Below are 115,343 nucleotides of genomic sequence, written 5' to 3'. Positions count from 1 at the left end.
GATCATCTCTCGTTGGACGGCGTCTATCTCGGGAAGGGGAAGCGTTGTCTGGTTCCCGGTGGTCGCTTGAACCCAACCTACCAAATAACCTTGCCGGCGGATCTTGATGAGCACCTGGGATAAGCGCTACACCGACCGAGTGCAGTTGTTGGTGGAAATTTTGCCGACCTTGGCGAAAGAAACACGATTTGCCCTCAAAGGAGGGACGGCGATCAACCTGTTCGAGCATGACTTGCCCAGGTTGTCTGTGGATATCGATCTGACTTGGTTGCCGATGCAGGACTATGCGCAGGATGCTGGTCAGATCTCCGATGCATTAGAACGTCTGGGAAGGGCACTTGGCTCTGCGCCATTAAGGCTACAGGTACAAACATCGGCGCCAGAGAGAGGTGGCTTCATAAACAGACTGATAGTGAGTCGTGGACGAGCCCGAGTCCAAATAGAAACGACTCCGGTGATGCGCGGTTCCGTGCATCCGGTACGGACAATGGTTGTCCAGCCGCAGGTCCAGGAGGCCTTTGGCTTTGCCTCGATCCAGGTGCTCGACTTTGCGGATCTATATGCGGGGAAAATGGCAGCAGCATTGTCGAGGCAGCATCCGCGCGACCTGTTTGATATCGGTTTGCTTCTGGCCGATCCGCGTACAGATGAGCGACTTTGGCGAACCTTCCTGATCTACATGACCTGTAGCCCGAAACCTGCCTGGGAGATGCTGGTTCCCAATGAACCCAAGGATTTCGAGGCGATATACCAGACTCACTTTCGTGGTATGACTGCAGCACCTGTCAGCTCAGAGATACTGCTGGAGCACCGCGCCAGGCTTCTTCGACAAATTTCAGAGTGGCTTACCCCGCAGTCGAGAGCATTTCTGGAGTCTGTCGAGATGGAGAATCCAGATTTTGACTTGATCAACTTGCCACAGGCAGCAGAGCTACCTGCGGTAAAACGGAAACTGCAGAATCTTGCTTCACGATCAGCTGCGAAGCGGGCTTCCGACCATTCTCAGTTGCAAGCGGCCTTCGAGATGTTCAAACGTTGATAGTGTCTGCAGGCTACCCAGGCTTGGCAGTCGGCGCCGGCACTTTAAATTCCGTAAATCTGGATAAGCGGCATTAAAGTGCCTTTATTTCTCCATAAATACACAGAATCGGCAACTTAGTGCCGATTTTGCTTCGTAATATCGAGAGCCACAGTTTCCACATGGTGCATGTCAAGAATTCCTTTAGCTTGGCTCTGTTCCCTGGATATTCTTGATTGAGACAGGAAAATCTTAAGTTTTGGCGGTTCAGCTGATTTTTTCTTAATTCATTCAGGTCAATTTCGTCCGAATGCCTTTGGGGCGAAGGCCCGTGATCTCATTTGTTACCAGCCTCTTCGGAGGCAAGGGCTTAACGGGCAGCCAGCCAAGGTAAATCGATTCGGTTGTCAGCACGTTTTACCAAGTCTCCTGAATACCGATCCCTCACCATGAACGCCTCCAGCATGTACGGAACGAGCGTCAGGGCGTCGACCTCTTCACCTTAGGTCTTTGAGTGCAGTGCCGCGTAGCGCTTGAGGTCAGCCTTCAGGCTGGCCGGACAGGTGAAGGTCAGCTTCATGTTCTAGGTTTTCGTCAGTGGGCCGAGACGTAGTTTGGTCGTGCTCATTGTAGGCTCTCTGTTCAACGTCTGCGAAATTGCACTCATCTGACCAGGCAATTGCATTGATGTTGACCACCCGCTTGCATCCGACTTGACCAGCGGGCGGCAGAGACGCGGAGGCAGAGACCGCCCCATTGCTGCCGGTAGCAATAGGCAGCAACCGGCCAGAAACGGCCATTCGATCAACGCGCTTTCAGGTCTATCAAGCACGTGGCGCGTCACCGTTGAGCACCTTAACTAGAACGCGTTCCTACCGATTGATACACGACCATCAACTTACAGTGTCTGGCAGGTGACAAATGAGCTGAGCAGTACTGCGGAGCCAACCCATACTGGCTCTGAGTCGCCTGCAGGCTGCCAAACGCTATATGAAGAACCCACAAGGCTGTGGAGCAGGCATTGGCGTGATAGTGGCAAGAGGCTATTCTCGCGTCGAGACGACCATCATAAGCTTCTGCTTGATGCCTCTCTTTCATTTCCAGCGCCTAGGCCTACATTTAGAAGATTTTTTAAAAGGAATTTATTATGAATATGCCTGAAGAAAAAATAATCTCTAAAGATTCTGCTCAGTCATCTCTGCACCAGATGATCGTATTGAATGCGATTACGGCAGATCTATTTAAAGCTCAGAACGGAGGATTGACATATTACGATGCGAAGATAGGAAAAAACTGGGATCTCAAAAAAAATACCGCATTGGATTTTGTTAAAGTAATCGAGAGAAAGTTTGCGAAAAATAACAAGTTTCATGGCTATTTCTCTCCCAAGAACCAGCACATGGCTCCAGTAGTTCTGCAGGAGTTCGTAGATGGAAAGATCCGCTTCGAGCAACTGGTTAAGGCGTTTGTTGATAATGCCTGTGATGAGGCTAACTTACCAACTCGTGGGACTTTGACTTTGGGGCACTTGGTAATGGTTCATTACAAAACTCAGAATGACGCTGATGATGTCGGTAGATTTCTAGCTGTGCTTGTGGGCAAGCAAGATGGATTCGATTTCGACTCTGATCTCCAACCAGTTGATCTAACAAGTATTAATACTAGCGAGCTTCGCCACGCTGCAATGTTTGACTTGACCCTATTCAAAGAGACCTTTCCCAAGAATGACGGAGATGCATATCTAAAGTTTATTACTGGAAAATCGAAAAGTGCATTTCTGAAAGACGCCTTCGGGTGTTCCGATCACATACCTAATCGAGATAGTGTGGAGCAAGTGCGTGCCGCCGTATTGGATTTCTTAAATGATCCATCTATCCCAGAGTCGCGGCGTCTAAAGATCGTAGATGGTGTGACTATGCATCTTGTGGTTGCCGCTAAAAGAAATATCTCTGTCTCCATTCAGGATGTTCAGAAAGTAATAAATGACTCTCTACCTTTGGGGTCAAATAAGATTGATGGTTTTAGTGCTTTTGTAAATGATGGTGGCTATACGATTAGTGAAAGATTTCAGCCGACCCGTATAAGTGCACAGCTTTTACAGAACGTGGAGATTACTGATCCTCAAGTTGGCTTTAAATGCAGTATTAATCTTCAGTCTATTAGTTATGCTGACGCTGAAGATAGAAAAATCATAACGGTAGATGAAGACCTTACAAGTATCAACATACCTCTCACTCCGCAGGCGCGAGAGGTCATTAAGAAGATACTCGGTGGAAAGGGAGAATTAGATCAGCAGCGAACAGATACGGTCGACACTGCCTCTGGTCAATAAAGGGAAGTAAATAGACGAGATAGGCCAGCAATATGAGATTGGTTCATATTTATATAGGTGAACATAAGGGTGTTCGGGATCTAAATGTTTCCCTAGGTGGGGAAACGGTGTTTCATGTTGACGGTCAGGCTCTTAGTGTTGAGCATAGGGTTGACACATCCAGATATTACAATGGGTATCACTGTTCTGCGATTATTGGGGCTAATGGGGTTGGGAAAAGCACGATTCTGGACTTTCTAGAGTCTGTGTACTTTCCAATAGACTCCAGCGGAGTTCTTATTTTCTTGGACGAAAATTCAAGAATTCACGTTTGTCAAGTCAACTACCATATACTCCATTGCTCTGTACAGTTCGAAAGGCATGATGATTATGAGGTTTTTGCGAAACTCTTTAAGACTGTCTTGGTTAAAATAAATAATGTATCTGCCGCTCAGTCTAGATTAGGATACGGAAGGAAACATAACCACTCTCTGATTCAAGAGAGATCCTTAGAGCACTACACCACGGGTGCTAGTCGAAAGAAAATGTACTTTGACAACTTGCTTGATTACCTAAGGTGGAATCAATCGAGCAGAAATGTTGTTCAGGATGTTGGTTTTGAATTCAGATTTCAAAACTCATTTAAGCGCATGGCATCTTTGGTTAGATCTGACGTGTACTATCCTGGTCGCCGGGTGGAGCTGGAGAATGCCTACAACACTATTCAGAAGAGTAGAAAGCTACTGAGTCCAAGTAGTCAAAAGGATATATTTGAGCTTCTGGTGGCAGCGCTATCTACATCAATTATCGTTGAGCTTGCAGCAAGCTCAGGCGCTGCGCGCCCAGAAGTTCTGGCTGTGCTGCAGTTGCACTTCATCAGTGCGCTTGCTGTCGGGGATTTAAATTTTCGTCGCAGTATTTCACAGTCACTAGAAGCTCTAAGATACGACGAAAACTGGGACGTATTTGTTAAAGACAAGCAAGGCAATAGCTTTAAGTCTGTTAATTCAATAGACGTTGACATTAATAGAATGCAAGCACTTTACTCTGAATATTTAGAGGTCCTTCGCGACATCTCAGAAACCTTAGCTTCAGGTCGTCGTATATCCATCGATGAAAGCGGCTCTTTGATTGTTTTGGTAGATCAATTTTCTTTTGCTAGTAAAGTGGTTTATTTGTCGACAAGGCTTCCGAGAAATATCCTTTCAAATATAAATTGGGGGTGGAGGGGGATTAGTACAGGGGAAATGGCTTACACCCATCTTTTCTCCGAGACATATAATTGCGCAAAGAAATCAAGAAAAGCAAACTATATAATAGTAATTGATGAGGCCGATCTTTATCTGCACCCTGAGTGGCAACGGGGCTTTCTTGACTCCTATCTTGGGTTGCTAGATAGGTTGGATTGGAAAGGCGCGCTGCCACAGATAATCATCACTACCCACTCTCCTATTATTGTAAGCGATTTTTTACCTCAAGATATTGTGTCATTAGTAAAAGACGCTGGCGGCAAGGTTGAGATTAAAGAGTCGCTTGGCTTTGGAACCAATATTACAAACTTGTTTATTGATGGAATGCACCTTACTGCCACGGTCGGCGAGCACTCGAGGAAAGCCATCGTCTCGCTTGTAGAAAAATCCGAATCCCAAACATTAAGCTCCTTGGATAAGGCGCTAATTAAAGGGATGGGCAACAAGTTTGTCAGGGAGTACCTTTTGCAGAATGATTAAGTTCGAATTCCTGCCTAGCGCCGACCTTAAGGCCAAGTACGATCTTCGAGTTGTTTCGAAGGCTCAGCAGAAAATGAATGCATATATTCATGCACTTCCAATAGAGCATCAAGCTAGATTTAGCTATTTTGATGACGCCAAAATAAATGAGATTCTAAATTGCCTGCCAGGCGATATCCTTGGTCATATATATGATATTTATGGAAGGTTTCCAGAGCTAGCGGATAGATATTGGCCGGCATACTTCATAAAAGATACGCCCATCCCGGCGGATGTCGATAAATATGGCGCTCAAACACGTGAAGAGAAGGCTGTTTTAGATGAGCTATCGGAGCAGGCTATCGCTTATTTAGAGCCCATTGCTGCGCCGGAGTTGACTTACATAAGCCATTTGTTGATGTCGCTTAAAGGGGCTGTAACTTATTCCGCTAAAAGAGAAATTCTGGCGAATATAGTTAAGGCTGCGCGGGGAGAAAATATAGCGACAGAAAAATTTAAGAAGATCTTTGATGATTGGATTAACAGTTTTGAGGATGTCTTTAGCTACTCAGCGCTATCCTTAGACATTGGTCATGACATAACTGATGAATGGAAAATACATGTTTGCTTGTATTGCAATGATGAACCTATACAGACAAAAGGGAGTCGCGTGAGATTTAGAACAGATCTCGATCATTTCTATCCAAGAACTAAATTTCCATTCTTGGCTGTGACACTATCTAACTTGGTTCCGGCTGGCAAGACTTGCAATCAATCCTATAAAGGAAATAAGGATATGATTGAGTATGAGCATCCTTTTGTCAGGGGCGTCGGTCAGTCCCGTGTATTTCATCTAAACACTCCATTTGGCAAGATAATCACAGAGGAAAATTTCTCCGTTAGTGTTGTGGAGCAGGGTGGAAAATTAGATTTGAATTTGTCCGAATTCGAGATTGCCCATAACTACGAAAATAGTGATGAAATTAAGACTTGGGTAGCTGATGCGGCGGGTACGGTCGAGCTAATTGTTGGGTGCAATAGTCCGCAGGTGAAAGCTGCGTTGTTGAGAGGCTTAATAAAAGCTGACAAACCATCTCATCGTGAGCGGCACAAGAAATTCAAGGCTGATTCAATTAATCAGTTTGCTGGCAAAGAGATTGTCTCGTTCTTCTAAGAGAGAATCGCCAAGACGGATCTTAGCTCAGCAGGGTAAAAATTTCATATAGAACGATATCTACTCTAGCATGATGCTTTTACTTGTCTCGCTTGAGTATATCGGCAAGTGCTTTTCGCAAATAACAGCATCGTAATGGCAGTTGGCAACTCCTGCACCCACTCAATCCAATGGATCACTTGGCTTTGTTTTTGCATTCGATTCTTGAAGGCTTGGCAAAGAAGATGCATGCCTGGTTTCTTTGTAAGAATTGCGGCGAAGATTGTCTTGTAGTCCTCGAAGTTCCAACTCTCAAAGTTGTTCAAAGACTCTGTATAGAGTTTCTGCCTGGAAAATCTATTGCTACAGTGCGGCTGCGTTGACTTCTTTGCGGACGGCCGCTTCTGGCCGGTTGCTGCCTGTCGCGACCGGCAGCTTGGGGGCGACTTCGGCCGCTCGTCACTACAGCGTATATTGGTCAAGCCGCATGCAATCGGGTGGTCAATACGAATGCAATTGCCTGGTAAGCTGGAATGCATTCGGTGGTCAAGTCAGTGCTATTTCGCAACGTCCGTGACGCCGACCGGTGTGGCTGCGAGCAATACCTACAAGTATTGATGGATTTCACCGGCGCCCCCGGGTGCGTCCTGTTTTTTTGATTTCTTCAAGCGAGACAGGTCGTTCATGCTTGAACAGCTCAGCGATTTGGCGTGTGGCACCAAGTGCTGTCGCGATGAGGACCAGAGCATCAAGGGTGATTTGACCATTGGACTCGAACCGCTTAATGGTCGATTCGGAAATACCCGCCATCTTCGCCAAGGACTTGCGGGAGAGGTTCTGTGCGAGTCGCGCTTCTCGAGCGTTGGCACCGACCTTCTGGGCCAGTTCGCCTGGAGCGAGCAGAGAATGGGTAAGGGCCAAGGTAAGACCTTATTTAATGGTTCACTTATGGGCCATTATGCGCCATAAAGTACTTTAATGGTTCAAGTATGACCTTTTGTATTTTGCTGGCCTGGATTGCTCTAGGCGGAGATCGCATGCCCTGATCTTCATGCGTGAGCGGATTGCGTTGTCATAAGTCTGAGCTAGGCATCAATCTGATGAATGCATCGATTCTTGGATTTATTAGCTCGCTGTATTTGATTTCTGCTGGTTCGGTATACGCTACATTCAGCCCAGTTTGTCTCGTATACGGAACATGGGCTACTCCCTAATCACACTTCGACTTGGAGAGCAGCTTCGGCAGCGCCGTCTGAATCGTGGGTTGACGCAGGCAGCGCTCGCTTCCCTTGCGGTATCGCCATCGAGAAGGGCGACCTCTCGGTGGGGATGATTGCCTATGCGCGAGTACTGGCCGCCCTCGACTCTGAACTCAATGTGGTGCCGGCAGCCATGCCCACTCTGGACGAAATCCATGGAGTATTCGACTGATGACTGCCGTGCTGCAGGTTGCAACGCCTGAAGGTGCCTGTGGGAGGATTCTTACCAGTGGCACTGACTACCTGTTCCGCTACCACGAGGACGCCAAGGCTCAGGCTACGGAACTAAGCAATCGCAGCAAAGCGCTCGATGTGCGGCTGTTCGCGATGCCTGGCTTGCCAAAGGTCGTAGTCGGCTTGCACTCCGAGCCAGGTGCGAGCTTTGCCGATGCCGGCCAACTCTAGGCGAACAGCCAAATCCGGACTGACAGGCGCATGGCCGTGCAAGATGCGAGACAGGGATTCCCGCGCAAAACCAAGGCGGCGGGCAAGTTCGGCAATGCTGATGCCCAGTTCGGGGAGCACGTCCTCAAGCAGGGTTTCACCAGGATGCGGTGGGTTGAACATGGTCATGGATAACCCCCTCCTGTTTAGTGATAGTCAAGGTAGTCGACGAGCTCGATGTCGCTACCCACGAATCGAAAGATCACTCGCCAATTTCCATTGACGGTGAGTGACCAGAACTCTTCCAGTTCCCCTTTGAGGGGATGTAGCCGCCAACCGGGGATGTCGAGGTCGGCGGGTTCATTGGCTCTATCCATAAAACTCAGCATTCGGCTCAGGCGCTTTGCGTGGTCGGCCCGGATGCCTTTGGTTGAGCCAGATTCAAAGAAAATGCGTAGACCTTTGTGCCGGAAGCTTACGATCATGGTAATAAGTGTGATGTATTAGGTCACGGTTTTCAACCGTGTGTGGGTTTTCTGCCGTTGTCATCACGGTAGCTGGAAGGGGATGCAGGCTTATCAATTGCCGCTGCAAGATTGTGTATTTGTTCTCCGGAACACCCGATCCCTCGCCATGAAGGCCTCCAGCATGTGCGGGATGAGTGTCAGGGCGTCGACTTCTTCACCGTAGGTCTGCGAGTGCAGCGCCGCGTAGCGCTCAAGATCGGCCTTCAGGCTGGCCGGGCAAGTGAAGGTCAGCTTCAGGTTCTCGGTTTTCGGCAGCGGGCCGAGGCGCAGTTTGGTCGTGCTCATTGCGAACTCCTTTGTTGATCTGTGATGGGCTGGTAGGGGCGCAGCACCAGGTCGCGGTTGACGATCACACGCACTGGCAGACCCGGACGCTGGGTCAGGGTGGGCTGGATATCGAGATTGCGGCGGGTGACCTCCTGGCCGATCTGATTCACCGTGTCCTGCAGGCTGTCGCGTCCGGCGATGATGACGCGGTCGCCGTCGGTGCGGTTGGCCGGTGCCGCCAGCTCGGCACCGATGCCCAGTAGGCTGGTCATGGCCGCGCCGGCGACGATCCGATCCCAGTGCCAGTCGACGCCATCCTCGAGACCGGCATAGCCGGCCGCATCGGTTCCGACCAGGTTGTCGAGTTGGAAGGACGAGGTGTCCGGCAGGATCACCCGCTGCCACACCACCTGCACGCGGCTCTGTCCGTAGTTCACCTGGCTGTTGTAGTGGCCCAGCAGGCGCGTGCCTTGGGGGATCAGCACGTGTTCACCGGTGGCGCTGTCATAGACCGGCTCGGTCACCGTGGCGATCACGTCGCCGGGTAGATCCGACTTGATGCCAGTTACCAGCGCCGCCGCGATGATGGTGCCGGCCATCACCTGGTAAGGCGACTCAGGCATCTGCAGCAATCCGGAATTACGGATTTGTGCGTTTACGGATTTACTGAGAAACGCCACGTTCCGTTCCTGCTGGGTCGGCGTTCCTGCAGTTGCGGCTACCGTGCCTGACGATGCCATACCTAGGGGCATGGCATCGGGTTGGGCACTCCCAGCGGATACAGCGTTCGATTTCCGCGCGCTGCTGGTCTGGAAAAACACCGAGGACTGCGCGGCTTCCTCGGCTTCCTTGAGCAGGGCCAGACGCTCCGCTTCGGCGGCATCTGGCCCATATCCGTAACCCTGCGCCTGCTGCTCTGCCCTGAGGATTGGCCCGCCCAGATCGCCGGGCAGCGGTGGGCCCAGTTGCGGTACCTCGGGTGCAGGGGGAGGCGGCAGCTGCGAGTAGTCTGCCGGTAACTGCTCCAGCCCCTCGGAGCGTGCCACGCGGTCGACGTTGTATAGCTCGTTCGGCTCAGCGCCCTGGCGGCGCTGCTGTGGTTGCAGTGACCACAGCATGGCCCCCAGTACCGCAGCCGATAGGCCGCCGACCACTACCGCCAGCATGCGTGGGTTGAGGCGGGTGACCGGACGCGGCTTGGCGCGCAGCTCCAGCGACTCCGGCGCCTCCTTGGGCGGTAGCGAGGTTGCCGCATTTTGGTCGTTGTCCTTACTCCTCATGCTCAGGGCCTCCGTGCCACACCATCGGTGCGTTCGATCCGCACCACGTCGCCCTTGTCGGCGCCCAGGCGCAGCTCGGCCGCGCCGAACAGACGGTCGACGATGTAGTAGGGCGGGCGGAAGCGGTAGTTGACCAACTGTCCGTCGCCTTCAGGGCCGATCACGAAGAGCGGGGGCAGCTCACCCTGGGCGATGCCGGCGGGGAACTGGATATACACCTTACGGCCGTCGTCGAAGGCGCGCAGCGGTTTCCAGGGCGGATTGCTGCCGCTGATTGCATAACGAAAGCGCAGCTGCTCCAGCGTTAGGCCGGCATCCACTGGCGCCGCGGCCTGAGCGGCACTGGCACGGCGTTGCAGGGCGAGCATGCGATCCTTCGGATAGTCCCAGGACACCGACGCCATCCAGGCCTGCTCGGTGGAACTCAGCTCGATCAGGTAGGTACGGCGCGTGGTGGTGATCACCAGGTTGGTCTTGAGGTCGACCCGCGTCGGCTTGATCAGCACGCTGGTGCGTAGCTCGTCTCCGCTTCCGCTGGTGGTGTCGCCGACGATCCAGCGCAAGGTGTCGCCAGCGGCTACGGTGACAAGTTCCTCGCCGGGCTGCAGGTTGATCGCGGTTACCCGCCCCGGGCTGGCGTACACCTGATACAGCGCACCATCAGAGTAGGGCCACACCTGGATGGCGTTGATATAGCCCTCGCGACTCGGTGCCACGCGAGCGTCGCGATTGGCGCGCGAGACTCGCACGCGCTCGTCGGCCGGTTCCTTGGCCGGCTTACTGCGCTGAGTTTCCGGCAATGGCTTGAGCTGGGCGGGTAGGGCCAGTGGCTTGGGTACTTCCACTACCTCGATGGGCTTGGGCGGCTCCGGCAGACGCTGCGCCTCGACCGGTTCGTCCAGGACGATCACTGGTGGTTCTTGGCTGGCGCAGCCGGCCAGCATGCTCAGTAGCAAAGGGCAGATGTAGATGCTCTGGGTAGTTCTCATGGTTTCTTGGCTCCTTCCATAGTGTCCAGTTCACGGCTCCAGGACAGGCCGTTGACGTAGATGCCGAGCGGGTTGCGGCGCAGCTTTTCCTCGGTGCGTGGAGGCTGCAGCACCAGCGAGATCACCGCGGTCCAGCGCTCCAGGCCGGCGGCCGAACCATTCACGAAACGGCGTTCGATCCAGCGCACCTGGAACGAGCTGTCGCTGGCACGCACCACGCTGGTGACCTCGACCGATACCGACTCCTTACCGACCCGGGTGAAGGGATCGTTGGCGCGGGCATAGTCGTTGAGGGTGGCTGCGCCTCGGTCGGTGGTGGAGTGATAGGCCTCCAGCCAGTTCTGCCGCACCACCACCGGATCGATCGACAGAGAACGCACCTGCTCGATAAAGCGCGCCAGGTGATGGGCGATCTGCGCATCCTGGGGCTGGTAAGGACTGGCGGCTTCGCCAACGGCGCGCACCTGGCCGAGGTTGTCGACCTCCACCACGTAGGGCGTCACCGTCGACTGCGCCGAACGCCAGACCAGCCCACCGGCCATCAGCAGCGCCAGGCCCAGGCAACCGAAGGCCATCAGCCGCCAGTTGCGTGCCTGTGCCAGGCTGCTGCCCATGCGCAGATCCCAGGCCTGTGCCGCGGCTTGGTAGGGCGTGATGGGTTGTGGGGTGTCGCTGTAGCGCACCCGTGGACGTCTGAATCGCATCTTCGTCCTCCTTTACGAATTCGATGGGTCGCGGATCTGCGGCCCAGGTGATGAACCACCGCCATCGCCACCACGAAGGGTGTGGGCGACCGTGCTGGTGGCCTGTGAGAGTTGTTGCCTGCGCTGCAGGCGCCTGGCCCAGTCGGGCTGTTTGGTAGGGGCAGTTACAGGATCGGAAGCTGCTGGGGCGCCACTTGCCGCAGCGCCGGAGGGGGCTCCTGCCAGAGCGCGAGCGCCACCGATTGCCAAGCGAGCTGCACCGGGTGCCATACGCGCGCCGGCCAATACCGCGCCGCCGGCACCTGTGGCGACTGCAGCAGCACCAGCAGCCATGCCCGCCGCGCCCAGTGCGGTACCGGCTGCTGCACCAGCACCCAGTTGCGGTGCGCCAGAGACCAACCCGGTGGCAATGCCCGGCCCGAAGATTCCCAGGCCGAGCAAGGCCAGCGAGGCGAGCATGACCACCAACGCATGGTCGATGGAGGGCTCGTCCGGTACGGCCTGGAACTCGGCGAACAGCCCGCTGCCAATGCCGACGATCACCGCCAGCACCAGCACCTTGATGCCGGCCGCGACCACGTTGCCGAGCACCTTCTCGGCGAGAAAGGCGGTCTTGTTCCACAGCGCAAAGGGCACCAGCACGAAGCCGGCGAGGGTGGTCAGCTTGAATTCGACCAAGGTCACGAACAGCTGAATGGCCAGGAAGAAAAAACTGACGATCACCACCAGCCAGGCCAGAAACAGCACCAGGATGCTGTGCAGGTTGCTGAAGACTTCGGGAAAACCGCTGAGGCTGTTGATCTGCTCAAGCAGCGGCCCTCCGGCATCAACCCCAATCGCGGCCAATCGCCCTGGCTGCAGAAACTCCGCATGACTCAACGTAGAACCTGAAGCCAGCAGACCCAACCCGGCGAAGGAGTTGAAGACGATCTTCGCCAGGGCATTGAAGTTGCCGATGATGAAGGCGAAGGCACCGACATAGAGGGTCTTGCGGATCAGTTTGGCGCTGACGTCCTCACCGCCCATGGCCCAGAACAGCCCGGCCAGGGTCATGTCGATCACCACCAGGGTCATGGTGAGAAAGGCCACCTCGCCGCCGAGCAGGCCGAAGCCGGTATCGATATACAGCCCGAACACCTCGAGGAAACGGTCAATCACGCTGACGTCGTTCATTGCACGTCCTCGTCGAAGCTTGGCGGAATCCCGGGCAAGTCGGTAAGCCTTAGAAACTCGCCAGGCCGGGCGCAGCCGGAGTAGAAGCGCTCAGTCGCATCGTCTTGCCGTACGACGACGCCATCGTCGCCCTGCCTGCAGGCGGCCAGCATCAACAGCGGCAGCAGTGCCAGGAATCTCATGAGAGCGCCTCCCTACCGATAGAACTGCACGGGGTAGGGGGTGTAGGGCGTGCCGTTGCCCATAAAGCGCCGCCGCCGTTCGCGTGCCTCCTCGGCCGCTGCAGACTGACGGGCAAGCTCCAGGGCGACGGCGCGGTTCTGGGTGATCTGCAGTTGCTGCGCCTGGATCGACTGCTTGGCCTGCAGGGCCAGCAACTGATTGGTAGCCTGGGCAGCCTGCAAGGCGCCACCCGCGGACTGGCTCTGCTGCACCAGAGCGGACAAGACGCTCTCATCCTCGGCCAGGTTCTGCGTCACCTGAGCCTGTACACGCAGCGCCGTATGCAGCCCGTCGAGGCCCTGTTGCCAGCGTTCGCGTGCTTCTTCTGCCAGGCGTTGGCTGCTGACGTCGCCGGTGTACTCGTTCGGGTAGAGTCGGCTGAACTCCTGATCCAGGCGCTGCACTTCGTAGGCCAGCCCTCGCGCCTCGGCGAGCAGTCGCTCGGTATTGGCCAAGCTCGCGCGTAATTGGCTGACCACGTTGTAGTCCAGGCGCTGCAGGTGACGGGCCTGGTTCAGCAGCATCTGGGTCTCGTTCTGTAATTGGCGAACCTGGTTGTTCGCCATCTCCAGGGTGCGCACCGCAGTCAGGGTGTTCTGCACCAGGTTGGTCGGATCGATTACGGTGAAAGCGTTTACCGGCTTCACGGCCAGCAGACCCAATACCAGCAGCGTTGCGCAGGGAAAACGGTGGACAGGGGATCTCATGGCAAGCACTCCTTGCGTGACGGGGGATAAGCGGTGAGCAGGTCGGCGGCCCAGTCCAGGCCGCGGTGACGCAACCAGGCAGGGGCGAAACCGGCTGCGCCGGACGACTGTTGGATTCGGTCGATCTCGCGCTGCTCGGCCGGGCTGGCCGAGGCGGCGAAGGCCAGCGCTACCGGCCCCAGGTCGAGGTCGAACAGGCGGTTGCCTAGGCGCGACTGGTAGTAGTAATCACGCTTGGGCGTGGCCTGGGCGATGATCTCGATCTGCCGGTCGTTGAGGCCGAAGCTCTGATAGATGCCGCGGATCTGCGGCTCGCCCGCCTGCGGGTTGGGCAGGAAGATGCGGCTGGCGCAGCTCTCGATGATTGCCGAGGCGATGCTGGAATCCTTGATGTCGGCCAGCGACTGGGTAGCGAAGATGACGCTGACGTTCTTCTTGCGCAGGGTCTTGAGCCACTGGCGGATGCGCGCGGCGAACAGCGGATCGTCGAGGAACAGCCAGGCCTCGTCGAGGATCAGCAGTGTCGGCGCGCCGTCAAAGCGCTCCTCGAAACGGGCGAACAGGTAGCTCAGCACGGCAGCCACCGCCGCCTTGCTGTACATCAGTTCTTCCATCTCGAAACACTGCACGTCGGCGCTGCCCAGACGATCCCGGTCGGCATCCAGCAACGCGCCATGTGCGCCGCCCAGCACGTAGGGCTGCAGCGCCTGGCGCAGGGCGTTGTCCTGCAGCAGCACAGACAAACCGGTCAGCGTGCGCTGCGCCTCGGGCGCACCGGCCAGGCTGTCGAGTGCGGTCCACAGCGCAGCCTTCTGCTCGGGGCCGACGGCCACGCCTTCCTGCAGCAAGCGCGCCTCCAGCCACTCGGCGGCCCAGGCGCGGTATCCCGGCTGATCGATGCGCGCCAGAGGCTGGAAGGCCAGGTCGCCATCGCCTCCAAGGTCGTAGTGCTCGCCACCCAGACCCAGCACCGTTGCGCGCAGCGAGCGCCCCATGTCGAACAGAAACAGGCGCGAGCCCTGGTAACGGCGAAACTGCAGGGCCAAGGTTGCCAGCAGCACCGATTTGCCCATGCCCGTGGGGCCAGCCACCAGGGTGTGGCCGACATCGCCAACGTGGGTAACCAGGCGAAACGGTGTTGCGCCATCGGTGCGGGTGATCACCAATGGCGGGCCACCCAGATGTTCGTTGCGTGCCGGGCCAGCCCAGACTGCCGAGACAGGCATCAGGTGCGCCAGGTTGAGCGTGGAGATCAGCGGCTGGCGGACATTGGCGTAGGCGTTGCCGGGGATCGACGACAGCCACGCCTCCACCGCGTTGAGACTCTCGGTGATGGTGACGAAGCCGCGGCCCTGGATTACCCGCTCGACCCGTCGTAGCTTCTCGTCTGCGATCTGGGCATCGGTATCGCTCACCGTCACGGTGGCGGTCACGTAGCCGAAGGCGACCTGGTCGGCGCCGAGTTCCTGCAGCGCCGCATCAGCGTCGCTGGCCTTGTTAGCCGCGTCGCTGTCGAGCAATGGGCTCTCCTGCTGGAAGATCGCTTCGCGCAGCAGCGCCAGGACGCCCTTGCGCTTGGCAAACCACTGCCGGCGTAGGCGCACCAGTTCCTTCTCGGCCTCATCCTTGTCCAGGCAGATGAAACGGGTCGACCAACGATAGGCGAAGCCCAGACGGTTGAGATCGTCCAGCACGCCTGGCCACGTCGAGGTGGGGAAACCACGTACCGACAGTACGCGCAGGTGCTGCTCGCCCAGGCGTGGCGCGAGGCCAGTGGCCAAAGGACTGTCGGCCAACAGGGCGTCGAGGTGGAAGGGCACCTCGGGTACGGCCAGCCGCTGGCGATGGGTCGAAATCGTGGCATGCAGGTAAGTCAGCGTCTGGCTGTCATCTAGCCAGGCAAGCTCTGGCATAACCCCATCCAGCAGATCGAAGAAACGATCCGTCTCGGCGATGAAGGCGGTCAGTCGTTCGCGCCAGTCGACTCCGCGTTGCGGCCGGTGCTCGTAGAGCAGGCCGGCGGCGCGCGAGCGCGATTCTTCCGGTGGCAGGTAGAGCAGCGTCAGGTGATAACTGCTCTCGAAGTGGCTTCCATGCGCCTCGAAGGCAGCACGGCGCTCCTCGTCCACCAGCCAGGACAGTGGCTCGGGAAAGTCACTGTCAGGGTAGTCCGCCGCCGCTAGACGCTCGGCTTCAACAAACAGCGCCCAGCCCGATCCAAGGCGACGCAGGGCATTGTTCAGGTGCGCCGAGGTGGCCACCAGTTCGCCTTGGGTAGCACTATCCAGGTCCGGCCCGCGAAAGCGCAGGCTGCGCTGAAACGAGCCGTCCTTGTTCAGCACGACGCCGGGTGCGACCAGGCCGGCCCAGGGTAGCCAGTCTGCGAGTTGGGCGGGGCGGCGCTGGTATTCGGTGAGGTTCAGCATGGCGGCCTCCTCACACATCCAGCAGTGACGGCTGCTTGATGTGTCGGGCAAACACCTGGAGGAACTGCGGATCCAGACGGGCACCCCACACCGCCAGCGAGTGGCCTACCAACCAGAGCGCTAAGCCAGGCAACCACAGCTGCAGGCCCAGGCCTACCACTGCCGCCAGCGTGCCGTTGAGGATCGCCACGTTGCGTGGTGCGCCACCGAGCAAAATCGGCTCGGTCAGCGAGCGGTGCAATGGCACCTCGAAACCGGGGATGAGTCCGCGTTCGCCGTTCATGCGATCACCGCCCCGCCGGCAAAGCTGAAAAAGCTGAGGAAGAATGACGACGCGGCGAAGGCAATCGACAGGCCGAAGACGATCTGGATCAGCTTGCGAAAGCCGCCGCTGGTGTCGCCGAAGGCCAGCGTCAGGCCGGTGGTAATGATGATGATCACCGCGATGATGCGCGCCACCGGACCCTGTACCGAGTCAAGGATCGATTGCAGCGGTCCCTCCCATGGCATGCCGGAGCCAGCGGCGAGCACCGGCAGGGAGGCGCCCAGGCAGAGGGCTCCGAGCAACAAGGCGCCGATGAGGCGACGACGATTAGCAACGCGGGGATGGCAGGCAGTCATGGCTGTTTTCCTGAGGTAGCGAAGGAATGAATGCGGGGGCGATGGACGTGAGTTGATAGCCGCGCTCGTCATAGCCGGTGACGCGAGCGATCTGCTGGACATAGCGCGTGCGGCCACGCCCGGCGAGAAACACCACCAGGTTGACCGCCTCGGCGATCAACGCCCGCGGCGCGGTCAGGGCGACTTCCAGAATCAGTTGCTCCAGGCGCAGCAGTGCGCCCTGTGCAGAGCCGGCATGAATGGTGGCGATACCGCCGGGATGGCCGGTGCCCCAAGCCTTGACCAGATCCAGCGCCTCGCCGCCGCGCACTTCGCCGACCACCACGCGGTCGGGGCGCAGACGCAGCGTGCTGCGCACTAGATCTGCCATGGAAACCACGCCGGGCTTGGTGCGCAGGGCGACGTGATCATGGGCCGGACACTGCAACTCGACCGTATCCTCCAGCACCAGCACGCGATCACCACTACCGGCTACTTCGGCCAGCAATGCATTGGCCAGGGTGGTCTTGCCGCTGCTGGTGCCGCCGGCCACCAGGATGTTCCGCCGGTCACGCACTGCCACGCGCAGGTGCTCTGCCTGCTCGGCGCTGAGGATGCCGTCAGCCACGTACTGCTGCAGAGGGATGACGCCAGCGGCGCGTTTGCGCAGAGCGAAGGTCGGCCCGGCCACTACGGGCGGCAGTACACCTTCGAAGCGCTCACCAGTCTCTGGAAGTTCGGCGCTCAGCAGAGGCTTGTTACGGTGTACCTCCTGGCCGACATGCGCTGCCACCAGGCGGATGATCCGTTCACCGTCGGCAGCTGCCAGCGTGCCCAGATGGGCGCGGCCGGCGGACAGGCGATCCAGCCAAAGTACGCCATCGGGGTTGAGCATCACCTCGACCACGTCCGAGTCGTCCAGGGCAGCAGCTATCAGCGGGCCCATCGCCGTGCGCAACATGCGCGTGCGCCGATCCAGAGAAGCTGCCGCTGCACTCAGCACAGGGGAGGAGGCGACAGTCATGGACGCTCTCCCGAGACCCGGACCTCTGCCTGAACCTCTTCGTGCACGTCTCTGACCAGGCTGCGTCCGCGATGCAGGTGGCGCCCCAGTTGTTCGACGAACTGGCTGAATCGCAGCTTGCCCTGCGCACGGGCCGCCTCCTGATGCGCCTCTGGCACCGGCGTGCTGACCGTGAGGTAGTAGCGCACGTAAAGCGCCACGGTCTCGATCAGGATGTGCTGGTCGCGCTCCAGTCGTTCGAACTGACGTGACAGCCGGTCCAGGCGTTTGGCCATGGCCACCTCGCGCTGCTCGCCGGACTCGGGCGACAGCCAGGAGGCCAGCGCCGCGGCGATGATCGAGGACTTCGACACGCCCTTGGTGATCGCCAATTCGTTCAGGCGCTTGGCATGCTCGGGTTGGATAAACAGGTTGAGGCGGGCTCGGCTCATAGGGCTATTCCATCGTCAGGGTCGAGGGCGGCCAGCCGCGCCACGCGCTGCAGGCGCGGATCCGGCTGGGTGGGGAAGGGGGCGGGAATGTCGTCCTCGTCGAGCAGCAGCAGGTCGCTGGCCAAGTCGTCGTGATCCGGCAACTGGGCGAGTTCCGCCAACTCCGGCTGACGGCGCAGGCCGCCATCCTCGACGGTCTCGTCATCGCTCAGGTCGATCGGCGACGCGGCAACAGCTGCCGGCACGACCATGCCGCTCCAGTCGTCTGCGCGTGGCGCCGGTGCGTCCGCGTAGCGGCCCGGCTGCAAGCGTGGTGCCGGCAGCACACGGCTCTGGAAGTTGGCGTCGGTGAAGTAGCGCAGCTTCTTCGCGCGGATCGGCGCGAGTCCCGAAAGCATCACCACGGCCTCGTCGCTGGGCAGTTGCATGACCTCGCCCGGGGTCAGCAGCGGGCGTGCGGTTTCCTGGCGAGACACCATCAGATGGCCCAGCCAGGGCGCCAGACGGTGGCCGGCGTAGTTGCGCTGCGCGCGCAGTTCGGTGGCAGTACCCAGGGTCTCTGAGATGCGTTTGGCGGTGCGTTCGTCGTTGGTGGCGAAGGTCACCCGCACATGGCAGTTATCGAGGATCGAGTGGTTCAGGCCGTAGGCCTTGTCGATCTGGTTCAGCGATTGCGAAATGAGGAAGGCGCGCAGCCCATAGCCGGCCATAAACGCCAGGGCCGTCTCGAAGAAATCCAGCCGCCCCAGCGCCGGAAACTCATCGAGCATCAGCAGCAGTTTGTGCCTTCGCTCGATGCCGTCGGAGCCGTCGAGCGACTCGGTCAGGCGGCGGCCGACCTGGTTGAGGATCAGGCGGATCAGTGGCTTGGTGCGGCTGATATCCGAGGGCGGCACCACCAGATACAGCGACACCGGATGCTCGGCAGAGATCAGGTCGGCGATGCGCCAGTCGCAGCGCGAGGTGACCTCGGCCACCGTCGGGTCGCGATACAGGCCGAGGAAGGACATCGCCGTGGACAGCACGCCCGAGCGCTCGTTGTCGCTCTTGTTCAGCACTTCCCGCGCGGCCGAGGCCACCACCGGATGCGGTGCATCGCCCAGGTGCGGCGTGGTCATCATCCGGTGCAGCGTCAGCTCGAAGGTGCAGGCCGGATCGGAGAGGAAGTTGGCGACGCCGCGCAGGGTCTTGTCCTGGCCGGCGTAGAGGACGTGCAGGATGGCGCCGACGAGCAGCGCATGGCTGGTTTTCTCCCAGTGGTTGCGCCGCTCCAGCGCACCTTCCGGGTCGACCAGGATATCGGCGATGTTCTGCACGTCGCGCACCTCGTGGGTGCCGCGACGTACTTCCAGCAGCGGGTTGTAGGCAGCCGAGGCCAGGTCGGTGGGGTTGAACAGCAGGCAGTGGGAGAAACGCGAGCGCCATCCCGCGGTCAGGCTCCAGTTCTCGCCCTTGATGTCGTGGATGACCGCTGAGGCAGGCCAGGAGAGCAGGGTCGGCACAACCAGGCCGACGCCCTTGCCCGAGCGCGTTGGTGCGAAGGTGAGCACATGCTCGGGGCCTTCATGACGCAGGTACTGTTCTTCGAACTGGCCGAGAAAAACACCTGCTGGCTGGGTTAGACCAGCTTTGCGAACCTCATCGGCATCGGCCCAGCGCGCTGAGCCGTAAGTGGTTACTCGCCTCGCCTGGCGCGCCCGCCAGATCGCCATGCCGATGGCCACTACCAGTGCCAGAAGGCTGCTGCAAGCGGCGATGCTGCCGCCAACGTTGAAGACGTCCGGCGCATAGGCATCGAAGACGAACCACCACTCGAACAGACGCCAGGGGTGATACACCGGCGTGCCCAGCAACTCGAACCAGGGTGCCCCCAGGCGCGCCTGGTAGCCGAGCGCGGCCGCCGTCCACTGGGTAGCCCCCCACACCCCGGACAGGGTAATGGCCAACACCACCAGAACCTGGCCGTACAGCACCGTCGTCGCTTGCATACCTGAACCCAACCTCCCTGCCAAAACGCACGGCACGCAGATGTGCCGCGGGCGAAAGGTTCAGTACTGGAGCAGTGGGGGTCAAAGACCGTTTCGGCGAGGACTAAGAAGGTAGGGGCAACACAGCAGGCTATGGCGGTCGGTGGAAAAATCAGAAGTGTGTGTACACGAGGTAGATGTCTATCGTCAGTTGTATCTGACGACTGGCAGAAACCGGCCACAGGTTGACATTAACTTTCGGTAAACTCACCGGGAAGACAAGGCACCAAGTTCTACAATTGCCCTTCTTCCCGGCAGGGTGCAGACAGTACATCCCATCGCGTAAGCCAGCGCAAAAGGTGTTGTCCTTCACTCCTGTTGCGAGATGATTCAACGTCAGAGATGGAGAATTATTGCCCTAAGGCCTTGGCTGCTATAAGTTTCATTGGAGGCTTATTAAAGAGGACGATGGGGGTATTATGGAAGTAGAAGAGCTGACAGCGCACGATAGCTATTTCGACCAAGAGGGCAACCCTCTGCGACTTTGCTTTGAGAGGTGCGCATTTCTATGTTCTGGAGTGAAAGTAATACTAAATGAACTCCCTTATTTGATTTGTGACGCAACGGGTGAAATATTTTTTCCTTGGGCCTCGGTAGAGATAATCAAAACTGAGGTGATGCACGCAATAGACAGGCAGAAGGGTAGTGTCACTATCAATCAGGTTGGCAGATTCAATCGCGGCAAATTGCCGGTCGCAGGTAGCACAAAATTCAAGTATTCACCTATTGAACATTTTTTTATCCCTGGTTTGGTGTCGCGTATTCCGTCAGATGGATATCTGACGCCGGTCTATTTTAATAAGGATGTCCTGATAAAGTTTAGGCATAGTGAGAACTGTGAATTGCGCGAGTATACGCCAACGGCCGGGCTTATAAAGACAAAGTACGGTATGTCTGTTCCATATGGCGTTAATTCATCTGGAAATATTGTGATGTGGCTAGGGGATGTTGTGCGCCTTTCTGAACAGGAACGGCAGTATCTTTACTCGGAAAACATCGACCCCCAGTACGATCTACATTCAGACTTCTACAGAAGCCAGATTATGAACGAATGGCTTGCCTAGGATAAAGGCGGCTGCGATGGTGGTAATGAAACCATATATTAATATTGGAGCAAAAGCTCAGTCTGTTGAGAGGGGAATAAATACCAATGCCTTGCATCTCCTGTTTTAGTCTCGCTTATGCGTTTGGTTTTAAAAATTCTCACCAGGGCGCTGGCGCATGAACGTCATTAAGGTTGGTCGTTACAAAATTAACTTCAATTCCAGTAGTTTCAGTATTGAGTGTCCCTTGGGTACCGCAAGGTTTTCTGGGCTTGCAACATCCAGTCTCCCGAAGCTCTATACTATCTGTGTTGACGACCATCCATCTCCAATTTATGTCGGCATGACAAAGCAACCAATACGCAACCGCCTTCGTTTAGGTTGGAGCGCGAACGGTAACAATGGATACCATGGCTACGCATGGCGGGGTCACTTTGCTAGTGCCACGCTTGATCTTTGGTGTCATACCGATCCCTCACCTAATAGAGATTGCGTCGATATGGAGACTATTGAAGCCGAGCTAGTCTATCTAATTCGTCGAGCTGGGCAGTGGCCCCTTTTTCAGACTGAAATCCACTTCCACCCCTCATCAGAGTTGCACCGTAGTGTTGCCGCTAGTATTGGGGCTCACTACGGACTTATGGCAGAGCCACTACAATAGAGTTAATCCCGGATGTTCGTTTCTGACCGATTTCTGCCGGTCGTGATCGGCAGTCCGTGACCGGAGACCGCTCCCTACCTCATGGTAGGATTTACCTTCAGCACTGGGGGCTATTCGGCTAGCAACGTTGTAATCCGTGATTACTTCTCGCTCCAGATCATCTCGAAATGGGTAGCCTGGGTGATCGAAGCGACAGGGCGCAGAGCCGTCAGTGTCCTGCAGACGCTGCCGGAAGCCGAACGAGTTGTGGTGAAGCCCTGTGCATGCCGCCCGCTTCACTTCGCTTCCCAATTTATTTGGGTACCCGGCGAGTGGTTCTGCCGACTCGCTGCTGTTACAGGGAGCAACAGCGCTCTGGTGATCTACGCCAGTTCGCGTATGAGCTCTGGGTGCTTGCTCAGGATACGGATCAAGACGGTGGCCTGGTCGTTGGGCTTTGAGCGGTTCTGTTCCCAGTTCTTGAGAGTCGCAGGCTTGGCGTGAATGGCCTGCGCAAATACACCCTGGGACATCTGCAGCTTTTCGCGCAGAGCGACGATTTCCGCGCCCGTCGCGGGTTCGATTGGCTTGTATTCGACCTTGTGGGTACGAAGCGTACGCTTGCCTTCACGTGCGGCGACCAGGTCGTCGAAGCCTTCGATCAGCTCGGAAAAAATATCGCGTTTGGTCATGGTGCTTGCCTCGCCTTCACTTCGCGCTCAAGGAGCGCTTTCAATTGCCTACGCTGGTCACTGCTCAGGTCATCGAGTTCGTCTTTGTCATACAGGGTGAAAAGCCAGAACTGCAGACCGCTGTGCCAGTAGTAATAAATCACCCGAACGCCACTTCGCTTTCCCTTGCTGCGCCTGACTGATCCGAAGCGGACCTTCCTCAGACCACCACTGTTGGCGATGACTGCGCCTGCCTCTGGGTTGGCCAAGAGCATCTGCTGGAATAGAGAGTACTCGTCGTCATCGAGGTAGGCTTTTCGGTTGCGCTCAAAGGGTGACAGTTCAACGAACAATGCTTTCATATGTGTGCGCTATTTGCGTATATTTAATGGCGAGTGTCTTCTTGTCAAGAAAGGGGCTTGTTGGCCAGATACAAGAAATGCGGCAGCCTGGCTGGGCTGCCGCTTAGACGCTCTTCTGAAGGGGCTCGCTGCGAGGGGAGGCTTGTGCCTGGGGCGATCAGGCGATTTCCTTCTGTGATGTGTGATCCGGCAGCAACGCCTGGCTTTCCGTCGGGCTAACCCGCCCGATAAACCGGGACAATTGCTCGGCCGGCTCGCCTTCGCGTCGTATCAAGTAGGTGGTTAGCATCGATGCACAGCCGTCTAGCGGTCTGGCCACAACGTCCGGATTGTTCAGTTCGTTGATGCGCGCCAGGCTGGAGAAACCCAGGCCGTAACCCGCAGCGACCAGCGCCATCATCAGGTCCAGTGTCGGTACGCGGTCGGCGATGGTCAGTCGCGTATCCACGGCGCCCAATACCCGCTGTAACTGTTGCCAGAATCCTTGGCAGACCTGCGGATCGCAGAGCACCAGCGGGTAGCGCACCACTTCATCGAGCGGCACGCGCCGATAAGTCAGCAGCGGGTGGCGGGTCGGCACCGCCACTACCAGTGGATCGAACCAGACCGGCTCGGCCACCAGCCCATCGCCGACCTCGTCGGACTGTGCAAGCCCGATATCGAACAGGTCGTCGTTCAGGCCTTTGATCTGTTCGCTGAAGGTGACTTCCGATAGGCAGATCTCGACCTCCGGTTCCTCCTCGCGGCACTGGGCGAGCAGGGCGGCCAAGCGTGACTGCGGGATGCCATCGGACAGCGCGACGCGGATGCGCCCGCGGTAGCCGGCCGCCGCGCTCTTGACGCTGGCCTTGGCCTGGTCGACCACGGCCAGCACCCGGCGCGCTTCTTCCAAGAGCACCTTGCCGGCCCAGGTCAGGCGCGTGCGCCGCGTGGTGCGCTCGAACAACTGCACGCCCAGGCGGTACTCCAGTTCCTTGATGATCCGCGACAGGGGCGACTGTTCGATATGCAGGCGCGCGGCGGCACGGGCAAAGTGCAGTTCTTCTGCGACGGCGATGAAACAGCGAAGGTGGCGCAGTTCCACGGCCTTTCCTCCGTCAGTTGTAGGGTTCGGCTTGCACGTCGCCGTTCCAGGTTGGCTGGCGACGCAGGTTGACGATCTGCAGCAGGGCGCCCAGCGCGGCGACACCACCGGCGCTGGCGGCCAGGGTCCAGGTGGGCATCTGCAACAGCAGCACGAAGCCACCGGCTGCGGCGCCAATGGCGCTGCCCAGGTAGAGCGCCGACTCGTTCAGCGCGATGGCCAGATTGCCGTCGCCCTGGGCCTGGCGGGCCAGGATCAGCTCGTTGTTCTGCGGCACCTGCAGCGCCCAGCCGACCGCGCCCCACAGGGCGATGGGCAGCATCACCAGCCAGGTGCTGAGCGCAGCCGTCAGTGGCAGCACGAGCAGCGATACAGCGAGGATCAGCATGATGGCGAAGGTCAGCACCGGCCCCTTGATGCGATCCACCAGCGGGCCGATCAGGAAGCTGCCCAGCACGCCGCCGATGCCCCAGACCCACAGATAGGGGGTAACCGAACGCACCGCGCCGTAGGTCGGATCAGCCAGCAGCGGAGCGATGAAGGTGTACATGCCTAGGCTGGCAATGGCGGCCAGCAGCGACACCAGCAGGATGACCAGCACATGGCCGTCGCCGAGGATCGCCAGCTTCTGGGCCAGCGTGGTGGCGGTGGCTGCCGGCAGGGCTGGCAGCTTCAGCAGCAGGCCGAAGAAAGCCACCAGGCCGAGCAGGGTCACCAGCCACAGGGCGGTCTGCCAGCCGAGTTGTTCGGCGATCAACAGGCTGAGCGGAACGCCCAGCACCACGCCGCTGGCCATGCCACCCATGATGATGGCGATGGCCTTCCCGCGGCGTTCCGGGGTAGACACGGCGGCCGAGGCGCCGATGCCCATGGCCAGGTAGACGCCCGCACCGATACCGGCGATGGCACGCCAGACCATCAGCGCGGTGAAGCTCTCGGCCAGCGCGCTGGCGGCGTTGGCGATGACGAACAGGCCCAGGGCCAGCAGCAGGCCGGCACGCTGACGATGCGCCGGCGTCAGGGCGACGAAGATTGGCGAACCCAGTCCGTAGGCCAGGGTGAAGGCGGTAACCAACTGCGCGGCCACCGCGACGGAGACCGCGAACGAGGCCTCGATCATCGGGATCAGGCCGGCGGTGACATAGGAGGCCATGCCGAGGGCAAAGGCCCCCAGCGCTATGAGGTAGATGGGTGATTGGTTAGGTGTGTGCATACTCGGACTCGCTTGCGTTGCAAGAACGCGTGGGTGGTACAGCGGAAGGATGTGGCCCGCACCGGGGCCACATCCGGTTGGGGACTAGAGTTCGAGGCTGACGTCGTATTCGTTCAGCCAGGTGTTGAGGCCTACCGCCAGCTCCATGCCCATGCGCTCATACATGGGCGAGACGCTGCCGAGCGGCTTGGCCAGGGTTTGCTGGATACGGCCGCTGTCGAGCAGGGGCGTTACCGGTGCGTTGCGATCGGCCTGGATGGCGGCCAGGGCATCACGTAGCGCCTGCTCGTAGGCCGGGTCCTGGGTCGAGGGGTAGGGGCTCTTGACCCGCTCGCTGATCGACTCCGGCAGCAGGTCGCGGGTCGCCGCGCGCAGGATGCTTTTCTCCCGCCCGTCGAAGGCCTTCATCGCCCAGGGGATGTTGAAGGCGTACTCGACCAGGCGGTGGTCGCAGAAGGGCACCCGCACCTCGAGGCCGACGGCCATGCTCATGCGGTCCTTGCGGTCGAGCAGGGTCTGCACGAAGCGGGTCAGGTTGACGTAGCTCATCTGCCGCATGCGCTGGTCGACGGCGCTCTCGCCGGGTAGTACCGGTGCTTCAGCGATGGCCTGGGTGTAGCTGTCGCGCAGGAAGCTGTGCATGTCGAGCTGGGCCAGCAGGCCCGGGTCGAACAGGGTCTTGCCGTCGAAGTACTTGCCGGTGACCGAGGTCAGCCAGGGGAAGGTGTCGGCCTGGATTGCCTCCGGATCGTGGAACCAGCGGTAGCCACCGAACACCTCGTCCGCGCTCTCGCCGGACAGCGCCACCGTCGAGTGCTTGCGCACCTCCTGAAACAGCCGGTAGAGCGATGGCCACATGTCGCCCCAGAAGGCCGGTGGCAGGTCGAGGGCGCGGACGATCTGCGCGCGCAACGTCGGATCGGCCAGCTCGCGGCTGTCGAGGACGATCTCCTGGTGGCTGGAGCGAATCTTCTCCACCAGATCGCGCACGAAGGGGGCGTCCGGCGTGCCGCGCACGGCGTCGCCGGTGAAACCGCTGCCATGGTCGACGAAGTCGACGGAGAAGGAGCGGATGTTCTCCTTGCCGGCGGCCAGCAGCTTCTTCGACGCCAGCGCGGTGATGATCGAGGAATCCAGCCCACCGGAGAGCAGGCTGCACAGCGGCACGTCGGCAACAATCTGGCGGTCTACGATATCTTCCAGCAGGTCACGGGTGTGGCGGATGGTCTCGTCCAGCGTGTGTTCGTGCTCGCGTGTCTCCAGCTTCCAGTAGTGGCGACGGCCCAGGCCCTGGCGGTTGATGCGCACGATCTCGCCCGGCATCACCTCGCGCATGCCATCGAACACGGCATGGCCTGGCGTCTTCACCATCTCCAGGATTTCGCGCAGGCCGTCTGCACGCACTTTGCGCGGCACCAGCGGGTTGGCCAGCAGCGCCTTGGGCTCGGAGCCGAACACCACGCCGTCGGAGGTGGGGAAGTAGTACAGCGGCTTGACGCCCATGCGGTCGCGGATCAGCAGCAGCTCCTGCGAGCGCAGGTCCCAGATGGCGAAGGCATACATGCCGTTGAGCCGCTCGACGAAGGTCTCGCCCCATTCGACATACGCGCGCAGCACCACCTCGGTGTCGCTGCGGGTCTCGAAGCGGTGGCCGAGTCGCTGCAGTTCGGTGCGCAGCTCGCGGAAGTTGTAGACCTCGCCGCTGTAAGTGATCGCGGCGACTTCGCGCGGGCCACCGTGCAGGGCCGTCATCGGTTGGCGCCCACCTTCCAGGTCGATGATCGACAGGCGGCGATGGCCCAGGCCCACCGGGCCCTCGATCCACAGACCGCCAGCATCCGGGCCGCGCCGGGCCATGGTGTCGGTCATGCGCTGCAGGGTGTCGCGTTGCATTTCCAGGTCCTGGCTGTAGGACAGCCATCCAGCGATTCCACACATAGTCATTCTCCTTGTGATTGAGTTACCCGAGGCTTTCCAGGTCGCTGTCCTCGGCCAGCAGCACGCGCGTCTCGCCATGGACGTAGCGCGCCGCTGGTGGGGTTTGGGCATGGGTTTCCAGGTCGTTGAGCAGGCGCTGCAGCGCCACGGCGGTGTCGAGGCCAGCGAAGGGCTGGCGGGGTGGCTCCCTGAGCGCCACGGCGCGCACCACCTGCCGGCATAGCCGCGTGAGCTTGTGCAGGGTGTCCAGGCCAGGCTCGTCAGGGGCGGTGGCGAACGCGTGCAACAGCTCCTCGGCGCCGTTGGCGCCGAGCGTCCAGATGCGCAACTGGTCGTGATCCCAGCGCGGGGTGTCAAACACCAGGCGTGCATGGATCAGCCGGGCGTCGCGGTCGACGAAGCTGAAATCCACGGTGCGTTGCCGCACGATGTTGACGAAGCTGGCGTAGCCGGTGACCCGCGCCTCGCCCAGGCTGGCGGTGAGCTGCACGGTGTCGAGTACCTCTGCGCCGGAGATGGAGAAGTCCGAGCGCACACCGAGCACACCATCGAGCTTGAGCTGGCCAGCACGCGGGCAGATCCAGCCGACCAGATCCAGCGCATGGATCACCTCGCTGGTCACGCCGCAGGTAGGGCGGTAGTCGTTGATACGGTCCTTGCCCCAGTGGAAGCTGGCACGTACCAGTTGCCAGTCATGGCGCTCGACCCAGTCGCGCAACTGCTGGGTCGCATCCGAGTACCGCTCCACCAGGTCCAGGGCAAAACCGCTGACCTGCTCCAGTACGCCGAGCAGCTCGTCCAGGTCGTCGCCCGGCGTGACCAGCGGCTTCTCGCAGAGCACGAAGCCCCGGTAGCCGGCCAGCAGCTTGAGCACGGGCGCATGGCTGTGGTCGTTGACGCTGACCACCACGATGTCCGGCTCAAACACCAGCAGCGCGCGGCCAACGTTGTCGAAGTAGGGCAGTTCGGTCGTCTTCTGCCGACGCCCGACATAGGCTAGCGACAGCGGCAGGCCGGTACTCGTGGCGATATGTTCGAAGGCGCGGCGGTAGCGGTTGCCGGCGTAGCCCAGGCCGATGATCAGGATCTTCATGCCGAGGCCTCCTGACGGATCAGCAGGCGCTCGTCGCTGACGGCGAAGCCGAGGGTCTGGTACAGCGTGCCGGCATCCGCGGTGCTCTGCAGCACCACGTAGCCGACGTCGCGGTTGGCGAACCAGCGCAGCAGGTGCTGCATCAGTTGCTTGGCGATGCCACGGCCCCGCCACTGCGGTTCCACCACCACCGACTGCACCCAGCCGGACAGGCCGTTAAGGCAGCCCGGTGCCGGCGCGCGTTGGTCGATGATGGCGGTTGCGCAGCCCAGCACCTGGCCGGATTCCCTGTGCTCGGCGGCGAGGATCTGCACGCAGTCGCTGTCGTTCAGGCGGCTATTCAGCCAGGTGCGGTAGGCCGCTCGCCAGCGCGCCGCGTCCTCCGGCGTCTTGCTCGAATAGCTGGCGTTGGTGCCGTCCAGCAGATATGCGCGCAGCTCCACCAAACGGGCCAGGTCGGCCTGGTTCGCCGGACGTACTGTGAAGAAGGACTGTTCCATCTCAGGCCACCTCCGCAGCAAACACCTCGGACGCAAGCGGGATGCTGAAGTGATCGAAGGTCTCGCGCAGCGACAGCACCAGGTGCTCGATCTGCGCATCGCTGTGGTTCGGTGTGGCATTGACGCGGAAGCGCTCGGTCCCTACCGGCACGGATGGATAGTTGATCGGCTGCAGGTACACGCCGTGAGTATGCAGTAGGCGCTCGGCCGCCACCTTGCAGCGCTTGGCCTCGCCCACCAGCACCGGCAACACATGCGTCTGCGAGCAGGGCATCACCGGTACGTCATGGTGCTTGAGGCGCTCGCGCAGCTTGGCGGTCTGGGCATGCAGGCGATCGCGCTCGAAGCGGCTGGCCTTGAGATGTTCGACGCTGGCCAGACAGCCTGCGGTAATTGCCGGCGGCAGCGAGGTGGTGAAGATGAAGCCGGTGGCGAAGGAGCGCACTGCATCGACGATCACCTGGGTCGATGCAATGTAGCCGCCGATCACACCGATGGCCTTGGCCATGGTGCCCTGAATGATGTCCACCTGATCGGCCACGCCCAGCTCGGCGGCGATACCGGCGCCACGTGGGCCGTACATGCCCACCGCATGCACCTCGTCGAGGTAGGTGAGGGCGTTGTAGCGTTTGGCGACCGCGACGATCTCGGCGATGGGGGCGATGTCGCCGTCCATCGAGTAGACCGACTCGAACACCACGATCTTCGGCTGGCCCTGCGGGTAGCTGGCGAGAATCTGCTCCAGATGCTCGACGTCGTTATGGCGGAAGATCTTGCGCTCGTTGGGCGTGGAACGAATGCCGTTGACGATGGAGGCGTGGTTCAGCTCGTCGCTGATCACCACGCAGTCGGGGATACGCCGCAGCAGGCACTGGAGGGTGGCGTCGTTGGAGCCGAAGCCGGTGGGGAAGACCAGCGCCGCTTCCTTGCCGTGCCAGTCGGCCAGGCTCGCCTCCAGGCTGGCATACACCTCGTGCGAGCCGCCGATATTGCGCGAACCGCCGGAGCCGGCGCCGTAGGTCTCCAGCGCGTCGTGCATCTGCTCGCGCACGGCCGGGTGCTGCGACATGCCGAGGTAGTCGTTGCTGCACCAGACCACCACCGGTTCCTGCTCGCGACCGTCCAGCTTGGCCAGGGGATACTGGCCGCAGATGCGGCTAAGGGTGGTGAAGGTGCGGTACTGGTTGGAAGACTTCAATGTCTCCAGTTGTTCCCGAAGAAGTGCTTGGTACATCCGTTTATCTCCTTAGCGAGTTGATGACACGTCTCTGTGTGGTTCCTCATCAAGCGAGAGCCCTGGCTCGGGTAATTGCGGCCAGGTCGGGCTATTCTTCTCGGGATTTATAGGGGTTACAATTTGACTGTTTATCCTAGTACTGGAGGTAACCGGATGAGCGCGCCTCGCACAGCTGAACGCACTCGGGTAGAGCTGGCCGAATTCCTGCGTAGTCGCCGCGAACGCATTTCGCCTGCGGAGGTGGGGCTGCCTTCAGGTGGCCGAAGACGCACGCCTGGGCTTCGCCGCGAGGAGGTCGCGGCCTTGGCCGGAGTGGGCCTGTCTTGGTACACATGGCTGGAGCAGGGGCGGGACATCAGCGTGTCTGCAACCTTCCTCGACAACCTTTCGCGCACGCTCAAGCTGGATGCCACCGAGCGTCGCCACCTCTTCCTGCTGGCTCACCAGCGTCTGCCGCCAGAGCCGGGAAAGACCTGGTGCACGGTGCCTGCGCTGATTCATCGCCTGATGGGGGATCTGCCGTCTCGTCCGGCTTACGTGCTCAACCTGCGCTGGGATGTGCTGGCCTGGAACGCTGCGGCAGATCGGGTGTTCGGTTTCTCTGCGCTGCCGGCGGACCGCCGCAATCTGTTGTGGATGCTGTTCACCAGCCCGGCCATGCGCGAATTGTTCAACCCTTGGGATGAGCAGGCGCTGCAGATTCTCTCCAGCTTCCGCCGCGACTTCGTGCGGGCGACCCAGGATCCGGATATCGCCGCGTTGGTGAAGGACCTGGAGAAGGCCTCGCCAGACTTCAGAGACTGGTGGCGGCAGCAGGACATCCATGGCGCCTGCCAGGGCATTCGGCATCTGCGGATCGACACCGTCGGCCAGGTGGTGTTTGAGCACACCACGCTGACCATCGACGAGGATCGCCATCTGCGCCTGGTTTACTACGCGGCCAAGGAAGGCATGCCGCAGAGCCGAGACTTCGAGCAGTGGCTACAGCAGGAGCCGGCGCTGGTATAAGCCCCAGCGCCGATTGCTCAACCAATCGATGGCCCGCGCTGGCGACCCAGTTGCCAGGAGACGCTGTTGCCCTGGATCACCGCCGACACGCTCTGCCCGAGCCTCTGCTCGATCACCGGCTTCCACGGCACCAGGCTGAAGCCGATGCCATCGTCGAGCAGGGCATAACGGCCGCTGGCCAGCTGCACGCTGCGCCGGTAGATCCCGCTGACGCGCTTGCCCTCGACCGCCGGGCGATATTGCAGGCCCGTCTGCGCCGAGATCTCGCGCGCCGCCGCCGTCAGCTCCCGCCCGCGTAGGGTGGCCAGCAGGTTGCGTGCGAGCACCACGCGTTGGCCCTGGCGTTCGGCCAGGCCCTGTTCCACCAGGAAGTCAGCACGCTGTCGCAACGCTTCGCGCACCTCCTTGCCGAAGCCCGTGTCTACCAGCTCGCGGTTGCCGCCGATCAGCTGTTGGTCCAGCCAGGTCGCGCCGACCGCGCGCACCTGCTGCTCGAGGGGCAGTGGCGTACGCAGTTCGACGGCGACATCGCCCAGGCGGCGGGCATCATGCTGCCGGCCTTGCTCGGGCAGGTCGGTCGGCACCCGCCAGACGCCCTCGGCCAGACGCTCGACGATACCGGCCCGGCGCAGGGCTTCCAGGCGCCGTACATGGCGCTCGACCAATGCCTCGGGATCCTGTCCTTCGACTGCCTGTGATCGTGCCAGGGCCGTGTGATGATCGGTGCGATAAAGGCCGTCCACAGCCAGCGCCGCAATCGAGCGATCCACCGCGCGCGGCTCGCTCAGGCTGCGCGTTTCCACCACGCCGCCGATGGGGTAGTCGGCCAGCTCCGCGCGAGCAGGCAGGGCCAGGTAATACGCCTTGCCGTCGAGGCCGTCGACCACCAGGTAGCCGCGGTCGTGTAGCTCGTCGGCCAGCCCCTTGGATACGATCCTACCGACCACTTCGGGACCATCCTTGCCCGGCTCGAAGACCGCCAGCTCTCGCTGCAGGCCCCCCATGGCCCGCTGCATCGTGCGCACGATATCGCCACGCTCGCCCATGGCGCGCAGGGTCACCTCGACGTCGTCACGTAGGATCCATTGTCCGGGCCGAACCTCACGAGCCAGCTCAAGCCTCTGCAGCTGCTGCAGGCGGCCGATCAGCAGCTGCCGGCGCGGCTGGTTGGCGAGCGATTTCAGGCTGAGCACGCCGGCTTGGCATTCGCGCAGCAGGGTGCGATCCAGGCTGGTGAAACGCTCCTGCTGCACCTCGCGCTGCAGGCTCTGTTGGATCTCCAGTTCAGTACGCGGGCCGAGCCATTCGGTGGCCAGCTCCGCGGCACGGTTGCGCATGCCCTCGGCGATGTAGTCACGAGCGATCACCAGGTCCTTGCCGGTGTCGTCCTTGCCGCGCAACACGATATGGGTGTGTGGGTTGTCAGTGTTCCAGTGGTCGACCGCCACCCAGTCGAGGCGGGTGCCGAGGTCGGCCTCCATCCGGCTCATCAGGTGGCGGGTATAGGTGCGCAGGTCGTCGAGCTGCTCGGCATCCTCAGGCGAGACGATGAAGCGAAACTGGTGGCGGTCGTCCCGGCCGCGCTCCTCGAACGCATTTAGGTCGGCCTGGTCGGTCAAGGGCCCGTAGGCCTGACCCGGATCGCCCTCGCGACTGACGCCGTCGCGCTCGATGTAGCGCAGGTGGCTTAGCGTCGAGCGCTTGCCGGCCTGGCGTAGGTTTACCAAGCGCGTCTTGATGGTGACGCGACGGGCGTTGGACGGCAGTTGCTTCGTGCTGAAACGCGCGGCGACATGCCCGCGGCCGAGGCGGGCGCCGGGCTGGTGGCTCGCCTTGCGCGGCTTTCCGGTACCGGCCTTGTTGGCCTGGCGCAGCACCTGGTTGACGAAGGGTTGGCCGCGTTGCTGCGGTTTGCCCGGCTGCGGGCGAAAGCGCAATTCGTCATCCGGACGGCTTCCCTTGCTCATGTTTGGACTCCTAGTTGATCGCAGTACGGCGTGTCAGGCACGCTCCCAGGCCGTTGCCGCTGTGGGGCGAACACGATTTCGGCACCTGGCGACGTAGGCTCTGTGTCGCCGCCAACCCCCGTGCAGACTGCTTTCCGGGCCAGCGAAGTGCCGCCCCCTTTTATCTTGCCCTCCGCTTTTTTCGTGCTTGTGCGCTGCTGGGCTGGGTAATCAGGAAAGGCGGGGTCGCGACTTCCAAAGCCCCTGGTCGGCAGGCGAGGGCCGAAGTATCTGCAGCCTGGCGGCCCGCGACTGTGCGCACCGAGCGCGTGCGTTCCGCAGGCGGATCGACACGGAGAAGGCCTGTTCATCGACGCGACTCCAGCCACAAGGGCCGCGCCCGCCCGATCACCGCGTCGACAGAGATTGGGCCGAAGTAGCGGCTGTCGAACGACGCCGGGTTGCTGCTGCTGAGCAGGAACAGCTCATTGCCAACCAGACGCCGACACGCCTGCCAGCTTGGCAGCGCGCGACCCTGTCGATCCCATCTCGAGCGCTTGGCCACAAGGACGCCATCGATGCGCACCTGGCGGCCTTGCACGCATACCTGCTGCGGCGCCATCGCCGCCACGGTCTTCAGTAACGGCACGTTCGCCGGCAGGTAGCCGCGCCGCGCCGCCAGCGACCTCACCTCCGGCGGCAGGCGAACCAGCACCAGGTCGCCAGGCGCCAACGAGTTGGCCGGCGAAATGCGGTACCAACCGACGGGCACGCTGTCGGACGCGTTGTAGACCAGCCGCGGTGGCGACGTCGCAATCGTTGCCCAACCCAGGGCAAATAAGCCGACGGCGAGTAGCGCCAGTGGCCACCGCGCGCCGCGAGTACCGGGCGTCATGCAGTGGCCCCCGGAAACTGCCGCTCCAGCACTTCGCGCAGCATCTCCGCCATCGTCACGCCGCGGTCGAAGGCCGCCAGCTTGATCCGCGTGCGCAGTGCTGGCGTAACGTCCAGCGTTAGTCGGGCGCTATAGCGCGAGACCTTGCCGTTGTCGATTCCAGCGCCCTGGCGTATCCAGGTTTCGGCCTGCGGATCAGCCAGTGGGCGTGCACCGATTCCGATGCGCTTGCTGCTCATGGCGACCACCTCAGCAACTCGTCAACCAGGCTGCTGACTTCGCGTGCGGCGGCGCTGTCCGGCGCCAGTTCACGCGCCAGGCGACCGGCTGCGACGCTCTCGGCGAAGACGATGCGCTGGCGTACTTCGGCCTGCAGCGCTGGCAGCGGTTGGTCGGCCAAGGCGCCGCGGGCTTCGCGGCCGATCACTGTGGTGCTGACGCGACGATTGATGGCGAACGCTGCGCGCAGCGTGGGCCTAAATACCTGCGCCTCGCGGATCAGATTGACCATCTCCGCGCTGGCCCACAGGTCGTAGGGGCTGGGTTGCACCGGGATCAACACGCGATCCGCCGCCAGCAACGCCGAGCGGGCGAGGGCGGCGATGCGTGGTGGCCCGTCGATGATCACGTGATCAGCGCGGCGAGCCAGCTCCGGCGCCTCCTGGTGCAGTGTCTCGCGCGCCAGGCCGACGGCGCTGAACAGCCTGGGCAAGCCCTGCTGGCTGCGCCGCTGTGTCCAGTCCAGCGCAGAGCCCTGTGGGTCGGCATCGAGCAGGATGACGTTCTGCCCGCGCAGTGCCAATTCGCCAGCGATATGGGTGGCGAGGGTGGTCTTGCCCACGCCGCCTTTCTGGTTGAGCAGGGCGACGATCATGGCCGGATCTCCCCGGCCAAACTGCCCCGATCAGCACCTGTCCACAATCCGGCGCTGCCCCAATAACAAGTTAGAGCTTTTAAGTTAGTTAAGTTAAGGGAGGCTGTCGGCCCCGCCAGCCTTGGCCTGCAGAGGCGTTCGTGCGCCTGAAAGCACGTGCGCCGTGCTCCTGATAGCACGGGCCGGCATGCGCCTGAAAGCACGTCTGGATTCACAGCTTTTCCAGAAGATATCCCCGTGCCGTCTACGGCACGTGCCGGAAGGCCAGCAGCTCGGTCGAACGCGACAGACGCACCACTTCCAGGCGATACCCAGGCAGCGATTGGCGAGCCGCCAGCGCACGCAGATCGAGGGCGAAGTCCGAATAGCGCGCCGAGCTGCCCGACTTGCGATACAGATGGCGAAAGTCGAACTGCCAGCCGTCCTTCTGCTTGCCGCCGTGCTTGCGCACCAGGCGATACAGCCAGCGCTCGATGCCGCCGGTGAGACGAAAGTAGGCCGGGTCGATGGTCAGCACTAGAGCCTGATCCAGCACCCCGCTGTAAAACCAGTCCGGCAGGATCAGCTCGATACCCAGTGGCCGGCCATCCGCCGCGGCTAACTCCTTCCACTCGTTGATCCAGGAGAAACGATGTAGACGCCGGCCGGTGGTCTCGCGGATCGACGTGGCCACGCTGGTCGATTGCAGCCGATCCAGGGCGGCCTTCAGGCGCTGGTAGTCGCGCAGCGAGGTGCCCCGGCCGATGAAGCGCAGGATCTGGTAGGGCGTTGCACGCATCAGCCGCGAAGTGGGGATATCCGCATCGCGCGCCTCTACAAGTTGGCTGGCCGCCCAGATCAGGATGTCGGCATCCCAGATCGTGGCGATGCCGTGTTCCAGCGTGCCCTCCACGCGCACCGTCACCTCGCCCGAGCGAAAGTCGATCGGCACGGTGCGCCGCGACTTGGCCAGCGAGAAGAACGGATGCGCCATCAGATCCTGGGCGTCGCGTGGCGCCAAATCCCCCGGCAGGGCACGAAACAGATCCAGTTGCTCGTTCTGCGAAGTCAAATCGAGATGCTGACGATTCATGAGCGAAGGTTTCACTGATCATCACGCTGCACTCCCGGGTGGCGGTCGATGTACTCGGGATCGAAGGTGGTCTCGAAGCTGCGCTCACCGGCCCAGGCTTCGAGGTCGGTAACCGCGTACATCACCCGCCGGCCAAACTTGTGGAAGCGCGGTCCGCCGCCGATTACCCGCTGCTTCTCCAGCGTGCGCGGCGACAGCCGCAGGAAGGCCGCGGCTTCGCTGTTGGTGAGGTAACGAGGGGTAGGGCAGGCCTGTGATGTTTGCGCCTCGCCAGCGCTTTCCACGGGCTGCATGGCATGCGTCATCGGCCCGGCCTTGCGGTGCAGCGGGGCATCGAGATCGATGCGACGCGAGTGATGGGAAAGATTGGTTGAGTGCGACATGGTGTGTTCTCCGTTGACGTGGGAGGTGCACCGTGCGGCAGCCGTCGCGCTCGATCATGCCGGGTTGGGTCTGGGCGAATGCGCAGGCAGGAGTGGCGAGGATTGATACCGAGAAGGTCTGGACGCTGACCGGGTACGCCTATCTACGCGTGTCACCGGCCATGGTTCCCAAGCACGCCAAGCTCCGTGCGTGCAGCCTAAGGATTTACGGGTCTACGGCTTTCCACAAAACCGGAAAACCGCATCGGCGGATTTCTGTAAATCCGTAAAAACGTAAATCTGCTTCCCCACAAATCCGTAAATCCGTGGTTACGGATCGACGGATTTGGGCAAGACCGTAAGACCGCAACGGTCTCAATCAACTGGGAGGCACAAAGTGGTTGCTCCAGGCTGATCGCCGGGTGCGCGTCCCGTGCATCAGCCGTCCGGGTGGGGCGCGCGGGTGGCCGGCAGGACAGGGGCGCAAAAAACAAGGCACCGGGTCTTCCCGGTGCCTTCCGCTGGGTTAGCGATTCCAGAACACATGCACCTGCTCGAAGCCGGTCTCCAAAGTAAACACGTCGCCGCTGTATTCCATGTCGCGGGCCATGGCACCGTAGTCAATGTACATAGCCAGGTGCGGCGGAATGCTGGTGGTTTCCTCGGTCAGCTCCTGGGCGTAGTCGGCCAGCGAGCTGTAGCAGCCGCAATAATCTTCCTCAGCCGCCTTGCGCGCCTGCTCCAGGTCGTTGAAGTGAGCGAGCAGGGCGCCGCCGAACGCGGGGTACTCCTCGATGAAGCACGCAATCTCATGGGCGTTTTCGAGGCCCTCGTACTCACCGAGGCGGTAGCCGTCGAAGCCCTCGAAGTCGTGGATGGCATACTCCTCCGCACCCTCGACAGGGGAGGCCGCCAGCATGGCACTGACCTGCGCCTGGAGGTCGTCCAGCTCCAGGGTGGCGTCGATCCAGACGCCATGCAGGTGACCGGCGTTGTACGCGGCCAGGTCGGCAACGTAGATCCTGATTTCTTCGCTCATGGCTTTCGCTCCTTCGTCTTCAGGGTTCTGCGCTTGCGCTGCGCATGAACCCCTGCCGACTAGGGCGACTAAGGCGGTCGTGAAAAAATCAGGAAAAATCGCGGAGGCTCCACCCAGCGCAGCGTCCGGGTGGAAACCGTCTATTTTTCTTGATTTTGAGGGGGCAAGAACCCCTGCTTTGGAAAGAGGGAGAGCGTCACCATGGGTGGTGACGGCATGCCTGATTCGCCAGTGGGTAACTGACCGGAGTCGGCTCCGGGCTGTGCCGAAAGACTGCATGAGATAACCTTGCGCCACGAATCAACCATGAAGCTGCGAACTGAACGATGGGTTTTGAACAACTAGCTGAGCTACGCGACCGCCTGCGAGCCGAAAAAGTGCAGGTAAAGACGGATAGTCCGAAGCAGCGTGTGCGGAAGCCTTCTCCGCAGACGAAGCCTCGCGAGCAAGATCCTGCGGTGGAAGCGATCTGGCGACTGCAGAAGCATTTTCCATTGGCCTTTCCGGTTAACCCGGCCCCCAAGGTTCCCCTAAAGGAGGGCATTCTCAAGGATGCCGAGCAACATCTGGAGTTGCTCGGAATATCCAGCGAACAGCTCAAGCAGGGTATCGCTACCTGGTGTCGAGGAAGTCGATACTGGGCAAGCATGACGGAGAATGCGCCGCGCCTGGACTTGAGCGGTCGGGCAGTTGGCATGGTGACGGCGGCTCAGGCTCTGCATGCGAAGCAGCAGGCCAAGCGGCAGCGCGGACAAGCACGACGTAATCAGTCGAAGCCGAAAGAGCGTATACAGGGCTCCGCCGCAGAGACAGCTGTCGAGTAGTTTGTGGATTCACACTACTCGCGCTCGGCACCGAGTTGCCCAATCATTGGCAAGGTGCGCGAGGCTGTTCGAAGAGCTGCAAATGGCCGGCACCGCTTACCAGAAGTGCTCGCTATCGGCCATGAGCGGTGCATCCGCACATCTAGCTAGCGGGCATTCACATCAGGCAGAAACCGGCCAGAAGCAGCCGTTCCTGCTCATGGGTGCTTGAACGCTAGAATGGTGCGACGGGCAACATCAATGATCTCGGCCTTCGAGAATGGCTCCCCTATTAGAACCCCACGAAAGAACAAGGGGGATGAAGCCAGCTTGAGGAATTGGCGTGGATTCGTTGAGAGAGGCAGCTCGCCGCGCTCTATTGCACATTCAGCAGCAGAAATTGCTAAAGGCGGCGACTTCTCAAGCCAGACTGGATGATTGTCAGTGCTGACTGCACAAGAGCCTCGCGACTGACTGACTCCGACCGCAAGGCGTCATCCCGCAACGCCAACGTCAGCACGCCATTCATCATCGACCAGACTGCGTTTGCTGTGCTGTCAGGATCAATTTCTGGATCGATCCATTCCTCTGCAATCCCATCGCGAATGATCGCCGCCATGTGCGCGATCTGCTCCCGCGCCATCGCGCCAATGCGAGAAATAGCCTCAGGATCTTCTGGGGGGTTGGCCAGGATGCGGAACTGATGGGGCCGTTCCATTGCGAAGCTGACGTACGCATTGAAGATTCGCAGACCCCGCTCTTCAGGTGTCCCCTTACCGTCATACGCCTTATCGACGTAGGCACGGTTTTCCTCCATCGAGCGCTCGGCAATAGCGATGAGCAGCGCGGGCTTCCCACCCACCCGGTTGTAGACCGTTTGCAGGGACACGTCGGCCCGACGTGCAACCTCATCGGCTGATACAGCCGCCATCCCCCCCTCAATCAGCAAGGTCTCGGCAATCTCTACCAGGTTCTGGCGCATGTCAGCTGCGCGGCGTTGGGTGCGGGTCAAATTCACGGTCGTCATGGCGGTTGACGGTATCACACTCAATGGATAGAGTCATATCCAACGTTGTAATAGACTCCAACGTTTGAGTTAAAACAATTTCAATACACGACTCCAGGATCATGACCATGAACCGTCTCGATGTTGAGTTCCTGGCTGAGGGCAGCCGCTGTAAGGCTTGGCTCTATCTGCCGAAAACCAAGAAACCTGCTCCAGTCATCGTCATGGCTCATGGCCTGGGGAGCACGCGTGTGATGCGACTCGGTGCCTATGCCGAGCGCTTTAGAGACCTCGGCTATGCCTGTCTGGTTTTTGATTACCGGCATTTTGGTGATAGCGAGGGTGAACCGCGTCAGCTGCTGGATGTGAACAAGCAGTTGCAGGATTGGAAGGCTGCCATCGCCTTCGCACGGACGCGCACTGATGTGGATACAGACAAAGTCGTCCTCTGGGGCACATCCTTCAGTGGAGGTCATGTCATCGCGACTGCCGCCGATGATCAGAGAGTCGCTGCGGTGATCTCCCAGTGCCCCTTCACCGACGGCATGGCCTCCAGCATGGCTGTCCCGCCCCTGACCTCGATCAAGGTCACCATCCGCGCCCTGACAGACAAACTGGGTTCCTGGTTTGGTGCTGCGCCAGTAACGATTGCCCTGGCGGGCAAGCCTGGCTCAACCGCAATGATGTCGGCGGCAGACTGCGAACAGGGCTATCTCCAGCTGGTTCCTGATGCCGCAGCCAAGCAGTTCCCCAACTACGTCGCTGCCCGCATCGCACTGCAAATCCTTACCTACTTTCCTGGTCGGAAAACACCGCAGCTGAATTGCCCGACGCTTTTCTGCGTCTGTGAAACCGACACGGTAGCTCCGGCAAAAGCCACCCTTCGCCATGCCCGTCGTGCTCCCCGTGGCCAGATCAAGATCTACAAGGAGGGGCATTTCGATATCTATCTCGGCGACTCCTTCGAGAGAACCATCGGCGACCAAATCGACTTTCTCCAACGCACCGTTCCCCTGAACTGAGGATCCAATAATGGCTTTTTACAATCTTGATGGGCGCGTTATTGCGATCACCGGTTCGACAGGTGGGCTGGGCTCAGCCGTTTGCCAGGCACTGCTCGACAAAGGTGCCAAGCTCGCATTATTCGACATGGATGGTGCGGCGGTTGAGGCTCAAGCAACAGCCCTCGGCGCCAACACCCGCGCCTGGCAGGTGAATGTCTGCTCGATGGAAAGCATCGACACTGCAATGGAAGAAGCAGCAGCGCACTTTGGCGGCATCGATGTGGTGATTGCGAATGCCGGCATTACTGCATTCGAGCCCCTGGTGACGGGTGATCCCAAGGTCTTCGAGCGGGTGATCGACGTGAACCTACTCGGGGTATGGCGCACCTTCCGTGCCGCCGTAGGTCATGTGCAGAAGCGTCAGGGCTACCTGATGGCGATCTCGTCATTGGCTGCTTTCAGCCATTCACCGTTGCAGGCCTCGTATACCTCAAGCAAGGCCGGCGTATGGGCCATGTGCAACAGCATTCGCCTGGAGCTTCGCCACACGGGTGTCGGCGTCGGTAGCGTGCATCCCACGTTCTTCCATACACCGCTAATGGATCAGACCTTCAAGAGCGCTGCGGGCAGCAAGATCTGGAAAGGAAACAATTCAGGACTCTTCAAAATGGTGGCCCTGGAAGATGTGGTGAAGAGCATCGTGAAGGGCATCGAGAACCGCTTCGACATGATGTTCGTGCCCAAGGAAAACTCCTTCGTCGCACACCTGCCACGTCTGTTCCGCAAGATCCTTGAAGCGGTTGAGTTCAAGGACAGTGAAGTCGCAGCAATGGTCGAGGCCGCCAAGCCCGCTCCAGCCAAATAGAGCATTTCCTTAGCGGAGGCCCACTCCCAGTTCTACTACAACACGCAAGTGCCCTGGTACACCCTGGAAACCATTGCTGACCTGCAAGCTGGCCGGTATCTGGCGATGGGGATGAAGAACGAAGAGAAGCAGGCCTACGACTTCAGTTACACCGCCTCGGAAAGCGATTACACCCCAGCGGCATTACGCCTAGCGGGCGTGCGTTGAGTCGAACCAAGCCACAGCGGTGATTCTGTACAAGTAATGGAGTAAGAGAAGTGATCAACCCAGCCAACATGAGCGAGTCTCCAGCAAACATCCTGATCGAGGCCGAGGATTTTGATAGCTATGGGGGCTGGGTTCTCGACTCCCAATTCGAGACCGTCATGGGGTCGCCCTATCTGCTTGCCCACGGCCTGGGGCGCCCTGTTAGCGATGCCTCTACAACGATTAATCTTGAGCGCCAAGGTGCGTACCACGTCTGGGTGCGAGCGAAGGACTGGGTGCCATCGCATCATCCTGGGCGCTTCACCGTATCGATTAATGGAGTGGTTCTCGACACGGTATTTGGTGCGAATAGCGAGGATTGGTCGTGGCAGCCAGCGGGCAAGATTTCGCTGGAACCAGGCGCCACTACCGTGGTGCTTCATGATCTGACCGGCTTCGATGGCCGCTGCGATGCAATCTACCTGTCAACCGATGACGTAGCCCCACCCAATGAGGTGAATGCCACCAGCCAAGCCTGGCGTAAAGCACTACGCGGCCTGCCAGATAAGCCGCTCGATGCCGGCCATTACGATGTGGTTGTGGTCGGCGGAGGTATCTCGGGATGCGCTGCTGCGTTGACCGCTGCTCGTTTGGGGCAGAGCGTCGCTTTGATCCATGACCGTCCGGTGCTTGGTGGCAATGCCAGCAATGAAATCGGTCTGATGCCGAGAGGCTCACAGGGCGCTCTGCTCAACGAGCTGGCCCAGCGTTCAGCGAACGGTGATCTGGCTGCACTATCACTGCTGGAGGCTGAACCAACCGCCAAGGTTTTTCTCGGACACCGCATCATCAGCGTCGAAAAGCAGGACTCTAAAATCACTGCGGTTCAGGCGATTCAGGCACGTGGCGGCCACGAGCGCCGCATTACCGGCTCGGTGTTCATCGACGCCAGTGGCACGGCCATTATTGGCGTGCTTGCCGGTGCCGAAACGTTGTTCGGGCGGGAGGCTCGCGCTGAGTTCAACGAGCCTTATGCGCCGGAAGTGGGCGATGACATGCACCACGGCAATACGCTGTTCTTCCGCACTCGCATGGCAGAACACCCGGTTTCATTTCCCGAGGTGCCATGGGCAACCGAAGTATCCAAGGACTACGCCAACCTGAGCGGTCAATTACTGGAGGCCGGCGTCGAAAATGCTCCTGGGCCACAGGCAGGGGCCAATCCGAGCACACCTGAGTTCAGATTCGGCAGCAAAGCCGACGTGTTTCCTGCCACTCACTTCTGGGAATACGGCCAATGGCTCGACCCATACACCAATGGTGAGTTGATTCGCGACTACCTGATGCGTGCGCTCTACGGCACGTTCTCGAACGTCAAAAAACTCGAACCGGAAAACTATGCCAACCTGGAGTTCGAATGGATGGCCTTTGTCGCGGCGCAGGGCGAGTTCCGGCGCTATCGCGGCGACTATGTGCTGTCGGAAAATGACATCCGCAACCACACCAGTTTCCCCGATGCGTTGGTGCCCAACGATGGGGCCTTCTGCATCCACTGTGCGTGGGAGCCAGGCGAAGGTAAGTACGACTTCCGCCTAAAGGATTGGATCTGGGACATGCGCGACAAACAGGCCTATGGGATCCCATACCGCTGCCTGTACTCCGCCAACATCGACAACCTGCTGATGGCTGGTAAGCACATCAGCGTCACCCACGTCGCTGGCTCATCAACCAAAACCATGGGCAACGGATCGCAGCACGGCATTGCTACCGGTGCTGCTGCGTTCCTGTGCAACCAGCACAAATCATCGCCGCGCGGCCTCTATGAGAACCACCTCGGCGAACTGAAAGCGCTGGTCGACCAGTTGACCGCTTGCGATCACGAGCACCCACCCAAGTGATGCTACAAAGCACTCTAGGGTGTTTCAGGAGGTAGGCGTATCTGAACGTCTCCTTCTGGCCGGTTGTTGCCCGTCGCGACTGGCAGCTTCAGGTCGATTCTGTTGAAAAAGTCGGCCTTTGAGAGTGCTGCTTATGGCCATTCTGGTCTGCTCGACATGATCAGAACCTACGACCTGCTGCACCTGATCCAAGAGAACGGTGGGCATTGGACGGTGGGGCTGGCAGCGAAGGAAGAGGAATCGGCTGAACACGCTGCGCATGCCTGAAAGGGCGCAGCAAAAAGGGGGCTCAGCCCCCTTGGTTCATAGCAACCCAAGCTCAGCGAAAGATACGGTGCGTTGGCCTGCCACGATGATGTGATCCAGCGAGCGGACATCTACTAGCGCCAAGGCTTCTTTCAAACGTTGTGTGAGCACCTTGTCAGCTTGGCTTGGCTCTGGAATTCCGCTTGGATGGTTGTGCGCGAATATCACAGCAGCTGCATTCAGGCGCAGCGCTTCCTTGACTATCTCGCGCGGGTACACAGACGCACTGTCGATGGTGCCGCGGAACATCTCGACGTACTGGATCAGGCGATGCTTGGCATCCAGAAACAGCGCTGCGAAAACCTCGTGCTCAAAGCCACCCAGCTTCGCGATCAGGTAGTCCTTGACCAGCTCCGAAGACGTGAAGGCTGCACCTCGCTGAACCTTCTGATCGATCACCCTGCGAGCAGCGTTCAGGATCTGCTCCGCAGTAGCAGGCAAATAACGACCTTGCTCGTCGCGAATCATCAGGGAAGCGTCAAAGGCGAGAGAAAGCTGCGACATGATCATGCTCCAGTTGCTCGGGCGGAATTGCCCGGAACCGGCTCAGCACGGCGCAGCGCAGCAGTCAGGGGGCGATAGCCGGCCCCGCCGCAAGCGCGCGAAGCGCGTGCAGCCCTTGACGGCGAGAACGCCGTGATAGGGTGAGAGGAAACAGCAAGACCGCCATTCCACCGATCTCACAGGCGCCGTCAGCAAGCGCAGCGCGCAGGCTCTATCGGTACGGACTAAAACGCCCTGAGGCGTTGTTGGCGAGCAGTAGAACTGCAGATGTGGCCTGCACCAACAACGAGAAAGGAACGACGCTGGTCGCCACTTGTAGCCTGTGCCCTATCAAAACGATTGGCAGACGGCCGCTACCGAAATATTCGCGCTATAGAGTCCTAGAAGGCCGAGCACCTATAAGCTCTTGCTTTCGATTCGCCTATGCAGTGCGTTCAAGCGGGAGGCGCGCAGCAGGCGGGGCTGCCGATTGGAACAATGTTGCTTTTGCCATTCCAATGGTGTGATTTGAAACCAGCGACTGAACGCCCGACAGAACCCGCTCTGATTGGAGTAACCCAGCAGCCCCGATATTTGCATCATGCTAATGAACGGGTCTGCGAGGTAACGGCTGGCCAGGTCCTGGCGCGTTTCATCGAGCAGCCGTTGGAAGGATGTGCCTTCCTGACTCAGGCGACGCTGCAGGGTACGGCTGTTGAGTGCCATGCTGTCGGCGACCTTCTCAACGGTGGCGCGGCCGCTGGGTAGAAGGTGGCGGAGCAGTTGCCGGACGTAGCCAGGCAGGTCGTCGGCAGATAGGCGCTCCATCTTCTGCATGTGTTCAACGATCAACTGGTGCAGTCCTTTATCGGCGGTACTCAGCGGCTTTGAAAGCGCGGAGGTCGCCAGTTCGATGCCGCAGCAATGGGCCGAGAAGCGGGGTTGGGAGCCGAGTACCCTCCGATAGCTTGCCTCATCACCAAGCGCACGGTGCCGCAGTAGGACGGCCGAAGGGCGCCAGGTATCGCCTAGAAGGGCACGCAGTAATTGCACCCCCACGGAGCAGACCAATTCCTCGACTTGCGCCAGGCCCGGCAGGTCTAGTTCTCCGACCCGGTAGCTGAGGATTGTAGTGTCTCCGTCGCTGTCGAGACCTATATCTGCCGCGCCATCGTACAGCGCGTAGTTGCCGCGCAACTCGCCGAGGGCGTCACCTACCGTACGCGCGTTGCGAATCAGATAGAGCAGCTCGCCAAATACATCGAGCCCCTGAAAGCCCCCGAACTGCAGGCCGAATAAAGGGTTGCCTGAATGGCGTTGACAGATATCCAGGAGCGCGCAGTAGCGACGGAAGGCAAAGATGCCTTCGGGGTGCTGCAGGCTGTCTTGGGGCAGTTCTGCAAGTCGCAGCATCTGCACTGGATTGAGCCCCTGCATTATGGCGAACTCGGCAAAGCCAATAAGTCCTAGCGCGCGGACGAAGGGATTAACGGACATGGTTATACGCCCCTTAGGTGGACGAGTCGGCGGCTGGCACGGATAGCAATGAGCGCTGCCACTGTTGTGGGCTGATGCCGTTCCAGCGCCTGAAGGCGCGTGAGAAGGTGCTGAGATCTGCATAGCCCAGAAGCGCGGCCAACTGAGTCAGGTTCAGCGATGAGTCACGCAGGTAGCGCGTCGCCAGGGCCTGTCGCGTGTCGTCCAGCAAGGCCTGAAAGCTCGTGTCCTCTGTCTGCAGATAGCGCTGCAGGGTGCGTGGGCTGACCTGCAGATGCTCGGCGACCCGCTCGATGGTGACCTGGCCAGCGGGCAGCCAAGTGCGAAGAAGCTTCTGCACGTAATCGGGCAATTCCCGCAGGGTAATTCGTGCCAGTACATCGAGATGCTCCCTGGCCAGCTGGCAGAGCCGCTCGTCTGCAGTGCTAAGCGAAATATCCAGCAGCGCCTCGTCGAACACCCAGGCATTGTCCGGGCTGTCGAAGCGGGGCGTAATGCCCAGCAGGTGGCGGTATGCGCTTAGCTCGGCGCCGGGGGCGTGTCTAAGCAGCAGGCCTCGCGGCTTCCAGGCGTGCTGTAGCAGGCTGCGCAGCAAATGGGCACTTATCCCTATGGCCAGCTCTACGGTCTGGCGGACTGAATAGGCACCGCCATCCGTCACTTCATACACCAGCCGAGCGTACCTGCCGTGGCGCTCGAGGCGCAGCTCGGCGCCGTTGCTGTGAACGTGAAAGTAGCGCTGTAGCGCCTGCAGTGCTTCGCCCACCGAACCGGCATTCTGAATCGGGTACAGCAGATTGCCCAGTGCCTGAGCCCCCTGCCGTAAACCAAATTGCAGGCCGAACAGTGGGGCGGCTGATCGCTGTGCGCAAAGCTCGAGCAAGGAGTTGAATTGGGCGCCCCCTATCACACTAAGTCTGGCGTCGACGGGTAGTCCGATCTCGGTCAGTACAGCGGATGGATTCAGGCCTTGGTCGAGCGCGAAGTCTTCGAAGCCTAACAGAGCGATGCCATTTACAAAGGTATTCATCGCGAATGCTCGAACGTTCGATTGAATAAGACCGCTGGCCGGTGAGTGTCCATTGTCGTGCTCCCGTGGACGTTCGACGAATTTTCCAGAACAGCTTAGGCGGCTGGTAGGTGACATTATTTGGATATTTTATGGCGTGATATGCAAAGCGACAGACCTGAGGGCCGCGCAGAATTCTATCTTCCAAGAATAAAAGACACTGCATTTGGCTGCGGCCGAATGATGGAGGTTTGCCGTGCGTCGATTTTCTGCGCCTGTATGAGCTCGGCCCTGTAGGTATCTACCTCCATCTTGTTCTCGCTCAGGATCGTTACCGTCAAACAGCCGCAGCCGGCGTATCCGTTCGGCAGCTTCGGAGACTTCTTCCGACCTTGTTGGCGGGCCAAATGCTGCCTCCGTCTGTAGCACGCGAATCGAGCAAGTCTCGGTTTTGAAAGCTGGGACAAGCCAGAGGCTTTCGCAGCGCGTGCGCTGAAAAATTTGCTCCCTATGCGTGGCATCCGGCCTCTCTTGGTCATGCCAGTTGGAGCCCCATTACGCCAATCGGCCTACCCATCCCGAGCCAGTAGATACGCTGAGCTTCAAGGGCGAGGTGTTTCACTGCTGTCCGAGGTTTTCCATGAGTCCTGATTACGTCCAGAACCTCTGCCTTGTCTGTCACGTGGTGCTACTGAGCAACTCGCTGGCGCGAGTCAGTATCCGGGTCAACGCCACGGGCCCGGGCGACTTCAAATCCGGTATGAACCAGGCCTTCTTCAACCGAGATCAGGACTACAGCTATGTCCGCGCTGTGGCGCCGATGCGCTGGTCGGGGCCGTCCCTTCTGACCAGCGATGTCGGTGCCTTCATGAGCAATAACTTGCTGGCGACCGAGGGTGGTCATCGGGCGTGCAGCAGCTAAGCCGGGACTAGTCTTCTTACATTGAATCGTCGAAGGGGACGAACATGAAGCTGAACAATCGAATCATCCGGTCGGCCACGTTGTGCCTGGCCATAGTCTTGGCACTTACTGCCTGCAACGACCCGCAGCAGGAAGCGGCCCAACCGGTGTCGCGACCGGTAAAACTGTTCACGCTAGGGCAAGCTGAGGCTGTTCGAACGCTGCGGTTTCCCGGCAGTGTCTCGGCGGTCAAGCAATCGGACATGGCGTTCGAAGTCCCTGGGCGGATCATTGATATTCCGGTCACCGAGGGACAGCTAGTTAATGCCGGTACTGTGCTGGCACGGCTCGACCCTCGTGACTATGAGGCCGAAAGGGACAGGGCGACGGCTGAACGCAACGCCGCTCAGCTGGAGTTCAATCGATACGAGGCGGCGTTCAAGGCCAGGGCTGTCGCCGCGCAGGAGGTCGATCGTACCCGCCGCAACTTGGCGGTTGCCAATGCCAGCCTGCGTCAGGCCAACAAGGCTATTGAGGACACGGTGCTGCGTGCGCCCTTCGCCGGACGTGTAGCGCGCAAACTGGTGGAGGACTACGCCAATGTGCAGGCCAAGCAGCCGGTGCTGATACTGCAAAGCGAGGGTGGCATGGAAATGCGCGTTCAAGTTCCCGAGGTGCTCTGGGCTCGCTCGCCGCAGGTCGACTCGGCGGCACACATCGAGGACCTCAATTCGCAGATCCGCGTGGTGTTGAGCTCGCTGCCCGAACAACCGATTGCGGCAAAAATCACTGCCTTCGCCAGCATGGCCGACCCGGTGACGCGCACCTTCCGCGTTACCGTCGGCTTCGAGCCGCCGCCTGGCTTTAGCGTTAGCCCCGGGATGACTGGACACGTCGCCTACGATCTGCCAGCAGGGGATGCCGCAGTTGGCTTGTACATTCCCGCCGATGCGGTATTCGCCGCTCCCGACAATAGTCCTCAGGTCTGGCGTTTCGATGCGCAGAGCGGCACGGTGCAGCGTAGCCCCGTGACCCTGGGAGAACTGAGCGGCGACAGCGTGCTCGTGACCTCCGGCTTGCAGGTGGGTGATCGCATTGCGGTATCGGGCGTGCATACGCTCAGCGACGGCTTCCCCGTGCACGCCTTGGAGAATTGAGTCGATGGATATCGCCGCCATTGCCATCAAGAAACGCCTGGTCACCCTGGTGCTCACTGCAGCGATGCTCGTTGCAGGGTTGTGGACCTATCAGGACATGAGCCGTCTGGAGGATCCGGAATTCACTATCAAGGAGGCACTTGTCGTCACGCCTTATGCGGGCGCCTCAGCCCTGGAGGTGGAGCAGGAGGTCAGCGACCGCCTGGAGAAGGCCGTGCAACAGCTCGGCCAACTGGAGCGCGTGAGCTCGAAGTCCGAGCGGGGCCTGTCGACCCTGACCGTTACCGTCAAGGACAACTACGACCGCGAAAGTCTGCCCCAGGTCTGGGACGAATTGCGGCGCAAGGTCGACGACGTGCAGCGCGAGCTGCCGCCGGGTGCTGGGCCGTCGATCGTGCTTGACGACTATGGAGACGTCTATAGCGCGTTCCTGGTGGTCACCGGCGACGGCTATAGCTACGCCGAACTCAAGAACTATGTCGATCAGCTACGTCGTGAGCTGCTGCTGGTACGAGATGTTGGCAAGATCACCACTTTCGGCGAGCGCCAGGAAGCCATATTTGTCGAATTCAATAGTGACCGCCTGTCGCAATTGGGTATCGCGCCCGCGTCCATCATCGAGGAGCTACGCCAGAAAGGCTTGGCGACGGATGCCGGGCGAGCGCGGGTAGGGAAAGCTTTCGTCACTCTGGCGCCTTCGGGTGGCCTCAGTTCGATCGGCGACTTTCAGGCCTTGCTGATTCATGGTGGCGACGGACGGCAGTTCCAGCTTGGTGATCTCGCACGGATCCGGCGCGGTTATGTAGAACCTACCGCCGCCGAGATCCGCTTTGACGGCCGGGCCGGTATCGGCCTGGGCATTTCTACCGTTTCCGGTGGCAACGTGGTGACCATGGGCGAGGCGCTGCAGGCACGCATGGCCGAGCTGGAGGGGCAGCGTCCGGTCGGCATGGAGTTCGGCATCGTCTCCCAGCAGTCGGAGTCCGTCACCACAGCAATCTCGGGTTTCGTCGAGAGTCTGCTACAGGCCGTGGCCATCGTCGTGGCGGTGCTGCTGCTGTTCATGGGCCTGCGCAGCGGGCTGCTGATTGGCTTCGTTCTGCTGTTGACCATAGCGGGATCCTTCCTTTTTCTAGATCCCATGGGCGTGGCACTCGAGCGCATCTCTCTGGGGGCCTTGATCATCGCCCTGGGTATGCTGGTGGACAACGCTATCGTCGTGGTCGACGGCGTGCTCGTCCGTCTACAGCGCGGCGAGCGTGCCGAGCAGGCCGCCTCAATCGTCGTCAAACAGTCGGCTTGGCCGCTGCTCGGCGCCACCCTGATCGCCATTCTGGCCTTTGCGGCGATCGGCACTTCGAACGACGAGACCGGCGAGTACTGCCGCTCGCTGTTTCAGGTGGTAATGGTTTCGCTGTTGCTGAGCTGGGTGACCGCGGTGACGGTGACGCCGCTGCTGTGCGTGATGTTTCTTAAGGCTCCGGCGCCCGACCAGGCGACTGCAGACCCTTACGGCGGTGGTTTCTATCGGCGTTACAAGGAGTTGCTGCGTATCTGCATCCGTCGCCGCTACTTGAGTACTGCCAGCGTGGCCGGCCTGTTCGCCGTCGCCCTGTGGGGCTTCAGCATGGTCGAGCAGAGCTTCTTCCCCAGCTCGACCCGACCCCAGTTTATGGTGGATTACTGGTTACCCCAGGGCGCTCACATAGATGCTACGCGCGCCGATGCCGAAGAGATCGAGCGCTTTCTGCTGGAGCAGGGGGGCGTGACGCACGTCACCACCACCCTCGGCGAAGGCTCGCTGCGTTTCCTGCTTACCTACCAGCCACAACAGCCCAACCCGGCCTATGCACAGTTTCTGGTTGGTGTGGACGACTACCGTCTGATCCCCCAACTGATGGCGAAGGTCGAAGACGAACTCGCCAGCCGTTTCCCGGATGCACTGAGTTATGCCTCGCCGTTCGAGCTGGGCACCGGGGTGAGCGGCAAGATCCAGGCCCGCCTGAGCGGTCCTGACCCGGATGAATTGCGCCGGCTTGGCGATCAGGTGCAGCAGATCTACCAGAGTGATCCCGATGCCAAGGCGGTGCGTACCGACTGGCGGCAACGTGTAAAGCTGGTACGAGCGACCCTGGCCGACGAACAGGCCAACGTCAATGGCATCACCCGTGCCATGGTGGCAGCGGCGATTCGCGAGGGCTTCCAGGGCGTGACCGCGGGCGTTCATCGCGAGGCTGATCTACTGCTGCCGATTATAGTGCGCGTCGATGACGCAGCACGTAACGCCATCGACGACCTGGCCAATCTGCAGATATGGAGCCCGGTGGCGCAGAAGATGATCCCGCTACAGCAGGTGGTGCGTTCGTTCGATACCGTGTTCGAGGACGAGATGATCCACCGTCGAGACCGCAAGCGTACGCTCACCGTCTACGCCGACCCCAGGCAAGGTAATGCTAGCGAGCTGTTTGCGCGGCTGCGCCCGCAGGTCGAGGCCTTGCCGCTGCCGCCCGGCTACAGCCTGGAGTGGGGCGGCGAGTACGAGGACGCCGGCAAGGCCCAGGCCGGGCTGGCCGCGAGCATCCCGGTGTTCATCGTGGTCATGGTCCTGATCACCATCATGCTGTTCAACACGCTGCGACAGCCGTTGGTGATCTGGCTCTGCGTGCCGCTGGCCTTGATCGGGGTAACCGCCGGCCTGCTGGTCAGCGGACAGCCCTTCGGCTTTATGGCCTTGCTCGGCTTCCTCAGCCTGATCGGCATGCTGATCAAGAACGCCATCGTGCTGATCGAGCAGATCGATCTGGAGTGCGAGGAGGGCAAGGCGCTGCTGCCGGCGATAGTCGATGCTGGGGCGAGCCGCCTGCGCCCGGTGGCCATGGCCGCGCTGACCACGGCGCTAGGCATGATCCCGCTGGTGTTCGACGCCTTCTTCGTCTCCATGGCCATCACCATCATCGGCGGGCTTCTGTTCGCCACCGTTCTTACCATGGTCGTGCTGCCGGTGTTCTACGCATTGATCTACCGCGCGCCGTAAAGCCTCCGTTGGGGCGGCTTGAGAGCCGCCCCGATCCTGGGTCCATTCCACAAGCCGCCGCAGATGACACGGTCACCAGATCTCGCCGGCTCGGCATGAGTCTTCGTGCGGGCAGAAGAGTTGTGCGCTGTTCACATTTCCCTGGTCTGAGCGTCGTGGCCGGGATCAACCAATTCTCTGGCGTCCTTCCGAATCTGGCCTGGCTCCTGCTACCGATGAGGCCGGTGATGCGTTCTGCACGTCAGCGTGGCAGCAGCTGCGCGCGGATATGTGGAAGGAGCCGAGCTTAGCTCCCGGATCTCTCCAGGCAGTCACAACGCCTACAGCCTCTGCCACTTACTTCGCGGCTCAATCGCGCCTATGAATCTCCCCCGGCGGGGACTCTCTTTGCCGCCATGCGGTCGCTGCGTGGGATTGCTTCGAGTATCCGTAGCTCACGAGCGGGTTCTGCGAATGACAGTCGCTCGTACCCTTTTACGCCCGTATATCTTCGTAACAGGTGTTCCAATAATTCTCAAAATGGTGCGGCGTACTGCTACATGCTGGTGCAGTCGAGGACAAGAGGCTACCGCATGACTCCTCACTGGTATCTATAAGCTACTGATAAATAATGATTTTAACTGGGCTTTAGGGTTTGGCATGTGGATTGCTTTTTCTGGTCAAAGGACTTGTTCAAATGACTATGTCATTTGATTAGTAATCTAGGCGCAAGCCGATTTCCCTGTCGGGAAGGTAGTGCCGCCAGTCAAAGCCCCGTGAGGACACCCCAATGAAAGAAGTGATTGAGCGCCCAGAAGTCGGCGTTGTTAACCGCCGTGGCGTCAGGCATCTGCTCGTGGCCGTTGTAGCGTCGACTGCAATGGGTTCTGTTCAGGCTGCGAAGCAGGATCCTGCTTTGCTGGGGACGGCATTGACGCCGCTGGGAGGGGAGGTAGCGGCAAGTGCTGATGGGGTGATTCCGGCCTGGACGCAGCCCGGCCCTCAGGGTGGTGACTGGACTTACGGTGAGGTGCGTGGCCAGCACTGGAAGTTCAAGGACGACAAGCCGCTCTACAGTATCGACGCGAGTAATGTCTCGCAGCACGCGAGCAAGCTGTCGCCGGGCCAGCTTGAGCTGTTCAAGAAGATCCCGGGCTATCGAATGAATGTGTACCCCACCCGTCGCAGCTGCGGCGTGCCGGACTTCGTTGCCCAGAACACCAGGAAAAACGTCGGCTTCGCTACCCTCGATAGTGATGGTCTTGCGCTGAAGGAAGCCTATGTTCCTGGCGTTCCGTTCCCGATGCCTACGACCGGCGCCGAGGTCATGTGGAACATGAAGATGCGCTACCGTGGCGTCGGCCTCGACATTCCCAAGACCATCGCCGGGATCTCCCCACGTAAGGCGGGAGGGGATTGGCTGCGTGTTTCGAATGATGTGTCCTTCTTTACCCCTTGGGGGGAGAAGGGGAGTGCGCTGTTCTCTTCCGTCGGCCGGATAGAAAACGCCACCTACTTTTCTTTCCTGGAGCCGGCTGCCCTGGCGGGTCAGGCTGCCGTGCAGAGCGCTGTGGCTGGTGAGCAGGCAACTACTTTCTATTACTTTCCCGGCCAGCGGCGCGTAAGGCGCATGCCCGCTTACTCCTATGACGCGCCGCAGATCGGTATGGATAACCAGTACAGCGTCGATGAAGCGAACATCTTCTTCGGTCCCCTGGATCGCTTCGACTGGAAACTGGTCGGCAAGCAGGAGTTGATCGTGTCCTACAACGCTTTTGGCGCCTACGACACGTCCGCCAAGGTCGAAGAGGTTGCCCAGGACGATTCGATCGCGCCCGAGTCGCGCCGCTATGAACTGCATCGAGTGTGGGTCGTCGAGGCCAATGTCCGCCAGGGCATGCGCCACCAGGCGCCGAAGCGTCTGTTCTACATCGATGAAGACAGCTGGAACGCCGTGATGGCCGTCGACTACGACAAGCAAGGGCAGATCTGGAAGGTGCGCGAAGGCTTCACGATTCCTGTGTACGAGACCGGTGCTTGCGATACGCAGGCTTTGGTGCAGTACAACCTGGCGGACGGCCGTTACCTCTTCGACTTGAGCACCATCGGCGCCAGCAAGGATCTCCGCTGGCTGACCGAGAGCGAAGGCAATCCGCGGCATAAGCGCGGTTTCTACACCTCCGACAACCTGCGCGCCATCAGCGAACGCTAATCGCGACTCTAGGGATCCGATATGAATAAAATAATTGCTAAAGCATCGGGGCTGGTCATTGCCTGCACAACGCCTCTGGCCATGGGCTTCACCTTCGAGACAGAGAATGTCCGTGGCTCGTTCGATTCCACCATCGGCTGGGGCATGGGCGTGCGCACCCAGTCGCAGGGCTGCGATCTGGTCAACGCCGGTGCTGCTGGCAGCGGCGCCCCTGCCTGTCTGGATTCGACCGTTTCCGGTATTGGCGATCAGGGCAACCTCAACTATGACAAGGGCGACCTGTTCACCCACTACCTCAAGGGCGTTCACGAGCTGCTGCTGAAGTTCCCCGAGGACTTTACGTTCATGGCGCGCGGCAGCTGGAAGCGCGACTTCGCCGCCACTCATACCACCGGGGCGCTGGGTGCCGAAACCCAGTTCTGGCAGGCCATGGGCTCGGATATCGGCAGCGATGGGCTGACCGATGACGCGCGTGACGATCTGAAGTTCAAGGCGCGCTTGCTCGACCTGTGGGTGAGCAAGGGCTTCGACGTGGGGGAGCACCGGGCGCGGGCGCGCCTGGGCAACCAGGTGATCAACTGGGGCGAGAGTCTGTTCGCGGTGGGCGGCATCAACGCTACCAACGCTTACGATATCCAGGCGCTATCGAGCCCAGGGGTGCAGCTCAAGGAGGCCTTGCTGCCGGCACCGATGCTCAGCGTCGCCAGCGGCCTGGGCTATGGTGTGAACGTCGAGCTCTACTATCAGTTTGCCTGGAATAAGAGCGAGTTGCCGCCGGTGGGCAGCTACTGGTCGACCTACAACGTGATCGGCGAGGGCATGCAGGAGTACGGCTTCGACGACAAAGACGCCCGTGACAGTGGCCAGTGGGGCCTCTCGGTACGCTGGCAGCCGGAGGACAGTGACGTCAACTACGGTTTCTACGTGATGCGTTATCACGACAAGCTGCCGCAGCTGCGCTACGACCAGGCCAGCTTCGCACCCACTTGGATCTACCCGGAGGACCGCATGCTTTACGGCATCAGCGCCAACCTGCCGGTCGGCGACTGGGCCGTGGGCACTGAGCTGTCCTACCGCCCCAAGGAAGCGGTGCCGCTCAACCCGTTGCCGGGCCTCGCATTCGGCCCAGCGCCTTGCTCGGGGCGGGACGGGGAGTGCTGGAAAGACACCAAGAAGTTCCAGTGGCACCTGACCGGCATCTACAGCCTGACCAACGCCAACTCTCCGGACTTTCTCGAGTTCACCGGGGCCAGCACCGGGACCTTGCTGACGGAGCTGGTGCTGGTGAAGTATCCGGGACTGCACGACAGTTACGACGGCGAGCTGCTCGCACCGGGCGCCAACAGCTGGGTCGAGGACATGTCGCAGTTCCCGCCCAAGTCGCGTGGCGATGCGACCTCCTCGGGCATTCACCTGGACTTCAGCCTGACCTATGACAGCACACTGATCCCCGGCTGGACCGTGACCCCCGGTATCTACTATCAGCAGGCGCTCGGCAACGGACGCACGCCTTCGGTGTACTCGACCTACACCCGTGATGCCAGCGCGATGAACCTGTACCTGAACTTCGTGCGCAACCCGGGTAACTGGCAGGTCAGCCTGAACTACGCCAAGTTCAACGACGCCGACACCCCTTACGACCAGCCGCTGCGTGATCGCGATTACGTGGGCTTGTCCGTTTCGCACTCGATGTGAGGCACGCTGTGAATACTCCTGTTGTAGATAAGTCCGACGAAAGGGGGCGTGGCGTGCTGCCACGCCTGGAGGACTGGCTGTTCCGTCGGCGCCGCCTGGTGCTGGCGATGCTTGCCCTGTTCACCCTGGGTATGTCCTGGTTCGCCGTACAGCTGCGCATGGATGCCGGCTTCGAGAAGCAGCTGCCCCTTGGCCACGAGTACGTCGAGACCTTCCAGGCCTACCGCAGCGACCTTATCGGGGCGAACCGCCTGACCATCGTGGTCAAGGCCCGCGATGGCTCAATCTGGAATGTAGCCGGGCTCAAGCGGCTGTACGAGGTGACCCAGGCTGTGACTTTCCTGCCCGGGATATCGCGCAGCAGCGTGCAGTCACTGTGGACGCCCAACTCCTTCGTCAACGAGATTACCGAGGAAGGCTTTCGTGCAGACCCCTTGATCCCCGGCACTGTGACGCCCGAGCGTCTCGACCAGGGGATAGTCGACAGAATCGCCAGCTCCACCGCCCAGGGCGGCTTTACCGGCACGCTGGTGGCGCGTGATCAGAGCAGCGCGATGATCACCGCCGAACTCAACGAACTCGACGAGAACGGCCAGCAGCTGGACTATGTGGCCTACAACCAAGTGCTAGAGCAGCAGATCCGCGCCCAGTTCGAGGACGAGGCGTTCGAGATCCAGATCATCGGCTTCGCCAAGCAGATCGGCGATATTGCCGACGGCGCCTCCGCGGTTCTGGAGTTCTGCCTGCTGGCGCTACTGCTGACCGCTGCGGCGGTCTACTGGTACTGCCATTCCGTGCGCTTCACCCTGCTGGCGCTGGGCTGCTCGCTGACCTCGCTGGTCTGGCAGTTCGGCAGCCTGCGCCTGCTCGGCTACGGCCTCGATCCGCTGGCTGTGCTGGTGCCCTTTTTGGTGTTCGCCATTGGCGTGTCCCACGGCGTGCAGCAGATCAACTACATCGTGCGGGAGATCGCCTGTGGTAAGAGCGCCGAGCAGGCGGCTCGTTCCAGCTTCAGCGGCCTGCTGATTCCGGGCACCCTGGCGCTGGTGACGGCCTTGGTGTCCTTCGTCACGCTGCTGCTGATCCCGATTCCGATGGTGCGCGAGCTGGCCATCACTGCCTCGCTTGGCGTGGCCTTCAAGATCATCACCAACCTGGTGATGCTGCCACTGGTGGCCTCGATGCTCAAGGTCGACGGCAGCTACGCTGCTGCCGAGGAAGTCTCCCGCGAGCGCCGTGCGCGTTGGCTGCACGGCCTGGCGCGCCTGGCCGAATGGCGCAACGCCCAGCTGGTGCTCGGTGTCGCTCTGCTGGTGTTCGTTGTGGCTGTCTGGCAGAGCCACGACCGGGTCGTCGGTACGCTGCAGGCCGGTGCGCCGGAGCTGCGTGAGGACGCCCGTTTCAATCGCGACGCAGTGTCCATCGCCGGCAGCTACGACATCGGCCTGGACTGGCTCAGCGTGGTCTTCGAGGTCCAGTCGGACGAATCCGGCGAGGTCAATGGCGCCTGCGAGAACGTGGCCCTGGGGCAGTACCAGGATCGTTTCGTCTGGGCCATGCAGGGTGTTCCCGGCGTGCTCTCGGTGGCCTCGTTCTCCAGTGCGATGCGCCAGTTCAACGAGGGCTACAACGAGGGCAACCCGAAGATGAACGCGGTGCCGATAGACGCTATGAACTACTCCTCGCTTGTCACCGAGGTGGCGCGCCTCTCGGGGATCATGCGCGGCGACTGCAGCATGACCGCTGTACACCTGTACCTGGCCGACCATAAGGCGACCACCATCAACCGGGTGCTCGATGCGGCCAAGGCGTTTCGTAGCGAGTTCCCGATGGAGGGTGTATCGATTCGCCTGGCCTCGGGCAATGCCGGGGTGCTGGCAGCCATCAACGAGGAGGTGGAGAAGAGTGAGACGCCGATGCTGCTGTACGTCTACGCCGCTATCGCCTTGCTGGTGTTCGCCGTCTACCGCGACCTGCGCGCCGTGCTGGTGTGCTGTCTGCCGCTGACCATCGGCACCTTCATCGGCTACTGGTTCATGAAGGAGCTGCAGATCGGCCTGACCATCGCCACCCTGCCGGTGATGGTGCTGGCGGTGGGCATCGGTGTGGATTACGCCTTCTACATCTACAACCGCCTGCAACTGCACCAAGCCAATGGCCAGCCGATCGTCAAGGCCGTCGAGCACGCGCTGCTCGAGGTCGGCGTGGCGACCATTTTCACTGCCATCACCCTGGCCATCGGTGTGGCCACCTGGGCGTTTTCCGAGCTCAAGTTCCAGGCCGACATGGGCAAGCTGCTGGCCTTCATGTTCATGGTCAACATGGTCATGGCCATGACCGTGCTGCCGGCCTTTGCCGTCTGGCTGGAGCGGGTGTTCCCGCGCAAGCGCCCGGTGCGCATGATCGGCGCCCTGGCGCATTGAGGAGAGAGCAGATGCGATACGCGTTTTTCATACTGAGCGCGCTGCTCGCCGCAGCGCTGCCTATCACCATCCTGCAGGCGCAGCCGCTGCGCGCCGAGCGAGCCCTGCCGGTGAGCCATGCCAGTGCGGCGACCATGCTCGATGCCGAGTGGGCGGGCGAGCGCATGGTGGCCGTGGGCGACCATGGCGTGGTGCTGCTGTCCGATGACCTGGGCCAGAGCTTTCGCCAGGCCCGCGCGGTGCCAGTATCCACACCGCTGACCGGAGTCAGCTTCGCCGACGCGCAGCATGGCTGGGCGGTTGGTCACTGGGGGGCGATCCTGGCCAGCACCGACAGCGGTGATTCCTGGCAGATCCAGCGCTTGTCGACCAAAGAGGACCGTCCGCTATTCGCCGTGCATTTCTTCAACGCCCGGCAGGGCGTGGCAGTCGGCCTTTGGTCGCTGGTGCTGACCACCGACGATGGCGGCCAGACCTGGCGCGAACAGACCCTGGACGCGCCGCCGGGCTATGGGCGGGCCGACCTCAACCTGATGGGGTTGTTCGCCGACGCCAAAGGCGGCCTGTACGCCACCGCCGAGCGTGGCCAACTACTGCACTCCGTTGATTTCGGCAAGAGCTGGCGCTACCTGGACACCGGCTACGAGGGCACCCTTTGGGCGGGCGCTGTGCTGGCCGATGGCTCGCTGCTGGTTGGTGGCCAGCGCGGCACCTTATTGCACGGCCCGGCAGATGGGAGCGACTGGCGGAGGGTGCCGCTGCAGAGCAAGAGTTCGGTCACCGCGATAGTCGCCGGGGGGCGCCAGGTGCTGGTCGCCGGTCTTGACGGCTTGCTTGTGCGTAGCCGCAACGGAGGGCATTCGTTTCAGCAGCAGGACGCGGAGGGCGCCTCGCTGACTGCAGTGTTACTCGCCGACGGTGATCGTCCTGTGCTGTTTTCACGTCGCGGTGTAGTCCCATTAAAAGATTGAGGACAGTCCAGTTCGACTCGCGCTGAAACCGCGAGTCGTTGCCGGCAGATTGTGGCCTCCATCCGTCGAAGAGGGCGCCGCGGGTCAGAGCCCCTTCGTCGTTGATCTCGGCGGCGCGGCGACGGTGAAGAGGCGCTGGATGACTATTGAGGGTATGCGAAGGGATGTGGATGTCTCGATTCCTCTCGCAACGACATCGGACTGTTCCGGTCATTTTATGTCGCGGCTCTCAGCGGGAAACGTCCAGCGCAAACGATATCCACGCTCTGCCCGGCGCAGGGATTGGGGCTACGCAAGAGGATGCCAAGAGATGAAAACTTTTCACTTAATCCTGGCTATGGCATGGCCAGCTTGTGCGTGGGCACAAGCTGAAGACCGATATGTTGATGCAGAAGCGGCGAGTAAGGCCAAGGTGCTGGTCGGGGAAGCCCGGGCCTTGTATATCAAGGTGGACGAGGCCTGTCGTAATCCCTCTGCCACTGGCCTTCTCTATGAAGTCGCAGAGGACGTCGTGAGAAAGCTTGACGGTTGGCCAGACCATTATCAGAAGAAGCAGGCTCTTACTTCATACCATGCCTGCCGTCAGTCTCTGGTAAACGTCAAGAGCTATGCGTACGCCTGTGCACAGGGTGGGGGCAACGATAGGGCAATGAAATACATGCAGCGTCGATGGGCAGAAGACTCCTCAGCCTGTGATGAGGCCATTCGTGTGTCAGAACTCGCACGATAAGGCAGAGTAATCTTGGTGTTGTTCACTTGCTGCAGCTATCAGGAGCTGAATATGCTTAATGACTCTAGGGATTCTGTATATGGAGTAATATCTGGTGTGGACGTGCCGGAATATTTGTTCTTGCCGTGTCTTTGGTGAATGTTGACTATGACTGATCGTTGTTACACGGTTTTTTGTGAAAGTTTATTTGTGCGGAACGCTGAGCTCTTCGCACCATATTTGGCGGCTGTCGGGCTTGATGAAGAGTTTCTGAAGTCTCCTGATGCAGAAATTCCATTGTCGCAGTACATGGCCTTGTGGGAGTTAGTAGGGCGTGAGGTTTCGCCCTGCATTGGCATGCAAATTGGCTCCCGAGCTCAAAGCAGCGACTGGGGTGCCTATGGCCACGCGGTACGTAGCGCGCCATCAATGCAACTGGCGCTTCGATGCGTCAGTCATTTTTATGCGGTGATCGCGCAAGGTATGCGAATCGAAGTTGGCGTGGATGAAAAATCCGTTACGCTGATTTACCAAGTTGTGGATCCACTTGTAACTGAGCGGCGTCAAGATGCCGAGTATGCAATAAGTGCTACGCTCACTATTCTGCGTGAGCTAACTAAGTGTTCCTCGCTTAAGCCCCTTCGGGTGGAGTTTGAGCACAATAAGCTGAGCGATGATTCGGTCTACCAGGGGGTGTTTGGCTGTCCGCTGTTTTTCAATAGGCCCGATAATCGAATAGAGTTTGCTCTTGGCCTGCTGGAGATGCCGATCCTAACCGCTGATACTCGGTTATATCAGGCGCTTGAGCCATTCTTACAGCGACAGCATTCTGCTCGTTCTGAGTCAGAGCTTCTTAGCCGAATGGGGGCACATATTGCCAGCGGCCTGGGCAGTGGCGGGGTAAGCATTGAGCTCGTTGCCAGTGGCATGAATATGGGGGTACGTACCTTGCAGCGCCGACTCTCCGAGCAGGGACTGGACTTTACCCAAGTCGTTGAAGATGTGCGTCGCTCTTTGGCCGAAGAGTACATAGCGAGATCTGATTACAGTTTCACTAATATTGCCTTGTTGCTCGGGTATTCAGAGGCCAGTTCTTTTAGTCGTGCTTTTCGCCGGTGGACTCAGCTCACTCCTCTGGAGTATCGCCGTCGTGCCCGCTCTTGATTGCCTGTCGTGGCCACCATTATTAGTGGGGCATGATGCGGCAAGTGCATTTGCTCAATCATTGATGATTTAATTTTCTAAAATCCTCCTAGGGGCGGGTTTAAAAATAACCTGCTTCCTTGGCCTGATGTTTCGTGCCTAGGCGTTGAATTCCCTTATTGGCTTATTGATCGAGTTCTTACCTGCGACTCTTTTAAATCGTCAGCACAGGACTATTGATCCTGGTTTGGGTTGTGTCAGTTGGCGTCAGTTGTCAAGGATGTGTCACGAGCAGGCAAGCGCTGGTCTTTATTTCTTTATATTGTTGTTGTCAGTGGGTTGCCTGATTGATCTCTTAGCCTGTCCTTAGCTGCCTTCGGCGTGGTTGGGTTGCTTGCTTGATGGTGGCCTTGTTTTCACCCTTATGGGTTGTGGTCAATCTGTAATAAGCAGGTGGCATTTACTGTGTACGGCCTGTTGTTTATTTCGAGGCTTGCGTAAATGCTGACAGGCAAGCGCGACAAGACTATCGGGGGAAAACGAAATATATTCGGTGAAGAACTCCGCCGTAGCTTGCCCTGAAGTTATTACCGGCCTGGCTTGTCGGAGGCGTGTAAAAGCGGACCTGTCGCTCACCCAGTTACTCCAATAATCGATTGCCCTAGTTACTTCGTAAGCGTGGAGACCCCATGAGCAACCAACATCACGATATATTGATCATCGGTGCGGGCCTGTCGGGCATAGGTACGGCGTGCCATTTCACCAAGGAGTTTCCGGGGAAATCCCTGGCAATCTTGGAGCGCCGTGAGCGCATTGGTGGCACATGGGATCTCTTCCGCTATCCGGGTATTCGCTCGGATTCGGACATGCTCAGCTTTAGCTACAAGTTTCGACCGTGGAGCAAGCGCAAGGTATTGGCCGATGGTCCTGAAATCCGTCAATACATCGAAGACACCGCGACGGAATATGGCATTACCAAAAAGATCCAGTATGGGATCAAAATCATCAGTGCAGACTGGTCCAGCCAGCAGCGGCTGTGGAACCTGACAGCCCTGCACGAGTCGAGCGGTGAAATCCGGCACTACAGCTGCAAGTTCCTCGTGTGCTGTACCGGTTACTACGATCACGACGATGGCTTCCTTCCCAAGTTCCCCGGTGAAGAGAACTTCAAAGGTACTCGGGTGCATCCGCAGCACTGGCCTGACGACCTGGACTACCGGGGCAAGCACGTGGTGGTGATCGGCAGTGGTGCAACGGCGGCCACCCTGATCCCGGCCATGGCTGGCCGGGCTGGACATATCACCATGCTGCAGCGTTCTCCATCGTATATCTATTCACTGCCATCGGACGACAAGCTGACTGCCGCATTGTCATGCATCATGCCGGCAAGCTGGGCGAGGCGTCTCGGTCGTACGCGCAATATCTTGCTTTACCGGGGCGTCTATCTGGCGTGCCGACGCTGGCCGAAGCTGATGCGCGCGTTTTTGCTCTCCCATGTCCGCAAGAATGTCGGCCCGGATGTCGACATGCGCCATTTCACTCCCAAGTACATGCCTTGGGACGAGCGACTCTGCGCCGTACCCAATGGCGATCTGTTCAAGACGGTGCGCAGTGGCAAGGCTTCGGTTGAAACCGACCACATCGAGCGCTTTACCGAGAACGGCATTCTGCTGAAGTCTGGCAAGGAACTGCAGGCCGACATCATCATTGCGGCGACCGGCCTCAAGCTGCAGATGCTGGGCGGCATGTCCATGTCCATCGATGGCAAGGCCTGTCCGGTCGGCGAACGGATGACCTACAAAGGCGTGCTGCTAGAGAACGTGCCCAACTTCGCCTGGATCATCGGTTACACCAATATCTCCTGGACGCTGAAGTCCACCATTGCTGCCGAGTATCTGTGCCGCCTGCTCAAACATATGGAGACGTACAACCTTGAAGTCGTGACGCCATTCGACAATGAAGATAACGCCACCAATCAAGGCATCCTGGGCTTGAGCTCCGGATATATCCAACGTGACCAGCACTTGCTGCCGCGCCAGGGCAAGGCCTACCCCTGGAAAGTGCTTCACCATTACGGGCGCGACAAGAAGATACTCCTGCGCCACCCCGTCGAAGACAGCCGTCTGGAGTTTCTTTCCACCAGGCGAGACGCATACAACGCGCAAGTTTCGCGAGTCGCCGGTTAGAAAACCGGCGATTGCCGCCAGGCCATTAACTGCCAGCCCGAAACGGGGCACGCCTGGTCAATCAGTACCCAAGAAAATAAAAAAGCGAGAACACTATGCACGGTCAAATGATGACGCTGCCGCTGATCGTCTCTTCCTTGCTGGAACATGCCGAGCGCTATCATGGCGATACCGAGATCGTTTCCCGCACGGACGAAGGTACCCTGCACCGCTACACCTATGCCGACGCGCACCTGCGTGCGAAGAAAGCCGCGAATGCCCTGACCAAGCTCGGTATTCAACCCGGTGATCGAATCGGCACCTTGGCGTGGAATGGTTATCGCCATTTCGAGCTGTACTACGCGATCTCCGGTATGGGGGCCATTACCCATACCATCAATCCCCGTCTTTTTCCTGAGCAGATCGGCTGGATAGTGAACGACGCCGAGGACTGCATCGTCTGCTTCGACCTGAGTTTCGCCGCGCTGGTCGAGTCCATCGCGGCGCACTGCCCGAACGTCAAGCACTGGGTCGCCCTTAGCGAGCGGGCGCTGATGCCGACCCTGAATATCCCCAACTTGCTGTGCTACGAGGAGTTGCTGGCCGAAGAGTGCGCGGATTTCGCCTGGCCACAGCTCGATGAGCGCTCGGCGGCAGCCCTGTGCTACACCTCGGGAACCACGGGCAACCCCAAGGGTGTGCTCTACTCGCACCGTTCGACCCTGTTGCACGCCATCTCCAGTGCGCTGCCGGACGCACTGGCTCTCTCCAGCCGCGACGTGATCGCCCCCGTGGTACCCATGTTTCACGTCAACGCCTGGGGCCTTCCATACTCGGCGCCCCTGGCCGGCGCCAAACTGGTGTTTCCCGGGGCCGCCCTGGACGGCGAGAGCGTCTTCGAACTGTTCGAGAGCGAGGGCGTCACCTGCTCCGCCGGCGTTCCCACCGTGTGGCTCAGCCTGCTGCAGCACATGCAGCAAAAGGGCAGGGCACTGTCGAGTGTCAAGCGCATGGTCGTCGGTGGCGCGGCTTGCCCGCCGGCCCTGATGAAGAGCTTCGAGAACGAGTTCGGCATCAAGATTCAGCACGCCTGGGGCATGACGGAAATGTCGCCGATCGGCACGATCAATGCCCCCAAGGCCTCGCAGCTCAAGCTGGACGAGCAGCAGCGCTTTGCCATCGAGGTCAAGCAGGGCCGGCCTCCCTTCGGCATTGACCTGAAGATAGTCGACGAGGAGGGCAATGCCTTGCCGCGCGACGGCAAGACCTCGGGTGCGCTGATGGTGCGTGGCCATTGGGTTCTTGACCAGTACTTCCGCAACAGCGACAGCCCGCTGTTGGACGGTTGGTTCCCGACAGGCGACGTGGCCACCCTGGACCGCGACGGCTTCATGCAGATCACCGACCGTGCCAAGGACGTAATCAAGTCCGGTGGCGAGTGGATCAGCTCCATCGAGTTGGAAAACATCGCCATGGGCCATCCGGCTGTCTCCGAGGCTGCGGCTGTGGGCATCGCCCATCCGAAATGGGATGAGCGGCCTTTGCTGGTGGTTGTGAGAAAGGCGGGGCAGGGCGTGAGCCGCGAAGAGATCCTGGCCCAGTATCAGGGCAAGGTCGCCAAGTTCTGCATTCCTGATGACGTGGTGTTCGTCGAGGAAATTCCCCATACCGCTACCGGCAAGATCAGCAAGCTGCAGTTGCGTGAGCAACTGCGCGAGTACCGCTGGCCCAGCGCCGACCGCGCAAGCGCCTGAGGTGACCCATGAGCAAACGCCAGTACGCGAACACCTTCACTCAGGTTATCCATCCCGGTCAGGGGCGCTGGAAGAGCGAGGCGCTCAATCTGCTGCTGCGTCTCACGGTCAAGTCCAGGCTTGGCTTGCACATCGACATTCCCAAGCTGCGTAAACAATTCAGCCAGCTCAATCGCCAGGCTTCCCCCTCGCTCCTGGCCAGCGTGCAACGACAGAGCGTCGACTGCGATGGTGTGGCCGCCCAGTGGCTGTCGCCTGTAGGCCATCGGCCGGAGCGGGTGCTGCTATATATCCACGGCGGCGCATTCGTGGCCTATACCCCCGATGTGTATGCCGCCATGGTGGCGTCCTGGTGCCAGAACCTGAAAACCCGCGCGCTGCTGGTGGACTACAGCCTGGCCCCGGAACATCCATACCCCACTGCGCTGGAGGAATGCCTGGCTGCCTATCGCTGGCTGCTGGGCCAAGGGTTCGAGGCCAGGGACATCGTCATCGCCGGTGACTCCGCTGGCGGCAATCTGGTCCTGGCCACGCTGCAACGCCTCAAGGCCGACCAGCAGCCGTTGCCGAGCTGTGCGGTGCTGCTTTCCCCCTTTCTGGACCTCACCCTAAGCGGCGAAAGTGCACGCAGCAACGCTCCTCACGACCCGATCTTCACGCTGCCCTTCGCCGTCGGCGTGCGGGATTTCTACGCGCCCCCCGAGATCTACTCGCACGCCTCGGTATCGCCACTGCTCGGCGATTTCGCGGGCCTGCCGCCCTTATTGTTCCAGGTGGGCAGCACGGAAATGCTGCTGGACGACTCGGTGCGCGCCGCGGCCAGGGCTGATGCCGCCGGCGTGCCGGTGCAGCTGGAGATATGGCAGCGCATGGCGCATGTGTTCCAGCTGATTCCGGCACTGCCGCAGACCCGGGAAGCGGAGCAGCGTATCCGCGCCTTCATCCATCGATACACGGATTGGGGTGGCTAGTACGCCGCAAGTCCTGCCCCGACACCTACCCTGACCGCTCACTTCCAGCCTCCTATTCGAGAGCCGCAAAAATGGAATTCGACTACATCATCGTCGGTGCCGGCTCTGCCGGTTGCGTTCTGGCGAACCGCCTGAGTGCCGATCCGAGTACCCGCGTGTGCCTGCTGGAAGCCGGCCCGGAAGACACATCGCCGCTTATCCACACGCCGCTTGGCGTGGCCGCCATCGTGCCGACCCGCCACGTCAACTGGGCTTTCCATACCGTGCCACAGCCGGGGTTGAGCGGGCGCCTCGGCTATCAGCCCCGCGGCAAGGTGCTCGGTGGCAGCAGCTCGATCAACGGCATGATCTATATCCGTGGCCACCAGAGCGACTTCGATGATTGGCAGGCACTGGGCAACGACGGCTGGTCCTTCGCCGATGTGCTGCCCCATTTCCGCAAGAGCGAGCGGTACCACAAAGGCAGCAACGAATATCACGGTGGCGATGGCGAGCTGCGCGTCAACCCTGCCCATCGCCACAGCGTTACCGAGGCCTTTGTCGAAGCGGCGATGCAGGCGGGTCACCGCTATAACTCAGACTTCAACGGCGCCCAGCAGGAGGGCATCGGCTATTACGATGTCACCATCCATGACGGTCGTCGTTGGAGCACGGCCACGGCCTTCCTCAAGCCGGTGCGAGAGCGCAGCAACCTCACCGTGCTGACCGGCGCCCACGCCGAGCGCGTGCTGCTCGACGGCAAGCAGGCCGTTGGCGTGCAGGTCCTAGTCAAAGGCGAGCGCCAGCAGTTGAAAGCCCGCAAGGAAGTCCTGCTGGCCGCTGGGGCCTTCGGCAGCCCGCACCTGCTGATGCTGTCCGGCATAGGTCCGGAAGCCGAACTGAAACCCCAGGGTATCGCCGTTCGGCACGAGCTGCCGGGTGTCGGCCAGAACCTGCAGGATCACCCGGATGCGGTGCTCTGCTACAAGAGCCGCGACACGTCCCTGCTCGGCATATCGCTCGGCGGCAGCCTGAAGATGAGTAAGGCCCTGGTCGATTACCTGCGCCACCGGCGCGGCCCACTGGGTAGCAACTGCGCCGAGTCCGGCGGTTTCCTCAAGACCGACGTGAGCCTGGCGCGCCCGGATATCCAGCTGCACGCGGTGATCGGCACGGTAGACGACCATAACCGCAAACTGCACTGGGGTCATGGCTTCAGCTGCCATGTGTGCGTGCTGAGGCCGAAAAGCATTGGCAGTGTCGGCCTGTCCTCCGCCAACCCAAGTACGGCGCCGCGTATTGACCCAAACTTTCTCGGTCACGACGACGATGTACAGACCCTGCTCAAGGGCTATCGCATGACCCGCGAGATCATCGGCCAGGCGCCGATGGCGCGCTTCGGTCTGCGCGACCTCTACAGCAAGGACCTGCACAGCGACGAGCAATTGATCGACCTGTTGCGCCAGCGCACCGATTCCATCTACCACCCAGTCGGCACCTGCAAGATGGGCCAGGATGAGATGGCCGTAGTCGACAGCCAGTTGCGCGTCCATGGAGTCGAAGGGCTGCGCGTGATCGATGCGTCGATCATGCCGACCCTGGTCGGCGGCAATACCAACGCCGCCTCCATCATGATTGCTGAGCGCGGCGCCGAGTGGGTCGCCATGGCGAGTGAACAGCAGCACGGACGTGACCCTGGCGTGGCCGCCATGCGCCTGCACGAGTACCAAGTCAGCGCGGGCCAGCCCGTCTAGGCAAGGACTTCCGACGGCCTGCATTGAACCGGCTAAGTGCTGGTGACAATGGTGGCTGCGTCACGCAGCGCAAGGCTGAGCGATGCAGCCACTCATGCCCACTCTGCATCAAAAAAAGACGCCCCGAAGGGCGCCACAAGGAGCAGAGATGGCAGTCAGCGCAGCAGCAGCCGCAGCAGCCCCTGGGTCAGCCGGCCATAGGGCGGCTTGAGCAGGAAGCTGCCGTTGAAGCGCGCCTGGTAGAAGACCGGCCGCATCTTGCTGAAGGTCTGGAAGCCTTCTTCCGCGTGATAGTGACCCAGCCCGGAATTGCCGACCCCGCCGAATGGTAGGTTCTCCTGCAGCACATGCAGCATCACGCTGTTGACCGAGACGCCACCGGAAAGCGTCTGGCGCAGCACTTGCTGGACTCGCCCCGGTTCCTCGTCGAACAGGTACAGCGCCAGGGGCCGTTCATGGGCGTTGATGTAGTCCACGGCTTCTTCCAGTTGCTGGTAGATGAGCACCGGCAACAAGGGGCCGAAGATCTCCTCCTGCATGATCTGCATGTCGTCGCGCACGTTGAACAGCAGATGCGGTGCCAGCTTGCCGGCCCGGCGGGCCTCCTCGGCATCGGCCAACGCCACTACCAGGGCGCCCTTGTCGCGGGCGTCGGCCAGCAGGGCCTCGACCCGTGCCAACTGGCGGGCGTTGATCATGCAGCTGTAGTCCGGGTTGGCCCCCAGCGGCTGCGGGTAGTTGCGGGCTACGGCAGCCATGGCGTGTTCGATGAATTCGGTTTCGCTGCCTGCGGGCAGGAACAGGTAGTCGGGCGCCACGCAGGTCTGCCCGGAGTTCAGGCACTTGCCCCAGAGGATCGTCTCGGCGGCTCGTTGTAGGGAATACCCGGGGGCCACCAGGGTCGGCGACTTGCCGCCCAGCTCCAGGGTCACCGGCGTCAGGTTCTCGCTGCAATTGCGCATAATCTGCCGGCCGACCGCCGGCGAGCCGGTGAAGATCAGGTGATCGAAAGGCAGGCGTGAGAACTGGTCATTGATCCCTGGCCCGGGCTGGATCACCGCTACCAGGTCTTGGTTGAAACGCTGGCCAAGCAGGCGCGCCAGCAACTCCCCATAGTGGCTGGAGTCGCTGGCGATCTTGATCATGGCACGGTTGCCGGCGGCCAGGGCGCCGCACAGCGGCCCCAGCGTCAGGTAAAGCGGATAGTTCCAGGGCGCAGCAATACCAATCACTCCGAGCGGCTGTGCGAGCAGCGCCGCGCGCCCGGGCTGGAACCAGATCCCGACGCCACGCTGTTGTGGCTTCATCCAGCGCTTTAGGTACTTGAGCGCGTGATTGATTTCGCTGACCAGGCCAAAGATGTCCAGCAGCTTGCTCTCGTGCACGGAGCGGTGGCCGAAATCGGCCGATATGGCGGCGGCAATCCCATCGGCGTTATCCAGTACCAGCGCCTTGAGAGCCAATAGGTTGGCGCGGCGCACCTGATAGGACGGATAGCGTTCAGCTGCGAAGGCCGCGCGCTGCCTGGCGAAGAGCTGGCGCATCTGTTCGACGGCCGGCCCGACTTGCTCGATCGACATGGGGAGAAACTCCGAGGATTGCGAGAGTGACAGCCAGGCTCCAGGGGGCGGAGCCTGGCAGGTGAGTCAGCGAGGTTCGTATCAGGGCAGGGCGAAAAGCACCTTCACCTTGTCGTCGATGGCGCCCTTGTCGACATAGCCGACGGCATTCACCTCGCTGCCCACTATCGCCACCACCGAGGCGTCATCGGTGGCGCTTTGCAGCGGCTGGCCCTTGCCGGTGAATATCAGTCCGGACCAATACGACTTGAGCTGAGTTTCGTTCTTGTTGGTGACTACGCTGTAGAACTTCTCCTTGGTCGGGTTCCAGCCTTTCTGGTCGATGCCCTTGAGGCTATTGTTCTTGCCCAAGAAGATGTTCGACACCTCGGCCTGGCTGGGCGCGGCGCTGGCTTCGGCGTTGACGATCACCACAACCTCGGCTTGGGCGAGGGTGGCTGCCGTCGCCAGGGCGGCGGCGATGATTGCGCTGATGAGAGGGTTCATCTGTTCACTCCTTAGAACACGAAGTCGACGCCGACGCTGACGATGTCGCCGTCGTAGTTGCGTGAGGGCACGCCAGCCGCACCGTTGCTGGCCGCGAAGACTGCGTGGTCGAAGGTTTCCTGGGCGCTTTCCACAAAGGTGCCGCGATAGCCGTTGCCGCGGGTGTCGACCCGCTTGTATTCGCCCTTGAGGACGACGGTCGGCGCCAGGTTGTAGTTCGCACCATAGGTCCAAGAGCTCTGGCGGCCGTTGTCTTCGTCGAGCTGGGCGTAGGTGAGGTGCACCAGCAGATCGCCGAAGCGCCGGCCGGCCATGAGGTAGAAGGCATCGATGTTGCCTTGCTGGTCGCCTTCGGTGTTATTGCGGGTCCACTCATTGGACGACAGCCAGGTACCGTCGTCGTACTGGTAGCCGATGGAGGTGAAGCGGCCCTTGCGTCGGTCCAGGCTCAGGAAGTCGATGTTCGCGGGTACACCGCCGGGTGCAATGACCGACGCGCTCAGGTCGGTATCGATATCCGCTTCGGCGTAGCCCAGGCGCAGGGTGCCGAAGTCGTTGGTTGCCAGGCTGACGTTGGCGGCGAAGATCTTCTTGTAGTCGATGTCGTGCAGTTCATCCATGGCGAACAGGTTGCGCTTGAGCGCCTGGCCACCCGCCAATTGGAAAGCTAAAGAGCCGATGTCGACAGGCAGGCTGTAGAGAATGTCGCCGCCTTCGTAGTTGCTCAACTGGACCTGGCTGTAGACCTCATCCGGTAGGCGCAGCCAGGGCTGGGCGAAGCCGACATTGAGGGTTTCCGAGTACATGTAGATCGGTGTGCGCAGGCGGCCGGCACGTAAGGTCAGGCCATCGGCTGCGGCCCAGGAGAGGTAGGACCATTCCAGGTTGCCCTTCCAGCTGTCCTGCTCCGGCTTGAGGGTGGCCTGCACTGTCAGGCCCAGCCTGTCGGTGAGCCCGTACTGGATCTGGCCGCCCAGCTTGGACAACTGGTCGCCGCGCCAGCTATCGGTGGTTTGGCCGTTGATGCCGAAGCTGCGTCCGTCATCCTCGCCACCCAGGTGGGTGATGCCGGCGGTGCCGAAGCCGTTGAATCGATATTCGCCTTGTTCCAGGGCCATGGCCGGAATACTCGCGAGAAGACTGGCGAGACCGAGTGCTCTGATGCTTTGCATGCGTCTACTGCTCTTGTGGTTGGGAAGGGTCAGATGCGGAACTGGGCGGTGGCGCTGCGCAGCTGGTCCCCGGTGCTGACCAGCTGTTCGCCGAGGCGCGCGGTGGCGTCGGCGCCTTGCGTCGTGGCCTGGGTGTCCTGCTGCAGCATCTCGGTGTCCTGCTGGATCGAACGGGAAAGGCCGATCTGCTCCTGGGTGAAAAGGGCGATCCCGGCGTTCAATTCATCGATCTGGCGCACGGCCCGGGCGATCGCCTCGAGGGTCTGGGTGGCCTGCTCGGAGCGTTCGATGCTGGCCCTGGCCTTGGCGCCATTCAGGGTCATGGCGTGCAACACGTCGTTGGCGCTGCTTTGCAGGCGCTGGATGATGCTCTGGATCTCCGCGGTGGAGGCGGCGGTCTTCTGCGCCAGGTTGCGCACTTCGTCGGCCACCACGGCGAAGCCGCGACCCTGCTCGCCGGCCCGCGCGGCTTCGATGGCGGCGTTGAGGGCGAGCAGGTTGGTCTGTTCGGCGATGCTGCGGATGACCGTCAGCACGGAACCGACTTGCTGGGTCTCTTCCTCCAGCTGTTGCATGGCCTGCACCGAGCTGAGCACGCTACTGCCCAGGTCGTCGATGCCGGAGGACAGGCTGTCGATGTTCTGCCGCGCCTCGTCGGCTTGGCGGGTGGCGGCGCTGGCCTCTTCCGAAGCCTGGCGCGAGCGTTGCGCCACTTCTTGGATGCTGCTGCTCATGGTGTCGATGTCGCGGCTGATCGATTCCGTACGCTCCTGCTGGGAGTGCGCGCTCTGTTCCGCGCCCCGGGTCAAACGATGCAGGTCGCGGGACATCTGCTCGAGGGGGCCGGCCGTTGAGATGACCTGGCGGATGGTGCCCTGCAGCCTGTCGAGCAGGCCGTTGAACAGGCCGATCATCTCGCCGATCTCGTCTTCGGACTGGACATTGACATGACGAGTCAGGTCGCCGTCGCCGCTGGCAATAGCCCTGAGCGAGGTGATAACGCCCCGGATGTTGTTCATGACCTGGCGGATCACCAGCACCGAACCGAGGCTGACCACCAACAGCAGGATGCCGCTGAGCAGATAGCCGGCTTGGGTGGTGGTGGCGTTGTCGCTCCTGACCTGCCTCAGGCTGCTCTGGAAGTCGGCGTAGGCATGGCTGCGCAAACGCTCGCCGGCATCGCGTGCTTGCTGGAGGTCACTGGCCATGCGATCGAGACTCGGCCGCAGATCCTCGAAGGCGGCGCCCTCGAGCAGTTGCTCCGAGGAGGCGAAGGCATTGTCGGCGTAGCGCCGGATGGCCGCCGACCAAGCCTGCAGCTCCTGCGCCCTGTCGCTTCGCACGTCCGTCAGCGACTCCAGATCACTCAGGCTGGCGCTAACGCCAGCCAGGACCTTGCGTGCCTCCTCCAGGGTCTCCCGTTCGCCGGCAGCGACTGCGCTGTTGAGCAGGCCGGGAATGCGCGAGAACTGGAAGATCGCCTTGTCAGCGGTTTCCAGCGTCGGGTAGCTCTGCTGCTCGAGGATCACCAAGCGAGTGTCGTTGCCCTCCAGCTGCAGCGCCGTGTAAGCCACGAACAGCACCAGGCCAATCAGTGCCACTGCAGGGGGCAGGGATAGTTTCAGGGTCAGCGATAGGGCTTTGAACATGGATTCAGTTCCTCTTGATGGAACGAACGCTCGGGTGGTGCAGGGGCCGGCGATGTCCAGCCCATGCACCTGAGTGCTCAGAGGCTGCCCACCAGGTGGCCACCATCGACGGCCAGCACGGCGCCGGACATGTAGGCTCCGGCGTCGCTGGCCAGCAGCAGGAAGGGTCCGTCCAGTTCCTCGAGCCGGCCCAGGCGGCGCATGGGCACGGCGCCGCGGATATAGTCCCGGCCCTGGTCGCTGTTGAAGTAGGTGTCGTTCATCTCTGTCTTGAAGTAGCCCGGTGCGATGGCATTGACGCGGATGTGATAGCGCGCCAGCTCCAGTGCCAGCGATTTGGTCAACTGCACCACGCCGGCCTTGGCTGCGCAGTAGTGGCTGTAGCCGGTACCGACGCGTAGGCCGAGGATCGAGGCGATATTGACGATGCTGCCGCCACGTCTGGTCTTGGCCAAGCGCTGGGCAGCCACCTGAGCGATGCGCCAGACACCATCGAGGTTGGTCGAGAGCATGGTGCGCCAGTCCTCCTCGCTGATCTCCAGCGGGCGTTGGCCGCTACCGATGCCGGCGTTGTTGAGCACCACGTCAATCACGCCGAAATGCGCCTCGGCAGCATCGAAGGCTGCCTCGACGCTGGCCCTGTCGGTGACGTCGAGAGCCACGGCGAACGCTTGGCCCCCCTCCCAGGCGATGTCCTTGGCGACTTGCTCGAGCCGCTCGACGCGGCGGGCGGCGAGTACCACTCTTGCGCCGGCGAGGCCTGCCACGCGGGCCAGGTGTGCGCCGATGCCACTGGAGGCACCGGTGACCAGCACGGTGCGGCCGGCCAGGGAGAACTGTTCAGCGAATTCGGCTTTCATCAGAACACCTCGAACAGGCCGGCAGCGCCCATGCCGCCGCCGACGCACATGGTCACCACGACGAACTTCACGCCACGGCGCTTACCTTCCAGCAGGGCGTGGCCGATCATGCGCGCGCCACTCATGCCGTAGGGGTGGCCGATGGCGATGGCGCCGCCGTTTACGTTGTAGCGGTCGTTGTCGATGCCCAGCTTGTCGCGGCAGTAGATGGCCTGGCAGGCGAAGGCTTCGTTGAGTTCCCACAGGCCGATGTCGTCGATCTTCAGGCCGTGCTGCTTGAGCAGTTTGGGCACCGCGAGCACCGGGCCGATGCCCATTTCTTCCGGGGCCAGGCCGGCGACGGCGATGCCGCGATAGGCGCCCAGCGGTTCCAGATTACGTTGTTCGGCCAGGCGGCCGTCCATCAGCACGCAGGCGCTGGCGCCGTCGGACAGCTGGCTGGCGTTGCCGGCGGTGATGCAGCCGTCTTCGACGACCGGCTTGAGCCGGGTCAGGTCGTCGAGCACGGTCTGCGCCCGGTTGCCTTCGTCGAGACGCAGGGTGACCTCCTCGAAGCTGACCGCGCCGCTGGCCTTGTCGACCACCTGCTTGGTGGCGGTGACCGGGACGATCTCGCCGTCGAACAGGCCAGCGGCCTGGGCCGCTGCCGTGCGCTGCTGGGATTGCAGTGAGTAGGCGTCCTGGGCTTCGCGACTGATGCCGTAGCGCTGGGCCACCAGCTCGGCCGTGTGCAGCATGGGCATATAGGCATGCTCGGCGTGGCGCATCACCAACTCGTCGCGCTCGGCGAACGACCATTCCATATGGCGGTTTTGCACCAGGCTGATCTGCTCCTGGCCGGCGCCGATGGTGACCTGCATGCCGTCAACCAGGATCTGCTTGGCGGCGGTGGCGATGGCCATAAGGCCTGAGGCGCACTGGCGGTCGAGGGTCTGGCCGCTGACCGACAGCGGCAGGCCGGAGGCCAGCGCGGCCATGCGGCCGAGGTTCCAGCCGGCGGTGCCGCCGGGCATCGCAGTACCCATGACCAGGTCTTCGATCTCGGCGGCCTCGACGCCGGCGCGCTCGACCGCCGCACGGATCGCGAAGCTGGCCATGCTCGGCGACTTGAGGTTGTTGAAGGCGCCGCGGAACGCCTTGCCGATCGGCGTACGGGCGGTGGATAGGATGACGGCTTCTTTCATGATGCGGGTGTCCTGTATGGATGGGCCCGTTGCCCGGGCCCGGAAGGCTTAGATTTTCTCGATGCGGGTGTGGCCGGCGGCCACCAGGCGCTCCAGCAGCGCCGCAGGCTTGAACCACATCTCGCCGTATTCGCCGAGCGCGCGGCGATAGTGCTGGATACCGGCGAGCACCTTGTCCAGGCCGAGCTGTTCTGCGTAGTGCAGGGGGCCGCCGAGGTGGGCGGGAAAGCCATATCCGTTGATCCATACCAGGTCGATATCACTGGCGCGCAGGGCGATGCCTTCGTCGAGTAGCTGGATGCCCTCGTTGATCAGCATGAACAGGCAGCGGTCGTGGATTTCCTGATCGTCGATGCGGCGGCGCGGGATGTGCAGCTCGCCGGCCAGGCGTTCGGCCAGCGCGACCACCTCGTAGTCGTCCTGGCGATTGCGCCCCTCGTAGAGGTAGAAGCCGCGCCCGGTCTTCTGGCCGTGCCGGCCGAGGGCATAGAGTTCGTCGCCGAGGCGGCAGTAGCTGTCGTCATGGGCGAAGGCGGCGCGGTTGGAGTTGCGCACCAGGAAGTTCACGTCGATGCCGGCCAGGTCCAGCATGCTGAACACGCCCATGTTCAGGTCGATACCGGTGAGCACTGCGTCCACCTGGGCGGGGGTGGCGCCCTCCAGCACCATGCGATGGGCCTCACGCGAGTAGGGCTCGAGCATGCGGTTGCCGATGAAGCCGAAGCACACGCCGGAGATCACCGGCAGCTTGCCGATGCGCTTGGCGATCTTCATGGTGGTGGCCAGCACGTCCGCCGCGGTGGCCTGGCCGCGCACTACTTCGAGCAGACGCATGACGTTGGCCGGGCTGAAGAAGTGCAGGCCGATCACGTCGTGCGGGCGGGAGGTGGTCGCGGCAATGACGTCGACGTCCAGCGACGAGGTGTTGCTGGCCAGGATCGCCCCCGGCTTGCACACCCGATCGAGCTCGCGGAACACCTGCTGCTTGATTTCCAGCTTCTCGAACACCGCCTCGATCACCAGGTCGGCGTCGGCCAGGTCGGCATAGTCGAGAGTGCCGTACAACAGCTCCATGCGCTGCTCCAGTTGGCCACTGGTCAGCTTGCCGCGCTTGACGCTGATCTCGTAGTTCTTGCGGATATTCGCCAGGCCGCGGTCCAACGCCTCGCCCTTGAGCTCCAGCAAGGCCACCGGAATACCTGCATTGACGAAGTTCATGGCGATGCCGCCGCCCATGGTGCCGGCACCGATCACCGCTACTTTTTCGATGTTGCGCAGCGCGATGTCCTTGCCGATGCCGGGAATCCGCCCGGACTCGCGTTCGGCGAAGAACACATGGCGCAACGCGGCCGACTGCATGGAGGCCTCGGCCTCCTTGAACAGCTCGTGCTCACGGGCCAGGCCTTCGTTCAGCGGCAGGCTGCAGGCGGCTTCTACCGCGGCGAGTACCAGGCGCGGCGCCAGGCGGCTCCTCCAGCGCGGCTGGTTGGCGGCGCGGAAGTTGGCGAAGAAGTCGGCGGCAACGCTCTCGCCCGGGTTGACGAAGCGAGCGCTACGGTGGGCCGGGGCCTGCTGCGCGAGCAACTCGCGGGCGAAGGTGCGGGCGTCGTCCAGCAGGCGTTCGCTGCTTACGCTCAGGCGGTCGAGCAGACCCAGTTCGACGGCGCGGCCCGCATCGATGGGCTGGCCGGAAATCATCATATCCAGCGCTGGCTCGACGCCGATCAGGCGCGGCAGGCGCTGGGTGCCGCCTGCGCCTGGCAGCAGGCCCAGGTTGATTTCCGGCAGACCGAGGCGGGCATTCGGTTCGCCGATCCGGTAGCCGCAGGCCAGGGCCAGTTCCAGGCCGCCGCCGAGGGCGAGGGTGCCGATCGCGGCAATCAGCGGCTTGTCCAGTTCGGTCAGGCGCAGCAGCAAGTTGGGCAGATCCGGCGTGGCGAAGGAGGCGTCGCTGCCGAATTCGCTGATATCGGCACCGGCGCAGAACAGGCCGTGTTCGCCATGGAGGATGATCGCCTGCACGCCGGCGTCGGCGGCGGCGCGCTCGCAGGCGTCGAGGATGGCGGCGCGCAGCGGCTGGCCGAGGGCGTTGACCGGCGGGCGGGCCAGGCCGATCAGGGCCAGGCCGTCTTCGACGCGGTAATTCACCAATATGGTCATGTCAGATCTCGCTAATCAATAAAAATGCAGAGGTGGGGCGATGGCGCCCCTCTTCCTCCAGGGAAAGGCGGGTGAGGGTGGGCAGCGTGGTGCCGGCGCCTCATACGGTCCTGCCCTGGAGGAAGAAGAACAGGGTCAGAACCAGGCGTCCTGCATGTCGTAGCAGACCCGGTTGCCGGCGCCGAGCAGGTGCGCCTGGCTTTCCACCGCGGCCAGCTCCCAGTCCATGAAGTAGCGAGCGGCGTGCAGCTTGCCCCGGTAGAAGTCGGCCTCGCTGCCGGCGGCTCCGGCGCTCAGCGCGCGGCTGGCGACCAGCGCCTGGCGCAGCCAGATCCAGCCGACCAGGACGCGGCCGAACAGGTCGAGGTAGGCGGTGGCGTTGGAGAGGCCGACATCGGCGTCGGCAGCGACCTGCGTCTGGAGTTCGGGCGTCACGCGTTCGAGGATCTCCAGCGCGTCGCCCAGGGCGGTGGCCAGGGGCGCACAGGCGCTATCGCCGGCGGCCTGCTCGAGGCTGCTGCGAGCCTCGGCAAGGAACAGCCGGTAGCCCTTGCCGCCGTGGTAGCCGAGCTTGCGGCCGAGAAGGTCGAGGCCATGGATGCCCTCGGTGCCTTCGTGGATGGGATTCAGGCGGTTGTCGCGGTAGTACTGCTCCAGCGGGTACTCGCGAATATAGCCGGAGCCGCCGAGCACCTGGATGCCGAGATCGGAGGCGATCACGCCGTACTTCGAGGGGTAGGACTTGACCATGGGGATCAGTAGGTCGAGCAGTTCCGCGGCGTCCTCGCGCGCGCTCTGCTCGGGCGCGGTGTGGGCGTCCTCGAACAGGCTGCTGGCGTACAGGCACAGCGCCAGGCTGCCTTCGGCATAGACCTTCTGCTGCAGCAGCATGCGACGTACATCCGCGTGCTCGACGATTCGCACCTGGGGCGAGTGCGGATCCTTGCTACCCGGCAGTCGGCCCTGAGGCCTTTCGCGGGCATAGTCGAGTGCATGGATGTAGCTCTGGTAGGCCAGCGCCGAGGCGCCCAAGGCTACGCCGATGCGCGCCTCGTTCATCATCTGGAACATGTAGGCCAGGCCTTTGTTGGCATCGCCCACCAAGTAGGCGACTGCGCCGTCCCGCTCGCCGAAGCTGAGCACGGTGGAGGTGGTGTTGCGGTAACCCATCTTGTGCAGCAGGCCGGCCAGCGCCACGTCGTTGCGCGTGCCCAGGTTGCCGTCCTCATCGACCAGGAACTTCGGCACAAGGAACAACGAGATGCCCTTGACCCCGGCCGGTGCGCCCTCAATGCGGGCCAGCACCATATGCACGATGTTGTCGGTCAGCTCGTGGTCGCCGCCGGAGATGAACATCTTCTGGCCGAATACCCGGTAGCTGCCGTCGCCAGCCGGCCGCGCGGTTGTGCGGATATCGCCGAGCGCCGAGCCCTGGCCTGGTTCGGTCAGGGCCATGGTGCCGCTGTAGCGACCGTCGAGCATCGGCGCGAGGAAGCGCTGGCGCAGCGCGTCCTCGGCGAAGCTCCGAACCAGGTTGGCTGCGCCAATGGTCAGGAAGGAGTAGCCGGCGCTGGCGACGTTGGCGGCATTGAAATAGGCCATGCAGGCGCGCAGCACCACCTCAGGCAGCTGCAGGCCCCCATCCTCGGCATCGTGGTGCGCGGCGTGGAATCCGGCTTCGGCCAGGGCGTCCCAGGCGGCCTTGGTTTCGGGAATCAGGCTGACCTTCTCGCCGTCGAAGGTCGGCTCGTTGGCGTCGCCCTTGTGGTTGTGCGGGGCGAGGTATTCGGCGGCGATGCTGCGTGCGGTGGCCAGGGTGGCGTCGAACACGGCACGGTCGTGCTCGGCATAGCGGGGGCGCTGCAGCAGCGCTTCGGTGTCGAGCATCTCGTAGAGCTGGAAGTTCAGCTCGCGCTCGTTGAGCAGCTTGTCGGTCATGGCATTCTCGTCCGGCAGGGAAAGCAGGCCTGTTTTGTAGCAAACAGCCTGGTGCCGACGCGTCGAACCGAGGGTGGAAATTCGGGTGGAATTTGCAGGGAGGCGGGTGGAGCGGGGTGTGCCGAGCGACCCGCTTCAGTCGACCAGCTTCAGGGCGCGGGCGGCCTGCAGGGCGCTGTCGCGGTCGCTGACATCGAGCTTGCGGAACAGGTTGTTGATATGGGTCTTTACCGTGCTCAGGCTGATGTACAGGCTATCAGCGATTTGCGGGTTGCCCTGACCGCGGGCCATGCGCCGCAGCACGTCCTGTTCGCGGCGGGTGAGCGGCTCGACCAGCGGCTGCTGGACGGCGTCGACGCCACGGCGCAGGCCGGGCAGCAGGCGCGCCAGGCGCTCGGGCGCAGGTAGCGGCTGTTCCAGTCCGAGTTGGCGGCGAGTCTGCGGGTCGAGCAACTGACGCAGCAGCTCCTCGAGTTGGCGGCCCTCGAGCTGCATCAACTGCCCATAGCCATGGCGCGCCGCCAATTGCAGTGCCTGCTCCAGGCTTCTAAGTGCCGCTTCCTGCTGGCCGCTGTCGCGCTGCAGCGTGGCGTCGAGCAGCAGCAAGTCCAGACGCAGGCGCTGAAGCTGCTCAGCCTCGGCCAGTTCGTGCAGGTTGTCGGCGATCTGCCGCGCGCTGGCATGCTGGCCGAGATGGCGCTGGACCCAGGCATAGGCCAGCCACTCCTCGGGCATCAGTTCGGCTCCATAGAGGCGGCGGCAGCGGTGCCACTCCTCGAGCCAGGCGAGGATGTAGTCCTGGTCGTGTTCGCAGCCGGCCAGCCGGGCCCGGTAAGCGCCGATCTGTCGGTACAGGGTGAACAGCTTGAACTGCCGAGCCAGCCGGCTGGCTTCGTCCCAGCGTGAGCGAGCCTGCGCCGCCTCGCCCTGGGCCAGCAGACGACAGGCCTGGTGGTGGATCACCCAGGGCAGGCCGGCGCTGTGTGGGAAGGCCAAGGCAATGGCTTCGGCCTGGCTCAGGTGCAGGGCGGCTTGCTCCAGGTGGTTCTGCTCGAGCAGCACCATGCCCCGGCCCAGTTGCTGGAACAGGTCATAGAAGGAGCCGGATAGATCGGCAGCCAGGAAGCGAACGTCGGCCTGCTCGACGTCCCCCTGGGCCACTTCGATCTGGCCGAGCAGCAGTTGCAGCATGTTGGTGTAGCCACTGAATCCCAGTGCCTGCAGTTCGGCCAGGGCCTGGTTTGCTGCGGATTTGGCCTGGCGTGCGCGGCCCAGGCAAAACAGGCAGATCGCGCGGTTGAACAGCAGAACAGCGGTGGCTGCGCTAGGGCTGGGGTATTGGCTCAAGGCGCGCTCTACCAGACGCAAGCCATGGTTGAAGTTGCCGCCCAGCGCGGCCAGCCGGCTGCGCAGGAAGGCCAGGGTCTGGTGAACCCGCTCCGGGCGCCGCTCGGGGACTTCGTGACGGCGGATCAGCCGCTGCAGACGTTGCAGGCAGGCGCTCGCATGGCTGATGTCGTTGGTGACTATCACCGTGCTCGCCTCGGTCACGGCCAGGGTGAAGTGCTCGGGCGAATTCTCCCCTGGTACATGGGCGAGAAAGTCGACGATACGGTTCACCGCTCCCTCGCGCAGCAGGTCGAAACAGTGTTGTTCCAGAGTGGCGAGGAGGCGGTTGAAGTCGCGGGCACGGCCGAGCTGATAGACAGCCTCGGCGTAACAGCGTTGATTGAGCAGCCAGTCGGCAGCCTGCAGATGCAGCTGGTTGAGCAGGCTCGCATCCTGCCGGAGCAGCGACTGGTAAAGCGTGCGGCGTAGCAGCGGGTGAAGGCGCAGCGGCAGCCGTTCGCCCTTGCGCTGCTGGATGAACAGGTCTTGGCGCTGCAGCTGATGGATCAGTTGCTTGGCGTTGTCCTGTCCGCCGATATGAGCGGCCAACTCTGCGTCGAATGCACTCACCGCCGAGAGGCGGGATAGGAAACGCAGCAGCGGTGGCATTAGTCGCTGCAGGAGCTCTTCGTGGAAAAATCGGGAAATCTGCTCAAAGGCCTTTCGCGAGAGGAACTGCGGGGCATCGGCCGGACCGCAGTCGGACAATTTCGCGCCGACGTAGTTGCCGAGACCGAACAGCACTCCGCTGATCCAGCCTTCGCTATCGGCGCGCAGCAGATACACCAGGTCGTTGTTCAGACTTTGCCCGCGTGAGCGGGCCAGCTCGCGGATTTCGCCACTGTCCAGAGTGAGGTCACTGACTCCCAGTATCTGCACGCGCTGATCGCGCTGCAGATGGCTTAGCGCGATGGCGGGCTCGCCTTCGCAGGCGGCCAGTAGATGGAGATGCTTCGGCGGGTTGCGCAGCAATTGTTCAAGGTAGCGACAGGCTGTACCAGAGCGCAGCAGGTGGAGATCGTCGAGGATCAGGGTGAAGCGATCGTCGCGGCTCTCCAGGTGGTTGAGGATGCCGGTCCACAAGCTGGCTTCATTGGCTCGGCCCGGTGTTGCGCAGGGCGACAGTTCCAGCGCATGGCACAGCTGCACCAGCAGTTCGCAGGGTTGATTGTCGCTGTCGTCCAGCCGGTACCAGGCCCAGGGCAGGTTGGAGTCGCTTAGGTTGAGCGCATACTGCGCGAGCAGGGTGCTCTTGCCGTAGCCAACCGGCGTGCGGATCAGGCTCAGCAGCACACCGTTGTGGGCCGCCTCGTCCAGGCATTTCAGCAGTGCCGGCCGCGCCAGACCCATTGCAGGTAGCTGCGGTGGGCGGAGCTTGTTGCGCTTTGGCGAGGGCTGTTTCATCGCGGGGCGGAATGCCGGCCAGCTCAGTAGCTGGCCGCCAGCAGACGGACTGCTTGGCAGGCGGTGTCGGTTTCCGCTTCCAGTCGCTCCATATCGCCATGTGCCGACCAGGCCAGCATCAGACCATCGAACAGGTTTACCAGCAGGCGGCTCAAGGCGATCAACGCGGCCTTGTCCAGCCGGGATTGCGTGATCCGTTCGATCGTCCGCTCCGTTGCCTCGCCGGCCATCGCGTAGATCTTGTTGGCCATTTCCGGGTTGTTGCGCAGGATCCAGAAGAACAGCTCGGACTGTGCAGTGGCTCTTTCTGGATGGGCGGCGAACCATCTGACCAGTTGACGCAGCGTCTCCGCGATGCATTCCGCCGTGGTGGCGCCGGCCGGCACATGCTCCAGAGCTTGCTGAGGCATGTTGATCAGGGACTCGTAGACCGCGTAGAAGAGTTCGTCCTTGGTGTGGAATACGTAGTGCAGGGAGGCGAGGGGAGAGTTCGCAGCTGCGGCAATACGTCGAGTAGTTGCATTGGGGACGCCATGCTCCGCAATCACCTTCAGTGTGGCCTCTATGAAGTCCTGTCTGCGCAGATCAGCGCCTATTCTGGCCATAAATCATCTCCATTGGTTTGGTGATTCTGCTGACTTGTTCATTTGATTGGGTCATTTGATTGGAGAGTCTGACATAGCCTGCTCTTTTCTTCCAGACGGGCTGGGGAGGTAGGCATGACTTTCGAGGCGGCCCGACAGGGGGCTGGCTTCGGGCTTGTCCATTTTCGCTCAGGCCGTTTGTCTGTTTGGGCGCATGGCGGCATCTGTCGAGGCGAGTAGGGGATTCCGCGCTGAACGATCAGGCTGCGCAGCAGCAAGCCCAAAGCAAGGTTTCCGGGCTGGTTCATGAACACTCGCAACGGGTCCCCAGCGATGCATATCTGAGCCAGTGCAGGCGGAAATGATCCGATCACCCATTGGCCGGCAGTGACTGATAGGCCGGATTTTTCCTCGCGTTCAATTAGGCATCTGCTGTCAATGATCTGGCATGACCGGGCAAGCGTCCCTTTGCGTTTTTTAATAGTTTCGTCACCAGTAATTCCAGTGACAGAAACCTGAATCAGGCAAATGAGGCGTGCAGATGAATGCAAAGAAATTGGTGACGCTAAGCGCTAATGACTCAGTCGAGCGAGTGGTCGAAGTCATTAAGCGTGATGGTGGTGTGATCATCTCCAATTTTGTTTCAGAGCAAGCGTTGAGTGCTCTGCGTGAGGAACTCGATAGCTATCTCAACGAAACCCCTTGTGGGGTCGACGCCTATTTCGCTGGCGCTCAAACACGGCGTGTTGCCCGCATAATCGGGCGCAGCGATACCGCCGTAAAGATAGCGCTGAACCCGCTGTTTCTCGAGTCGGCGAAGGCGATTCTGCAAACCCCGACTCATGTATGGGTGGGCACTGATCGCGTCGAGATCGAGCCGGATATTCAACTCAGCATTACCCAGGCTATCCAGATCGGGCCGGGCCAAGGTTTGCAGCCTTTGCATCGCGACGATTCCACGTCGCTCTGGCGCCATCCGCAGTACGGTCGTGAAGCACGGCTGCAGATGATGCTGGCCATTTCCGACTTCACCGAAGAGAACGGAGCCACACGCGTCATTCCCGGCAGCCACACCTGGGACGATGAGCGCATGCCCACTCAAGAAGAAACAGTCGCGGCAGAAATGCCGGCCGGCTCGGCACTTTTCTGGATGGGCTCGGTGTACCACGGTGGCGGCGCCAACCAGTCCGATCAACCGCGCACCGGCCTCACCATGGCCTATGACTTGGCCTTCTTGCGACTGGAAGAAAATCACTTCCTCTCCATCCCCCTTGAGCGCGTCCGCCAGTTGCCCGAAGAGATGCAGCGTCTGCTCGGTTGGAGTGCCAGCAAAACCTTGTTGGGCTGGGTGGAGATCGACGGTCAGATGCGCGACCCGCATGACCTGCTGGGTATGACCTCATTCACCGAAGTCGGCAAAGGCTTCTAGGCAAGCCCGCAACGAATGCGGCGCGTGTTCCGTCGGGCTCAGGCCCAAGCCGCAAAGGCGTAAACGAAGAGGATTGAATTGTGCGCGAGAACGACGACTGCCGATCCGGCTTTGATGTGTCGGTGCTGGGGCTCGGGGCCATGGGCACGATCATGGCCCAGGCGTTCCTCAAGCAAGGGAAGCGCGTGGCGGTCTGGAATCGATCGCCTGAAAAGGCTCAGGCGCTCGTCGACGCCGGCGCCCAACTCTGCGAATCCGCGCAAGCGGCCTTGGCAGCGAGCCCGGTGGCGATCCTCGTACTTCTGGACGACACCGCAGTTCAGGAGCTGCTCGGTGCAGACGGCATGACACCTGCCCTCGCCAATTGCACGATAGTCAATTTCTCCACGGGCTCGGCAGAGCAGAACCTGGCGATTCAGGCTCTGGTCAGTGCTGCCGGGGGCCATTATCTCAAAGGGATGATCGTGGCCTATCCGCGTAATGTCGGCCATCCCGAAAGTTATTGCCTCTACACCGGTGAGCATGAATCCTTCGAGCGGCATCGGGCGCTACTCGAAGCGCTCGCCGGGCATGCGCTATTCCTGCCTCGGGAAGAAGCGCTGGCGTTTGCGACCATGCTCCACGCTTATTCCTTCGCCGCGATGGTTGCCTTTTACGAAGTTGCGGGGGCGAGCCAAAACTTTGGCATGCCCATTTCAAAGACGGCCCGGCTGCTCGCTGACGCCTCGCGTTTTTTTATCTCCGATGCACTAGAGGATGCCGGGCGCCGCTTCGAGGCGCGCGACTTCTCTGGAGATCAGGCACGGCTCGATGTGCATGCAAGCGCCTTCAACTACATCGCGGAATCCATGCATGCATGCGGTGCGCGGACCCCGGTCTTCGACGCGGTATGCCAAGTGCTGCAGCGCGCGCAGTCGATGGGCTATGGCGAGCAGGACATCGCGGCCGCCACCAAGTCATTCGCGCCCGAGGCTGCCGACAGTCTGGACTCGCTTGGCGCACTTTAGAGGGCAGGGCAGTGATGGAGATTGCTAGCCGTCCAGCCCGTAGAAGTTTGCATCTCCCGGTCGACACGGCCGCGAGGGGCGTCGCGCCGCCCCAAGTATTAACTGAAAACAAACAGTGAGGGTTCGTCATGACAATTATTCAAGCTGAGCACATCATGCATAACGATCCAGCCCATATACGGCTGGATCACGATCCCAAGTACGCGTATGGATCGGCCTTTATCAACGGTGTCTACTGTGGTCTACACGAAGCGGCGATTCCGATCACCGATACCGGCTTTATTCACGCCGACGCCGCCTATGATGTCGTCAGTGCCAGCAAGGGCATGATTTTTCGACTCGAGGATCACCTCAATCGGTTCGAAAAGGCTTGCGAGAAGTTTCTCCTGAGCAACCCCTACAGCCAGTCTCAGACAGCGGAAATTCTCACCAACCTGGTCAAGTTGGCCGGCACCAAAGAGGCCTATATCTGGTGGTGTGTGACGCGCGGTCAGACGCCAGAGAATCGTGGTGACCTCAGCGCCTACCAGAACTGCTTCTACGCCTTTGTGGTTCCCTACTCCTACATCGCGAATGACGAGATGCGCTCCCGCGGTATCGACCTGATGGTCAGCCAGAAATACATTCGCATTCCGCCCAAGGCAGTGGATCCGACGGCCAAGAACTTCCACTGGATGGACATGAAGCTGTCCCTGGTCGAGGCAATGCAGAATGGTTGTGATTGGTCCGTGCTGTGCGATGCCGAGGGTTACCTGACCGAGGCTCCCGGTTCCAATATCTTCTTGATCAAGGACGGCACGCTGTTCACTCCGGACAGTGGCTGTCTGGAGGGAATCACCCGCAAGACCGCTCTGGAACTGGCCCGGGAAATCGGCATGCCGACCCGTGTCGAGCGAGTGCACGTCAACCAACTGCGCGAAGCCGATGAAGCCTTCCTGACCTCGACTGCCGGCGGAATCATGCCGATCAACAGCGTCGATGGAATCCTGCTGGGCGGCGTGGCCGGTCCTGGAGAAAAGGTGACCCAGTTGCACAACCTGTACTGGGAAAAACGCTGGGCTGGCTGGCTGGGCACACCGGTCAACTATCGCGAGCCGGCGAATATAGAAATCGCCTGAGGGGCGGCATGCCGTCGCTGCACTGTGGTCGATCCTCTGCGTGACGCTTCAGTGGCAGCGGGGGCGCTGGTCGCTCAGGCCGCCTTGTCCTAGCTCGCCGCTGGCAGATCAATCCGGTCTGTCCCCGCGCCTGCTCCCTAGGTGCGGGCACCACGATCATTCGGCCTGCTATGGCTCTGCCTTTGAGTCACCAATGTTACGTGCGAAGCGCATTTTCACTGCGCTCATTAACAACAACTCAATCTCGGCCCAGGAGTGCAGTGCATGAGTCGTAGAGATGAAATGGCCAGCAACGATTCAGGCTCGATGCGCTTTCGCAACATCGGAGGCTGGGTAGAGCGGCCTCGTAACCTGCAGCCGGAACTGGAGGGCCACGTCAGCGCTGATGTAATAGTGGTCGGGGCCGGCTTTGCTGGACTGTCTACGGCGCTCGAACTGACCGCTCGCGGCGCAAAGGTCATCGTGCTGGAGCAGGAATTCGGCGGCTTCGGTTCCAGTGGGCGCAATGCCGGCTATCTGCTGGGCAGTATGGGAATCGAGTTCGAACTCTTCGTCAAACGCGTCGGTCTCGAAAAGGCGAGATCCTTCATCCGTTTCTACGACGAGGCGGTGTGTTATGTGGAAAGAAGGCTGATCGAACTGGGCATCGACTGCGACTACACCCCTTCCGGCGTCATCCGGGCGGCGGTGCATCCTTCCCAGGAAAAGTGGCTACGTCGCAGCATGGAGCTCGGTCTCGAGCTGGGTTCCGTTACTCGCTTCGTGGATCAGGCCGAGATGCGTGGGCGGGGTATTCCGCCGGCTTTCCTGTTCGGCTGCGAGCAACGCGGTGGCACGTTGAACCCGGGTAAGTACGTGAGCGGACTGCGCGTTGAGGCGATCAAGGCCGGGGTGAAACTCTACGAAAGAACCCCGCTACTTTCCTTCAGCGAGGGGCCGACCATCACCTGCAAGACCGCCCGTGGAAGTGCAAGTGCTCCAGTCATGGTGCTGGCGACCAATGCCTACACGCCGCAGTTGGGTCTGCTGCGTGACAAGGTTGCGCCCATACGGGTCTCGGCAATCGAAACCCAACCGCTGTCACCGAAGCAACTGGCTTCACTTGATTGGCGTGGCCGTGAGGGAATCATTACGCCGCACCTGACCATGGAAAGTCACCGCCTGACGGCACACAACACCATGGTCCTGACCGTCAAGAAACTGAACTACGTCTATGGCTCAAAAACCCCCAACGTACCGGATGACGGTGCCTACAGCGCATTGGCGCAGGTGCTGCGCGAGCGCCATCCCACGTTGCGCGACCTCGGTATCCAGCACTGCTGGAGCGGCTATGTCAGCGTGGCCTATGACGCGCTGCCTGTAATTGGTGCGACGGGGAAGCAGCAGAACATCTTCCATATCGCCGGCTGCTCGGGGCATGGACTCGCCACCCATTCGTTTATCGGGCAACTGCTCGCCGAGAGAATCAACGGTGCGGAGAGCGCTCTTCTGACAGCGCTGCAGCACAAGACACCTTCAACTCTGCCTGAGCCATTGCAGTGGTGTGCCCTCAAGACTGCGTTCATGGCGGTTGGGCAGTACGACAAATGGACCGACCGTAAGGTTCGTAAGAACGCTGCGGCTAGTGAGGAGATGCAAGGGTCCTTCTGACTCGGTGATAGCCGTGGCTGGGGCGTTTCTCGGGCTATACGTCTGCCACCGATCCAACCTGCATCGCCAACCTTATTAGTCAGGCGATGAAGTAAATCAATGTTTGATAGAGGGCGCTCTTGTGGAACCTTTATATGCCGTCGGGTTTGTTAGTTGCCTTGTCCTAGCCATTTCCGGTTGGGTCTATGGCGTCAAGTTCATGAAGAAGAACAATTATCTACTCGGTCTGGAGTGGTGGATCGTTGCCTTTTCGGCCACCAACTTTGCTCTTGCCATGTTGACCAGTTCGGAAATCAACTATGCCATTACGCTTTTTCTGGACTCGTTCTCTCGCAGCTTTGGCATGCCAATCATTGCCACGCTGGGTCTCATGGCGCTGACCCATAATTACAAGCCGTCCGCCTTCAAGGAGGTCATGCTATTCGCGGCTGCGTTTGCAGGGACTTTTGTGGTGTACATGGCTGACTTCTTCGACGCTGTGCGCCCGTATTTCTACGTGGTCATGTGGGTGATCTATTCGATGTATCTTTCCTATTTCGCCTTGCGGCTGGCGCGAGTTGGTGAAGGCCTGCACGCCGCTGCCACAGCCCTTGGGGCCATCCTAAGCCTGGCGGTGGCAATCACTTACGACTTTTTCCCGATCCCGGGGGACGACACACAGATGATTTTCATGACCTGGGCTTTCATCACCTGGTGTTATACAGGGATTCAGTTGTATTACGCCTACGTTGCGCTTGAGCGCGCAAAGGGTGTTCATGCTCAATTGCTGGTGTCGATTCGCTAGCCAGCTGCCAAGTAGTGGGAAACTCCACTTTCGATTGATTGGTTTGGCATATGTCTACGTCGAGTCCAAGCGCGTTCTGCTCTTATTGAACGGAGAACTTGCGGGCGGGAGGTGTAGCGTAAGTTTCGACAGTAGATGAATACTCCATAGTAGGCTGAAAGCCTGCTCTTTTTCGCCCCTCAAGGGGCGTTTTTTTTTGCGTTTTCGAGAGGTAAGGTCGCGCTGCTCACTACAGTGAGCACTTGCCGGCGGTAATACCCATGCCCTTGAGAGCGAGCCAGAGGTTGCTTCGCATCGTCTCTCTGTAACCAGGCATGAATTGCTAATTTTATGGCGCGGCGTGTCAAGCTTTTAACTGGTGCGCAGAAGCAGACTCAAACCTCCAATAACAAAAAACACCAACACTGGAGGTACGTCATGCGCCGTGTCGTGCTGTTTTGTCTTGTCCTAGTCATGGTCTTGAGCACCGTATACATCCTGAAGCCCAAGAACACGAACTCCGCAGCCCACTCTCGGGTCGGCTACCCCATAGTCAGCTTTAGTGATGTCTTCCGGCACCACTAGTAGCAACAGTGCTTCCGGACAGGGCATTAAACAGTCCAGGTACCGTGAGTCGTTGTGAGTCACACCTGTTGAGCGGCTGTCGCGGGGACAACCTTATGACCTCAATTGTCCGACGCCTTCTTCTTGGGGGCTTTGCTGGGGGCAGGCTTAGGCGGTGCGATCATTGTGACGAGGGCATTGAGTAGCGACTGACGACGCTCTGTGCTAAATCGCTCGGGCTCGATCGGCATCATCATCATCCAGCCATCGCTCATCGCACTGATTTGGTCGGCAAGCATATCGGCCGCTATATCATTGCGAATCAGGCCAAGGCTCTGGCCTTCCTTCAATACAGCTGTAAATCCCTCGCGGAAACGTGCGTAGCGCTGCTTTATGACGTTGGCGAAGGCGGGTTCATGTCGTGCGTGGGCTAGCAACTGTAGCCAGGCGAGCCAACTGTTTGGCTCATCGCCGTTCATTGAATCCAGCCATTGGCCGACTATTGCCTTGAGGTCTATCCGCGTCTGGTTGATCTCCCGCAGCGTGTCGATCTCATCGAACAGATTCTGAGCGACGGCAGCAACCATTTCCTCTTTATTGGCGAAGTAATAGGTCACGGTTCCAGTCGTGCAGCCGGCCTGTCGCGCCACTCTCCGCAACGAGGCGCCTGCATAGCCCTCTTGCGCGATGACCATAATGGCAGCAGAGAGCAGCTCGGCCCGTTTCGCATTGTGATCCCCTGTCGGGCGTCCACGGCGTGTCGAGGACTCTGCTGCGCTTTTCTGCGCTTTCCTTGTGCTATTCGGAACGGGCGTGGATTGTGAGTCGGACATAGGTGGGAAGCGGACCGGGTTGGATCACCAATCTTCGATGGGAGTACTGACACGGCCGACAGCATATGGAAATTATCAGTTGAACGCACCCTGTCGCTCTCTGGACTGGCTAGGAGGAAGATCCGAGTGAACGATCGCTGGACAGTCCGGCTTTGGTTGACGACCTGATGCGGGACCATGCCAGGTCTTGCCTTAGCAGAAACAACGCCGCGGATTGGGAAAATTGCCGGGTGTGGGTCAGTCGTTGGCGCGGAAGAACGAAGGGCGGATGTTACTGAAGTTCGCCACATCGCTGATGACTCTGGCCGTTGCAGGTGATTCGAGCGCAGCATCAATGCTGGCCTGATCCTTGAAACGCAGAATGATCATTCCCGCGAGCGGCTGCAGGCCAGCAGCCGGGGCGAGGACTTCGGCTGATTGCAGTCCGAGCTCGTTCCACGCAGCTTGAGCAAGTGGGATGTGTGTAGACATGTAGTACTTGCGGTCGAAGAAAGAGCCTCTGGCCAGGGGGTAGCTCACGATCAGGGTGGCCATGGATGGTTCCTTGTGACTGATGTTTATTGTGATACGGGGAGTGCAATCAACCAGGGCATATTCTGGCGCCTGAGCGCATTTGCCCCACGGTCACCAGTTTTGAGGGGTACCTGCTCAGTGCGCTCTTCTAGCCCCAGAGGTTGGCAAAAGGCTGTGCGAAGGGTAGAGGGGCGACGATTTGACTAAACGGGTGTCCTATCGAGCGGTTGAAGAGGGGCATGGCTGACCACCTGCAGTTGTGCGTCTCTCGAAACCGGGCCCGTTACTCTTCGCTCAGAAGGCCCTTGATCAGAGGGAGCGCCCTTCCCAGAGAATTGTGTATGACGCTTACTCCTCGGAATATCACTGAGCTGATAGGCAAGCTATCAGCTAAGCCAAATTAAAACAACGACTGTTATTTTAATTATGATGAGATCAGATCTTACGACCTGCTGCACCTGATCCATGAGAGCGGCGGCCACTGGACGGTGGGGCTGGCAGCGAGGGCAGATGGGCCGGCTATACACACTGGGCATGCCTGAAAGGGCGCAGCAAAAAGGGGGCTCAGCCCCCTTGGTTCATAGCAACCCAAGCTCAGCGAAAGATGCGGTGCGTTGGCCTGCCACGATGATGTGATCCAGCGAGCGGACATCTACCAGCGCCAAGGCTTCTTTCAAACGTTGTGTGAGTACCTTGTCAGCCTGGCTTGGCTCTGGATTTCCGCTTGGATGGTTGTGCGCGAAGATCACTGCAGCTGCATTCAGGCGCAGTGCTTCCTTGACCACCTCGCGTGGGTACACAGACGCACTGTCGATGGTGCCGCGAAACATCTCGACGTACTGTATGAGGCGATGCTTGGCATCCAGAAACAGTGTTGAGAAAACCTCGTGCTCAAAGCCACCCAGCTTCGCGATCAAGTACTCCTTGACCAGCTCCGAAGACGTGAAGGCTGCGCCTCGCTGAACCTTCTGATCGATCACCTTGCGAGCAGCGTCCAGGATCTGTTCTGCAGTGGCAGGCAGATAGCGACCTTGCTCGTCGCGAATCATCAGCGAAGCGTCAAAGGCTAGAGAAAGCTGCGACATGATCATGCTCCAGTTGCTCGGGCGGAATTGCCCGGAACCGGCCCAGCACGACGCAGCGCAGCAGTCAGGGGGCGATAGCCGGCCCTGCCGCAAGCGCGCGAAGCGCGTGCAGCCCTTGACGGCGAGAACGCCGTGATAGGGTGAGAGGAAACAGCAAGACCGCCATTACAACGATCTCACAGGCGCCACCAGCAAGCGAAGCGCGCAGGCTCTATCGGTACAGCCTAAAACGCCCAGAGGCGTTGTTGGCGAGCAGCAGAAATGCAGCCATGGCCTGCACCAGCAACGGAACAGGAACGAGGCTGGTAGCCACTTAAAGCCAGTGCCCCATCAAAACGTTTGGCTGATGGCCGCTACCGAAATATTCTCCGGTCTCTGGGCTAACGAAGTGCAAATAGTCAGTACGCTGACCCTGCACTCCGTTAGCTCAGAACCTTCCTTCCTGGTCTGTTTTAACAGACCACTTCTTGGCATTTGCCATGGCTCAGGTCAGCCCTGACAGCTCGCTCCTGTGAGCGTCAGGGTCTTTCTGTGGCCAAAGCAATCACCCGCGGTATAGATCTCGGCCTGCTCACCGCAGCGAAGATGCGAGTACATGCGCTGGTGGATACGGCTCAGGAAACCCACTTCAAAAGCTCGCCTCTCAATAGCGCAGGGCAGCAGATCGCGCTCCGCGATCATCACTGCCCAGAGCCATCCGCTGCGAGCATTATCGAGCCAGGTCTGTGCCAGTTTCACGCCCTGGTCGAATGCCTCTCTGCAGTCGGTAGCCCAGGTGATCTCTATACCAGGATGGCCGTCGTTAGGTGGAAGGCAGGTCATCACACCCTTGCTCATCTGGCACCTCCTCGCACTTCGGAGAGGGCGCGGCGATAGAGCACGACCATTTCATCGAGCAGAGCCAGAGCTGAATAAGCCGCGATCCGCACGCGCAAGTCTGTCGGCTGTAAGCCGTCAGGTTCAGCCAGTTGATCGAGCAGATTGCCGAGCATGACGCCGCGCAGTTCAGCGGCCGCTTCAGAGGGTAGGGGAGAGCGTTCGGATTCATGCAGCGGGCTTCGCTGCAGCGGAAAAGGTACAACGCAGGATTCGAACTCAGCCATGGCGCACCTCCTGCTCAGAGGTGGACAGCAAGACCTGAAGCCCAAGGCGGAGCTCTCGGGTAAAAAAGGGGTAGCGCATTTTCCTTATGCTCCTTGGACGGGTTAAGGAGCCGCCTACCAGCCTTCTCACGAGCATAGGAGGCGGACCGTGCAAGGGTGAGAAACCGGCGTCCAAGGGAACCGGCCAGGCAAAAGCCTGCCTCACACGGCCCGCCATAGATATGCAGTAGCACAACGGATAACCATTGGCTTTGCACTATGGCGCTACCGCGCCTTGGACAACGTCTGGGTTCTCACGCCCGGTCGTGGGATTGACCACGACGGGAGCACTCTAGCCCGGGGGTTTTAGGATGGCAACCTACTGTGGCGTAGTTGGGGGGGGAGTGGTCGAGGTAGACGATCAGGATAGGTTCCAACCATACTGGCAGAAAAACATCGCCTGCAGCTTTTTTAGGTTGATCAGTGGATAAGATTTGATCCTGCACTGTCCCGTGAGTGGCATGGGGCTTGTTGAATATCCGCTCCGATTGCAGAGCAGCAACTCATAGGCGACTGTCAGGGAAACATCGGCAGCTAGGGAAGTGCCAAAGCTACTTCTCCCGCTCTGGTTTACAGACGCAAGAGGCATCATGTTCTGTTTAGTGAAGGATTCCGAAAGAGATGGCCTGTGCAAGCTTGTGCACCGTGAGGGCACGCGCGCCTTGGTTGAATATTTCGATTACCCAGCGAGCGATGGCCGGCGCCGTACGGAGGTCCCGTTTTCTTCAGTCATGCCCAAGCGATTGGGACGTAACACCCGAGTCTTCACTTACGACGAACTGAGCGATCAGTGGCGCATCGGGCGGGTGCGCGAGGATGATGGGGAGGGCGTCGAGGTCCGACTAGCTGACAAGGTTGATGTCTATCTCGACTACGACCAGGTGTTCGTCCGATGGAAGCATCCGATTCAGGATCCAGTCGACTTCCTAAGCAACTTCGTTACCGAAACACCACTTTTCGCCGAGGCACGTTCAGGGTTCTTAAGGAATTATCTTGAGCAGCGAGGGAGTGCGTTTGGCATTTCTGCCCTGCTTTCGTCTTCCATTGAGTTGGAGTCGCACCAAGTCGATGTTATTCGACGTGTTCTGACCGATCACTCCCAGCGCTATTTGCTTGCGGACGAGGTTGGCCTCGGAAAGACCATCGAGGCAGGCGTCATCATCCGTCAAGCTGTGCTCGACGATTTACGTAACCATCGAGTACTCGTGCTGGTCCCGCCTGCGCTGGTTACCCAATGGCAGAATGAGTTGATCGTTCGCTTTGGGCTTAGTGAATTCATCGGCGAATCAGTGTTGGTATTGGCGCAGGAAGATAACGAGCAATTGCGCGAGGTGCTGCCCAACCTATCTATGCTTGTCATCGACGAAGCGCATCACTTGGCCGATCCTCTTGCCGGCGAAGCTACGCAAGACTTATACCGTGTAATTAGCGACGTGGCGCAGCATATCGATCGTTTGCTACTTCTATCGGCGACTCCCATTTTGCGCAACGAGCCTGGCTTCCTCCGTATGTTGCATCTCTTGGATCCGGTGGTTTACCCGCTAGATGACCTAGAGAGTTTTCATGCCAAAATCGTCAATCGGCAGGCTCTCGCTGAAGCGGTTGCTGCCTTAGATCCAAGTAATTCATTTTTCATGGATAGTGTGCTTGAAGATTTGAGCGAGAGAATTCCGAATGACTCGCGCTTGGTGCAATTAGCAGGGGCACTCAAGGAGAAATTACTAGAGTTGCCAGATGAGGATGATCCGGAATTTTGCGCATCTGTACGGCAACTGAGAGCTCATATCTCCGAGACTTATCGTCTTAATCGTCGCATTCTGCGCAATCGACGTAGCCAAGTTGGAGGGCTAACTCCCGAACGCAAAGGAGTACAAGTCTGGAAGGTTGGAGATTCTGCCATGGCGCGGCTCGAATCAGTTCTAGAGGACTGGCGTGTTAGTGCCTCATTGTCGATCTATCAAGAAGGTAACGTTGCCGCACAGGAGTTGGGAGCATTCTACTGGAGCGCGGTTTGCGCTCTTTTTGAGGATCTAATTGGCCTTCGTCAGCTTTGTTTGGAACGCCAACGTGGTATCGGGAGCGATTCGATCTCGTCTTTTATTGGAGAGGAGGAGTTTCTCGAGGCGGTCATTTGTGCGATTGACAACGATGAGTGGATGGCGACACGACTCGATCAATTGTATAGGGGGATACGATTGCTGCCGGAGTCGACTAAGGTGGTGGTTTTCTGCAGCAATGAAACCGTAACAGATAAGGTCTTTGCTTACCTAAAAAGCAACGGAATCTACACGGTCCGACACAATATTAATATTGATGAATCTACTGAGGCTAGTTGGCGAGATTTTCTAACTGATTCCTCGATTCGAGTCATCGTCTGCGACCACAATGCTGAAGAGGGCATCAACCTGCAGGGCGGGAACAAGGTCTTGGTGCATTTTGACCTCCCACTACAGCCCAATCGAATCGAGCAGCGTATGGGTCGTGTTGACCGCTATGGCGCTGGCAGTTCGATTCAGTCCTACGTTCTGCTCAATGAATGTGCTCCTATGCAAACAGCATGGTTTGGCATTCTCGATCAGGGATGGGGCATCTTCAACCAGTCTATTTCTAGCCTGCAGTATTTGGTTGAGGCAGAGTTAGGTGATTTGAAGGAGGCAATGATTCATGGCGGCGCAGAGGCACTTGGCGCGCTTCGTGAACGATTGGCTGGCCCCACTGGCCTAGTTGCCCGCGAACTCAAACTGATTGACCAGCAAGACGCACTGGATCAGTTGTCACCTGTGCCTGAAGCGGAGTTGGACGAACTGTTCGAAGTCGACTCGGACTGGAGGACCATACGGGACACAATGATGTATTGGATTGAGCACACCCTTCTGTTCCGCAAGGTAGTCGAACAGATTCGTCCCGGTACCCAACTTGTAGACGAACCATTCCGATTTCATTACTTCTCGCCGGATGGTGACAAAAAACCGCCAACCCTCATCTCTTCGTCAGGGTTCATCGGAGACTTTTTAGGTGCCATTGACTTTGATGCACCTGGCAGTCGTTCGACTCGGCCGCAATCATATCCATACGTTGTACACCGTCCCACTGCCGTTAGGCGCAAGGTTCGCCCGCTACGTTACGGTACAGAGTTCATTGAGGCCATCAAATCGTTTTCTGAAGCGGACGACCGAGGTCGCAGTTATGCAATGTGGCGGCAAGTGTTCGACCATTTCCCGTCTTCAGAAATTCGACTCTGCTTCCGTTTTGACTTTGTGATCGAATCTTGCCTGGACGCAGCAGTTGCAGTTCTGACTGCCAACCAAAAACAGTCGAGCGAAGCAGCAAGAGCAGTTCTGGCAAGACGCGGAGATTCCTTGTTTGGTCCAACGGTGATGCAAGTCTGGGTGGACGAGGACGGAGATGAACTGTCGGAGGATTTTATTGAGCGCTTTTTGATGCCTGAGTACGCAAAGCGGGGCGGAAATGGCTATATCGACAAGAATCTTGAGACACCTTACTTCCGTGCTTTTCGTAGGATGGCGCCGGATACTTTCACTAATTGGAAGGAGCGCTGCGAACGGATGCGTGACCGTGCGCTGGCCATCATGAGGGCTAAGCCAGAATTGAAGGAGCGGCAGCGGAGCGCGCTGGATCGGGCACTGGCCGAAGATGAAGTTCGTTACGCCCAGTTGCAGGCTCGTATCCAGTCTTTGCAGGGGAGGGAGGCGGAAGCTGAGGCTCGCCAACTCAAACTCGAGCAGGCGCTTAACGAAGCGGTTCACCGCGGCATAACGTCACCTTCGGTGAAGGTCGACGTTGCAGGCGTGGTTTTCCTGACCAGCGAACCTGTATCAATCATCCAGCGCCACGTTCAGGAAGACGCATGAGTTTCGGTTTCGATGAGTTGCAGGCTGTCCTCGCGGCCTGGCCGATTGTTGATGTTTGGCCGGAGAAGGTAGATGACAGTCTGCTGGACCGGATCTGCCAAGTACTGGATACGGCGCAAGCCCAGCGCGGTAATACAGCATGGCATGCTGACTTGCAGCCTTTGTTACGGCAACTTTTGCTCCGAACCAGCAACGGCGTGGGCAAAGGTATGAGGCTGCGTGTGCCTGCCGGTAAGGGGTGGCCCGATCGAGCGAGTTGGGCCAACCATGGGATGGATGCGACAGAGGCCGGGTCCTCTGCCTATCTGCTGGCAGCTCGCGAGTGGCATCCAGAGTGGCTTGGTAGTGGGGAGCGTGGTGTCTTCGCGGATGCATTTTCCGATGTGAGAGTGCGCCAGGATATGAAATGCGAGGCCGACCCTTTCATTCGTGATTCCACGGGCTTCACCAACTATTCTTCCCCTGGACAACGAGAGGCGGTCCGCGCGGCCTTCTTGATACCCGAAGGCGATACCCTGATAGTCAACTTGCCTACGGGCTCTGGAAAAAGTCTGGTTGGGCAAGCACCAGCCTTAGTTAATAAAGAGGATGGTCATCTGACGATTTTCGTCGTGCCCACAGTCGCCCTTGCCCTCGATCAAGCTCGTGCTATGGGAAAACTATTCCAGAGTAATGGTCTTTCCCGACCAGATTGGCCATTGGCCTGGCACGGTGGCTTATCGCAAGAACAGCGTGCCGCGATTAGGCAGCGCTTGCGTAATGGTACGCAGCGCATTCTTTTCACCTCACCAGAGGCGCTCACTACCTCCTTGCTACGTGCCGTTTCGGATGCTGCTACAGCAGGCATGCTGCGCTATTTCGTGATTGATGAAGCCCACCTCGTCACCCAGTGGGGCGACGAGTTCCGCCCGTCCTTTCAGGCCTTGGCAGGGCTGCGCCACAGCCTGCTTCGGTTGTCGCCGCGTGGTTTTCGTACCTTGCTAATGAGTGCCACTTTCACGGAGGAAACAGTGGACACTTTGGCGAGCCTATTCGGCCCATCTGAGCGGGTGCAAATGGTATCGGCGGTGCATCTTCGCCCAGAGCCGCAGTATTGGTTCTATAAGGCTTCTTCGCCGCAGGAAAAACAAAACCGCGTACTGGAATCGCTGCGCTATGCGCCGCGGCCATTTATTCTTTACGTTACGAAACGTGAGGAAGTCGCGCAGTGGAACACCACGCTTCGTTGCAGTGGTGGCCTGCACCGCATTGCTACATTCGACGGCGGAACGCCTGACCGCGAGCGGAAGCGCATCATTGAGGAGTGGTCTGCAAATCGCCTCGACGGTATCGTCGCGACCTCTGCTTTTGGTGTCGGCCTCGATAAAAGTGATGTGCGCACGGTAATCCATGCGACGATTCCGGAGACCCTGGACCGTTATTATCAAGAGGTGGGTCGCGGTGGTCGTGATGGCAAGTCCTCGGTTAGCTTGCTTTTATTCGACGATAGCGACTGGATTCTTCCCGAACGACTCGCAAGACCCAGGATTATTTCCGATGAACTCGGCTTCAGTCGTTGGAAGGCGATGTACCAGTCGCGCCAACCAACCGGTGATGAGGCGTTGTGGGAAATCAATATCGACGCCGTGCGCGAAGGGTTGCCGGGGGGGAGCGAATACAACGTTAACTGGAACATGCGCACCCTCATCCTAATGGCGCGTGCTGGCCTCATAGCCCTCGACCTTGAGGTCAAGTGTGACGAGCAGGGCGCCGACCCGGGCGAGGATGCTTCGTCGATGCTAGCGGCCATGGCGAATGTGCGCGTGCGCATCCTCAACGACGGCCATCAGATTCCTGAGGTTTGGGAAAGCTTGGTCACTGCCTCGCGCAACAATACGCTAGTGGCGGCTGAGCGGAACTTGCAAATGATGCGGCAACTGCTGCCGCAGTCCAGTGGGTTGGATCAGCAGATCGGCCAAGAGGTGGGCGCCACTCTTGCGCAGTTGTATCGTATTCGGTCGCCGCGCTGGCCGGTCCAGGTTTCGCAGGTTTGCGGGGGCTGTCCGAGAGATCGCTTCGGCACTGAGAACAGCAGGCACTATAGCGAGCCCATGGTAGTGCCGGTGAATCGCGTTTTGCCATCAACAATGAGCTCCTGGCTGGATAAATTTCCTTGGGTGGACCCCACCTTTGCTTATGTCTTCTATGACGAAAGCCAGTCTAGGCAACAGATCCAACAGTCAATCCTGCAATTTGCAGGATGGTTGGTGCAGTCGTGCGGCGTACGCGAGTTAGCAACTCATCCCTTGACTGCTTTAGTGAGTCAGCCTGAGTGGGGGCGGCTATACCAGCGTACGCGAGATCGGGTGTTGCTACAGCGATCCCTTCAGGAGTGCGATCTGGAACCCTACTCCCCTCTGGCACGATTAACAGTGCTGGAGCCTGACTCACGCCCGGAAACTCTCCGGGATATCCAGATGCTACAAAGACCTTTCCATATCGTGCTCTTGCCATTTGGTATGTTGGATCCTGTTAACCCTACACGTCGTCTCGCCGATGTAAGCCCGAATGCTTTGCATTTGGGCAACCTCACTCAAGTGATAAGTCAATGAGCATTCTCAATCGCGAAAATGATGGCCTACACCCGATAGTGCTGACTTTGGCCGGACTAGTCGCCCGAGAAAAAGTTATTTCTCGCGACGAGTTGATCAGCATTTGTGTCCCGCATGCCAGTTCCGAAATGGAAACCGAAAAAGATTCTGATAAGGGGAAGGTCAAGGGATTGGCCTCTCGGGCCCGTGCTACGTTGGCTCGCTGGGTTGCACTGGGGCTATTCATCGAGAGCGATGACCAAGTTCGCATGGGCGTCGACCTGGCGCGCGGAGAGTCTGTTGATGTGTTTACCGAACGCCTGCCTACGATTTGCCGCAGGCTTGCGTTGCAGCATATGCATGCACTACCGCTCTGGCCCTCAGATGGCAGTATCTCGGAAGAGGCAGTTGGACGCACTGCCGATTTTTGCCGAGGTTTGGCTTGGTGCTTGGCTCAGGATATCTATGCGCTACCAAGTACGCATGGTGAAATCGAGAGTCTGATCAAGTCCCAGGTGCAAGTAGGGCGATTCATTTTTCTGAACGACACGCGTTGGACAGGGTTCCGGTCTTGGGCGAGATTCCTTGGCTTTGCCACTGGAGACGACTCCAGTTTTTTCTGCGATCCAACAGTTGCAGTGCGCGCAGAGTTGAAAGAGGTGATTCAAAAGGACGAGACGGTGCTCGCAGTTGAGTTCGTTTCGCGCCTGGCTGAACGGCTACCGGTGTTGGATTTTGGTGATTATCGTCTCGAGGTAGAAAAGGTGCTGAAGCCTGAAACATGGGTTGCACCCGCAACCGGTCACTTGTCAACTGCGCTGTCATTTGCCTTGCGGCGTTTACAGTTACAGGGAGTGATCAGCCTAGTGACATTGGCCGATGCTGGTTCAAAACTCACACTTGTTGGTCGAGGTGGACGTGCCTGGGAAAGCTTTACCCATGTTCGTCTACTGAGGGACATATCATGAGTCTGTTGGATTATTGGCCTACCCATGAAGAGATTAATCTCTGCATCAACCACGAAGCGGAAGGTGCGCATGATGCTGTCCTGCTGGCGGTACACCAACCTTCGCCTCTAAGTTATCGGCTAATTTCTTCAGGAAAGATTTTTGAGGCGAGTGAGGATGAACTCTTCAAGTACCTGATGACAAAAGACGTGCCATCCGGATCTCATGTGGTACCCATCACTGGTGCATCTGGAGTTGGTAAGTCTCATATGGTGCGTATGTTGGCTGCTCGTCTACAGAACGCGAATGAATATGGTCGCTACGTCACCATTCGCATCCCAAAGAGCGCCAGTCTGCGAAGAGTGATTGAGTTGATCCTGGCAGAATTGCCGGATGAAACGTACGCATCAGTTAAGGATGAGTTTGCTAAGGCGTTTACAGAAGAAATTAATATTGAAGCTGCAGTTGTTAGATTTCAAGGGCAGCTAGATATTGCGCTGGGCGAATTGGCGAAAGAGCTTTTTACTCAGCTTAAAGCTAATCCTAGTAATATGCTGCTGAAGGAGCGTGTCGGACACGCAAGTGAGTTGCCTAAGTTTATGGGGGATCCCGAGTTAGTCGACCATTTTCGCAGCAATGTATTCCCAAAAATCGTCAAGCGCGCCATCGCTGGACAAAGTCAGGCCGATCAGGAAGGGCAAGTTGAGGATTTTCAGGCTGACGACTTCCTTCTGCCGGACTCAATCGATATCACTAAGGCTGCGTCAAAGACTCAATCGTACTATGTACGTACCCTTCAGTTGCGCGAAGGCGAGGGTAGGCGCAATGCTGCACGACTACTCAATGAGAGCAAGGTTGTCGACCAAGCTATTAGCCAGTTATTTAGCCTGCACCAATCTCTAGGTGGTATGACATTGCAAGAGGTCATCCTTGAGATTCGCCGTCTGCTGCTCCAACAAGAGCGTGAGTTGGTGATTTTTGTGGAGGACTTTAAGGCGCTGACCGGCATTCAAGACACGCTGCTCAATGTACTAATCCAGGAGGGCGTGCGGGGCGGTGTCAAGGAGCTCGCGACGATGCGCTCAGTTATAGCCGTCACTGACGGTTACTTAGCCGGCCAAGACACGATCGCTACACGTGCAAAACGTGAGTGGATTGTGGAAAGTCTTTTATCCAGTCCGGAAGAGGTCTTCCGGCGATCCAAAGCACTGGTCGCCTCATACTTAAACGCTGCGCGCTGGGGCTACCGAAATTTGGTGCGTCACTTTGAAATGAACGGTGGTGTAAGTGACAGGCATGGTGCATGGATCGATCCGTATGTCGCCACTGATGATGCCAACGATGTCTCAGTATTGGCTGCTTTCGGGAAGAAAGATGAGATTCCGCTGTTTCCATATACTGAGCAAGCTATCGAGCAATTAACTCGGTCCGCGCTAACTAGAAATAATAACCTGGTTTTTACGCCGCGCTTCATTATTGATAATGTTCTACGTAGCGTACTTTTGCCTGGTCGCCCCGCTTTTGAGCGTGGCCAATTTCCGTCGCCAGATATTGAGGTGCCGGGGACGAATGCGGAAGTCTCACAATGGTTGTCTTCGCTTCCAGTCTCGGAAGAAATTCGAGAGCGGTACCGGCGCGTTGTGGCGATCTGGGGCAATGCTCCGCGTACACCAGCGGATATTGGCCATATTCCGAAGGAGGTATTTGATGCCTTTAAGTTGGATCGGCCGAACATCCAATTTACCCCTAAACCCATTCCTCAACAGATTCCGACAGAGAAGCCCAGTCAGTTACCTACTGACTCACCGCCCAGACCCGATGACGCCTCCTTGATCGAGGCCCTAGAGAGGTGGGTGCAGAATGGGGAGCGCCTTAACCAGACGGTGGCTAATCAAATTCGACAATCGATCGCGTCAGCTATCACTGAGCGAATTGACTGGTCGGCTGAGCGCACTATCAAGTCGCCAATCAAGCCCAAACAGATATCAATTCCGAATGCTGGTGGGGAGGGCAACCTTGATTCTGACCCAATCAAGGTGGCAGATGATCATTCCGACCCGTCCGGGCAATTGCGCTCTGAACTGGCAGCTGTGGTCCGTTTAATTCACCTAAATGGCGGCAAAGTAAATTATGTAGGTAGCGATGATGATTTGGTCTGGATCGGCAATCTTACGGATCGATTGATGCCACAGGCGTTAGCGCTCGTACGCGCTAGCATGCGGCAGAAACTCGGCTTGGCAGTACGATTGCTATCCACAAATAGCCGAATTCTCGGCCTTATAGAACGTTACCGTACACCGGCCAGCCTTGCTGCATTTCTATTCGGATCTCAAAATATTTCCGAGCGCCCGCCCGAATCGGCATCTGCTGAATTTAGTGAGTGGCGTGCCTTGCAGGAGCAGGCATTACGTATACGCCCTGACTTGATCCAACTTGTTGCATCCTACTGCGGCAGTTTCCAGGGCACTACTGGTAAGATTCCCTATGCCATGGATATGGTGAGGGTATCCGAGAGCTTATTGTCAGATGGCGAAATGATCAATCCGAATTCGCTCGACTTGATCACTGTCGAACTGAAGCAAGCATTGGCGATCATGAGCGAAGCGCGTGTAAAGGCCCAGGCACGCAAAGTATTGCAGGGTGCAAGTAATATCCGAACCAGATTAGTCGCAGAGTTAGGTGAAAACTTCGATAAACAAGAGGTTGCAGAAGAACTCAGGGCACTCGCAGAGCAGTTGAGGGCGTCTGGTGTATGGAATTCGGACGAGATTGGTATTAGCCATCCGGCTTTCAAAAGTTTGTGCGAGGAGTTCCGCAGCGGAGCTTTGCGAGAAGCACTTTCTATGCTTGCTAATTCGGTAGAAGGGGACGAAGGGCAGAGCGATGACCAGTTAGTCAGTCGCATGGGGCGATTTGATATTCATCCACTCATCGTGGCGTCGCGGTTTGCTGAAGCGGCGCGAAAAGTGGTGCGGGCCTCAGATAAGCGCGCCAGAGGGTTGGAAGTGCAGTTTCAGGGTGTGGACCCGCAGGAGCAGACCAGTGAGATTCTAAGCTTATTTGAAAGCCTAGCGAATGAAATAGATTCACTGGTAGTGGAGGGAGAAACTGCATGCTCTTAAAGGATGCACGGAGTGTTCGCGAGCGTTTGATGCGTGCTGAGGCTGCCAGCAGCGGCATTGAGGAAGCTGAGGCTTTGAGGGCCAAGCGAAGTGAACTACAGGCGCTGGCAGATCGAATCTTAGCCTTAGCGCGTCGTAATGCCATGCTCCGGGAAATGAGCGTGCTGCTTACTCCGGTTCCTGGTGTTGACAAGGCAAAGCAAGTGATCAACCAGATCAGTGCTCGCTTTGCCGAGTCGCCGAAGGCTGCCACTTTGGTAGAAAAACAACGCTGGAGCAAACTGGTATCGACGCTCACCGAGTTCACCGCCTCGGCAGAGGCCTTACAGAAACAGGATTGGAAGGTCTACTTCAGTAGCAAGTTGTTTGCTGGAGTCCCTCCTGAACAACGTAAGCAGACTATCGTGCAGTCTCTGCCGGAAAACCGGAAACTTCTAGAGCGCTATGCAAACTTGTATCAGCGTTTTAATCAATACCGTAGCAACATCCCTAGTACTATTGAAGTTCTGAGGGAGGTTCACGCGCACTCTGATGAGTTGGCCACTATTCGGTTTCTTGAGAATGACGACGTTCCAAAATGTGTAAGGGATTTCTTTAACGCAACATCATCGGGGAGTGGAGCGGATCTCGACTTTCTGACTCAGGAAGTTATTGAGTGGCTGCGCACGAATAATATGCTCACCAACTACGTAGTCCGGGCACGCTAAGCGAACGGGGTTATTTTGGAAGCACGTGAACGTTTTCTTGCTTCGGTGTTGGATAGCATCGAAGAGCGTGAAGTAAGGCTGCTGGCCTGGGGCATCGTCGATGGTAACTTCAGCCATGAAGAAATCAGCGATCTACTCAATCCCCTGATTGACATTGCCATAAGTGCTGGCCTCGAGGATTTTTTCTCCGTAGAGAGCGTCCTTGCGGAACTACTGCAGCGCAAATGGATAACTCAGGTGCCTAGAAATGGTGGCGCCATAGGTTACCGATCACGCATGGCGGAAACCGTGCGCTTACTTCAGCGCTTGCGGCAGTTGTTTCCGAAACACGCAGGATCCACCGGATGGCAGCACGCACCTAGCTTAGTCGCCGACTTTCGTTTTCTGCGTCGTCGCCGTCGCTATCCGGCGCGCGACATCCCCGTCGAAGAGGCTTTGCTCATGATCGGCGAGGTGGCCTCAAGTCCAGCGCTGTTGGCAGCTGTGCGTTCTCTGCTAATGCCATCTGGCCGTATGCTCAGTCTGTCCGGCTTTCAAGTCCGTGCAGCGGAGCGCATATTGCGTGCTATCGAAACAGGGGTGGAGTTGGCAACCATCGTTTGTGCAGGTACTGGCAGTGGTAAGACTCTTGCCTTCTATGTGCCGGCGTTAGCGTCGATCTATCGCCATCTGTTGATGGAGGACAAGTCCAAGCGCTGGGTCAAGGCGATCGCTATATATCCTCGAACAGAGTTGCTCAAAGATCAACTGCGTGAAGTCTTTCAGCGGATACGTTGCCTACAAGCCGGTGTACCACAAGAGGACAAGGTGTCGTTCTGCGTTGGGGCCCTCTATGGTGATACCCCGCATTCCGCAAAGTTCTGCGATTGGCCAAAAATAGGTAATGATCGAGTTTGCCCGACTCTTCCGTGCCTCGACTGTGGCGGTGAGTTGCGGTGGTTGCACAAGGATCACAGCGAGGGCCGCGAACGATTAGTGTGTGCCTGCTGTGAATCGGTGTTAGATGGCACCGTGTTCCCGCTCACTAGGGAAGCGCTTAAAAGTTCCGTACCGGACATCCTGTTCACCACTACCGAGATGCTAAACCAGCGCCTCTCGGACAGTTCCATGATGCATCTTTTTGGCGTTGGCCCCAAGGCACTGCATGCCCCAGAACTAGTATTGATGGACGAGGTACACACTTACGAGGGCAAGCATGGCGCTCAAGTGGCTTACCTCATGCGGCGCTGGCAACGTCTGCTTGAGCAACCGCTGCGCTTTGTGGGTTTGTCGGCGACCCTGCGCGAAGCCTCGCAGTTTTTCTCCGCGCTGACCGGTTGTCGCCCTAACCTTGTAAACGAAGTGTCGCCGCGTGCTGATGAGATCGAATTCGAAGGCGCCGAATACATGATTGCCCTGCGAGGTGACCCGGTGTCTCGCACGGCACTGCTTTCCACTACCATCCAGGCTGCCATGGTGTTACAGCGCTGCCTCGATCCCAAATCTGCGCGGCTGGAAAAGTCGGTCAGCCACGGTGCTTTCGGCCAACGCACCTTCGTCTTCACTGACAACCTAGATGTGATCAATCGTCTGTATTTCGACTTACTCAGTGCAGAGGGGCGCAATAGCTATGGTGACCCGGACATGCGTCATGCGCCTGATGGTGGACTGGCAGTGCTGCGTGAGGCAGGACCATCACTCTTGCGTTATGCCAACGGGCAAGATTGGCGCTTCTGCCAAGACTTGCATCAGGGTCTCAAGCATCGCTTGGCGGTAAAGCGGGTTAGTTCCCAGGATCGTGGTGTTGATGCCGACGCAGACGTTATTGTTGCCACCGCTGTGCTGGAAGTGGGATTCGACGATCCAGTCGTCGGCGCGGTGATTCAGCATAAGGCACCGCGCGGTATGGCTGGATTCCTGCAGCGAAAGGGGCGTGGCGGCCGCACACGTAATATGCGTCCCTGGACAGCGATCGTGCTGTCTGACTATGGCCGCGATCGTGTTGCTTACCAAAGTTACGATTTGCTGTTCGACCCGGAATTGCCGGTCCGTACACTCCCCTTGGCAAATCGATACATTACCCGGATGCAAGCGGTGTATGCCACGATCGATTACTTAGCACTGCGAATGCAGGATGCTTCTGCAGGTAGCGTTTGGAGCGACCTGAGCGGTGGCCAAAAATTCAATGCGCATCGGCGCCAGCGCTTGGTACGGGAATTAAGAAATATTCTTGAAACCGAAACGGGCACAAGACGTCTCTCAGACTATCTACGCCGAGCGCTTCGCCTTTCAGATGAAGAATTATCGGCAATCTTGTGGGAGTACCCGCGACCGCTTCTAACAACCGTGTTACCGACTGCGCTCCGTCGCCTAGCGACTAGTTGGAGTGCAAACGGTAACCCACAACAGGACTACCAAGCATATAACACGCCATTACCGGACTTTATTCCAGGTTCTCTTTTCGCTGACCTCAACTTAGCAGAGGTTGTCATCGATCTGACAGATCCGCACTCGACAAGCCCTTTTAATACTTCAGTGATGTCAGTGTTCGCTGCAATGCGCGAGTTCGCACCTGGCCGCGTAAGTAGGCGCTTCGGTGTGCGCTATCGTACTGAGCGGCATTGGATCGCACCGTCGCCGAACTTCCAAAGTGAACCGGGCATTAGCAGCGATATCTTCGGCCTTGATATCGACGCCATAGGCAGTCACGAACCGTTAGGGGAGTATCTGGTACGCCGCGGTGATAAAACGGTTGCGCTGCCTGTATACCGCCCGGTGCGTTTGACACCGCAATCACCTCCTACGGAAGTGAAAGACTCGTCGAATGCCTCGTTGGAGTGGCATAGTCAGATTATCGCCACCATCGAGCCCAGTTGGTTGACGCCGCCCCTTGGCAGCCTGTGGGCAGAGATCGTCACCCGTATCGGCTTTTTCACGCATTCACGCCATGCACCAGTAGAGATACGACGCTTCGCACTCGGCGCTTCAGCAGAAATTACTGTCGGTTCGGAGAAGGTTCGGGCCGATACGTTGTTCCAACGTGAAGGCCAGGCGGTGGGCTTGGGGGCGCAATTTTCCGCCGACGGAATGGTGTTCCAGGTCCTAGTACCCACGAACTTGCATTTGCGGCAGCATTCTGAAGATGGAGCGAAGTGGCGTGCTTTACGCAGTGCCCGCTTCATCAACCTTGCGTGGCGAGGTGAGCGATTAGCCATGATACGTAGCCCATTCATGCGTGAGTGGTTAGCTCATATCTATCTGTCTGCCCTTACCTTTGAAGCGATAGTAAGGCAGATCGACTTGGCTGAGGCCGATGCCTCCATTCGATACGGTCAGGCGTCGATTTCGCTACCGGACGTGCTGAGCCTTCTATTCCAGTCGCAAGTGGTCGAAGTACATGGCGACGACATGACGACAGGTAGCCCGGACAAGCTACGGCAGGAGTTGGACGCGTATCTGCGGGATCCCATTGTGACTGCGGAATTGCATGAGTTTGGTGCCATGCTTTGGGAACCGATCGATTCCAATTGGGAGCCGTGGCTACGCGGGGTCTACCATTCCACCCTTGCTGCTGCGCTTCTACGTTCTATTACGGACCTATGCCCGAGTATCGATCCGGAGGATTTGACAGTGGACTTAGACCGCGGCCCAGTCTTTCCAGATCAAGCCGCCGGGTTCGATTCTCAAGTAATGGAGGCTTGGTTTACTGAGCGAAGTCCAGGCGGAAACGGACTGATCGAGGAGTTTATGCGGCGTTACGCGGAGGATCCGCGCCGTTTCTTCGCGACCGTGCGTGCCAATTTGGGCATGGGGGAGTTTGAGTTAATCGACCATCAACTCAAGCAAATGGTTACCGTGCTAGCTGAGGACGACGGTAGCGGCGGCTCGGGAAGCGCTGAACTGGTGCGCGAATTCCGTGCTGCTGACAGCCAAGAGGAAATGGCGCGGTCCTTCCGAAACTTACGTCGAACGCTGATGCAGGAAGGCTTCTCACCCTTCCACGGTTTTTTAGTTGCGCTTGGTAACCGAGTATTGCGGCCTGGATCCGGCGCTGCGACTGATCTTTACCTTTCCCGAGCACTAAGTCAGTGGCAAGGCGAGGAGATGCGTATAGGCATCGAGATTGATTTGCGCGTATTTAGCTATTACTTGAGTCAATCGGACGGAATTGACCGTGTCGTGTCCGATATCGGCTCCTCGGCCGGTGGCGATCGCGTGGCCTGGCGCATTGGCGCTATTTCCGGCCTACTGTGGCCCCGCGGTCGGGCGATACGTCAGTCCGCACTACAAATAAGGAATCCGTTCACTGAATTGCCCTTAATCGAGCGCCTGTTAGTTGCTGAGACGATCGGCGACGATCGCGCCTGCATATCAGTTCTGGACGCTGATTGGTTGGGACAGACTGCCGAGCAACTCACCAACGGTCGTCAGGTTACGCTGACCTGTCCTGAAGACGAACGTGCTCGTCTGGCTGCGGCGCTCAATACACTGGTAACCAATCCAATCGAGTCAGGCTATTTGCGTGCATACGCCCGCCTCCAAGGAATCCGTCAAACCCAATCCATGATAGAGGCTGATATCGAACTCGTTGAGGCGGTGCAATGAACATTCTCTACAGGCGAATTTTCAAGACGCAAACTACTGGAGTCACGACTATCCAGGAGTTGCTGCAGACCATGTTCGTGGCGGAGGTGTTGCAACCTGGCGACGAGATTTGGATCGTTTCTCCCTGGATCAGCAATGTTGTCTTGATCGACAATCGTTCCGGTAGTTTCGATGCCCTCAATCCCGAGTGGGGAAGGCGCGAGATCCGCCTCGCCGACGTGCTCGTGACGTTGATGAACCACGGAACGAGGGTCAACGTCGTGACCCGCAACGAAGCTAGCAACGATGCCTTCCGTACCCGGATTGCCGACCTGGTTCGTGAATGCTGTCTGGAAGATCAGATAGACGTACATATTCACGACCAATTGCATACCAAGGGCATTTTGCTCACGCGCTGCCTTTTGATGGGCTCAATGAACCTGACCTATAGCGGCATGGTGATCAACGACGAATGGGTCGAATACTCGCTCGACCAGCACGACCTTGGTCGCACCCGACTTGAGTTTGTCCGCTATAGGGGGAGCGCATGATTTACCCGATTCCACCTAAGGAACAATTCTGGCTAGAGCGTTTCTTCTCAGGTCGCAATGCGCTGCACTGGGAAACCATCGCCGGCAGCAAAGCACCGGCGGCATGGCTGGAGCAGGTTGGCCCATGGATTGCCGCTTTTGTTAACCAAGACTCCAAATCACCTGTTGTTTTACCTGTGTTCGATGCTGATGGTCCGTCTCAGTGGTATGCAATGGCTGAGAGTGAGGCCACGGCAGTCGCATTGGCGCAGGAACTGACAGCTGTTGTTGGCCCCAGTTATAGCGACTTCCGTGGACAACCGATTCAGGCCGCTAGTACTGACGAAATCGAATGCGCGCTGCAGGACCGTTTTGGCCGTTTCGTTTTCCGCATAGGGCCGGTGAATACGGCGGCGCGTGGCGAAATTACGCAAGCCTTGCAGTTGTATCTCAGTTTGCTGCGTCGTCGCCCAGAAATCCCAGACCGTACCCAGCGTCCGTTCGGCAAGATTCGTGCGGAGTTTGATCGGGCGCTCTTGGTCGGCAACGAGGCGGATGCTCGATACTTATGCGACGAATTGATCGCTAGCGGTCGTATTGACGCGGAACAGCACAAGTATTTGGAAATTCGCATGCTGGCCGGACTCGGCCGCCAGCATCAATTGGCACACAACTACTCGCTGATCAAGTCCGTTCTTGGTCTGTCGTTACCGGCCCAGACCATCACTGACTTGGTCGAGGCGCTTTATTTAACCTATATCACCGCCATCGAGAATGATCCGAATGTCGACGCCATCCTGGCAGTATTTCGGGACGAAATTTCTCGGCACTTTGGCACTCTGTTTCGGGAGCGGAAAGGAATACGTCAGCCCAATGTGCTGAAGGCCTTTCTGCTTTATGAATTAACACAGGATGAGCCAAATGTAGGTCGCTGCGAGGCCATTGCTGCCGCTTATCCGGTCTCTGCAGGGCGCGAACTAATCGCGCGTTGGTCCAATCGATTTGCGTCTGTTAAGTCGTCCGGGACTGATGCATGTGTATTGGCAGGTCAGGCCTTGGTTGACGACGACTATGAGTTGGCCTCGCAGTTGTCGTTTGATGCCTTGCCCGCAGCATGGGCATATAGCGTCTTGCTACGTTGCGCGGTGGAGTTGGATGATGCTGAAATCACTCGACGGGTGCTTACGGCGATAAACACTGCATCAGAGGATGTGCGGGCAACCTGGACAAAGCGTGACTTGGCCAGGCTGCAGCAATTGCAGTCGGAGTCAGTGGACACCGCTGAGATGCAAAACGGATCGCAAGAGCGGCCTGATACGAATTGGCTGACTTGGATTCGCTATGTCGAAACCGGTCGCTACGATCGGCCACCACTGCATATCCTTGAGGAAGCGCTCCTGCGATGGAACCCAGAGGTCTACGCTTCAGACCCAGAAAGCTGCCGCCAATTGGCCGAGAGGATCGGCAATGCTACTGGCGAGGCGGAGCATGTGTTTCGCGATGCCTTCGCGGCGTTAGTTGAGTTCTTTGTAGATCGCCAGACTCATCCAGTGCGGGGGTTCATTCCTCTTTACTCAATGCTGATCCGCATCGTTGCATGGAATGGGGTGGTTTCGGCCAACGAACTTGAACTGGCCTCTATTCTCATGCAGGCGTTGATCAGCCTTGGTCCGTCGAAGGACGATTACCTCGAAGCGCTCGATAGCTATGCTGAGATAGTTACAGCTAACACTGCACCCAGTAACATCGACTGGGCACTTAATGCGGCTGAAACACTGGTCTTGCATGGCTCTCCTGACAGCGAATCGCGACTGCGTTTTTTTATGGCAGTTGTAGATATGGCGCGCACCCACGCTCACCGCCTCAAGCCGGAGCAATATGCGATTCTGTCTCTGCTGGCAAAGGATTACGGTTGTGCCAATTTGTTGGAGGCCTTCCCCTTTAAGGAAGATGATCACGCGGATACAGTTCCGTATGCAGATTTCTCCGGTCTGATCGGCATCTATACCCTAACTGAGCCGGCTGGGCAGCGCGCACGTCAATTTCTGCGAAAGATCTTACCTCTGGCTCGGGTGGAGGTGAACGCTGACCTTGTGGCAACAGAAAAGCTTAAGAATCTGGCGGCGACAGCCGACATCTTCGTGTTTGCCTGGAAGAGCAGTAAGCATCAAGCTTACTACGCTGCGAAGGAAGCCCGCGGCGACATGGAAACCCTTCTCCCAACTGGAAAGGGGAGTGCTAGCATTTTGGGGTGTATCTTGAGCGAAATCGAGCGAAGCTTCTGAAGTTTAGGATCGTAAAGATCCCAGCGCTACGAGAATTGTCGAGTGCGTGATCCGTCAGAGTAGATTCCTTGTCCAGCGCAAAACGCAGCGATCGCCGCTGGCTCGGCGCTCGATCATAACGGCGCATAGGCCTGGTACCGAGTCTTCCAGTTGTGCACGAATAAAAGCACAGAGATTCTCGATAGTGGCAGATCCTAGACCTTGAACTTCATCAAGGAATCGGTGATCTAGCATTTCTTTTACTCTGGCAATTTCACCGCGCAGATAGCCAAGATCTATAAGCATCCCGGAGGTGGGATCCGGTTGACCAGCGACGGTAACCTCTGCTTCGTAGGTATGTCCGTGGATACGTAGGCTGTCCTCGGTCTCGATGCTGCGATTCAAGGTGTGGGCTGCCTCGAAGAAAAAGCGCTGCGATAGTTCGTACACGGTCATGCAATCAGTGGAGGGCTTAACAGCAACCCCTGGCATACATTCTCTGGGTGCAGTTGCTAGCGAGGACATCAGCGGATCTCCAATATCTTGTGTGTTTGTACGGAAAGTCGCCATTTAGTATTGGCCTGACAATAAGCAATGGCAGAGCGGGTATTTTGTTTCTGCATTGGCCCATCCATAGGTTGCAGTAGGTAGTACTGAAAGTCGCTATCAGAGATGGTATCTGGGAGTAGGCCAGGCTGCGGATAAACGAGTTTTAATTCGTGGCCACTACGCTGCACCCAGTCGGCCCCAGCTTTAGGGCTAACACAAATCCAATCGATCCCCGCCGGTGCCAGAATGGTCCCATTGGTCTCGACAGCGATTTCGAATCCCTGATCATGCAGTGCTGCAATCAGGGTTTCATCGACCTGCATTAACGGTTCGCCTCCTGTGAGCACGACATAGCGATGCTCCTGGGCAGCAGGCCATAGTGAGGAAATTCGCTCGGCCAAGGACTCTGCGTTCAAGTACTTGCCCCCCAAGGTTCCGTTGGTGCCCACGAAATCGGTGTCACAGAACTGACAAACGGCCCTAGAGCGGTCAATTTCCCGACCACTCCAAAGATTACAACCTGCAAATCGACAGAACACCGCTGGTCTGCCAGCCCGAAGCCCTTCGCCTTGCAGGGTGTAGAAGATCTCTTTGACGCTGTAGGTCATGCGTAATTGTCTCGCTTGAATGCTTCGAAGCCGGTGCGGCGCAACTCGCAAGCAGGGCATTCGTTGCAGCCATATCCCCAGTCGTGTCTGTGTTGGCGGTCTCCGAGGTAGCAGGTATGGGTCTCTTCTTGAACTAGTTCTACAAAACTAGATCCGCCAAGGCTTTTGGCTAACTCCCAGGTTTCTTTTTTATCCAGCCACATCAGAGGAGTCTCAATAACTAATGGCATGTCCATGCCAAGGCCGAGAGAGACCTGCAACGATTTCAGGGTGTTGTCTCGGCAATCTGGATAGCCTGAGTAGTCCGTTTCGCACATCCCACCCACAAGCGCGCTAAGCCCTCTTCGATAGGCAATGGCGGCAGCAAAGGTAAAGAAAAGCAGATTACGTCCGGGGACGAAGGTGTTGGGCAGGCCGTTCTCCTTGAACTCGATCTCCTTTTCAGATGTCATCGCGGTATCACTGATCTGGCCAAGAAGTTTCAGGTCAAGGAAGTGATCGTCCCCTAATTTTTCTCCCCAGCGAGGGTGGTCAGTTCGAAGGCACTGGAGAACTTGACGCCTGCACTCGAGTTCAACATTGTGGCGCTGTCCGTAATCGAAACCAATCGTTTCAACACGATCGTATCGATCTAGCGCCCATGCAAGGCAGGTCGTGGAGTCTTGACCTCCGGAGAAAAGAACTAGTGCGTTCTTGTGCATAGTGACCTCCATTAAACCTTCATCTCGGTTTGTTTCTGTCGGTATTCTTTTCTGACTTTTTGAGTTAAGAAGTTTGAGAGTAGTTCGATATCACTTGGGGTATTTTGAACACCATTCCAAGGGCGAATGTCACTCTCAGAAAACTTCCATTGACCACTGGTCCATGCAGTATATTTTTTAAGAAAATTTAGTCCGTCAATGAATCCGTCTTTCTTGGATGTGCCCTGCTTTGCGTAAAGCTCGTCCATTACGAAGCCGAGAGCAATTATCCCAGCGCCGTGTTTTAATCTGGAGTGCCTTGGGCTTAGACCGTTCCATTCGGGGCCAAATACAGTCTTTACGGCATGGAAGAAATTGTTGATTATCTCAAATGAGCGTCCTTCAAAGTCTTCGTACTGCATTAGTTGTTGAATCGCTCCATCGCTGACAGAGTTCATAACTAATTTTTGCATTGCCGTATCACTCAACATTCCTCTTGGATTGGTGTGTTGCTTGACTTCGCAGAAAAGCGAAGAGCCAGGAGTGGAGTTAAGAAGGTCAATAATGCGTGCGGCATACTTCCGTTTAGTAAAACGCTCTGGCAATCCATCAACTGAGGGGAGCAATTCATAGATTAGGGATTTTGGTAGCGGGCGCGCGTTATTAATAAGAACAAACTGTTGTCTCAGTTCGTTATAGTCTTTACAAATTAATGCGGAAACGAATACCTGGAACTCACCTTTCTCCATGGTGGCTAATGCACTGAGGCGCTGCTGCCCATCGACCACGAATCCAGGCTTTTGCTCAGTGCTATCTACTACTACCTCAACAATGCTATCCCCAATATCTTTTATGGTAACTCCATCTAGAAACGCAAGAATCACAGCGTTCGGTAAAAGGGCATCCTCGCGACGAAGATAGTCACGAATTTCCTGAATATGAGAGGCGACCTGATGACGTTGGAATCCACGTAAATGGCCTTCTTCATTTCGGCCGATCCTTTCGATTTCCGAGAAGGCAAGAATTTCTTTCGGGGTCGCGGCAAAAGTAAAGACGTCATGGTTGGGCGCTTGCTTTGCTCGGATGCCTTTAAATCGATAGATCATTTCTTGCCTTTTCTAGAGTGCGTTGTAGGTGTCGATGGTATACGCCCAGATTATGGAACCCTCGACGCTTATTTCTATTGCTTGCCCTGAATATTATCGTTTCGACTCCTGCCGACTGACAGATAGAACATTGGCATTTTTTCCAAGGCTTATCTATAAGAGTAGGTGTTATCAGGCGAATGCTCTTAGCTACTTCTTTTTCAAGCTCTTCCGTAGATGCAAACGAGCCTGAAAGTGTAAGTCGTAAATAGTTGGTTAGAGCACTGATGGTTGCCTCATAGTCAGCTAAGCCTTTGTCGTAATCTCGTAAGGTCTGTAGTGCTATGGCTTCTTTTTCTTGAAGTGCTTCCGCGCTGAGAACGCCCCGTTTAATGCCTTGCATTAGTTTCGGGTTTTCTATTGCTTGGGGGATTCTAATTGCGGTGTAATAGTCTAGTTTGCTTGTTGTGTTTTCTAGATAGTAATTCGATTTTGCGTCTTTAAAGGCTCGAATGAGAGGGGACGTCGAATCGAAGCTTGTGATGCCATAGTTAGTGAACTCGTGGATTCGCTCAGCTTTGGCAAAGCCTAGTAAGTGAATATTAGTCTCCGCCTTGATGCTCGCTCGGAGTTCCTTCAGTACTTCATGTATCTGCTCGACCTTTAGCGGGACCAAGCCACCAATAGCTAGATACCGATACCCCATATCTTCGAGCGATTTTGCAGCTGCTGCCATACTCTTGGGCGACCAGCCCTGAACAGCTCCTAGGGGTTCAAAAGGTCTGCCTGCCTCGTTCGTTAGACGAAGAAATTCTTCTGCGTTAGCAAGTGTTATGTTGTAACGATAGATTATATCGTCATCTTGGTCTTCTGCAGGCGGATTGCTTGAGTCACAATTAAAAATAATGTGGTCAGGAGAGCACCCGTGAGTGAAGCCTCCATCTGCATAGAAATCTACTACTTCGGCAGGAGCGTAGGCAGGGGTGGGGTGTTCTACGTAAGCAAATGCACCGCAGTCACCCATGACCATTGCGTCTTTAAACTTTTGTTCATTTAGTCGAAGAAATTTTCGCGCGCCTTCTCTTAAGAAGCGTTGCTGTTCTGCTGTGGAGTAGCGAACTTTAGAGTTAGAAACGCCAGCAGCAGGGCGTACTGCGCTCATGGATACAAGTAGTCCGTCATATGGTGCGGGCGACATCATTTCATGGGCATATTGGTCGTCCCAGTATCTTTTCCTTCCCGGCGCATTGCGGTCATTGAGGAAGTCGTATCCGGGATCAACGTAATCTTGTGTGTCAGCGTATAAGAATTTCATGCGCGCGAACTATTCATGTATATACGAAGTAGCGTGTCTTGTAAGTGCTTAATATCCTGGGGTGTGCTTTGTATTTCATTCCAGGCAACATTAAGTAGCGGCCACTTCCCCGAGGACCAGGCGCAATGGGGGGCTATTTTTTCTACTTCTTTGCGTATGAGGTTGTAGTCGGCTTCTTGTCCGCTTATCTTGGCGCAAACAAGGTCCATGATATAGCCCATTGCCGCAATTCCTGCGGAATGCATTAGGCGGCTCTCTTTAGGGTCTAGTGCCCAGTCATTAGGGAAGCATTCTTTAACAGCCCGCCAAAATAAAATTAACAGTTGATACATTGCTTCAACGTCGGTTTTTTCTTCATCGTTTGACTTATAGGGGTACAGCGCCCCAAGAGGGTTGGTCATGCTGGTACGGATCATCTTTATGATCGCGGTATCTGTGACTACAGCTTCAGAAGTCTCTTTGTCTGAGGAGAGTTTTATAAGTCGATAAAGCGGCGAGCGAGGATCTCGGTTTAGTAAGCCGCATAATTCGGCAGGCGCCTTTCGAGCGCTGAGTTCTCGCGGCAGGAGTATGGTTCCTGTTTCTGGTAGTAACTCGTTGATTAACCTTGTGGGTAATGGTTTGGCTTTGTTGACTAGAATAAATTGCTCACGCTGGGTGGTTAAATTGTCTGATACGAATCCGACAACTGGAACTGGTAAGTCCGCATTATCTGCTTTTGCTAGTGCCAAGGCACGTTGTTGGCCGTCAACGATCCAGGCTGATCGAAGACCTTCAGCATGAAGCGGGATTCTTAAGGTGCCAGCCTGTGCAATACCTTCATCGCCTGTGGGTTTGCTGCCGCGAGATGCCATAAATTTTATTTCAGGCGACAGTGCTAGAATAATGGCGTTAGGGAAAAGTACATTACCTTGATTCAGGTAATTAAT

At 59.1% G+C, this 115,343-nt stretch carries 92 protein-coding genes and 5 pseudogenes (2 of these 97 only partly in view); 40 read left to right on the top strand and 57 right to left on the bottom strand.

Translation table 11 applies throughout. The annotated features are described in order from the left end of the window. Positions 1-123 carry the end of a type IV toxin-antitoxin system AbiEi family antitoxin domain-containing protein gene (locus KVO92_RS04380; protein WP_217474435.1) on the top strand. It extends 699 nt beyond the left edge of the window, so only the last 123 of its 822 coding nucleotides appear in the window; the start codon falls outside the window, past its left edge; it ends in the stop codon at positions 121-123. Continuing rightward, on the top strand, positions 107-1,039 hold the full coding sequence (locus KVO92_RS04375) for a nucleotidyl transferase AbiEii/AbiGii toxin family protein (RefSeq protein ID WP_217474434.1): 933 nt from the start codon (positions 107-109) through the stop codon (positions 1,037-1,039). Before KVO92_RS04380 ends, KVO92_RS04375 begins: the two co-directional genes overlap by 17 nt. 349 nt (positions 1,040-1,388) lie before the next feature. Here the strand turns inward: KVO92_RS04375 and KVO92_RS04370 are convergent. Beyond that, positions 1,389-1,598: pseudogene (locus KVO92_RS04370) on the bottom strand (DUF2274 domain-containing protein). A 567-nt stretch (positions 1,599-2,165) separates the two neighbouring features. Between KVO92_RS04370 and KVO92_RS04365 the strand changes: the two are divergent. From KVO92_RS04365 to KVO92_RS04355, 3 genes are read left to right on the top strand one after another with little or no spacing between them, the layout of a single operon-like run. Beyond that, the gene (locus KVO92_RS04365; protein ID WP_217474433.1) at positions 2,166-3,350 is read left to right on the top strand and encodes a nucleoid-associated protein; all 1,185 of its coding nucleotides are present in this window, start codon (positions 2,166-2,168) and stop codon (positions 3,348-3,350) included. A gap of 32 nt (positions 3,351-3,382) precedes the next feature. Next, the gene (locus tag KVO92_RS04360) at positions 3,383-5,059 is read left to right on the top strand and encodes an AAA family ATPase (protein WP_217474432.1); all 1,677 of its coding nucleotides are present in this window, start codon (positions 3,383-3,385) and stop codon (positions 5,057-5,059) included. Beyond that, positions 5,052-6,212 carry a hypothetical protein gene (locus tag KVO92_RS04355; protein WP_217474431.1) on the top strand — a complete coding sequence of 387 codons (1,161 nt, stop codon included), beginning with the start codon at positions 5,052-5,054 and terminating at the stop codon, positions 6,210-6,212. Before KVO92_RS04360 ends, KVO92_RS04355 begins: the two co-directional genes overlap by 8 nt. A 603-nt stretch (positions 6,213-6,815) precedes the next feature. On the opposite strand, the gene KVO92_RS04350 is transcribed toward KVO92_RS04355, so the two are convergent. Beyond that, positions 6,816-7,112, bottom strand: coding sequence for a helix-turn-helix domain-containing protein (locus tag KVO92_RS04350; protein ID WP_217474430.1), 297 nt, complete (start codon positions 7,110-7,112; stop codon positions 6,816-6,818). Positions 7,113-7,389: 277 nt separating this feature from the next. On the opposite strand from KVO92_RS04350, the pseudogene KVO92_RS22590 reads away from it, so the two are divergent. Further along, positions 7,390-7,622: pseudogene (locus tag KVO92_RS22590) on the top strand (transcriptional regulator). Between the two features lie 113 nt (positions 7,623-7,735). Here KVO92_RS22590 and KVO92_RS04345 read toward each other — a convergent pair. The 15 genes from KVO92_RS04345 to KVO92_RS04275 form a co-directional block, all read right to left on the bottom strand. Next, positions 7,736-8,023: a HigA family addiction module antitoxin gene (locus tag KVO92_RS04345; RefSeq protein WP_003108490.1), complete on the bottom strand. Its 288-nt coding sequence runs from the start codon at positions 8,021-8,023 to the stop codon at positions 7,736-7,738. A 17-nt stretch (positions 8,024-8,040) separates the two neighbouring features. Next, positions 8,041-8,319, bottom strand: a complete 279-nt coding sequence (locus tag KVO92_RS04340) for a type II toxin-antitoxin system RelE/ParE family toxin (protein WP_143510944.1) — start codon at positions 8,317-8,319, stop codon at positions 8,041-8,043. A gap of 93 nt (positions 8,320-8,412) precedes the next feature. Further along, positions 8,413-8,646, bottom strand: coding sequence for a DUF2274 domain-containing protein (locus tag KVO92_RS04335; protein ID WP_013716013.1), 234 nt, complete (start codon positions 8,644-8,646; stop codon positions 8,413-8,415). Further along, the gene (locus tag KVO92_RS04330; RefSeq protein WP_217474429.1) at positions 8,643-9,908 is read right to left on the bottom strand and encodes a TrbI/VirB10 family protein; all 1,266 of its coding nucleotides are present in this window, start codon (positions 9,906-9,908) and stop codon (positions 8,643-8,645) included. Before KVO92_RS04330 ends, KVO92_RS04335 begins: the two co-directional genes overlap by 4 nt. A 2-nt stretch (positions 9,909-9,910) precedes the next feature. Further along, complete coding sequence (trbG, locus tag KVO92_RS04325; RefSeq protein ID WP_217474428.1) at positions 9,911-10,897, bottom strand: P-type conjugative transfer protein TrbG; 987 nt, start codon at positions 10,895-10,897, stop codon at positions 9,911-9,913. Beyond that, positions 10,894-11,601 carry a conjugal transfer protein TrbF gene (gene trbF / locus KVO92_RS04320; RefSeq protein WP_217474427.1) on the bottom strand — a complete coding sequence of 236 codons (708 nt, stop codon included), beginning with the start codon at positions 11,599-11,601 and terminating at the stop codon, positions 10,894-10,896. Before trbF ends, trbG begins: the two co-directional genes overlap by 4 nt. A gap of 12 nt (positions 11,602-11,613) precedes the next feature. Beyond that, the gene (gene trbL / locus KVO92_RS04315; protein WP_217474426.1) at positions 11,614-12,774 is read right to left on the bottom strand and encodes a P-type conjugative transfer protein TrbL; all 1,161 of its coding nucleotides are present in this window, start codon (positions 12,772-12,774) and stop codon (positions 11,614-11,616) included. After that, positions 12,771-12,956: a hypothetical protein gene (locus tag KVO92_RS04310; RefSeq protein ID WP_047589700.1), complete on the bottom strand. Its 186-nt coding sequence runs from the start codon at positions 12,954-12,956 to the stop codon at positions 12,771-12,773. Before KVO92_RS04310 ends, trbL begins: the two co-directional genes overlap by 4 nt. A gap of 12 nt (positions 12,957-12,968) precedes the next feature. Next, positions 12,969-13,703, bottom strand: a complete 735-nt coding sequence (trbJ, locus tag KVO92_RS04305) for a P-type conjugative transfer protein TrbJ (protein WP_212632142.1) — start codon at positions 13,701-13,703, stop codon at positions 12,969-12,971. Further along, complete coding sequence (trbE, locus tag KVO92_RS04300) at positions 13,700-16,129, bottom strand: conjugal transfer protein TrbE (RefSeq protein WP_217474425.1); 2,430 nt, start codon at positions 16,127-16,129, stop codon at positions 13,700-13,702. The genes trbJ and trbE overlap by 4 nt, the downstream gene beginning before the upstream one ends. A gap of 10 nt (positions 16,130-16,139) precedes the next feature. Beyond that, positions 16,140-16,412 (bottom strand): VirB3 family type IV secretion system protein, encoded by a 273-nt coding sequence (locus KVO92_RS04295; protein ID WP_217474424.1) that lies wholly within the window; start codon positions 16,410-16,412, stop codon positions 16,140-16,142. After that, complete coding sequence (locus KVO92_RS04290; protein WP_423836222.1) at positions 16,409-16,822, bottom strand: TrbC/VirB2 family protein; 414 nt, start codon at positions 16,820-16,822, stop codon at positions 16,409-16,411. The genes KVO92_RS04295 and KVO92_RS04290 overlap by 4 nt, the downstream gene beginning before the upstream one ends. Then, a complete protein-coding gene (trbB, locus tag KVO92_RS04285; protein ID WP_217475422.1) occupies positions 16,722-17,690 on the bottom strand; it encodes a P-type conjugative transfer ATPase TrbB in 969 nt (322 codons plus the stop codon). The genes KVO92_RS04290 and trbB overlap by 101 nt, the downstream gene beginning before the upstream one ends. Positions 17,691-17,749: 59 nt before the next feature. Continuing rightward, positions 17,750-18,184 (bottom strand): CopG family transcriptional regulator, encoded by a 435-nt coding sequence (locus tag KVO92_RS04280; protein ID WP_217474422.1) that lies wholly within the window; start codon positions 18,182-18,184, stop codon positions 17,750-17,752. Continuing rightward, positions 18,181-20,172, bottom strand: coding sequence for a conjugal transfer protein TraG (locus KVO92_RS04275; RefSeq protein WP_217474421.1), 1,992 nt, complete (start codon positions 20,170-20,172; stop codon positions 18,181-18,183). The genes KVO92_RS04280 and KVO92_RS04275 overlap by 4 nt, the downstream gene beginning before the upstream one ends. 458 nt (positions 20,173-20,630) lie before the next feature. Between KVO92_RS04275 and KVO92_RS04270 the strand changes: the two genes are divergently transcribed. Further along, on the top strand, positions 20,631-21,275 hold the full coding sequence (locus tag KVO92_RS04270; RefSeq protein WP_217474420.1) for a hypothetical protein: 645 nt from the start codon (positions 20,631-20,633) through the stop codon (positions 21,273-21,275). A 1,002-nt stretch (positions 21,276-22,277) separates the two neighbouring features. Here the strand turns inward: KVO92_RS04270 and KVO92_RS04265 are convergent. The 8 genes from KVO92_RS04265 to hemA all read right to left on the bottom strand — a co-directional run bounded on the left by KVO92_RS04265 (position 22,278) and on the right by hemA (position 29,989). Continuing rightward, positions 22,278-22,586 carry a helix-turn-helix domain-containing protein gene (locus KVO92_RS04265; protein ID WP_217474419.1) on the bottom strand — a complete coding sequence of 103 codons (309 nt, stop codon included), beginning with the start codon at positions 22,584-22,586 and terminating at the stop codon, positions 22,278-22,280. Further along, on the bottom strand, positions 22,583-22,927 hold the full coding sequence (locus tag KVO92_RS04260; protein ID WP_217474418.1) for a toxin: 345 nt from the start codon (positions 22,925-22,927) through the stop codon (positions 22,583-22,585). Before KVO92_RS04260 ends, KVO92_RS04265 begins: the two co-directional genes overlap by 4 nt. A 157-nt stretch (positions 22,928-23,084) precedes the next feature. After that, a complete protein-coding gene (locus KVO92_RS04255) occupies positions 23,085-24,011 on the bottom strand; it encodes a LysR family transcriptional regulator (RefSeq protein WP_217474417.1) in 927 nt (308 codons plus the stop codon). Positions 24,012-24,024: 13 nt separating this feature from the next. Further along, on the bottom strand, positions 24,025-25,224 hold the full coding sequence (locus KVO92_RS04250) for an MFS transporter (RefSeq protein WP_217474416.1): 1,200 nt from the start codon (positions 25,222-25,224) through the stop codon (positions 24,025-24,027). 84 nt (positions 25,225-25,308) lie between these two features. Next, positions 25,309-27,162: an asparagine synthase (glutamine-hydrolyzing) gene (gene asnB, locus KVO92_RS04245; RefSeq protein ID WP_217474415.1), complete on the bottom strand. Its 1,854-nt coding sequence runs from the start codon at positions 27,160-27,162 to the stop codon at positions 25,309-25,311. A gap of 22 nt (positions 27,163-27,184) precedes the next feature. Continuing rightward, on the bottom strand, positions 27,185-28,255 hold the full coding sequence (locus KVO92_RS04240; RefSeq protein WP_217474414.1) for a Gfo/Idh/MocA family oxidoreductase: 1,071 nt from the start codon (positions 28,253-28,255) through the stop codon (positions 27,185-27,187). Further along, entirely contained in the window at positions 28,252-28,755 is a 504-nt protein-coding gene (locus KVO92_RS04235) for a GNAT family N-acetyltransferase (protein ID WP_195881620.1), read from the bottom strand. The genes KVO92_RS04240 and KVO92_RS04235 overlap by 4 nt, the downstream gene beginning before the upstream one ends. Position 28,756: 1 nt before the next feature. Then, the gene (hemA, locus tag KVO92_RS04230) at positions 28,757-29,989 is read right to left on the bottom strand and encodes a 5-aminolevulinate synthase (protein WP_217474413.1); all 1,233 of its coding nucleotides are present in this window, start codon (positions 29,987-29,989) and stop codon (positions 28,757-28,759) included. Positions 29,990-30,145: 156 nt separating this feature from the next. Here hemA and KVO92_RS04225 point away from each other — a divergent pair, with 156 nt between their 5' ends. Then, a complete protein-coding gene (locus KVO92_RS04225; RefSeq protein ID WP_217474412.1) occupies positions 30,146-31,000 on the top strand; it encodes a helix-turn-helix transcriptional regulator in 855 nt (284 codons plus the stop codon). Positions 31,001-31,017: 17 nt separating this feature from the next. Here the strand turns inward: KVO92_RS04225 and KVO92_RS04220 are convergent, their stop codons facing one another. The 7 genes from KVO92_RS04220 to KVO92_RS04190 all read right to left on the bottom strand — a co-directional run bounded on the left by KVO92_RS04220 (position 31,018) and on the right by KVO92_RS04190 (position 37,188). Next, entirely contained in the window at positions 31,018-32,967 is a 1,950-nt protein-coding gene (locus tag KVO92_RS04220) for a relaxase/mobilization nuclease and DUF3363 domain-containing protein (protein WP_217474411.1), read from the bottom strand. 346 nt (positions 32,968-33,313) lie between these two features. Next, on the bottom strand, positions 33,314-33,841 hold the full coding sequence (locus tag KVO92_RS04215) for a S26 family signal peptidase (protein ID WP_092320692.1): 528 nt from the start codon (positions 33,839-33,841) through the stop codon (positions 33,314-33,316). Next, positions 33,838-34,080, bottom strand: a complete 243-nt coding sequence (locus KVO92_RS04210; protein WP_217474410.1) for a hypothetical protein — start codon at positions 34,078-34,080, stop codon at positions 33,838-33,840. The genes KVO92_RS04215 and KVO92_RS04210 overlap by 4 nt, the downstream gene beginning before the upstream one ends. Then, positions 34,077-34,715 (bottom strand): ParA family partition ATPase, encoded by a 639-nt coding sequence (parA, locus tag KVO92_RS04205; protein ID WP_074915915.1) that lies wholly within the window; start codon positions 34,713-34,715, stop codon positions 34,077-34,079. Before parA ends, KVO92_RS04210 begins: the two co-directional genes overlap by 4 nt. Positions 34,716-34,959: 244 nt before the next feature. After that, entirely contained in the window at positions 34,960-35,787 is an 828-nt protein-coding gene (locus tag KVO92_RS04200) for a replication initiator protein A (protein ID WP_092320695.1), read from the bottom strand. 11 nt (positions 35,788-35,798) lie between these two features. Next, positions 35,799-36,080, bottom strand: coding sequence for a helix-turn-helix domain-containing protein (locus KVO92_RS04195; protein WP_232106367.1), 282 nt, complete (start codon positions 36,078-36,080; stop codon positions 35,799-35,801). Positions 36,081-36,675: 595 nt separating this feature from the next. Then, a complete protein-coding gene (locus tag KVO92_RS04190) occupies positions 36,676-37,188 on the bottom strand; it encodes an antirestriction protein ArdA (protein WP_003116664.1) in 513 nt (170 codons plus the stop codon). Positions 37,189-37,514: 326 nt separating this feature from the next. On the opposite strand from KVO92_RS04190, the gene KVO92_RS04185 reads away from it, so the two are divergent. After that, the gene (locus KVO92_RS04185; RefSeq protein WP_092320697.1) at positions 37,515-38,012 is read left to right on the top strand and encodes a ProQ/FinO family protein; all 498 of its coding nucleotides are present in this window, start codon (positions 37,515-37,517) and stop codon (positions 38,010-38,012) included. 382 nt (positions 38,013-38,394) lie between these two features. Here KVO92_RS04185 and KVO92_RS04180 read toward each other — a convergent pair whose 3' ends face one another. Next, the gene (locus tag KVO92_RS04180; RefSeq protein WP_092320700.1) at positions 38,395-39,018 is read right to left on the bottom strand and encodes a TetR/AcrR family transcriptional regulator; all 624 of its coding nucleotides are present in this window, start codon (positions 39,016-39,018) and stop codon (positions 38,395-38,397) included. Between the two features lie 107 nt (positions 39,019-39,125). On the opposite strand from KVO92_RS04180, the gene KVO92_RS04175 reads away from it, so the two are divergent. From KVO92_RS04175 to KVO92_RS22905, 5 genes and pseudogenes are all read left to right on the top strand, one after another. Further along, on the top strand, positions 39,126-40,019 hold the full coding sequence (locus KVO92_RS04175) for an alpha/beta hydrolase (RefSeq protein ID WP_244168998.1): 894 nt from the start codon (positions 39,126-39,128) through the stop codon (positions 40,017-40,019). A gap of 10 nt (positions 40,020-40,029) precedes the next feature. Then, positions 40,030-40,866, top strand: a complete 837-nt coding sequence (locus KVO92_RS04170) for an SDR family NAD(P)-dependent oxidoreductase (RefSeq protein WP_217474409.1) — start codon at positions 40,030-40,032, stop codon at positions 40,864-40,866. A gap of 9 nt (positions 40,867-40,875) precedes the next feature. Continuing rightward, positions 40,876-41,073, top strand: a pseudogene (locus KVO92_RS04165) (DUF1329 domain-containing protein); the annotation flags it as partial. 50 nt (positions 41,074-41,123) lie between these two features. Beyond that, positions 41,124-42,950: an FAD-dependent oxidoreductase gene (locus KVO92_RS04160; protein ID WP_208605339.1), complete on the top strand. Its 1,827-nt coding sequence runs from the start codon at positions 41,124-41,126 to the stop codon at positions 42,948-42,950. 114 nt (positions 42,951-43,064) lie between these two features. After that, a pseudogene (locus tag KVO92_RS22905) lies at positions 43,065-43,217 on the top strand (NYN domain-containing protein); the annotation flags it as partial. Positions 43,218-43,253: 36 nt separating this feature from the next. On the opposite strand, the gene radC (KVO92_RS04155) reads toward KVO92_RS22905, so the two are convergent. The 3 genes from radC (KVO92_RS04155) to qhpR all read right to left on the bottom strand — a co-directional run bounded on the left by radC (KVO92_RS04155) (position 43,254) and on the right by qhpR (position 46,266). Beyond that, complete coding sequence (gene radC / locus KVO92_RS04155; RefSeq protein ID WP_217474408.1) at positions 43,254-43,760, bottom strand: RadC family protein; 507 nt, start codon at positions 43,758-43,760, stop codon at positions 43,254-43,256. Between the two features lie 396 nt (positions 43,761-44,156). Then, positions 44,157-45,236, bottom strand: a complete 1,080-nt coding sequence (locus KVO92_RS04150; RefSeq protein WP_217474407.1) for an AraC family transcriptional regulator — start codon at positions 45,234-45,236, stop codon at positions 44,157-44,159. Positions 45,237-45,249: 13 nt separating this feature from the next. After that, positions 45,250-46,266 carry an AraC-like transcriptional regulator QhpR gene (qhpR, locus tag KVO92_RS04145; RefSeq protein ID WP_217474406.1) on the bottom strand — a complete coding sequence of 339 codons (1,017 nt, stop codon included), beginning with the start codon at positions 46,264-46,266 and terminating at the stop codon, positions 45,250-45,252. A gap of 619 nt (positions 46,267-46,885) precedes the next feature. Between qhpR and KVO92_RS04140 the strand changes: the two genes are divergently transcribed. The 13 genes and pseudogenes from KVO92_RS04140 to KVO92_RS04080 form a co-directional block, all read left to right on the top strand. Further along, positions 46,886-47,167, top strand: coding sequence for a hypothetical protein (locus KVO92_RS04140; RefSeq protein WP_217474405.1), 282 nt, complete (start codon positions 46,886-46,888; stop codon positions 47,165-47,167). Positions 47,168-47,211: 44 nt separating this feature from the next. Beyond that, positions 47,212-48,303: an efflux RND transporter periplasmic adaptor subunit gene (locus KVO92_RS04135; protein WP_217474404.1), complete on the top strand. Its 1,092-nt coding sequence runs from the start codon at positions 47,212-47,214 to the stop codon at positions 48,301-48,303. Between the two features lie 4 nt (positions 48,304-48,307). Continuing rightward, positions 48,308-51,337, top strand: coding sequence for an efflux RND transporter permease subunit (locus KVO92_RS04130; protein WP_181087135.1), 3,030 nt, complete (start codon positions 48,308-48,310; stop codon positions 51,335-51,337). Positions 51,338-52,106: 769 nt separating this feature from the next. After that, positions 52,107-53,528: a DUF1329 domain-containing protein gene (locus tag KVO92_RS04125; protein WP_217474403.1), complete on the top strand. Its 1,422-nt coding sequence runs from the start codon at positions 52,107-52,109 to the stop codon at positions 53,526-53,528. A 21-nt stretch (positions 53,529-53,549) separates the two neighbouring features. Beyond that, positions 53,550-55,223 carry a DUF1302 domain-containing protein gene (locus KVO92_RS04120; RefSeq protein ID WP_336512600.1) on the top strand — a complete coding sequence of 558 codons (1,674 nt, stop codon included), beginning with the start codon at positions 53,550-53,552 and terminating at the stop codon, positions 55,221-55,223. A gap of 107 nt (positions 55,224-55,330) precedes the next feature. After that, positions 55,331-57,646 carry an efflux RND transporter permease subunit gene (locus KVO92_RS04115; RefSeq protein WP_254621353.1) on the top strand — a complete coding sequence of 772 codons (2,316 nt, stop codon included), beginning with the start codon at positions 55,331-55,333 and terminating at the stop codon, positions 57,644-57,646. A gap of 11 nt (positions 57,647-57,657) precedes the next feature. After that, positions 57,658-58,617, top strand: coding sequence for a WD40/YVTN/BNR-like repeat-containing protein (locus KVO92_RS04110; RefSeq protein WP_217474401.1), 960 nt, complete (start codon positions 57,658-57,660; stop codon positions 58,615-58,617). Positions 58,618-58,927: 310 nt separating this feature from the next. Beyond that, entirely contained in the window at positions 58,928-59,347 is a 420-nt protein-coding gene (locus tag KVO92_RS04105; RefSeq protein ID WP_217474400.1) for a hypothetical protein, read from the top strand. Between the two features lie 147 nt (positions 59,348-59,494). Beyond that, positions 59,495-60,490: an AraC family transcriptional regulator gene (locus tag KVO92_RS04100; RefSeq protein ID WP_217474399.1), complete on the top strand. Its 996-nt coding sequence runs from the start codon at positions 59,495-59,497 to the stop codon at positions 60,488-60,490. Positions 60,491-61,158: 668 nt separating this feature from the next. Beyond that, complete coding sequence (locus KVO92_RS04095) at positions 61,159-62,655, top strand: flavin-containing monooxygenase (protein ID WP_217474398.1); 1,497 nt, start codon at positions 61,159-61,161, stop codon at positions 62,653-62,655. 95 nt (positions 62,656-62,750) lie between these two features. Beyond that, a complete protein-coding gene (locus KVO92_RS04090) occupies positions 62,751-64,388 on the top strand; it encodes a 3-(methylthio)propionyl-CoA ligase (protein ID WP_181087118.1) in 1,638 nt (545 codons plus the stop codon). Between the two features lie 8 nt (positions 64,389-64,396). Further along, a complete protein-coding gene (locus KVO92_RS04085) occupies positions 64,397-65,359 on the top strand; it encodes an alpha/beta hydrolase (RefSeq protein ID WP_181087117.1) in 963 nt (320 codons plus the stop codon). 71 nt (positions 65,360-65,430) lie between these two features. Further along, a pseudogene (locus tag KVO92_RS04080) lies at positions 65,431-67,008 on the top strand (GMC family oxidoreductase); the annotation flags it as partial. Positions 67,009-67,247: 239 nt separating this feature from the next. On the opposite strand, the gene KVO92_RS04075 reads toward KVO92_RS04080, so the two are convergent. From KVO92_RS04075 to KVO92_RS04030, 10 genes are all read right to left on the bottom strand, one after another. Beyond that, a complete protein-coding gene (locus tag KVO92_RS04075) occupies positions 67,248-68,672 on the bottom strand; it encodes a coniferyl aldehyde dehydrogenase (RefSeq protein WP_217474396.1) in 1,425 nt (474 codons plus the stop codon). Positions 68,673-68,753: 81 nt separating this feature from the next. Next, a complete protein-coding gene (locus KVO92_RS04070) occupies positions 68,754-69,158 on the bottom strand; it encodes a phosphate ABC transporter substrate-binding protein (protein ID WP_217474395.1) in 405 nt (134 codons plus the stop codon). Between the two features lie 11 nt (positions 69,159-69,169). Beyond that, a complete protein-coding gene (locus KVO92_RS04065; protein ID WP_217474394.1) occupies positions 69,170-70,330 on the bottom strand; it encodes a porin in 1,161 nt (386 codons plus the stop codon). Between the two features lie 29 nt (positions 70,331-70,359). Further along, a complete protein-coding gene (locus tag KVO92_RS04060) occupies positions 70,360-71,979 on the bottom strand; it encodes a methyl-accepting chemotaxis protein (RefSeq protein ID WP_217474393.1) in 1,620 nt (539 codons plus the stop codon). 77 nt (positions 71,980-72,056) lie between these two features. Beyond that, positions 72,057-72,839, bottom strand: coding sequence for an SDR family NAD(P)-dependent oxidoreductase (locus tag KVO92_RS04055; RefSeq protein WP_181087111.1), 783 nt, complete (start codon positions 72,837-72,839; stop codon positions 72,057-72,059). Then, positions 72,839-74,023, bottom strand: a complete 1,185-nt coding sequence (locus KVO92_RS04050; RefSeq protein ID WP_217474392.1) for an acetyl-CoA C-acyltransferase — start codon at positions 74,021-74,023, stop codon at positions 72,839-72,841. The genes KVO92_RS04055 and KVO92_RS04050 overlap by 1 nt, the downstream gene beginning before the upstream one ends. 48 nt (positions 74,024-74,071) lie before the next feature. After that, positions 74,072-76,183: a 3-hydroxyacyl-CoA dehydrogenase NAD-binding domain-containing protein gene (locus KVO92_RS04045; RefSeq protein WP_217474391.1), complete on the bottom strand. Its 2,112-nt coding sequence runs from the start codon at positions 76,181-76,183 to the stop codon at positions 74,072-74,074. Between the two features lie 135 nt (positions 76,184-76,318). Beyond that, a complete protein-coding gene (locus KVO92_RS04040; protein WP_217474390.1) occupies positions 76,319-78,121 on the bottom strand; it encodes an acyl-CoA dehydrogenase in 1,803 nt (600 codons plus the stop codon). A gap of 135 nt (positions 78,122-78,256) precedes the next feature. Continuing rightward, the gene (locus KVO92_RS04035; RefSeq protein ID WP_217474389.1) at positions 78,257-80,914 is read right to left on the bottom strand and encodes a LuxR C-terminal-related transcriptional regulator; all 2,658 of its coding nucleotides are present in this window, start codon (positions 80,912-80,914) and stop codon (positions 78,257-78,259) included. Positions 80,915-80,937: 23 nt separating this feature from the next. After that, complete coding sequence (locus KVO92_RS04030; protein WP_217474388.1) at positions 80,938-81,519, bottom strand: TetR/AcrR family transcriptional regulator; 582 nt, start codon at positions 81,517-81,519, stop codon at positions 80,938-80,940. Between the two features lie 520 nt (positions 81,520-82,039). On the opposite strand from KVO92_RS04030, the gene KVO92_RS04025 reads away from it, so the two are divergent. From KVO92_RS04025 to KVO92_RS04005, 5 genes are all read left to right on the top strand, one after another. Beyond that, the gene (locus tag KVO92_RS04025) at positions 82,040-82,927 is read left to right on the top strand and encodes a phytanoyl-CoA dioxygenase family protein (protein ID WP_217474387.1); all 888 of its coding nucleotides are present in this window, start codon (positions 82,040-82,042) and stop codon (positions 82,925-82,927) included. Between the two features lie 80 nt (positions 82,928-83,007). Beyond that, positions 83,008-83,934 (top strand): NAD(P)-dependent oxidoreductase, encoded by a 927-nt coding sequence (locus KVO92_RS04020; RefSeq protein ID WP_217474386.1) that lies wholly within the window; start codon positions 83,008-83,010, stop codon positions 83,932-83,934. A gap of 128 nt (positions 83,935-84,062) precedes the next feature. After that, complete coding sequence (locus KVO92_RS04015; RefSeq protein ID WP_217474385.1) at positions 84,063-85,052, top strand: aminotransferase class IV; 990 nt, start codon at positions 84,063-84,065, stop codon at positions 85,050-85,052. A 282-nt stretch (positions 85,053-85,334) separates the two neighbouring features. Continuing rightward, positions 85,335-86,702: an NAD(P)/FAD-dependent oxidoreductase gene (locus KVO92_RS04010; RefSeq protein WP_423836221.1), complete on the top strand. Its 1,368-nt coding sequence runs from the start codon at positions 85,335-85,337 to the stop codon at positions 86,700-86,702. A gap of 199 nt (positions 86,703-86,901) precedes the next feature. Further along, positions 86,902-87,486, top strand: coding sequence for a hypothetical protein (locus KVO92_RS04005; protein ID WP_254621279.1), 585 nt, complete (start codon positions 86,902-86,904; stop codon positions 87,484-87,486). A 665-nt stretch (positions 87,487-88,151) separates the two neighbouring features. On the opposite strand, the gene KVO92_RS04000 is transcribed toward KVO92_RS04005, so the two are convergent. The 5 genes from KVO92_RS04000 to KVO92_RS03980 form a co-directional block, all read right to left on the bottom strand. Continuing rightward, complete coding sequence (locus KVO92_RS04000; protein ID WP_336512620.1) at positions 88,152-88,742, bottom strand: TetR/AcrR family transcriptional regulator; 591 nt, start codon at positions 88,740-88,742, stop codon at positions 88,152-88,154. A 357-nt stretch (positions 88,743-89,099) separates the two neighbouring features. After that, complete coding sequence (locus KVO92_RS03995) at positions 89,100-89,396, bottom strand: EthD family reductase (protein WP_217474381.1); 297 nt, start codon at positions 89,394-89,396, stop codon at positions 89,100-89,102. Positions 89,397-89,953: 557 nt separating this feature from the next. Then, positions 89,954-90,460 (bottom strand): RadC family protein, encoded by a 507-nt coding sequence (gene radC / locus KVO92_RS03990; RefSeq protein WP_217474380.1) that lies wholly within the window; start codon positions 90,458-90,460, stop codon positions 89,954-89,956. A 489-nt stretch (positions 90,461-90,949) separates the two neighbouring features. After that, complete coding sequence (locus KVO92_RS03985) at positions 90,950-91,297, bottom strand: LasR-specific antiactivator QslA (protein WP_217474379.1); 348 nt, start codon at positions 91,295-91,297, stop codon at positions 90,950-90,952. After that, positions 91,294-91,563, bottom strand: a complete 270-nt coding sequence (locus tag KVO92_RS03980) for a hypothetical protein (protein WP_217474378.1) — start codon at positions 91,561-91,563, stop codon at positions 91,294-91,296. The genes KVO92_RS03985 and KVO92_RS03980 overlap by 4 nt, the downstream gene beginning before the upstream one ends. Positions 91,564-92,192: 629 nt before the next feature. Here KVO92_RS03980 and dpdE point away from each other — a divergent pair. From dpdE to dpdD, 8 genes are read left to right on the top strand one after another with little or no spacing between them, the layout of a single operon-like run. Next, complete coding sequence (dpdE, locus tag KVO92_RS03975; protein WP_217474377.1) at positions 92,193-95,474, top strand: protein DpdE; 3,282 nt, start codon at positions 92,193-92,195, stop codon at positions 95,472-95,474. Next, positions 95,471-98,065, top strand: a complete 2,595-nt coding sequence (dpdF, locus tag KVO92_RS03970) for a protein DpdF (protein WP_217474376.1) — start codon at positions 95,471-95,473, stop codon at positions 98,063-98,065. The genes dpdE and dpdF overlap by 4 nt, the downstream gene beginning before the upstream one ends. Beyond that, complete coding sequence (dpdG, locus tag KVO92_RS03965) at positions 98,062-99,012, top strand: protein DpdG (protein ID WP_217474375.1); 951 nt, start codon at positions 98,062-98,064, stop codon at positions 99,010-99,012. Before dpdF ends, dpdG begins: the two co-directional genes overlap by 4 nt. Beyond that, complete coding sequence (dpdH, locus tag KVO92_RS03960; RefSeq protein ID WP_217474374.1) at positions 99,009-102,113, top strand: protein DpdH; 3,105 nt, start codon at positions 99,009-99,011, stop codon at positions 102,111-102,113. The genes dpdG and dpdH overlap by 4 nt, the downstream gene beginning before the upstream one ends. Continuing rightward, the gene (gene dpdI / locus KVO92_RS03955; protein WP_217474373.1) at positions 102,104-102,820 is read left to right on the top strand and encodes a protein DpdI; all 717 of its coding nucleotides are present in this window, start codon (positions 102,104-102,106) and stop codon (positions 102,818-102,820) included. The genes dpdH and dpdI overlap by 10 nt, the downstream gene beginning before the upstream one ends. A gap of 15 nt (positions 102,821-102,835) precedes the next feature. Next, positions 102,836-107,404 (top strand): protein DpdJ, encoded by a 4,569-nt coding sequence (gene dpdJ / locus KVO92_RS03950; protein WP_217474372.1) that lies wholly within the window; start codon positions 102,836-102,838, stop codon positions 107,402-107,404. After that, the gene (dpdK, locus tag KVO92_RS03945) at positions 107,401-107,934 is read left to right on the top strand and encodes a phospholipase D-like domain-containing protein DpdK (RefSeq protein ID WP_217474371.1); all 534 of its coding nucleotides are present in this window, start codon (positions 107,401-107,403) and stop codon (positions 107,932-107,934) included. The genes dpdJ and dpdK overlap by 4 nt, the downstream gene beginning before the upstream one ends. Next, a complete protein-coding gene (gene dpdD, locus KVO92_RS03940) occupies positions 107,931-110,198 on the top strand; it encodes a protein DpdD (protein WP_217474370.1) in 2,268 nt (755 codons plus the stop codon). Before dpdK ends, dpdD begins: the two co-directional genes overlap by 4 nt. Before the next feature lie 54 nt (positions 110,199-110,252). Here dpdD and KVO92_RS03935 read toward each other — a convergent pair whose 3' ends face one another. From KVO92_RS03935 to dbpB (KVO92_RS03910), 6 genes are all read right to left on the bottom strand, one after another. Continuing rightward, the gene (locus KVO92_RS03935; RefSeq protein WP_217474369.1) at positions 110,253-110,633 is read right to left on the bottom strand and encodes a 6-carboxytetrahydropterin synthase; all 381 of its coding nucleotides are present in this window, start codon (positions 110,631-110,633) and stop codon (positions 110,253-110,255) included. 68 nt (positions 110,634-110,701) lie between these two features. Continuing rightward, complete coding sequence (gene queE / locus KVO92_RS03930) at positions 110,702-111,334, bottom strand: 7-carboxy-7-deazaguanine synthase (protein WP_125851321.1); 633 nt, start codon at positions 111,332-111,334, stop codon at positions 110,702-110,704. Then, positions 111,331-112,035 (bottom strand): 7-cyano-7-deazaguanine synthase QueC, encoded by a 705-nt coding sequence (gene queC / locus KVO92_RS03925; RefSeq protein WP_254621278.1) that lies wholly within the window; start codon positions 112,033-112,035, stop codon positions 111,331-111,333. The genes queE and queC overlap by 4 nt, the downstream gene beginning before the upstream one ends. 11 nt (positions 112,036-112,046) lie before the next feature. Beyond that, positions 112,047-113,120: a DGQHR domain-containing protein DpdB gene (dbpB, locus tag KVO92_RS03920; RefSeq protein ID WP_077172201.1), complete on the bottom strand. Its 1,074-nt coding sequence runs from the start codon at positions 113,118-113,120 to the stop codon at positions 112,047-112,049. Next, the gene (gene dpdA / locus KVO92_RS03915) at positions 113,104-114,414 is read right to left on the bottom strand and encodes a tRNA-guanine transglycosylase DpdA (RefSeq protein ID WP_217474367.1); all 1,311 of its coding nucleotides are present in this window, start codon (positions 114,412-114,414) and stop codon (positions 113,104-113,106) included. The genes dbpB (KVO92_RS03920) and dpdA overlap by 17 nt, the downstream gene beginning before the upstream one ends. After that, a protein-coding gene (dbpB, locus tag KVO92_RS03910; RefSeq protein ID WP_217474366.1) for a DGQHR domain-containing protein DpdB crosses the window boundary here: on the bottom strand, positions 114,411-115,343 show its 3' portion. The gene runs 195 nt beyond the window's last position; 933 of the gene's 1,128 nt are visible here — the last part of the coding sequence; the start codon falls outside the window, past its right edge; it ends in the stop codon at positions 114,411-114,413. The genes dpdA and dbpB (KVO92_RS03910) overlap by 4 nt, the downstream gene beginning before the upstream one ends.

Source organism: Stutzerimonas stutzeri, from assembly GCF_019090095.1.
In the GTDB taxonomy this organism is placed as follows: domain Bacteria; phylum Pseudomonadota; class Gammaproteobacteria; order Pseudomonadales; family Pseudomonadaceae; genus Stutzerimonas; species Stutzerimonas stutzeri_AN.
The sequence above is the reverse complement of the archived record's forward strand: the minus strand, read 5'-3'. Positions and strand labels throughout refer to the sequence as shown.

Bases quoted from the DNA above. Each gene is read 5' to 3' on its own strand.
- KVO92_RS04375 (WP_217474434.1), top strand. From the start codon at position 107: ATGAGCACCTGGGATAAGCGCTACACCGACCGAGTGCAGTTGTTGGTG.
- KVO92_RS04365 (WP_217474433.1), top strand. From the start codon at position 2,166: ATGAATATGCCTGAAGAAAAAATAATCTCTAAAGATTCTGCTCAGTCA.
- KVO92_RS04360 (WP_217474432.1), top strand. From the start codon at position 3,383: ATGAGATTGGTTCATATTTATATAGGTGAACATAAGGGTGTTCGGGAT.
- KVO92_RS04355 (WP_217474431.1), top strand. From the start codon at position 5,052: ATGATTAAGTTCGAATTCCTGCCTAGCGCCGACCTTAAGGCCAAGTAC.
- KVO92_RS04345 (WP_003108490.1), bottom strand. From the start codon at position 8,023: ATGACCATGTTCAACCCACCGCATCCTGGTGAAACCCTGCTTGAGGAC.
- KVO92_RS04340 (WP_143510944.1), bottom strand. From the start codon at position 8,319: ATGATCGTAAGCTTCCGGCACAAAGGTCTACGCATTTTCTTTGAATCT.
- KVO92_RS04335 (WP_013716013.1), bottom strand. From the start codon at position 8,646: ATGAGCACGACCAAACTGCGCCTCGGCCCGCTGCCGAAAACCGAGAAC.
- KVO92_RS04330 (WP_217474429.1), bottom strand. From the start codon at position 9,908: ATGAGGAGTAAGGACAACGACCAAAATGCGGCAACCTCGCTACCGCCC.
- trbG (WP_217474428.1), bottom strand. From the start codon at position 10,897: ATGAGAACTACCCAGAGCATCTACATCTGCCCTTTGCTACTGAGCATG.
- trbF (WP_217474427.1), bottom strand. From the start codon at position 11,601: ATGCGATTCAGACGTCCACGGGTGCGCTACAGCGACACCCCACAACCC.
- trbL (WP_217474426.1), bottom strand. From the start codon at position 12,774: ATGAACGACGTCAGCGTGATTGACCGTTTCCTCGAGGTGTTCGGGCTG.
- KVO92_RS04310 (WP_047589700.1), bottom strand. From the start codon at position 12,956: ATGAGATTCCTGGCACTGCTGCCGCTGTTGATGCTGGCCGCCTGCAGG.
- trbJ (WP_212632142.1), bottom strand. From the start codon at position 13,703: ATGAGATCCCCTGTCCACCGTTTTCCCTGCGCAACGCTGCTGGTATTG.
- trbE (WP_217474425.1), bottom strand. From the start codon at position 16,129: ATGCTGAACCTCACCGAATACCAGCGCCGCCCCGCCCAACTCGCAGAC.
- KVO92_RS04295 (WP_217474424.1), bottom strand. From the start codon at position 16,412: ATGAACGGCGAACGCGGACTCATCCCCGGTTTCGAGGTGCCATTGCAC.
- KVO92_RS04290 (WP_423836222.1), bottom strand. From the start codon at position 16,822: ATGACGAGCGCGGCTATCAACTCACGTCCATCGCCCCCGCATTCATTC.
- trbB (WP_217475422.1), bottom strand. From the start codon at position 17,690: ATGTTGCGCACGGCGATGGGCCCGCTGATAGCTGCTGCCCTGGACGAC.
- KVO92_RS04280 (WP_217474422.1), bottom strand. From the start codon at position 18,184: ATGAGCCGAGCCCGCCTCAACCTGTTTATCCAACCCGAGCATGCCAAG.
- KVO92_RS04275 (WP_217474421.1), bottom strand. From the start codon at position 20,172: ATGCAAGCGACGACGGTGCTGTACGGCCAGGTTCTGGTGGTGTTGGCC.
- KVO92_RS04270 (WP_217474420.1), top strand. From the start codon at position 20,631: ATGGAAGTAGAAGAGCTGACAGCGCACGATAGCTATTTCGACCAAGAG.
- KVO92_RS04265 (WP_217474419.1), bottom strand. From the start codon at position 22,586: ATGACCAAACGCGATATTTTTTCCGAGCTGATCGAAGGCTTCGACGAC.
- KVO92_RS04260 (WP_217474418.1), bottom strand. From the start codon at position 22,927: ATGAAAGCATTGTTCGTTGAACTGTCACCCTTTGAGCGCAACCGAAAA.
- KVO92_RS04250 (WP_217474416.1), bottom strand. From the start codon at position 25,224: ATGCACACACCTAACCAATCACCCATCTACCTCATAGCGCTGGGGGCC.
- asnB (WP_217474415.1), bottom strand. From the start codon at position 27,162: ATGTGTGGAATCGCTGGATGGCTGTCCTACAGCCAGGACCTGGAAATG.
- KVO92_RS04240 (WP_217474414.1), bottom strand. From the start codon at position 28,255: ATGAAGATCCTGATCATCGGCCTGGGCTACGCCGGCAACCGCTACCGC.
- KVO92_RS04235 (WP_195881620.1), bottom strand. From the start codon at position 28,755: ATGGAACAGTCCTTCTTCACAGTACGTCCGGCGAACCAGGCCGACCTG.
- hemA (WP_217474413.1), bottom strand. From the start codon at position 29,989: ATGTACCAAGCACTTCTTCGGGAACAACTGGAGACATTGAAGTCTTCC.
- KVO92_RS04225 (WP_217474412.1), top strand. From the start codon at position 30,146: ATGAGCGCGCCTCGCACAGCTGAACGCACTCGGGTAGAGCTGGCCGAA.
- KVO92_RS04220 (WP_217474411.1), bottom strand. From the start codon at position 32,967: ATGAGCAAGGGAAGCCGTCCGGATGACGAATTGCGCTTTCGCCCGCAG.
- KVO92_RS04215 (WP_092320692.1), bottom strand. From the start codon at position 33,841: ATGACGCCCGGTACTCGCGGCGCGCGGTGGCCACTGGCGCTACTCGCC.
- KVO92_RS04210 (WP_217474410.1), bottom strand. From the start codon at position 34,080: ATGAGCAGCAAGCGCATCGGAATCGGTGCACGCCCACTGGCTGATCCG.
- parA (WP_074915915.1), bottom strand. From the start codon at position 34,715: ATGATCGTCGCCCTGCTCAACCAGAAAGGCGGCGTGGGCAAGACCACC.
- KVO92_RS04200 (WP_092320695.1), bottom strand. From the start codon at position 35,787: ATGAATCGTCAGCATCTCGATTTGACTTCGCAGAACGAGCAACTGGAT.
- KVO92_RS04195 (WP_232106367.1), bottom strand. From the start codon at position 36,080: ATGCAGCCCGTGGAAAGCGCTGGCGAGGCGCAAACATCACAGGCCTGC.
- KVO92_RS04190 (WP_003116664.1), bottom strand. From the start codon at position 37,188: ATGAGCGAAGAAATCAGGATCTACGTTGCCGACCTGGCCGCGTACAAC.
- KVO92_RS04185 (WP_092320697.1), top strand. From the start codon at position 37,515: ATGGGTTTTGAACAACTAGCTGAGCTACGCGACCGCCTGCGAGCCGAA.
- KVO92_RS04180 (WP_092320700.1), bottom strand. From the start codon at position 39,018: ATGACGACCGTGAATTTGACCCGCACCCAACGCCGCGCAGCTGACATG.
- KVO92_RS04175 (WP_244168998.1), top strand. From the start codon at position 39,126: ATGAACCGTCTCGATGTTGAGTTCCTGGCTGAGGGCAGCCGCTGTAAG.
- KVO92_RS04170 (WP_217474409.1), top strand. From the start codon at position 40,030: ATGGCTTTTTACAATCTTGATGGGCGCGTTATTGCGATCACCGGTTCG.
- radC (WP_217474408.1), bottom strand. From the start codon at position 43,760: ATGTCGCAGCTTTCTCTCGCCTTTGACGCTTCCCTGATGATTCGCGAC.
- KVO92_RS04150 (WP_217474407.1), bottom strand. From the start codon at position 45,236: ATGTCCGTTAATCCCTTCGTCCGCGCGCTAGGACTTATTGGCTTTGCC.
- qhpR (WP_217474406.1), bottom strand. From the start codon at position 46,266: ATGAATACCTTTGTAAATGGCATCGCTCTGTTAGGCTTCGAAGACTTC.
- KVO92_RS04140 (WP_217474405.1), top strand. From the start codon at position 46,886: ATGAGTCCTGATTACGTCCAGAACCTCTGCCTTGTCTGTCACGTGGTG.
- KVO92_RS04135 (WP_217474404.1), top strand. From the start codon at position 47,212: ATGAAGCTGAACAATCGAATCATCCGGTCGGCCACGTTGTGCCTGGCC.
- KVO92_RS04130 (WP_181087135.1), top strand. From the start codon at position 48,308: ATGGATATCGCCGCCATTGCCATCAAGAAACGCCTGGTCACCCTGGTG.
- KVO92_RS04125 (WP_217474403.1), top strand. From the start codon at position 52,107: ATGAAAGAAGTGATTGAGCGCCCAGAAGTCGGCGTTGTTAACCGCCGT.
- KVO92_RS04120 (WP_336512600.1), top strand. From the start codon at position 53,550: ATGAATAAAATAATTGCTAAAGCATCGGGGCTGGTCATTGCCTGCACA.
- KVO92_RS04115 (WP_254621353.1), top strand. From the start codon at position 55,331: ATGCTTGCCCTGTTCACCCTGGGTATGTCCTGGTTCGCCGTACAGCTG.
- KVO92_RS04110 (WP_217474401.1), top strand. From the start codon at position 57,658: ATGCGATACGCGTTTTTCATACTGAGCGCGCTGCTCGCCGCAGCGCTG.
- KVO92_RS04105 (WP_217474400.1), top strand. From the start codon at position 58,928: ATGAAAACTTTTCACTTAATCCTGGCTATGGCATGGCCAGCTTGTGCG.
- KVO92_RS04100 (WP_217474399.1), top strand. From the start codon at position 59,495: ATGACTGATCGTTGTTACACGGTTTTTTGTGAAAGTTTATTTGTGCGG.
- KVO92_RS04095 (WP_217474398.1), top strand. From the start codon at position 61,159: ATGAGCAACCAACATCACGATATATTGATCATCGGTGCGGGCCTGTCG.
- KVO92_RS04090 (WP_181087118.1), top strand. From the start codon at position 62,751: ATGCACGGTCAAATGATGACGCTGCCGCTGATCGTCTCTTCCTTGCTG.
- KVO92_RS04085 (WP_181087117.1), top strand. From the start codon at position 64,397: ATGAGCAAACGCCAGTACGCGAACACCTTCACTCAGGTTATCCATCCC.
- KVO92_RS04075 (WP_217474396.1), bottom strand. From the start codon at position 68,672: ATGTCGATCGAGCAAGTCGGGCCGGCCGTCGAACAGATGCGCCAGCTC.
- KVO92_RS04070 (WP_217474395.1), bottom strand. From the start codon at position 69,158: ATGAACCCTCTCATCAGCGCAATCATCGCCGCCGCCCTGGCGACGGCA.
- KVO92_RS04065 (WP_217474394.1), bottom strand. From the start codon at position 70,330: ATGCAAAGCATCAGAGCACTCGGTCTCGCCAGTCTTCTCGCGAGTATT.
- KVO92_RS04060 (WP_217474393.1), bottom strand. From the start codon at position 71,979: ATGTTCAAAGCCCTATCGCTGACCCTGAAACTATCCCTGCCCCCTGCA.
- KVO92_RS04055 (WP_181087111.1), bottom strand. From the start codon at position 72,839: ATGAAAGCCGAATTCGCTGAACAGTTCTCCCTGGCCGGCCGCACCGTG.
- KVO92_RS04050 (WP_217474392.1), bottom strand. From the start codon at position 74,023: ATGAAAGAAGCCGTCATCCTATCCACCGCCCGTACGCCGATCGGCAAG.
- KVO92_RS04045 (WP_217474391.1), bottom strand. From the start codon at position 76,183: ATGACCATATTGGTGAATTACCGCGTCGAAGACGGCCTGGCCCTGATC.
- KVO92_RS04040 (WP_217474390.1), bottom strand. From the start codon at position 78,121: ATGACCGACAAGCTGCTCAACGAGCGCGAGCTGAACTTCCAGCTCTAC.
- KVO92_RS04035 (WP_217474389.1), bottom strand. From the start codon at position 80,914: ATGAAACAGCCCTCGCCAAAGCGCAACAAGCTCCGCCCACCGCAGCTA.
- KVO92_RS04030 (WP_217474388.1), bottom strand. From the start codon at position 81,519: ATGGCCAGAATAGGCGCTGATCTGCGCAGACAGGACTTCATAGAGGCC.
- KVO92_RS04025 (WP_217474387.1), top strand. From the start codon at position 82,040: ATGAATGCAAAGAAATTGGTGACGCTAAGCGCTAATGACTCAGTCGAG.
- KVO92_RS04015 (WP_217474385.1), top strand. From the start codon at position 84,063: ATGACAATTATTCAAGCTGAGCACATCATGCATAACGATCCAGCCCAT.
- KVO92_RS04010 (WP_423836221.1), top strand. From the start codon at position 85,335: ATGGCCAGCAACGATTCAGGCTCGATGCGCTTTCGCAACATCGGAGGC.
- KVO92_RS04005 (WP_254621279.1), top strand. From the start codon at position 86,902: ATGAAGAAGAACAATTATCTACTCGGTCTGGAGTGGTGGATCGTTGCC.
- KVO92_RS03995 (WP_217474381.1), bottom strand. From the start codon at position 89,396: ATGGCCACCCTGATCGTGAGCTACCCCCTGGCCAGAGGCTCTTTCTTC.
- radC (WP_217474380.1), bottom strand. From the start codon at position 90,460: ATGTCGCAGCTTTCTCTAGCCTTTGACGCTTCGCTGATGATTCGCGAC.
- KVO92_RS03985 (WP_217474379.1), bottom strand. From the start codon at position 91,297: ATGAGCAAGGGTGTGATGACCTGCCTTCCACCTAACGACGGCCATCCT.
- KVO92_RS03980 (WP_217474378.1), bottom strand. From the start codon at position 91,563: ATGGCTGAGTTCGAATCCTGCGTTGTACCTTTTCCGCTGCAGCGAAGC.
- dpdE (WP_217474377.1), top strand. From the start codon at position 92,193: ATGTTCTGTTTAGTGAAGGATTCCGAAAGAGATGGCCTGTGCAAGCTT.
- dpdF (WP_217474376.1), top strand. From the start codon at position 95,471: ATGAGTTTCGGTTTCGATGAGTTGCAGGCTGTCCTCGCGGCCTGGCCG.
- dpdG (WP_217474375.1), top strand. From the start codon at position 98,062: ATGAGCATTCTCAATCGCGAAAATGATGGCCTACACCCGATAGTGCTG.
- dpdH (WP_217474374.1), top strand. From the start codon at position 99,009: ATGAGTCTGTTGGATTATTGGCCTACCCATGAAGAGATTAATCTCTGC.
- dpdI (WP_217474373.1), top strand. From the start codon at position 102,104: ATGCTCTTAAAGGATGCACGGAGTGTTCGCGAGCGTTTGATGCGTGCT.
- dpdK (WP_217474371.1), top strand. From the start codon at position 107,401: ATGAACATTCTCTACAGGCGAATTTTCAAGACGCAAACTACTGGAGTC.
- dpdD (WP_217474370.1), top strand. From the start codon at position 107,931: ATGATTTACCCGATTCCACCTAAGGAACAATTCTGGCTAGAGCGTTTC.
- KVO92_RS03935 (WP_217474369.1), bottom strand. From the start codon at position 110,633: ATGACCGTGTACGAACTATCGCAGCGCTTTTTCTTCGAGGCAGCCCAC.
- queE (WP_125851321.1), bottom strand. From the start codon at position 111,334: ATGACCTACAGCGTCAAAGAGATCTTCTACACCCTGCAAGGCGAAGGG.
- queC (WP_254621278.1), bottom strand. From the start codon at position 112,035: ATGCACAAGAACGCACTAGTTCTTTTCTCCGGAGGTCAAGACTCCACG.
- dbpB (WP_077172201.1), bottom strand. From the start codon at position 113,120: ATGATCTATCGATTTAAAGGCATCCGAGCAAAGCAAGCGCCCAACCAT.
- dpdA (WP_217474367.1), bottom strand. From the start codon at position 114,414: ATGAAATTCTTATACGCTGACACACAAGATTACGTTGATCCCGGATAC.